123 protein-coding genes, 1 riboswitch and 1 other annotated feature (1 of these 125 running past the window's edge) are annotated in these 114,620 nt (G+C 48.5%); of the genes, 7 read left to right on the top strand and 116 right to left on the bottom strand.

All coding sequences use genetic code 11. From position 1 onward, the window contains the following. From fliQ to smc, 42 genes are all read right to left on the bottom strand, one after another. Nucleotides 1-117: the 5' portion of a flagellar biosynthesis protein FliQ gene (gene fliQ, locus KNO86_RS00615; RefSeq protein WP_015881403.1), read on the bottom strand. Its footprint begins 156 nt before the window's first position; only the first 117 of its 273 coding nucleotides appear in the window; its start codon is at nt 115-117; the stop codon falls past the left edge of the window. A gap of 11 nt (nt 118-128) precedes the next feature. Continuing rightward, nucleotides 129-794, bottom strand: coding sequence for a flagellar type III secretion system pore protein FliP (gene fliP / locus KNO86_RS00610; protein WP_074034688.1), 666 nt, complete (start codon nt 792-794; stop codon nt 129-131). Then, nucleotides 791-1,285 (bottom strand): flagellar biosynthetic protein FliO, encoded by a 495-nt coding sequence (locus tag KNO86_RS00605; protein ID WP_074034689.1) that lies wholly within the window; start codon nt 1,283-1,285, stop codon nt 791-793. The genes fliP and KNO86_RS00605 overlap by 4 nt, the downstream gene beginning before the upstream one ends. Next, on the bottom strand, nt 1,282-1,647 hold the full coding sequence (locus KNO86_RS00600; protein ID WP_214691826.1) for a response regulator: 366 nt from the start codon (nt 1,645-1,647) through the stop codon (nt 1,282-1,284). Before KNO86_RS00600 ends, KNO86_RS00605 begins: the two co-directional genes overlap by 4 nt. Nucleotides 1,648-1,660: 13 nt before the next feature. After that, complete coding sequence (gene fliY, locus KNO86_RS00595) at nt 1,661-2,782, bottom strand: flagellar motor switch phosphatase FliY (RefSeq protein ID WP_214691825.1); 1,122 nt, start codon at nt 2,780-2,782, stop codon at nt 1,661-1,663. Then, the gene (gene fliM, locus KNO86_RS00590; protein ID WP_074034699.1) at nt 2,779-3,768 is read right to left on the bottom strand and encodes a flagellar motor switch protein FliM; all 990 of its coding nucleotides are present in this window, start codon (nt 3,766-3,768) and stop codon (nt 2,779-2,781) included. The genes fliY and fliM overlap by 4 nt, the downstream gene beginning before the upstream one ends. 9 nt (nt 3,769-3,777) lie before the next feature. After that, on the bottom strand, nt 3,778-4,230 hold the full coding sequence (locus tag KNO86_RS00585) for a flagellar basal body-associated FliL family protein (RefSeq protein ID WP_214691824.1): 453 nt from the start codon (nt 4,228-4,230) through the stop codon (nt 3,778-3,780). Then, on the bottom strand, nt 4,223-4,441 hold the full coding sequence (locus KNO86_RS00580) for a flagellar FlbD family protein (RefSeq protein WP_031421671.1): 219 nt from the start codon (nt 4,439-4,441) through the stop codon (nt 4,223-4,225). The genes KNO86_RS00585 and KNO86_RS00580 overlap by 8 nt, the downstream gene beginning before the upstream one ends. Beyond that, nucleotides 4,441-5,346 carry a flagellar basal body rod protein FlgG gene (gene flgG / locus KNO86_RS00575; RefSeq protein WP_214691823.1) on the bottom strand — a complete coding sequence of 302 codons (906 nt, stop codon included), beginning with the start codon at nt 5,344-5,346 and terminating at the stop codon, nt 4,441-4,443. Before flgG ends, KNO86_RS00580 begins: the two co-directional genes overlap by 1 nt. Before the next feature lie 18 nt (nt 5,347-5,364). Beyond that, complete coding sequence (locus KNO86_RS00570) at nt 5,365-5,793, bottom strand: flagellar hook capping FlgD N-terminal domain-containing protein (protein ID WP_214691822.1); 429 nt, start codon at nt 5,791-5,793, stop codon at nt 5,365-5,367. Further along, nucleotides 5,765-6,829: a flagellar hook-length control protein FliK gene (locus KNO86_RS00565; protein WP_214691821.1), complete on the bottom strand. Its 1,065-nt coding sequence runs from the start codon at nt 6,827-6,829 to the stop codon at nt 5,765-5,767. The genes KNO86_RS00570 and KNO86_RS00565 overlap by 29 nt, the downstream gene beginning before the upstream one ends. 22 nt (nt 6,830-6,851) lie before the next feature. After that, complete coding sequence (locus tag KNO86_RS00560) at nt 6,852-7,421, bottom strand: MotE family protein (RefSeq protein ID WP_214691820.1); 570 nt, start codon at nt 7,419-7,421, stop codon at nt 6,852-6,854. Between the two features lies 1 nt (nt 7,422). Continuing rightward, the gene (locus KNO86_RS00555) at nt 7,423-7,857 is read right to left on the bottom strand and encodes a flagellar FliJ family protein (RefSeq protein ID WP_214691819.1); all 435 of its coding nucleotides are present in this window, start codon (nt 7,855-7,857) and stop codon (nt 7,423-7,425) included. After that, complete coding sequence (gene fliI, locus KNO86_RS00550; protein WP_214691818.1) at nt 7,854-9,173, bottom strand: flagellar protein export ATPase FliI; 1,320 nt, start codon at nt 9,171-9,173, stop codon at nt 7,854-7,856. Before fliI ends, KNO86_RS00555 begins: the two co-directional genes overlap by 4 nt. Next, nucleotides 9,160-9,885: a FliH/SctL family protein gene (locus KNO86_RS00545; RefSeq protein ID WP_214691817.1), complete on the bottom strand. Its 726-nt coding sequence runs from the start codon at nt 9,883-9,885 to the stop codon at nt 9,160-9,162. Before KNO86_RS00545 ends, fliI begins: the two co-directional genes overlap by 14 nt. Then, nucleotides 9,869-10,876: a flagellar motor switch protein FliG gene (gene fliG / locus KNO86_RS00540; protein WP_031421657.1), complete on the bottom strand. Its 1,008-nt coding sequence runs from the start codon at nt 10,874-10,876 to the stop codon at nt 9,869-9,871. Before fliG ends, KNO86_RS00545 begins: the two co-directional genes overlap by 17 nt. Before the next feature lie 5 nt (nt 10,877-10,881). Next, nucleotides 10,882-12,453: a flagellar basal-body MS-ring/collar protein FliF gene (gene fliF / locus KNO86_RS00535; protein ID WP_214691816.1), complete on the bottom strand. Its 1,572-nt coding sequence runs from the start codon at nt 12,451-12,453 to the stop codon at nt 10,882-10,884. Between the two features lie 22 nt (nt 12,454-12,475). Next, entirely contained in the window at nt 12,476-12,757 is a 282-nt protein-coding gene (gene fliE / locus KNO86_RS00530; RefSeq protein ID WP_214691815.1) for a flagellar hook-basal body complex protein FliE, read from the bottom strand. Nucleotides 12,758-12,770: 13 nt separating this feature from the next. Next, nucleotides 12,771-13,199, bottom strand: a complete 429-nt coding sequence (flgC, locus tag KNO86_RS00525) for a flagellar basal body rod protein FlgC (protein ID WP_214691814.1) — start codon at nt 13,197-13,199, stop codon at nt 12,771-12,773. A gap of 3 nt (nt 13,200-13,202) precedes the next feature. Continuing rightward, on the bottom strand, nt 13,203-13,571 hold the full coding sequence (gene flgB / locus KNO86_RS00520; RefSeq protein WP_214691813.1) for a flagellar basal body rod protein FlgB: 369 nt from the start codon (nt 13,569-13,571) through the stop codon (nt 13,203-13,205). 273 nt (nt 13,572-13,844) lie between these two features. Continuing rightward, entirely contained in the window at nt 13,845-14,624 is a 780-nt protein-coding gene (gene codY, locus KNO86_RS00515; RefSeq protein WP_214691812.1) for a GTP-sensing pleiotropic transcriptional regulator CodY, read from the bottom strand. A 36-nt stretch (nt 14,625-14,660) separates the two neighbouring features. Then, on the bottom strand, nt 14,661-16,031 hold the full coding sequence (hslU, locus tag KNO86_RS00510; RefSeq protein WP_214691811.1) for an ATP-dependent protease ATPase subunit HslU: 1,371 nt from the start codon (nt 16,029-16,031) through the stop codon (nt 14,661-14,663). After that, a complete protein-coding gene (gene hslV / locus KNO86_RS00505) occupies nt 16,028-16,576 on the bottom strand; it encodes an ATP-dependent protease subunit HslV (protein ID WP_214691810.1) in 549 nt (182 codons plus the stop codon). Before hslV ends, hslU begins: the two co-directional genes overlap by 4 nt. Before the next feature lie 11 nt (nt 16,577-16,587). Further along, entirely contained in the window at nt 16,588-17,469 is an 882-nt protein-coding gene (locus KNO86_RS00500; RefSeq protein WP_214691809.1) for a tyrosine-type recombinase/integrase, read from the bottom strand. Nucleotides 17,470-17,653: 184 nt separating this feature from the next. Further along, nucleotides 17,654-18,964: an FADH(2)-oxidizing methylenetetrahydrofolate--tRNA-(uracil(54)-C(5))-methyltransferase TrmFO gene (trmFO, locus tag KNO86_RS00495; protein ID WP_214691808.1), complete on the bottom strand. Its 1,311-nt coding sequence runs from the start codon at nt 18,962-18,964 to the stop codon at nt 17,654-17,656. Then, nucleotides 18,964-21,060, bottom strand: a complete 2,097-nt coding sequence (topA, locus tag KNO86_RS00490; RefSeq protein WP_214691807.1) for a type I DNA topoisomerase — start codon at nt 21,058-21,060, stop codon at nt 18,964-18,966. The genes trmFO and topA overlap by 1 nt, the downstream gene beginning before the upstream one ends. A 65-nt stretch (nt 21,061-21,125) precedes the next feature. Next, nucleotides 21,126-21,920, bottom strand: a complete 795-nt coding sequence (dprA, locus tag KNO86_RS00485; protein WP_214691806.1) for a DNA-processing protein DprA — start codon at nt 21,918-21,920, stop codon at nt 21,126-21,128. Between the two features lie 50 nt (nt 21,921-21,970). After that, complete coding sequence (gene sucD / locus KNO86_RS00480; protein ID WP_026826262.1) at nt 21,971-22,888, bottom strand: succinate--CoA ligase subunit alpha; 918 nt, start codon at nt 22,886-22,888, stop codon at nt 21,971-21,973. 12 nt (nt 22,889-22,900) lie between these two features. After that, nucleotides 22,901-24,061, bottom strand: a complete 1,161-nt coding sequence (gene sucC / locus KNO86_RS00475; protein WP_074034761.1) for an ADP-forming succinate--CoA ligase subunit beta — start codon at nt 24,059-24,061, stop codon at nt 22,901-22,903. Nucleotides 24,062-24,181: 120 nt separating this feature from the next. Then, the gene (locus KNO86_RS00470; protein WP_214691805.1) at nt 24,182-24,442 is read right to left on the bottom strand and encodes an EscU/YscU/HrcU family type III secretion system export apparatus switch protein; all 261 of its coding nucleotides are present in this window, start codon (nt 24,440-24,442) and stop codon (nt 24,182-24,184) included. Beyond that, the gene (locus KNO86_RS00465) at nt 24,439-25,290 is read right to left on the bottom strand and encodes a hypothetical protein (protein WP_251126856.1); all 852 of its coding nucleotides are present in this window, start codon (nt 25,288-25,290) and stop codon (nt 24,439-24,441) included. Before KNO86_RS00465 ends, KNO86_RS00470 begins: the two co-directional genes overlap by 4 nt. An 8-nt stretch (nt 25,291-25,298) precedes the next feature. Then, a complete protein-coding gene (locus KNO86_RS00460) occupies nt 25,299-26,051 on the bottom strand; it encodes a ribonuclease HII (RefSeq protein ID WP_214691803.1) in 753 nt (250 codons plus the stop codon). A 41-nt stretch (nt 26,052-26,092) separates the two neighbouring features. Further along, the gene (gene ylqF / locus KNO86_RS00455; protein ID WP_214691802.1) at nt 26,093-26,953 is read right to left on the bottom strand and encodes a ribosome biogenesis GTPase YlqF; all 861 of its coding nucleotides are present in this window, start codon (nt 26,951-26,953) and stop codon (nt 26,093-26,095) included. Between the two features lie 12 nt (nt 26,954-26,965). Continuing rightward, complete coding sequence (lepB, locus tag KNO86_RS00450; protein ID WP_074034770.1) at nt 26,966-27,508, bottom strand: signal peptidase I; 543 nt, start codon at nt 27,506-27,508, stop codon at nt 26,966-26,968. An 82-nt stretch (nt 27,509-27,590) separates the two neighbouring features. Beyond that, nucleotides 27,591-27,944: a 50S ribosomal protein L19 gene (gene rplS, locus KNO86_RS00445; protein WP_015881369.1), complete on the bottom strand. Its 354-nt coding sequence runs from the start codon at nt 27,942-27,944 to the stop codon at nt 27,591-27,593. Nucleotides 27,945-28,058: 114 nt separating this feature from the next. Then, entirely contained in the window at nt 28,059-28,775 is a 717-nt protein-coding gene (gene trmD, locus KNO86_RS00440; RefSeq protein ID WP_214691801.1) for a tRNA (guanosine(37)-N1)-methyltransferase TrmD, read from the bottom strand. Next, nucleotides 28,765-29,280, bottom strand: coding sequence for a ribosome maturation factor RimM (gene rimM / locus KNO86_RS00435; protein WP_074034776.1), 516 nt, complete (start codon nt 29,278-29,280; stop codon nt 28,765-28,767). Before rimM ends, trmD begins: the two co-directional genes overlap by 11 nt. 54 nt (nt 29,281-29,334) lie before the next feature. Beyond that, the gene (rpsP, locus tag KNO86_RS00430; protein WP_015881366.1) at nt 29,335-29,610 is read right to left on the bottom strand and encodes a 30S ribosomal protein S16; all 276 of its coding nucleotides are present in this window, start codon (nt 29,608-29,610) and stop codon (nt 29,335-29,337) included. An 82-nt stretch (nt 29,611-29,692) separates the two neighbouring features. After that, nucleotides 29,693-31,033 carry a signal recognition particle protein gene (gene ffh / locus KNO86_RS00425; RefSeq protein WP_214691800.1) on the bottom strand — a complete coding sequence of 447 codons (1,341 nt, stop codon included), beginning with the start codon at nt 31,031-31,033 and terminating at the stop codon, nt 29,693-29,695. Between the two features lie 11 nt (nt 31,034-31,044). Next, nucleotides 31,045-31,368, bottom strand: a complete 324-nt coding sequence (locus KNO86_RS00420; protein ID WP_074034780.1) for a putative DNA-binding protein — start codon at nt 31,366-31,368, stop codon at nt 31,045-31,047. 96 nt (nt 31,369-31,464) lie between these two features. After that, nucleotides 31,465-32,490, bottom strand: coding sequence for a signal recognition particle-docking protein FtsY (gene ftsY / locus KNO86_RS00415; RefSeq protein ID WP_074034782.1), 1,026 nt, complete (start codon nt 32,488-32,490; stop codon nt 31,465-31,467). Continuing rightward, complete coding sequence (smc, locus tag KNO86_RS00410; RefSeq protein ID WP_214691799.1) at nt 32,487-36,044, bottom strand: chromosome segregation protein SMC; 3,558 nt, start codon at nt 36,042-36,044, stop codon at nt 32,487-32,489. The genes ftsY and smc overlap by 4 nt, the downstream gene beginning before the upstream one ends. Nucleotides 36,045-36,158: 114 nt before the next feature. Between smc and KNO86_RS00405 the strand changes: the two genes are divergently transcribed. After that, nucleotides 36,159-36,353 (top strand): DUF1128 family protein, encoded by a 195-nt coding sequence (locus tag KNO86_RS00405; RefSeq protein WP_015881361.1) that lies wholly within the window; start codon nt 36,159-36,161, stop codon nt 36,351-36,353. A 43-nt stretch (nt 36,354-36,396) separates the two neighbouring features. On the opposite strand, the gene rnc is transcribed toward KNO86_RS00405, so the two are convergent. From rnc to KNO86_RS00350, 11 genes are all read right to left on the bottom strand, one after another. After that, nucleotides 36,397-37,113: a ribonuclease III gene (gene rnc / locus KNO86_RS00400; RefSeq protein ID WP_214693956.1), complete on the bottom strand. Its 717-nt coding sequence runs from the start codon at nt 37,111-37,113 to the stop codon at nt 36,397-36,399. A 123-nt stretch (nt 37,114-37,236) separates the two neighbouring features. Continuing rightward, nucleotides 37,237-37,476 (bottom strand): acyl carrier protein, encoded by a 240-nt coding sequence (acpP, locus tag KNO86_RS00395; RefSeq protein ID WP_074034794.1) that lies wholly within the window; start codon nt 37,474-37,476, stop codon nt 37,237-37,239. A 58-nt stretch (nt 37,477-37,534) separates the two neighbouring features. Then, on the bottom strand, nt 37,535-38,275 hold the full coding sequence (gene fabG, locus KNO86_RS00390; RefSeq protein ID WP_214691798.1) for a 3-oxoacyl-[acyl-carrier-protein] reductase: 741 nt from the start codon (nt 38,273-38,275) through the stop codon (nt 37,535-37,537). Next, nucleotides 38,268-39,188 (bottom strand): ACP S-malonyltransferase, encoded by a 921-nt coding sequence (gene fabD, locus KNO86_RS00385; protein WP_214691797.1) that lies wholly within the window; start codon nt 39,186-39,188, stop codon nt 38,268-38,270. Before fabD ends, fabG begins: the two co-directional genes overlap by 8 nt. Before the next feature lie 18 nt (nt 39,189-39,206). Next, a complete protein-coding gene (plsX, locus tag KNO86_RS00380) occupies nt 39,207-40,196 on the bottom strand; it encodes a phosphate acyltransferase PlsX (protein WP_214691796.1) in 990 nt (329 codons plus the stop codon). Next, a complete protein-coding gene (fapR, locus tag KNO86_RS00375) occupies nt 40,193-40,762 on the bottom strand; it encodes a transcription factor FapR (protein WP_074034802.1) in 570 nt (189 codons plus the stop codon). The genes plsX and fapR overlap by 4 nt, the downstream gene beginning before the upstream one ends. An 85-nt stretch (nt 40,763-40,847) precedes the next feature. Further along, entirely contained in the window at nt 40,848-42,878 is a 2,031-nt protein-coding gene (gene recG / locus KNO86_RS00370; RefSeq protein WP_214691795.1) for an ATP-dependent DNA helicase RecG, read from the bottom strand. Beyond that, complete coding sequence (gene sdaAA, locus KNO86_RS00365; RefSeq protein WP_214691794.1) at nt 42,865-43,752, bottom strand: L-serine ammonia-lyase, iron-sulfur-dependent, subunit alpha; 888 nt, start codon at nt 43,750-43,752, stop codon at nt 42,865-42,867. The genes recG and sdaAA overlap by 14 nt, the downstream gene beginning before the upstream one ends. A gap of 12 nt (nt 43,753-43,764) precedes the next feature. Further along, a complete protein-coding gene (gene sdaAB / locus KNO86_RS00360) occupies nt 43,765-44,427 on the bottom strand; it encodes an L-serine ammonia-lyase, iron-sulfur-dependent subunit beta (RefSeq protein ID WP_074034808.1) in 663 nt (220 codons plus the stop codon). Between the two features lie 63 nt (nt 44,428-44,490). After that, the gene (locus KNO86_RS00355) at nt 44,491-46,170 is read right to left on the bottom strand and encodes a DAK2 domain-containing protein (RefSeq protein WP_214691793.1); all 1,680 of its coding nucleotides are present in this window, start codon (nt 46,168-46,170) and stop codon (nt 44,491-44,493) included. A gap of 22 nt (nt 46,171-46,192) precedes the next feature. Further along, nucleotides 46,193-46,555: an Asp23/Gls24 family envelope stress response protein gene (locus tag KNO86_RS00350; protein ID WP_015881350.1), complete on the bottom strand. Its 363-nt coding sequence runs from the start codon at nt 46,553-46,555 to the stop codon at nt 46,193-46,195. 252 nt (nt 46,556-46,807) lie between these two features. Here KNO86_RS00350 and rpmB point away from each other — a divergent pair, with 252 nt between their 5' ends. Next, nucleotides 46,808-46,996 carry a 50S ribosomal protein L28 gene (rpmB, locus tag KNO86_RS00345; RefSeq protein WP_015881349.1) on the top strand — a complete coding sequence of 63 codons (189 nt, stop codon included), beginning with the start codon at nt 46,808-46,810 and terminating at the stop codon, nt 46,994-46,996. Between the two features lie 58 nt (nt 46,997-47,054). Here the strand turns inward: rpmB and KNO86_RS00340 are convergent, their stop codons facing one another. The 13 genes from KNO86_RS00340 to gmk all read right to left on the bottom strand — a co-directional run bounded on the left by KNO86_RS00340 (nt 47,055) and on the right by gmk (nt 60,943). Continuing rightward, a complete protein-coding gene (locus KNO86_RS00340) occupies nt 47,055-47,642 on the bottom strand; it encodes a thiamine diphosphokinase (RefSeq protein WP_214691792.1) in 588 nt (195 codons plus the stop codon). Further along, on the bottom strand, nt 47,639-48,214 hold the full coding sequence (gene thiT, locus KNO86_RS00335) for an energy-coupled thiamine transporter ThiT (RefSeq protein ID WP_074034820.1): 576 nt from the start codon (nt 48,212-48,214) through the stop codon (nt 47,639-47,641). The genes KNO86_RS00340 and thiT overlap by 4 nt, the downstream gene beginning before the upstream one ends. 73 nt (nt 48,215-48,287) lie before the next feature. Continuing rightward, nucleotides 48,288-48,388: riboswitch (TPP riboswitch) on the bottom strand. 20 nt (nt 48,389-48,408) lie between these two features. Continuing rightward, nucleotides 48,409-49,065, bottom strand: coding sequence for a ribulose-phosphate 3-epimerase (gene rpe / locus KNO86_RS00330; protein ID WP_214691791.1), 657 nt, complete (start codon nt 49,063-49,065; stop codon nt 48,409-48,411). Nucleotides 49,066-49,068: 3 nt separating this feature from the next. Beyond that, nucleotides 49,069-49,956, bottom strand: coding sequence for a ribosome small subunit-dependent GTPase A (rsgA, locus tag KNO86_RS00325; RefSeq protein ID WP_214693954.1), 888 nt, complete (start codon nt 49,954-49,956; stop codon nt 49,069-49,071). 42 nt (nt 49,957-49,998) lie between these two features. Then, nucleotides 49,999-51,948 carry a Stk1 family PASTA domain-containing Ser/Thr kinase gene (gene pknB, locus KNO86_RS00320; RefSeq protein ID WP_214691790.1) on the bottom strand — a complete coding sequence of 650 codons (1,950 nt, stop codon included), beginning with the start codon at nt 51,946-51,948 and terminating at the stop codon, nt 49,999-50,001. 5 nt (nt 51,949-51,953) lie between these two features. Continuing rightward, nucleotides 51,954-52,688 (bottom strand): Stp1/IreP family PP2C-type Ser/Thr phosphatase, encoded by a 735-nt coding sequence (locus KNO86_RS00315; RefSeq protein ID WP_214691789.1) that lies wholly within the window; start codon nt 52,686-52,688, stop codon nt 51,954-51,956. Nucleotides 52,689-52,696: 8 nt separating this feature from the next. Beyond that, entirely contained in the window at nt 52,697-53,782 is a 1,086-nt protein-coding gene (gene rlmN, locus KNO86_RS00310; RefSeq protein ID WP_214691788.1) for a dual-specificity RNA methyltransferase RlmN, read from the bottom strand. A 4-nt stretch (nt 53,783-53,786) separates the two neighbouring features. Next, on the bottom strand, nt 53,787-55,118 hold the full coding sequence (rsmB, locus tag KNO86_RS00305; RefSeq protein ID WP_214691787.1) for a 16S rRNA (cytosine(967)-C(5))-methyltransferase RsmB: 1,332 nt from the start codon (nt 55,116-55,118) through the stop codon (nt 53,787-53,789). Further along, on the bottom strand, nt 55,105-56,505 hold the full coding sequence (gene fmt / locus KNO86_RS00300; RefSeq protein WP_214691786.1) for a methionyl-tRNA formyltransferase: 1,401 nt from the start codon (nt 56,503-56,505) through the stop codon (nt 55,105-55,107). The genes rsmB and fmt overlap by 14 nt, the downstream gene beginning before the upstream one ends. Nucleotides 56,506-56,516: 11 nt before the next feature. Next, nucleotides 56,517-58,841 (bottom strand): primosomal protein N', encoded by a 2,325-nt coding sequence (priA, locus tag KNO86_RS00295; protein ID WP_214691785.1) that lies wholly within the window; start codon nt 58,839-58,841, stop codon nt 56,517-56,519. Then, on the bottom strand, nt 58,838-60,028 hold the full coding sequence (gene coaBC, locus KNO86_RS00290; protein WP_214691784.1) for a bifunctional phosphopantothenoylcysteine decarboxylase/phosphopantothenate--cysteine ligase CoaBC: 1,191 nt from the start codon (nt 60,026-60,028) through the stop codon (nt 58,838-58,840). The genes priA and coaBC overlap by 4 nt, the downstream gene beginning before the upstream one ends. 58 nt (nt 60,029-60,086) lie before the next feature. Continuing rightward, a complete protein-coding gene (gene rpoZ, locus KNO86_RS00285; RefSeq protein WP_015881337.1) occupies nt 60,087-60,296 on the bottom strand; it encodes a DNA-directed RNA polymerase subunit omega in 210 nt (69 codons plus the stop codon). Then, on the bottom strand, nt 60,296-60,943 hold the full coding sequence (gene gmk, locus KNO86_RS00280) for a guanylate kinase (protein WP_031421596.1): 648 nt from the start codon (nt 60,941-60,943) through the stop codon (nt 60,296-60,298). The genes rpoZ and gmk overlap by 1 nt, the downstream gene beginning before the upstream one ends. 131 nt (nt 60,944-61,074) lie before the next feature. Here gmk and KNO86_RS00275 point away from each other — a divergent pair, with 131 nt between their 5' ends. Next, nucleotides 61,075-62,766 (top strand): Rqc2 family fibronectin-binding protein, encoded by a 1,692-nt coding sequence (locus tag KNO86_RS00275; RefSeq protein ID WP_214691783.1) that lies wholly within the window; start codon nt 61,075-61,077, stop codon nt 62,764-62,766. Between the two features lie 284 nt (nt 62,767-63,050). On the opposite strand, the gene KNO86_RS00270 is transcribed toward KNO86_RS00275, so the two are convergent. The 36 genes from KNO86_RS00270 to KNO86_RS00095 form a co-directional block, all read right to left on the bottom strand. Then, a complete protein-coding gene (locus tag KNO86_RS00270; protein ID WP_214691782.1) occupies nt 63,051-63,989 on the bottom strand; it encodes an FUSC family protein in 939 nt (312 codons plus the stop codon). After that, entirely contained in the window at nt 63,986-64,816 is an 831-nt protein-coding gene (locus KNO86_RS00265; RefSeq protein ID WP_214691781.1) for a hypothetical protein, read from the bottom strand. The genes KNO86_RS00270 and KNO86_RS00265 overlap by 4 nt, the downstream gene beginning before the upstream one ends. Before the next feature lie 89 nt (nt 64,817-64,905). Continuing rightward, a complete protein-coding gene (gene pyrE / locus KNO86_RS00260) occupies nt 64,906-65,532 on the bottom strand; it encodes an orotate phosphoribosyltransferase (RefSeq protein WP_214691780.1) in 627 nt (208 codons plus the stop codon). After that, complete coding sequence (pyrF, locus tag KNO86_RS00255) at nt 65,516-66,220, bottom strand: orotidine-5'-phosphate decarboxylase (protein WP_214691779.1); 705 nt, start codon at nt 66,218-66,220, stop codon at nt 65,516-65,518. The genes pyrE and pyrF overlap by 17 nt, the downstream gene beginning before the upstream one ends. Beyond that, the gene (locus KNO86_RS00250; RefSeq protein WP_214691778.1) at nt 66,195-67,121 is read right to left on the bottom strand and encodes a dihydroorotate dehydrogenase; all 927 of its coding nucleotides are present in this window, start codon (nt 67,119-67,121) and stop codon (nt 66,195-66,197) included. The genes pyrF and KNO86_RS00250 overlap by 26 nt, the downstream gene beginning before the upstream one ends. Beyond that, nucleotides 67,118-67,837: a dihydroorotate dehydrogenase electron transfer subunit gene (locus tag KNO86_RS00245; protein ID WP_214691777.1), complete on the bottom strand. Its 720-nt coding sequence runs from the start codon at nt 67,835-67,837 to the stop codon at nt 67,118-67,120. The genes KNO86_RS00250 and KNO86_RS00245 overlap by 4 nt, the downstream gene beginning before the upstream one ends. Beyond that, a complete protein-coding gene (gene carB / locus KNO86_RS00240; RefSeq protein ID WP_214691776.1) occupies nt 67,834-71,037 on the bottom strand; it encodes a carbamoyl-phosphate synthase large subunit in 3,204 nt (1,067 codons plus the stop codon). Before carB ends, KNO86_RS00245 begins: the two co-directional genes overlap by 4 nt. A 1-nt stretch (nt 71,038) precedes the next feature. Further along, a complete protein-coding gene (locus KNO86_RS00235) occupies nt 71,039-72,121 on the bottom strand; it encodes a carbamoyl phosphate synthase small subunit (protein WP_214691775.1) in 1,083 nt (360 codons plus the stop codon). Further along, nucleotides 72,099-73,379 carry a dihydroorotase gene (locus KNO86_RS00230; protein WP_214691774.1) on the bottom strand — a complete coding sequence of 427 codons (1,281 nt, stop codon included), beginning with the start codon at nt 73,377-73,379 and terminating at the stop codon, nt 72,099-72,101. Before KNO86_RS00230 ends, KNO86_RS00235 begins: the two co-directional genes overlap by 23 nt. Then, nucleotides 73,376-74,290, bottom strand: coding sequence for an aspartate carbamoyltransferase catalytic subunit (locus tag KNO86_RS00225; RefSeq protein WP_083600163.1), 915 nt, complete (start codon nt 74,288-74,290; stop codon nt 73,376-73,378). Before KNO86_RS00225 ends, KNO86_RS00230 begins: the two co-directional genes overlap by 4 nt. A 129-nt stretch (nt 74,291-74,419) precedes the next feature. Further along, the gene (locus tag KNO86_RS00220; protein WP_214691773.1) at nt 74,420-75,724 is read right to left on the bottom strand and encodes a uracil-xanthine permease family protein; all 1,305 of its coding nucleotides are present in this window, start codon (nt 75,722-75,724) and stop codon (nt 74,420-74,422) included. Between the two features lie 50 nt (nt 75,725-75,774). Beyond that, nucleotides 75,775-76,332: a bifunctional pyr operon transcriptional regulator/uracil phosphoribosyltransferase PyrR gene (gene pyrR, locus KNO86_RS00215; protein ID WP_251126853.1), complete on the bottom strand. Its 558-nt coding sequence runs from the start codon at nt 76,330-76,332 to the stop codon at nt 75,775-75,777. A gap of 176 nt (nt 76,333-76,508) precedes the next feature. Next, the gene (locus KNO86_RS00210) at nt 76,509-77,420 is read right to left on the bottom strand and encodes an RluA family pseudouridine synthase (protein WP_214691771.1); all 912 of its coding nucleotides are present in this window, start codon (nt 77,418-77,420) and stop codon (nt 76,509-76,511) included. After that, on the bottom strand, nt 77,420-77,893 hold the full coding sequence (gene lspA / locus KNO86_RS00205) for a signal peptidase II (protein WP_074034865.1): 474 nt from the start codon (nt 77,891-77,893) through the stop codon (nt 77,420-77,422). Before lspA ends, KNO86_RS00210 begins: the two co-directional genes overlap by 1 nt. A gap of 57 nt (nt 77,894-77,950) precedes the next feature. Then, nucleotides 77,951-80,677 carry an isoleucine--tRNA ligase gene (ileS, locus tag KNO86_RS00200; protein WP_214691770.1) on the bottom strand — a complete coding sequence of 909 codons (2,727 nt, stop codon included), beginning with the start codon at nt 80,675-80,677 and terminating at the stop codon, nt 77,951-77,953. 52 nt (nt 80,678-80,729) lie between these two features. Then, nucleotides 80,730-80,949: a binding site (T-box leader), on the bottom strand. Nucleotides 80,950-80,952: 3 nt separating this feature from the next. Next, a complete protein-coding gene (locus KNO86_RS00195) occupies nt 80,953-81,501 on the bottom strand; it encodes a DivIVA domain-containing protein (RefSeq protein ID WP_074034869.1) in 549 nt (182 codons plus the stop codon). Between the two features lie 19 nt (nt 81,502-81,520). After that, nucleotides 81,521-82,291: a YlmH family RNA-binding protein gene (locus tag KNO86_RS00190; protein WP_214691769.1), complete on the bottom strand. Its 771-nt coding sequence runs from the start codon at nt 82,289-82,291 to the stop codon at nt 81,521-81,523. 3 nt (nt 82,292-82,294) lie between these two features. Further along, nucleotides 82,295-82,564 (bottom strand): YggT family protein, encoded by a 270-nt coding sequence (locus KNO86_RS00185; RefSeq protein ID WP_074034873.1) that lies wholly within the window; start codon nt 82,562-82,564, stop codon nt 82,295-82,297. A 4-nt stretch (nt 82,565-82,568) separates the two neighbouring features. Next, nucleotides 82,569-83,039, bottom strand: a complete 471-nt coding sequence (locus tag KNO86_RS00180; RefSeq protein ID WP_214691768.1) for a cell division protein SepF — start codon at nt 83,037-83,039, stop codon at nt 82,569-82,571. A gap of 23 nt (nt 83,040-83,062) precedes the next feature. Then, nucleotides 83,063-83,716: a YggS family pyridoxal phosphate-dependent enzyme gene (locus KNO86_RS00175; RefSeq protein WP_214691767.1), complete on the bottom strand. Its 654-nt coding sequence runs from the start codon at nt 83,714-83,716 to the stop codon at nt 83,063-83,065. After that, nucleotides 83,713-84,474 (bottom strand): peptidoglycan editing factor PgeF, encoded by a 762-nt coding sequence (gene pgeF / locus KNO86_RS00170; protein WP_214691766.1) that lies wholly within the window; start codon nt 84,472-84,474, stop codon nt 83,713-83,715. Before pgeF ends, KNO86_RS00175 begins: the two co-directional genes overlap by 4 nt. A 53-nt stretch (nt 84,475-84,527) precedes the next feature. Then, the gene (ftsZ, locus tag KNO86_RS00165) at nt 84,528-85,670 is read right to left on the bottom strand and encodes a cell division protein FtsZ (protein ID WP_214691765.1); all 1,143 of its coding nucleotides are present in this window, start codon (nt 85,668-85,670) and stop codon (nt 84,528-84,530) included. A gap of 46 nt (nt 85,671-85,716) precedes the next feature. Then, complete coding sequence (gene ftsA / locus KNO86_RS00160) at nt 85,717-87,003, bottom strand: cell division protein FtsA (protein WP_214691764.1); 1,287 nt, start codon at nt 87,001-87,003, stop codon at nt 85,717-85,719. 228 nt (nt 87,004-87,231) lie between these two features. Continuing rightward, complete coding sequence (locus KNO86_RS00155; protein ID WP_214691763.1) at nt 87,232-88,002, bottom strand: cell division protein FtsQ/DivIB; 771 nt, start codon at nt 88,000-88,002, stop codon at nt 87,232-87,234. Between the two features lie 14 nt (nt 88,003-88,016). Next, nucleotides 88,017-89,093 carry an undecaprenyldiphospho-muramoylpentapeptide beta-N-acetylglucosaminyltransferase gene (gene murG, locus KNO86_RS00150; RefSeq protein ID WP_214691762.1) on the bottom strand — a complete coding sequence of 359 codons (1,077 nt, stop codon included), beginning with the start codon at nt 89,091-89,093 and terminating at the stop codon, nt 88,017-88,019. After that, nucleotides 89,090-90,427, bottom strand: a complete 1,338-nt coding sequence (gene murD / locus KNO86_RS00145) for a UDP-N-acetylmuramoyl-L-alanine--D-glutamate ligase (RefSeq protein ID WP_214691761.1) — start codon at nt 90,425-90,427, stop codon at nt 89,090-89,092. The genes murG and murD overlap by 4 nt, the downstream gene beginning before the upstream one ends. 13 nt (nt 90,428-90,440) lie before the next feature. Continuing rightward, complete coding sequence (mraY, locus tag KNO86_RS00140; protein ID WP_214691760.1) at nt 90,441-91,400, bottom strand: phospho-N-acetylmuramoyl-pentapeptide-transferase; 960 nt, start codon at nt 91,398-91,400, stop codon at nt 90,441-90,443. A 21-nt stretch (nt 91,401-91,421) separates the two neighbouring features. Next, nucleotides 91,422-92,726: a UDP-N-acetylmuramoyl-tripeptide--D-alanyl-D-alanine ligase gene (locus KNO86_RS00135; RefSeq protein WP_214691759.1), complete on the bottom strand. Its 1,305-nt coding sequence runs from the start codon at nt 92,724-92,726 to the stop codon at nt 91,422-91,424. A gap of 57 nt (nt 92,727-92,783) precedes the next feature. After that, on the bottom strand, nt 92,784-94,931 hold the full coding sequence (locus tag KNO86_RS00130) for a penicillin-binding protein (protein WP_214691758.1): 2,148 nt from the start codon (nt 94,929-94,931) through the stop codon (nt 92,784-92,786). Then, on the bottom strand, nt 94,931-95,293 hold the full coding sequence (gene ftsL, locus KNO86_RS00125; protein WP_214691757.1) for a cell division protein FtsL: 363 nt from the start codon (nt 95,291-95,293) through the stop codon (nt 94,931-94,933). Before ftsL ends, KNO86_RS00130 begins: the two co-directional genes overlap by 1 nt. A gap of 23 nt (nt 95,294-95,316) precedes the next feature. Further along, entirely contained in the window at nt 95,317-96,249 is a 933-nt protein-coding gene (gene rsmH, locus KNO86_RS00120; RefSeq protein ID WP_214691756.1) for a 16S rRNA (cytosine(1402)-N(4))-methyltransferase RsmH, read from the bottom strand. Nucleotides 96,250-96,408: 159 nt separating this feature from the next. Continuing rightward, a complete protein-coding gene (gene bshC, locus KNO86_RS00115; protein ID WP_353047392.1) occupies nt 96,409-97,965 on the bottom strand; it encodes a bacillithiol biosynthesis cysteine-adding enzyme BshC in 1,557 nt (518 codons plus the stop codon). Between the two features lie 24 nt (nt 97,966-97,989). Further along, nucleotides 97,990-98,349 carry a DUF3397 domain-containing protein gene (locus KNO86_RS00110; protein ID WP_214691755.1) on the bottom strand — a complete coding sequence of 120 codons (360 nt, stop codon included), beginning with the start codon at nt 98,347-98,349 and terminating at the stop codon, nt 97,990-97,992. Beyond that, nucleotides 98,343-99,182, bottom strand: a complete 840-nt coding sequence (locus KNO86_RS00105) for a 2-dehydropantoate 2-reductase (protein WP_214691754.1) — start codon at nt 99,180-99,182, stop codon at nt 98,343-98,345. The genes KNO86_RS00110 and KNO86_RS00105 overlap by 7 nt, the downstream gene beginning before the upstream one ends. A 121-nt stretch (nt 99,183-99,303) precedes the next feature. After that, a complete protein-coding gene (gene rpmF, locus KNO86_RS00100) occupies nt 99,304-99,477 on the bottom strand; it encodes a 50S ribosomal protein L32 (RefSeq protein ID WP_015881300.1) in 174 nt (57 codons plus the stop codon). Nucleotides 99,478-99,499: 22 nt separating this feature from the next. Next, nucleotides 99,500-100,027, bottom strand: coding sequence for a YceD family protein (locus tag KNO86_RS00095; protein WP_074034907.1), 528 nt, complete (start codon nt 100,025-100,027; stop codon nt 99,500-99,502). Nucleotides 100,028-100,183: 156 nt separating this feature from the next. Between KNO86_RS00095 and KNO86_RS00090 the strand changes: the two genes are divergently transcribed. After that, the gene (locus KNO86_RS00090; RefSeq protein WP_214691753.1) at nt 100,184-101,314 is read left to right on the top strand and encodes a tRNA(Met) cytidine acetate ligase; all 1,131 of its coding nucleotides are present in this window, start codon (nt 100,184-100,186) and stop codon (nt 101,312-101,314) included. On the opposite strand, the gene KNO86_RS00085 is transcribed toward KNO86_RS00090, so the two are convergent. Genes KNO86_RS00085 through KNO86_RS00065 form a run of 5 tightly spaced genes read right to left on the bottom strand, consistent with a single transcriptional unit; the run spans nt 101,293 to nt 104,088 of the window. After that, entirely contained in the window at nt 101,293-102,285 is a 993-nt protein-coding gene (locus KNO86_RS00085) for a SepM family pheromone-processing serine protease (RefSeq protein WP_214691752.1), read from the bottom strand. The genes KNO86_RS00090 and KNO86_RS00085 overlap by 22 nt on opposite strands. Further along, a complete protein-coding gene (gene coaD / locus KNO86_RS00080; RefSeq protein ID WP_214691751.1) occupies nt 102,282-102,776 on the bottom strand; it encodes a pantetheine-phosphate adenylyltransferase in 495 nt (164 codons plus the stop codon). Before coaD ends, KNO86_RS00085 begins: the two co-directional genes overlap by 4 nt. A 5-nt stretch (nt 102,777-102,781) precedes the next feature. Further along, entirely contained in the window at nt 102,782-103,348 is a 567-nt protein-coding gene (rsmD, locus tag KNO86_RS00075) for a 16S rRNA (guanine(966)-N(2))-methyltransferase RsmD (RefSeq protein WP_214691750.1), read from the bottom strand. Between the two features lie 52 nt (nt 103,349-103,400). Beyond that, entirely contained in the window at nt 103,401-103,685 is a 285-nt protein-coding gene (locus KNO86_RS00070; RefSeq protein WP_243834772.1) for a YlbG family protein, read from the bottom strand. Beyond that, nucleotides 103,639-104,088 (bottom strand): YlbF/YmcA family competence regulator, encoded by a 450-nt coding sequence (locus KNO86_RS00065; protein WP_214691749.1) that lies wholly within the window; start codon nt 104,086-104,088, stop codon nt 103,639-103,641. The genes KNO86_RS00070 and KNO86_RS00065 overlap by 47 nt, the downstream gene beginning before the upstream one ends. 153 nt (nt 104,089-104,241) lie before the next feature. Here KNO86_RS00065 and KNO86_RS00060 point away from each other — a divergent pair, with 153 nt between their 5' ends. Continuing rightward, nucleotides 104,242-104,976, top strand: coding sequence for an ATP-grasp domain-containing protein (locus KNO86_RS00060; protein ID WP_251126852.1), 735 nt, complete (start codon nt 104,242-104,244; stop codon nt 104,974-104,976). 104 nt (nt 104,977-105,080) lie between these two features. Continuing rightward, complete coding sequence (locus KNO86_RS00055; RefSeq protein WP_015881291.1) at nt 105,081-105,443, top strand: YugN family protein; 363 nt, start codon at nt 105,081-105,083, stop codon at nt 105,441-105,443. 487 nt (nt 105,444-105,930) lie between these two features. Here KNO86_RS00055 and KNO86_RS00050 read toward each other — a convergent pair whose 3' ends face one another. The 9 genes from KNO86_RS00050 to cyoE all read right to left on the bottom strand — a co-directional run bounded on the left by KNO86_RS00050 (nt 105,931) and on the right by cyoE (nt 113,254). Then, the gene (locus tag KNO86_RS00050) at nt 105,931-106,206 is read right to left on the bottom strand and encodes a hypothetical protein (protein ID WP_214691747.1); all 276 of its coding nucleotides are present in this window, start codon (nt 106,204-106,206) and stop codon (nt 105,931-105,933) included. Between the two features lie 5 nt (nt 106,207-106,211). Further along, nucleotides 106,212-106,826 (bottom strand): SCO family protein, encoded by a 615-nt coding sequence (locus KNO86_RS00045; protein WP_214691746.1) that lies wholly within the window; start codon nt 106,824-106,826, stop codon nt 106,212-106,214. 21 nt (nt 106,827-106,847) lie between these two features. Further along, the gene (locus KNO86_RS00040) at nt 106,848-107,309 is read right to left on the bottom strand and encodes a DUF420 domain-containing protein (protein WP_214691745.1); all 462 of its coding nucleotides are present in this window, start codon (nt 107,307-107,309) and stop codon (nt 106,848-106,850) included. Nucleotides 107,310-107,332: 23 nt separating this feature from the next. Continuing rightward, on the bottom strand, nt 107,333-108,256 hold the full coding sequence (locus KNO86_RS00035; protein WP_214691744.1) for a cytochrome c oxidase assembly protein: 924 nt from the start codon (nt 108,254-108,256) through the stop codon (nt 107,333-107,335). Nucleotides 108,257-108,390: 134 nt separating this feature from the next. Further along, nucleotides 108,391-108,720, bottom strand: coding sequence for a cytochrome C oxidase subunit IV family protein (locus tag KNO86_RS00030; RefSeq protein ID WP_214691743.1), 330 nt, complete (start codon nt 108,718-108,720; stop codon nt 108,391-108,393). Nucleotide 108,721: 1 nt separating this feature from the next. Beyond that, nucleotides 108,722-109,348, bottom strand: a complete 627-nt coding sequence (locus tag KNO86_RS00025; RefSeq protein WP_015881284.1) for a cytochrome (ubi)quinol oxidase subunit III — start codon at nt 109,346-109,348, stop codon at nt 108,722-108,724. Continuing rightward, a complete protein-coding gene (gene ctaD / locus KNO86_RS00020) occupies nt 109,349-111,217 on the bottom strand; it encodes a cytochrome c oxidase subunit I (protein ID WP_214693950.1) in 1,869 nt (622 codons plus the stop codon). A 38-nt stretch (nt 111,218-111,255) separates the two neighbouring features. Next, nucleotides 111,256-112,233 carry a cytochrome c oxidase subunit II gene (gene coxB, locus KNO86_RS00015; protein ID WP_074035327.1) on the bottom strand — a complete coding sequence of 326 codons (978 nt, stop codon included), beginning with the start codon at nt 112,231-112,233 and terminating at the stop codon, nt 111,256-111,258. Between the two features lie 100 nt (nt 112,234-112,333). Further along, nucleotides 112,334-113,254 (bottom strand): heme o synthase, encoded by a 921-nt coding sequence (gene cyoE / locus KNO86_RS00010; RefSeq protein ID WP_214691742.1) that lies wholly within the window; start codon nt 113,252-113,254, stop codon nt 112,334-112,336. A 333-nt stretch (nt 113,255-113,587) separates the two neighbouring features. On the opposite strand from cyoE, the gene KNO86_RS00005 reads away from it, so the two are divergent. Beyond that, nucleotides 113,588-114,493 carry a COX15/CtaA family protein gene (locus tag KNO86_RS00005; protein ID WP_214691741.1) on the top strand — a complete coding sequence of 302 codons (906 nt, stop codon included), beginning with the start codon at nt 113,588-113,590 and terminating at the stop codon, nt 114,491-114,493. Nucleotides 114,494-114,620: the final 127 nt, after the last annotated feature.

Here is a 114,620-nt window from a genome sequence, read left to right as displayed (position 1 = left end):
CTGTAAAATCGAGATGACGAGACCGACAATCAGTGAAATGAGTAGCAATGGCATTGAAATTTTTAATAATGTCCACACACTCTCTGTTGCCAAGTAAATGACCATTTCTTGTGTCATGTCCGTTCCCCCTACATACTTCTAAGCAATGATTCCACAATCAAGTGCCAGCCATCGACCAATACAAATAACAATAATTTAAACGGCAATGCGATCATGACCGGTGGTAACATCATCATCCCCATCGACATGAGGACACTCGCGACGACCATATCGATAATTAAAAATGGCAAGAAAATCATGAACCCGATTTGGAAGGCTGTCTTCAATTCACTGATCGCATACGCCGGAACGAGCGCGAGAAGCGGTACGTCATCAAGTGATTCAGGCTGCTCGTAGTTCCCATACTTCAAAAAGAGTTGTAAATCTTCTTGTCTCGTATATTTCGACATAAATTCCTTCATCGTCCCACTCGCTTCATCAAACGCCTCATCTTGTGAGATTTTGTCATCGAGATAAGGTTTTAACGCGTTCTCATTCAAATCAGAGAGAACGGGGGACATGACAAACAATGTAATGAACAAGGCCAATCCGACAATCAACTGGTTTGGCGGTGTCTGCTGTGTACCGAGTGCTGGCCGAATGAAAGATAGTACGACGACGACACGTGTGAAGCACGTCATCAAAATTAAAAAAGAAGGTGCAAGTGTCAATAACGTCAATAAAATTAAGAGTTTGATGGATGTGGATGTACTGTCTGGTGTTTCTAAATTAATTAATTGCTCAAACGTTGTCATGACTTCTTCCTCACTTCTTCTAATTGAGCAAGTTGTTTCTTAAATGTATCCAAAAATGCATTCGAATTCGCCGTTCGGAGTGATAAAGGCTCTGACTGTTCTTCATCCATCGTTTCCGCATCGAGACGATCAATCAGTTGAATCGATTCCCCGACACCGAGGACATAGACCTGATCCCCGAGTTTCACGAGTTGGACGGAACGGTCTTTTCCGAGTGGGACGCCTCCTAGATGTTTCATGTGCTGAGTCGCTTTCACACCCTGTGTTTTGGAACCGAGCCAACGCATCAAGACGATGAAACCGCCGACCACGACTACGAGACTCAACACGACTTTCACGCCATTCCCAATCGTTGACGCTGTCGTTGGAACGTTACTTTCCAATTCTTCTGTCTGTTTTTGCTCGAATTGTTGGTCTACGGTGGCGGCCTCAACCGTGGTCGGAATATAAAGCCCGACCACGAGAAGAATAATCAACCACCATTTCTTCATTGTGCGACCGTTTTAGAAACCGCTTCGATGACGCGCTCTGCGTTGAACGGCTTGACGATGAAGTCTTTCGCACCTGCTTGAATCGCATCGATGACCATCGCTTGTTGTCCCATCGCTGAACACATGATGACTTTTGCGTTCGAGTCAAAACTACGGATCTCTTTCAATGCTGCGAGTCCATCCATCTCTGGCATCGTGATATCAAGTGTGACGAGGTCCGGTGTGAGTTCACGATATTTCGCGACCGCGTCAGCTCCGTTTTCTGCCTCACCTACTACGTCATATCCATTCTTAGTCAAAATATCCTTGATCATCATACGCATGAACGCTGCGTCGTCTACTACTAATACTTTTGCACTCATTCTAATTTCCTCCTTAAACGATTCCGATCCGCTCATGCGGTTGAATAATTTCTGTTACACGTACCCCAAAGTTTTCTTCAATGACAACCACTTCTCCTCTAGCAATCCGTTGTTGGTTAACGTAAATATCAACCGGTTCGCCTGCTAGCTTGTCGAGTTCGATGATCGAACCTTGTGATAGCTCGAGTACTTCCCGGACAGACTTTTTCGTTCTGCCTAATTCGACGGTCACGTTCAATGGAACGTCATACAGTAATCCTAAGTTTGCCGGCACGGACTCTTGCGGAGCCGGTGATTGGAGCGGCATGAATTCGGCTTGGCTTACCGCGACCTCTGGCATCGATTTTTGTTTTTCCGGTTGTGCTTGTGGTTGCGCCTGTGGTTGCGCTTGGGGCTGAGGTTTAGGCGCCTCGGCTTTCGGCTGCTCTTTTACAGGCTCTGCAGCTTGTGCCTCCCCGGTTGCTTTCATCAATTCGTCTACCAACTGTTTTCCGAATTGAATTGGTGCAATTTGAACAATTGTCGAGTCAATCAATGTACCGACTTTGAGATTGAACTCAATCAGCACCATCGTCTCCCAAAGTTCGAGGCGGTCGATAATGGTTTGATTTTTCGTCGCATCAAACACCTCGACAAGTGGTGGAGAAATGTCAATCTTCTTCGAGAACACCGTTGATAAAGATGTCGCGGCAGCACCCATCATCTGGTTCATCGCTTCTTGAACGGCCGATAAACGAATCTCATCAAGGCTTTCAGGATCGACGTTCTCTCCCGTCCCACCTAACATGAGGTCAGAGATGATGGCCGCATCTTCGCGAGTCAAGACGAGGACATTTTCACCCTTTATCCCTTCTGTGTACCCGACACGTAATGCCACATGAGGCGTCGGATAACGCTCACGCAACTCTTCGATTCTCACTTCACTGACAACCGGTGTCGTAATTTCTACTTTTTGTTGTAGCAACGTCGACAATGCCGTTGCTGAGTTTCCAAACGAAATGTTTCCGATTTCCCCAAGAGCATCGCTTTCCATCGAATCTAGGTGCTCTTCTTTTTCCGCCTTTGGCGTCGGCGTACTGTCGCTTGTCCCACGTAGTAACGCGTCAATTTCATCTTGTGACAGCATTTCACTCATTGCTCTTCCTCCTTCACACGGTGAAGCACCTGAACCGCCATCCGCTTCCCGCTCACACCGACTTGCCCTTTAAATACTTTATTCTCCCCTACCATGATAGATAGAGGTTCTTTCGCCACTTGATCAAGTGCCAAACAGTCCCCAACTTCAAGGTGCAACAGATCACCAAACGTGATTGTCGTCTCGCCAAGTAATGAGACGACCTCGACCGTCGAATTCATCAACTGTGCTTTGAGTGGTTCTTTGCTCGACTCACTCGCATTGCGACGATTCGCTTCCTGCATCCAGTAATGACTCGACAACTTCGACAAGACCGGTTCGATTGTCACGAACGGAAGACAAACGTTGATTGTTCCGCTCACTTCACCGATTGTCACCCCAATCGAAATGAGGACGACCGTCTCGTTTGGTGAAACGAGTTGGAGAAACTGCGGATTCACTTCCACTGCAGACATTTCCGCCTTGATTTCCGCAATCGATTCCCATGCGTCCCCATACGTTGAAAAGGCACGCTTATACAATTGCGTCAAAATGCGCATCTCGATTTCTGTGAACGATTCAATTTTGTCCATCTCGACACCCGGACCGCCGAGTAGGCGATCGAGCATCGCATAAGAAATGTTCGGATTGACCTCGATGATGAAGCGTCCGTTTAACGGTGGCGCTTCAATCAAGTTAATCATCGTCATACTCGGGATAGAATGAATGAATTCATCGTACGGTAATTGTTCGACTGAGTTGACGGAAAACTGAACATATGTGCGAAGTTGGGCCGAGAAGAACGTCGTTAACATGCGAGTGAAATGCTCGTGAATTCGAGTCAAACTGCGAATCTGATCTTTTGAAAATCGGACGGCTCGCTTGAAGTCGTATTGCCGAACTTTCTTTTCTTCCTCTTGTGCAAGAAAGGAATCCGCTTCGACATCCCCACTGCTTAGTGCAGATAGTAAGGCATCAATTTCTTGTTGAGACAGTACTTCTCCCATGATGCCACCTCACTGAATAATTTTCTTCGTCATATAGACGCGTTGGACTTCACCTTCTTCAAGCAGTCCATTAAGTTGTTCTCGTAGTGTCTGTTCAAACTTTTGCATATCTTCTTTTGTTGCCAACTGTGTTTTTGTCATTCCAGCCAAATCCCCGAGAATGACGTTGTGTACTTGAAATTTGCGTAACTCTAGATTCTCTCTTGTTTCCAAAGAATCTGTGACAATCGTGAATTGAACGTTGATGAAACGCTCATCTTGAATGTTTGTCGTCATGTCATCGGTCGTGAAGCTTCGTTCCGCCAATTCTTCGGCAGTAACCGGTTTCGTTTTAGCGGTGACGTTATCCCCGAACACGTATTTATATGTCATGAAGCCGGCTCCGCCCATGACAAGTAGGACGACTAGTAAGATGATGACAACCTTCAGGCCGCCACCTTTTTTCTTTTCTTCTTCACTCATCTTCTTCACCTCTTGTGAACATCGTTCCGACTAAACCGATTGAGCGGTAAAAGGCTTCAGTTCGTTCAATGATTTGATCTTTCGTTTCTTTCACGAGATATGTTTTGCCATTAAACAATTGGATAATCGTGTCCGGTTCTGCTTTCACCGTTTCGATGAGCAAAGCGTTGAGCACGAATTCCTCACCCCGAAATGCCGTGACGCGAATCATCAGCGTTTCAAGTTGACGAGTTCTTGAAGGATCTCGTCTGACGTTGTAATAATTCGTGTGTTCGCCTGGAAACCACGTTGTGCCACAATCATTTCCGTAAACTCTTCAGAAAGGTCGACGTTCGACATTTCGAGTGCACCGGAGACGAGTTCTCCGCGACCGTCTGAACCAGGTACGCCAAATTGTGGTGCTCCGGAGTTTTGAGACTGTACGAAGTTGTTAGATCCAACTTTTGACAAACCAGCGTTGTTCGAGAAATTAGCAGTGACGATATATCCAGCAATGCGAAGTTCTCCATTTGCTGCAACGAAGCTGACTTGGCCATCTTTTCCGATTGAAAGCGATCGTGCATCTGTTGGAATTTTGATTCGCCCGTATTGGTTTGTTTGAGCACCTGTTTCTGTAGGTAGGTACGGTTGATCTAAGTCATCATTCAGGTCCAGATCAGTTGGAGTAGCCGTAACTCCAGCTACTACTGGTAAATTGTTTGTCTGTGAACCGATTAAATATGTCCCGTCCCCTGTAACTAAGTTTCCTTGGTTATCCGTATAAAAGTTTCCTGCTCTTGTGTATTGAATTTGTCCATTGACCATCGTCGCGTAGAATCCTTCACCTGAAATCCCGACATCAAGGGCACGCCCGGTGTTTTGCATGGCACCCTGGTTATACACATTATCTACCGTTGCCATCGTGCCACCAAGACCGACTTCTTTCGGGTTTACACCACCTGTTGTTGCATTACCAGCTGACGCACTACCGACTTGTTGACTGACGAGGTCTTTGAACGTAACACGACCTTTTTTATAACCGAACGTGTTGACGTTTGCGATGTTGTTCCCGACGACGTCTAGCTTAGATTGAAAGTTCTTCAGTCCACTGATCCCTGAGTACATTGCTCTTAACATAATAATTTCCCCCTATGCTTATTTGATGGAAGTGATATCGTACACGCTAACGGATGTGCCGTCTTCAAGGTCGGCCATGTATCCAGTTAAATCAGATCGTGAAATCGAGACGACACGGCCTGAGCCTTTTGTCGTTTCTTCACTCGATTCCGAACTGTAGTCAATCGTTTTACCAATCATGCTACTGAATTCAGAAATCGAGGCCATATGACGGTCAACCAATACCGAATCGAGTTGTTTCGAAATCGTTTGCATTTGTTCTAGTGAAGAAAATTGCGCCATCTGAGCGATGAACTCACGGTCTTCCATCGGTGACATCGGGTCCTGGTTCGCGATTTGAGCGAGCAGCAACTTCATAAACATGTCCTTGTCATATTGATTCGTCGCTTTGGGAAGCGACTGGTCTGGCAATGTAAAATCATTCGTCTTCGGTTGGATGCTCGTCATCTTCAGACCCTCCTTTTGGTTGTTCCTGCGGTTGCTCCTGTTCCGATTGCTCGGAACCGTCTGGCATCGTCGATTTCGCATCGAGTGCTTGTTGTGTCAAGTTGACCTCGACCCGAACGTTTTGGGAATGAGGCACCAACGTTTGTTGTAACTGCTGGACTTGTGACTGAATCAGTTGCTTCGCTTCTTGATTGCTTGCGAACAACTTCACGACAAGTTCCCCGTTCTGCCGTTCTAGCTTGACGACGAGTTCTCCTAGCTGTTCTGGATAAAGTCGTACCGTAAACACTTTCGATCCATCCGCTCCACTTTGAAATGGTGCTTTTTGAAGTGCTGCCTCAATTCTTGCCTGTAAGTTTTCTGGCAATGACCCCTTCGAGGCATACATGACAGTCTCTACATCAATTTGTGGTCGTGACCAGTTCAAGCCTTTCGGTAACCAATCCACGCTACTTGATTGAGGAAGTGCTTTTGCTGATTTCATGGTTTCAACGTAAGGCATGACGGGAATCTCTTTCGTGTTGCCAGTTGGTCCATTAAATTGTGCGATCACCCGTTGAATCGTTTGGATCTGCTTCCCAAGTTCTTGATTCGGGACAGCAGGTGTCACACGTGTTTTCGCAGACGGATCTGCCTGTTGAATGATGCCACTATTTGAACCGGTTGTCTGAGCAAGCAAAAGGGGCGCCTCCTCAGCATTGTTAGACGGCATGGACAGGTGCCCGAGTACGCCTACATATGCATCCATAAACGACCGATATGCATCTTGCGGAAGTGATTTGAGCCATTTCAAAGTTTCGGGTTTTTGAAACCATGTCTCAAGTTCCTGCGCCACTTTTTCGAGGTTGACAAGTTCTTCAGATAATGCGCCTTCTTCAAGTTGAGGAAGCCCCGCCTGCTCCCCCGAGCCTTGCATTGGGGCAAGCATGGCGGATAAGAGGCTTAAAAAAACGCCTGCCCCCTGTGATTCGCCTTCCGTTACTCCGGTACGAGTCGTTGAACCTTGAATGGCTTGAGTTAGTAACGCAATATTCAATGTGGGTCCTCCCTTCTCATGTTCATTGGAGAAGCTGCGTCACAACCGCAGCTTGTTGCGCATTCATCCGCCCTAAAATATCAGCCTGTTGCTTCGGTGATAGTTCTTTCAACAGTTCGGCTACTTGCGGACTCTCTAGTTCTTCCATGATGGCCGCCGCCTGTTTGGCAGACATCTCTTCATACACACTCGAAATGTCAGATGAATTTTCCTCTTCCGTTGTGGCTGCTGCAAGTTCGGAGACGAGACGGTCACGTTCTCGAATTAAATCGGTGATCTCTTCTTGTCTCGCTTTCACTTCATTCGTCAGTTCCACATTCTCATTTCGAAGTTTCTCAATCTCATTGTTTGCTGCTTTCAACCGGTTTGTGGCGTCACTGTCGATGCCCGTCACGTTCACTTTCGCCTCAGACGAATCAGGCGTTTCTGATGTCTTTCCGTCCTCGCTAACTGGTAGGAATGGTACAGATAGAAGTGGACGATCCATCGCATAATTCATGACGACCATTCCGCCTACTAATATGAAGATTGCTGGAATGAGGACTAACGCCACAATCATTTGTTTGCCTCGTTTATTGTTCTCTTTTGCCATGCTACTTCCCTTTCCCATGATGAATCACAGCGAGTTCGTCCATCAATAATTGCTCTGTGAGTTTTGCCGCTGTCATCTCTTCTAAACTGACCTTTTCATGTAGCGTCACATATTTCTTTTCTTCCACTACTTTCCCAAGCAGTCTTTCTTGCGATGCGTGATAACGATTGCGCGCTTGCTGAACGACGAGCTGTTGCGTTTCGATTTGACGCTTCACTTGCTCACGCGTTTTTTCTCGGTACTGAGACATGAGTAAATCAATATGCCCTTGCTGTTCGTCTTGATGCTTAATCAATGACTCATACATGAGGAGAAGGTCATACAACGCTTCCATTTCCGTTTCGAGTTTCGCCTTAAAGCTTCTAACTTCTGAAGCCGCATCTTCTTTCTCATGTTCAGCAATTGGCATGATTCGTTCTAGAATAAGTCTGTTCATGATTCACCTCGCGCGATATGTGACAAATGAGTCATCGTTTGTTGGAATGCGGCGTCTTCTTCAATCGATTGTTTCAAAAATGTCAATAAGTATGGATACTTCTCGATTGCGGTGTCAATAGCCGGATTCGACCCTTTTTTATATGCGCCGATGTTAATCAAGTCCTCGGCATCGATATATGTCGCCAGCCAACTTCGAAACGTTTGTGCCGCTTCACGATGTGATGGCGAGGCGATTTGGTTCATGACCCGACTGATTGACTTCAAGACATGGATGGCAGGAAACTGTCCACGGTTTGCAAGCGCGCGGTCCATGACAAAGTGTCCATCTAATATCCCACGCACCGCATCGGCAATCGGTTCGTTCATATCGTCACCATCGACGAGGACCGTATAAAATGCTGTGATCGACCCAGTCGCTGCCGTCCCGCTTCGCTCTAACAATTGCGGGAGCATCGCAAAAACAGACGGTGTATATCCTTTTGATGTCGGTGGCTCCCCCGTCGCAAGTCCAATCTCTCGTTGAGCCATTGCAAAGCGTGTCACCGAGTCCATCATGAGCACCACTTCTTTACCTTGGTCACGAAAATATTCAGCGATTGCGGTTGCCGTGTATGCCCCTTTCAATCGCACGAGCGGTGGTTGGTCGCTTGTCGCCACAATAACGACAGACCGAGCCATTCCTTCTGGACCGAGTTCTTTTTCAATGAATTCCTTCACTTCCCGACCACGTTCCCCAATTAAGGCGATGACGTTAATGTCTGCAGAGGAGCGCTTGGCAATCATGCCGAGTAACGTGGACTTCCCGACCCCAGAACCGGCAAACAATCCGACACGTTGCCCTTTCCCTACCGTCAATAGCCCATCAATCATACGAACACCCGTCGACAACGTATCCAAAATCCGTGGACGATTCAACGGGTTAGGAGGTTTACGTTGAACATCATACCGCTTACCTGTTGCAAGTCGTTCACCTGACAGAGGTCGTCCTAGTCCGTCAAGCACTTGTCCAATCAGTTCCTCACCGACGGGGACTTGGAGCATCTTCCCGGTTCCTTTTACTAAACAGCCTGGTGCAATCTGGGTCGTTTCACCGTATGGCATAAGAAGGACGCGCTCTTCATTAAAGCCCACCACTTCCGCTTCGACCGACTCATTTGAAGGGAGCATGATGAAACATCGCTCCCCGACAAATGCACTCGGTCCATTTGACTCGATCATCAACCCTACGACCCGACAAACTCGACCGATTTTGCGAGTAAACTCGCCATCCGTAGACTGTTTGATCGTATCGATGACCTGCTCAATAAGCGCCATCCGCTAAAACCTCCTCGATTTTGGCTTGGATTCTTTCGAAGCTGTACGAAAGGTCGATTTCATTCCCTCGATGTGGTGATTCAATGCGCACGGACGTTTCATCTAAAGAGCCGTCTCCCCGATATTTCAAAGGAGGTGTCTCTTCATCACGCCACAACGATTCAAATCGCTGAATCGAAGCAAGGCGAGTGGGATGAACGAAGATCGTCAACGCTTCTGCATCAATGAGGTGCGCCATCTGTTCTTGAATCATCTCCGCAAACAACGCCTCATCTTTTCGGACAAGATCTGTCGTCACTTGCGCACTTACTGCAATCGCAAGGTCAATGAGTTGGACTTCTGCCTGCTTCCATTTTTCTTGGAACAGTTGTTCGAGTTCAGTGGAGACCGAGTTCAGACGCGTCGTAACGTCTTCAAACTCGGCATACCCATCTTGTCTTCCTTGGAGTAGGCCCGCTTCATAACCTTCTAATCGAGCCTGTTCATATACTTCTTGTTTGAATCGTTCGAGTTGTTCGATTTCTGTCTGCTGAAACAGTTGAAACGCTTCTTCATCCTGTCTTAATTTCTCATAACGCGACTCGATGACTTGATGATGATCGATGCCTTCAACCGGGTCCGGAATGGATGACTCCAATCGTTTTGATTCAATTCGATGAGGAATATGCGATGTCGCGCGTTGACGTTTGATCACATTAGACAACGATGTCATCTCCCCCACCTCGACTGATCACGATCTCACCGACGTCTTCTAGACGACGAATGATTCCGACGATTCGACTTTGTGCTTCTTCGACGTCACGCAATCGAACAGGTCCCATAAATTCCATATCTTCTTTGAACGTTTCGACCATCCGTTGAGACATATTTTTGAAGATAATTTGTTTCACTTCTTCTGACGACACTTTGAGGGCTAGCAACAAGTCGTCGTTCGCCACTTCGCGAATGATTCGTTGAATCGCGCGTGAATCGAGCGTAACGATGTCCTCGAAGACAAACATACGCTTCTTGATTTCTTCTGCGAGTTCAGGATCTTCAATCTCGAGTGCGTCAAGAATGGTACGTTCTGTCGTGCGATCGACCCCATTCAATACTTCGACGACCGCCTCGATTCCACCCGACTGGGCATAATCTTGCATATCCGTCTGAGAGAGGTTCTTTTCAAGGATTTGTTCCACTTCATGAATAACATCCGGATTAAGTCGGTCCATCGTCGCAATCCGTTTCGCAACTTCCGATTGAATCTCAGGAGGGAGTTCCGATAAGATTTGCCCTGACTTGACCGGCTCTAAGTGAGCTAAAATTAGAGCAATCGTCTGTGGATGTTCGTTTTGAATAAAGTTCAGTAACTGTTTCGGGTCGGCTTTCCGAGCAAACTCGAACGGTCGAACTTGTAAAGTCGATGTCAAACGATGAATCAATGCCATCGCCTTATCTTCACCGACCGCTTTTTCAAGAACTGTTTTGGCAAAGCCGATTCCACCTTGGGTAATGTAGCTTTGAGCCATCGCAAGTTCGTGGAACTCACCGAGAATGCTCTCTTTTTCTTCTGGAGACACCTTTTTGAGTGCCGAGATTTGAAGCGTCAACTGCTCCATCTCTTCTTCCGAAAGATGTTTATAAACATTCGCTGCCACTTCTGGACCTAATGAGATCATGAGCATTGCTGCTTTTTCTCGATTCGATTGTTTGGCATAGTTCACGTTACTCACTCCTCAGACATCCAAGTACGAAGCAGTTTAGCAAACTCTTCTGGATTACTTTCAGCTAATTTTTCTAACTGTTTCTTCTTCACAGCCCCTTCGCCTCGTTCCTCGAGGTCTAGGTCAGGTACTTCATCTTCATATGGAACTTCCCACTCGTTCGTCTCTTCCACTACTTCTTGTTTACGTCTACGCATTGCGAAGAAGATTAAGGCAAGCAAGACGACTGCCCCGGCTGCTGAAGCGTACATCCACCATGGTGTAGGCTGCTCTGCCGTTGCCACCTCTTCTGCTTCAGCGAACGGTCTCGAAACAACGACTACTTTTTGTTCAAGCTCCGCATCTGTGATGGCTTCGTCCGTTTTCGCTAGTGATGTTCGAATGATGGAATACATCATCGTCTCAAGATCACCTTCAAGTTGTGGGTCAATACTCGTTGCGCCGTCTGGTGGTTCTACAATCAATTGCACCCCAAGGTCGCGGATGGTGTATGGTGCATTTTGAATCTGTTTCGTAATGCGATTCACTTCATAATTAATGATTTCATGATTTTTTTCACTTTCTTCTGTGCTGTCACCTGTAGCAGCAGGGAAGTTGATCGTGTCATTCTCACCGGTCCCAGTCGCTTCTGTCGCCGTCCCCGTACCACCTGTATACGCTTCTGCAATCCGTTCTGCCGAAGTCACGATACCTTCCATGCTCTCTTCGTTGACTGGCGTGACAAGGTTTTGTTCTTCGGCAGTCTGAGTCGTATCAATATCTGCTGTGACAGAGACAAGAACGCTCCGTTCACCAAGAAGAACAGACAACATCTGCTGAATTTGTTGACGGACGTCTTTTTCAACTTGACGTTTCAGTGCCAACGGATCAGAGGAAGAGCCCCCAGCCACAACGGTTTGATCAAGGTCATAATACGTAAAGTATTGGTCCATGATCGAGATGTTTTCAGGTTTTAAGTTCGGGACACTTTTACTGATCAAATGATAGAGACCTTTGACCGTGTTCGGTTCTAGATTCGTTCCTGCTCCGATATTTAACACGATCGAGGCTGTCGGCTCACCTTGGTCTTCCGCTAAAAAGACAGACTTCTCAGGAAGCGAGATGATGACTTTCGCTTGATTGATCCCTTCGATTTGGGTAATGAGCCGCTCTAGTTCGGTCTGCATCGCACTTCGTTCAATGACCGCCATTTCTCGGTCTGTCGTTCCGAAACCAGCATTCTCACTGAAGAAACTATAGTCGATTGACCCGGATTTGGGGATCCCAGCCGCAGCAAGGCTCACTTTCAATTGGTCGACCATTTCATTTGGCACGTATACACTGACCCCGTTCGAAGTCGCTTTTATTTCCGACTTCACCCCGTCCGCCGTTAGTTTCTCTGTCACTTCTCCCGCTTCTTGCGCGGATAAGTTCGTGTACAAAGGAGCCATATTTGGTCTTGCAAGGAAGAACGTGAGTAAGAGGGCCGCGATTAAAATGACCGCAATGGAAATCCCCCATATGAGCTTCCGCTTTGCCGGCATCGATTTCAGCGCATCGGTCATCGATTTGAATCGTTCTTTTAATTGTTCATTCATCGCAACTTGTCATCCTCTACAATTAAACTTGCATTCGCATCATTTCTTGATAGGCTTCAACAGCCTTGTTCCTCACCTCGATGGCAAGTTGCATCGCAATCGACGACTCTTCACTTTGAATCATGACTTGATGAAGGTCCGCTTTCCCGACAGCTAAATCTTGACGGGCTTGACTCGTCGCTTGTTGCGTCTCGTTCAACGCATTCATCGCTTCATTCAAATATGACCCGAATTGAGATGGGTTCGTTTTGTTCATTGATGGCGTGATTTCTGGGCTCATCATTTGAATCGGATTAATTTGCATCCTTCGTCACTCCTTATCCTTTTCCAATCTCCATCGCTTTGACGAGCATCGCTTTTGATGCGTTCATCGCGGCGATGTTTGCTTCGTAAGAGCGGGTCGCACCCATAAGGTCGACCATTTCTTTAAGTAAATCAACGTTCGGCATTTGGACATACCCCCGCTCGTCTGCATCAGGATGACTCGGATTGTAAGCAAGCTTATACGGTGCATCGTCCTCGATGATTTGAGCTACCTGGACCCCACCACTGACTGCATTTAACTGTTTACGGAAAGGTGCTTCCTGTAACACCGTCATTTTTCTCGTGTACGGTTGCCACTCCCCATCGACAAGTTTTCCTCGAGTTGTCTGAGCGTTGGCAATGTTCGCCGATACGGTATCCATCCGCAAACGTTGAGACGTTAACGCAGTAGCTGAAATATGAAAACTATCAAACATTCCCATCGATTAACGACCTCCTCGAATAACAGATTTCAACCCACCTAGCCTGCGATTTAATTGCTCCATCATCGCCTCATACTGGAGTTGATTACGTGCCAGTTCACTCATCTCATAATCTAAGTCGACGTTGTTGCCATCACTTCGCATCGCCCCTCCTGCACGATCGACGACAGTAGACTGCGTCGAATCACTCGGGCGCCCACCTTGGAGTTTCAGTCGCATCTCGCTTTTGAGCGTCTGTTCAAACGCGGCTTGCTTTGCCTTGAAGTTTGGCGTATCGATATTCGAAAGATTATGACTAATCACTTTTTGATTGAGGACTGCATGATTGACGGCTTGCTTGAGTAATTGATAGTCACTACCAATCCAATTCACGGCGTTCACTCGCTTTCATATACTCATTACTGATATATACCTGATTTGGAAATTCTACTATTTCATTGAAACAAATCTGTAACAGTTCTGAAAGATATTTTTTAAAACATAGGTAAATGGCTTCGCATCTTTTTGTCGAATTAACGACAAATCCTGAAAATAATTACTTTTGCACTAAAAAAAACCGCTTCCTCAATAAAGAAAGCGGTTTTTTAGGAACAAAGTCCCTTTTTATAGTGTTTTCAATGGAAAATGCACATCTAAAGTTGTGTTTCAGTTTGATTTCAGTTTTTGCAATTCAAACAAGAAGTTATCATTTAATATCTTGATATACGTTCCTTTCATTCCTAATGAACGTGATTCAATGACACCTGCACTTTCAAGTTTCCGAAGTGCGTTCACGATGACAGAGCGCGTGATTCCCACACGGTCGGCAATTTTGGAAGCGACTAACAGCCCTTCGTTTCCGCCGAGTTCTTCGAAAATGTGTTCAATCGCTTCAAGCTCTGAATACGACAATGAATTGATTGCCATTTGAACAACAGCTTTTTTACGGGCTGACGTTTCTGCTTCTGCCGCTTTCTCACGAAGGATCTCCATGCCAACGACCGTCGCACTATATTCTGCGAGGACGAGGTCATCCTCTGTGAACTCGTTAGCCAATCGACCTAACACTAGCGTCCCAAGACGCTCACCACCACCGATGATTGGGACAATCGTCGTCTTTGAGTTGAGGAACAAATCGTGGTTCTCTACAGGGAACGCTGTATACTCGCTGTCAATATCGATGTTCGCTGTCGTTTCTTTCACATTGAATAAGTTTGAAGCATATGGTTCCGGGAACTGTCGATCAACGAGAAATGCCTTCATGCGGTCATTCTCAATCTGTTGTTTGATCGCAAAGCCAAGTAGGCGACCACGACGGCTCACGATAAACGTATTGGATTCAAGCACTTCACGCATTTTATCCGCCATTTCTTTAAAATCAACGTGCGCACTCGCTTCTTGTTGAAGCATCGTGTTTAATTGGCGAGTTTTGTCTAGTAAATTCATAATGTCTATTTCCTCCCTGTATGTGCATACAGAATCTTATAAAATATATTGGCTGAGGTCTCGGTCATCCGCGATCGACCCAACTTTAGCTTGTACATAAGCGGGAGTGATCTCCACGCTTGTTTGCGGCATATCTGCCGCTTCAAATGAAAGATCTTCTAATACGCGTTCCATAATAGTATAAAGGCGACGCGCGCCGATGTCATCGGTCTCACGATTGACATGTGTCGCAATTTTTGCGATTTCTTCAATCGCTTCATGCGTGAATCGGACCGTGATTTCTTCCGATTCCAATAATGCGGTATATTGTTTGATTAACGCCTGAGATGGTTCTGTCAAGATTTTGACGAAGTCCTCTTCCGTCAAGCTGTTCAATTCGACACGAATCGGGAAGCGACCTTGCAACTCCGGAATCAAATCAGACGGTTTGGCCATATGGAACGCTCCAGCTGCAATGAAGAGAACGTGATCGGTTTTGACCGGTCCGTACTTCGTGACGACCGTTGACCCTTCGACAATCGGAAGGATATCGCGCTGCACGCCTTCACGAGAGACACCAGCATGGTCTTGCGACTTCGTTGCAATCTTATCGATTTCATCGACGAAGATGATGCCCATCTGTTCACTACGCTGCACCGCTTCATCATGTACTTCGTTCAAATCCAGAAGATTTTCAGCTTCTTCCGCTATGAGAAGCGGTCTCGCTTCACGGACGGTCAACTTCCGTTGCTTCCGTTTCTTCGGAACGATTTGTCCGAGCATATCTTGAAGGTTCGATAATCCTTCCATTCCTTGCCCTTGGAACAAATCCATCGTTTGCTTTTCTTCAAGCTCAACTTCGATGACTCGGTCTTCTAGTTCTCCGAGCTCGAGAAGACGGCGAAGCTGTGCCCGGTCATTCTTTGACGTATCCGTTGTCGATTCAGGCTGTTGTGTCTGCCCACCGAACAACGCCTCGAACGGGTTTGACGCGCTCGGTGCGGCTTTCGCTTTCCCTTGTAAGGCATCTAGTAATCGTTCTGTCGCCGCTCGCTCTGCCGGCTCCTTCACGTCTTCTTTCTTCTCTTCTTTCACGAGACGAACGGATGCTTCGACGAGATCTCGTACCATCGACTCGACGTCACGACCGACGTAACCGACTTCCGTAAATTTCGTCGCTTCCACTTTGACGAACGGTGCCCCGACCAACTTCGCTAAACGACGTGCGATTTCGGTCTTCCCGACCCCAGTCGGTCCGATCATCAAAATGTTTTTCGGTGTGACTTCATCACGAAGGTCTGCACTTAATTTCTGGCGACGATAACGATTACGCAATGCAATCGATACAGCTCGTTTGGCGTCCTTCTGACCGATTACAAACTTGTCCAGTTCCGATACGATTTGTCTTGGTGTCAACTCTCGATTCATTCAGCATCGCCTCCGATCGTTTCTACAATGACTTGATCATTCGTATACACGCAAAGCTCACCGGCAATCTCGAGAGCGGCTCGAGCGATTGCTTCTGCTGACTTCTCAGCGGAATGGCGGACGAGCGCACGCCCTGCTGCGAGTGCGTAATTTCCACCCGAACCGATCGCAAGGATCCCGTCATCCGGCTCAATCACTTCTCCATTCCCAGAGACGAGCAGTAAATGGTCAGCATCCATCACAATCAATAGCGCCTCGAGTTGCCGCAAGATTTTATCCCCGCGCCACTCTTTGGCAAGCTCGACCGCAGCACGCGGTAAGTTACCGTTATACATTTCAAGTTTCGATTCAAACTTTTCAAACAATGTGAAAGCATCGGCTACGCTACCTGCAAAACCGGCAACGACTTTCCCGCCGTATAGGCGTCTGACTTTCTTCGCTTTATTTTTCATGATGACGGCATTCCCGAATGTGACTTGGCCATCTCCACTCATCGCGCATTGGCCATTGTGTCGAACTGCAAAAATCGTTGTTGCATGAAACATATCGTAACCTCCTACTTTCTTGGATGTGTCGCTTGATAAATCGAACGTAGTCGTTCAGTCGATACGTGGGTATAGCGTCCGGTCGTCGACAAGGACTCGTGACCGAGCAATTCTTGAACGGCGCGCAAATCCGCTCCCCGCTCCAATAGGTCCGTTGCAAAGCTATGTCGCAACGAGTGAGGGGTCAACGGCTTATGTACCCCACTGTCTTTTCTCAAACGCTTCATGACATACCGAATTTGGTCTGTTGTCATCCGATTCCCTTTTTGACTCAAAAATAATGCGTTTTCCGTCGGGAGTCCGACGTCTTTCCGTATTTCTACATAGCGCTTCAATGCTTGTACGGCATATTGACCGATTGGAACGTACCGTTCTTTCTTTCCTTTCCCCATCACATGGACGAAAGATAAGACATCGTCAAAGGAGGATAGGTTCATCCCACAAAGCTCTGCGACACGTATTCCCGTTCCATACAACACCTCAATAATTGCCACGTCTCTCGCCTGTAAAAAAGGGTCGTCTTGCATGGAAGCCGCCTCTAACAACCGTTCGACTTCGGACGGTACGGCGAACGTCGGCAAGGATTGTCGCTTTTTCGGTGAAGTCAGGTCGTGGAACAAGGGCTCTCCCCCATGTTCTCTCGCCATATATTTCCCGAACTGTTTAAGGCAAGATACTTTCTGGGACACCGTAGACGCGGCCAATTGTTTCTCATAAAGGACATATAAATAACGCCGCGCCGTCTGTGCATCATAGGGATCTTGATGCGTCGATTGGCAATATGCGGCGTACTGATCGAGCGTTTGCTCGTAGGAGCGTTTCGTATGAGGAGACAGTCGACGTTCAATTTGGCAGTAGCGTAAAAATGATTGTCGATCCTCTAAGAATCCCATTTTATCGCCTCCTCGATGACACGTAAAAACGCATGTTCTCGTCAAATCGAAATTAGCATAGCATACAGAATGTATGGTGACAATAGATAGTCGTTCAATAATCTGAAAATTTTCAAAGTATGAAACAAAATACACAATTGAAACTTTATTTCAAAACAAAAGAGCCAAAAACTGGCTCTCCTGTTCAAAGGTCCTTAAACTGTTGAATCGTTTCTAAAGCACGGTTGGCGTAACGCTCGTACCGTTCTTGTTTTTTCATTTTCTTCGGAGCGTCCTCTAAAGATGGGACCAATCCAAAGTTCGCATTCATCGGCTGGAAGTGCTTCCCGTCCGCCGTCGTGATGTAGTGCGCCATCGAACCGAGCATCGTTTCACGTGGTAAAACGACGAGCTCTTCTCCTGCGATCATCTTCGCTGCATTGATTCCCGCCAACAATCCTGACGCTGCTGACTCCACGTATCCTTCTACACCTGTCATCTGACCGGCAAAGAATAATGTGTCACGCGTGCGCGCCTGATACGTCGGTTTCAACAAGCTCGGTGAATTGATGAACGTGTTACGGTGCATGACACCGTAACGAACGATATCTGCATTTTCGAGTCCAGGGATGAGACGGATGATACGCTTCTGTTCGCCCCACTTCAAATGCGTCTGGAAGCCGACCAAGTTATAAAGCGTTCCTGCTGAGTTGTCCTGACGAAGTTGAACGACCGCATACGGACGTTTACCCGTCTTCGGATCTTCTAGACCGACCGGCTTCATCGGTCCGAAGAGAAGCGTCTTCTTCCCACGCTCTGCCATGACTTCAAACGGCATACAACCTTCGAAGTAAATCTCTTTTTCGAACTCTTTTAACGGAACGACTTCCGCCTTGATCAATTCCTCGTAAAAGACGTCAAACTCTTCTTCTGTCATCGGACAGTTCAAGTAAGCGGCTTCACCTTTATCATAACGCGACTTCAAATACACTTTATCGCGATCGATCGTATCGCCATCTAGGATTGGAGCGGCTGCATCGTAGAAGTAAAGATAATCTTCCCCTGTGAACGCTTTGAGCGATGCCGATAAATCCGGAGACGTCAATGGCCCTGTCGCGACGATGACGATCCCTTCAGGAATTTCTTTTAATTCCTCGGTATGCACCGTGACGTTTTCATGGTTCTTCAACTTCTCCGTGATGAATCCAGCAAACTCATGACGGTCCACAGCAAGGGCGCCACCAGCTGGGACGCTTGCCGTGTCTGCCGCTTTCAAGATGAGTGAGTCAAGTGTACGCATCTCTTCTTTCAAGACGCCGACCGCGTTTTGAAGGCCGTTCGCCCGAAGCGAGTTCGAGCAAACGAGCTCCGCGAATTGATCCGTGTGGTGCGCCGGTGTTTGACGGACCGGTCTCATTTCATACAAATCTACTTGAATGCCGCGCTTGGCGAGTTGCCAAGCCGCTTCGGAACCGGCCAAACCGGCTCCGATTACAGTTACACGTTGTTGCAACATTAATCCTCCTCTTGCTGATGTACCTCGGTATGGGTACATTTCGTACATTGATATTTCACGCCGTCTTTAATTTTCTTCTCGACCATCAAACTGTCGCATACTGGGCACGGTTTCGCAACCGGTTTATCCCATGAGACGAACTCACACTCTGGATAGTTCGAGCAGCCATAAAAGAGGCGACCTTTTTTACTACGACGTTCCACGATTTGTCCGTCCTTACAGTCTGGGCAAGGGACACCAATCTCAACTTGAACTGGTTTCGTGTTCGTACAGTTCGGGAAGTTCGAGCAAGCCATAAACTTACCGTATCGACCCATCTTGATGACCATCGGTGAACCACAAACTTCACAATCGATTCCCGCAGGCTCATCTTTCACTTCAATCTTTTCGATTTCTTCTTCGGCACGCTTCAAGCGTTTCTCAAATGAACGATAGATTGGGGCGACGACTTCTGTCCACTCCACTTCTTTATGCTCAATCGAGTCAAGGAGCGTTTCCATATCGGCCGTGAACTGGACGGTGATGAAGTCATTGAAATATTCATCAATCATTTCAATGACGAGTTCCCCGAGCTCTGTCGGAAGGAACTTCTTCTCTTCTAAGACGACATAACCACGACGCTGAATCGTGTCGAGTGTCGGCGCATACGTTGACGGGCGACCGATACCGAGCTCTTCCATCGCGCGGACGAGTCGTGCTTCCGTGTAACGAGGCGGTGGTTGCGTGAAGTGTTGCTTCGGCTCAATCGCTTCAAAGCTGACCGTATCTTCGACTTCAAGAGGTGGTAGTAAGCCTTCTTTCTCTTGGTTCGCGTCCTCGATATCATCATCTTTCGATTCGATATACACTTTCATGAAACCTGGGAATTTGACGGTCGAACCATTCGCACGGAAAATCATCCCGTTCGACTCTACATCGATCTTGACGGTATCGAGTACAGCAGGTGCCATTTGACTCGCAATCAAACGTTCCCAAATTAATTTATAAAGACGTAACTGGTCACGAGACAAATAAGGTTTTAAAGAAGCGGGGTCGCGGAGTGCAGAAGTCGGTCGAATCGCTTCGTGCGCATCCTGTGCGTTGGCCGCTTTCTTTTCCTTTTGCTTCTGTGAGGCGACGTATTCTTCACCGAATGTCGATTCGATGTATTCTTTCGCCTCTCCCTTCGCCAAGTCCGAGATTCGTGTCGAGTCTGTACGCATATACGTAATCAAACCGACCGTTCCCTCTTTCTTACCGAGGTCGATTCCTTCATATAATTGTTGGGCGAGCATCATCGTCTTTTTCGCACGGAAATTCAATTTACGTGCCGCATCTTGTTGCAACGAACTTGTCGTGAACGGCAACGAAGCGTTGCGTTTACGTTCTTTCTTCGTCACGTCGATGACTTTGAATTCGTCGTTGATGGCATCAAGGACGGCTTGAGCGTCTTCTTCCGACTTCAATTCCATCTTTTTCCCATCTTTTCCGTAAAATGAAGTCTCGAACGTCTCCCCGTCATGATTCAAGTCGAGCTTGATCGTCCAATATTCTTCTGGGTCGAACGCATTGATCTCGCGTTCACGGTCGATGATCATCTTCACGGCAACTGACTGAACTCGTCCGGCAGATAGTCCTTTTTTGACTTTCTTCCATAATAACGGACTCATCCCGTATCCGACGAGACGATCTAAAATCCGTCGTGCTTGTTGCGCATCGACGAGGTCATGATTGATTTTACGTGGATGTTTAAATGATTCTTTAATTGCATCTTTTGTGATCTCGTTAAAAACGACACGACATTCAGTCGTTTCATCTACGCCGAGAGCGCGAGCCAAATGCCAGGCAATCGCTTCCCCTTCTCTATCGGGGTCGGCTGCGAGAAAGATTTTTGTGGCTTTTTTCGCCGCTGTCTTCAATTCTTTCAATACGGGTCCTTTACCACGGATGGTAATATACTTCGGTTCAAAGTCGTGTTCGACGTCTACACCGAGTTGACTCTTCGGTAAATCGATGACGTGTCCCATCGAAGCTTTGACCATATAATTCGGACCTAAATAACGTTTAATTGTTTTTGCTTTCGCAGGTGACTCAACGATCACCAAATATTTTGCCATACATCTGCTCCCCTTTTAGAGGTCATTTAAATCCCTACCATAATATTCATGTTCTCACCGGTTTGTCAACGTACAATCCTGAGATCTCGAATAATTTGATCGGAATTCGTCAATGGAATCGCGCCTTCTTCAATCAATCGATTCGGTCCTTCCGCCAATGGATCAAGCGGTGAACCGGGTACGGCGAACACCGTCTTTCCCTGCTCTAGCGCGTGTCGGACCGTATTCATCGTTCCGCTCTTTCTTCTCGCCTGTAAGACAACGAGCGTGTCACCGAGACCGCTCACCAATCGATTTCTTTCCAAAAATTGAAATTTTTGAACAGGTGTATTTGGGGCATACTCACTTAAGAGAATCCCTTGCTTCGGAATCCTCAAGAGCAACTGTCGATTCGCTGCTGGATAGAGGTTGTTCAGTCCAGCTCCGAGCACCGCCACGGTCGGACGATGTTTATTTAACGCGTGTGCGTGGACAAGACCATCAATGCCAAGCGCTCCACCTGAAACGGAAACAGTTTCTTCTATTAAAGAGTGATAGTGTTGCACTAACGATTGACTAATTCGATTCAATTCACGACTTCCGACCATCGCGGTCGTTCTTTCTTGTAGTACCTCTAAATCTCCATCGTAAAACAAACAGTACGGCGGGTTAGGAATCTCGAGCAATCGTTTCGGGAACGTTTCATCTTCCCAAGTGACGAAGCGGGAATACGATTCGGACGAGCGGAGCGCAGAATGAGCTCGCTTCCAGACATGTGAAGAAAAATGAGTGCGATGTGCTTCTAGCGTCCCGTTCAAATAATGATGCACAAACTCAACCGGAATTCGTGCAGCGGCAAACCGAGCTATTGTTTGATTCATCACAATCTCTCCTTTAAAAAAATGAGGGATGCAAGCATCCCTCATGATTCTTATGTCGTCGGTTGACCCGTGACACACGCTTCGTATAGACCTTCATTTTTCAAGACACGAATCAACGTTTCACCGATGACAGCTGGTGTTTCAGCTACTTCGATTCCATTCGCGTTCAACGTCTTAATCTTTTCAGCAGCCGTCCCTTTACCACCTGAGATGATTGCGCCGGCATGTCCCATACGTTTGCCTTCAGGAGCCGTCTGTCCGCCGATGAAGCCGATGACTGGTTTCGTCATGTTCGCTTTCACCCATTCAGCCGCCTCTTCTTCAGCTGTTCCACCGATTTCCCCGATCATGATGACAGCTTTCGTGTCCTCATCTTCGTTGAACGCTTTGAGCGTATCGATGAAGTTTGTTCCGTTGACTGGGTCTCCCCCGATTCCGACAGCTGTCGATTGACCAATCCCTGCCGTCGTCAACTGATGAACCGCCTCATACGTGAGTGTTCCAGAACGTGACACGATTCCGACATGCCCTTTCGTATGAATATAGCCAGGCATGATTCCAAGTTTTGCTTCTCCTGGCGTGATGATTCCAGGACAGTTCGGTCCGATCAAGCGAGCCGGCTTGTCTTCGAGATAACGTTTCACTTGGATCATGTCCACTACAGGAATGCCTTCAGTGATACAGATGATGAGTTCGATGCCACTGTCCGCCGCTTCCATGATCGAGTCAGCTGCGAAAGCTGGTGGTACGTAGATGATGGATGCGTTTGCACCAGTCGCTTCGACCGCCTCAGAGACTGTGTTGAAGACCGGAACGTTATCGAGAACGGTCGTACCACCTTTACCTGGCGTGACCCCACCGACTAATTTCGTGTTATAAGCAAGCATCTGTTCACCGTGGAACAAACCTTGTTTCCCTGTAATCCCTTGAATGATGACTTTCGTATCTTTATTCGCCCAAATACTCATGTCGTTTCCCCCTTATCGAACAAGTGCTGCGATTTTTTCCGCACCGTCAGCCATCGAGCTAGCTGTCGTGATCGCAAGTCCAGATTCATCGAGAATGCGCTTCCCGGCATCAACGTTCGTTCCTTCTAAGCGAACGACGAGTGGCAAGTCGAGTCCGATTTCTTTCGTAGCTGCGACAATCCCCTCTGCGATGATGTCACACTTCATGATTCCACCGAAAATGTTAACGAAGATTCCTTTGACTTGGTCATCAGACAAAATCAATTTGAACGCTTCTGTAACTTTTTCTTTCGTCGCACCGCCACCTACATCGAGGAAGTTAGCGGGTTCAGCGCCGTAATGTTTGATGATATCCATCGTTGCCATCGCAAGGCCTGCACCGTTGACAAGGCAACCGATGTTTCCATCAAGTGCGATATAGCTGAGGTCATGTTTTGATGCCTCGACTTCACGTGGATCTTCTTCCGTCGTATCACGAAGCGAAAGGATATCTGAGTGACGATAAAGTGCGTTGCTATCGAAGTTCAACTTCGCATCGAGCGCGATGACGTTTCCGTCTTTCGTCGTGACGAGCGGGTTGATTTCCGCGATTGTGCAATCTGTCTCGACATATACTTTGTACAACTTCATGACCATATCACTGAACTTGTTCACAAGTTTCGTCGGGACTTCCATTTTGAATGCGAGACGACGTGCTTGGAATGGACGCAAGCCCACAACCGGATCGACGATCTCTTTATGAATCTTCTCAGGTGTATGTTCAGCGACTTCCTCGATGTCCATACCACCTTCTGATGAACCCATGATGACAATTCGGCCGATCGAACGGTCAAGCACGAGTCCTAAGTAAAATTCTTGGTCAATCGCAGAACCTTCTTCGATATAGAGACGCTGGACAACTTTTCCTTCCGGACCTGTTTGGTGTGTCACGAGCGTTTTTCCGAGAATTTCTGTCGCGTATTGCTTCACTTCTTCATCTGTCTTCGCAAGTTTGACGCCACCTGCTTTACCGCGTCCACCTGCGTGGATTTGAGCTTTTACAACTTTCAACTCACCGTCAAGCTTAGCAGCTGCTGCTACAGCTTCTTCAACAGTAAAGGCTGGATAACCCGTCGGAACGGCTACCCCAAACTCTCTTAGCAATTCTTTCGCCTGATACTCATGGATATTCATATGTTTTCCCCCTTAGTCCCCTTTAATATCGGCACGTCTATTGTAACGAAAAACTGAAAGCGCTGTCTATCGTTCTTGCTTTAAGTTTTCATCTTTTTTTCACATATAACCCTAGACAAATCAAATTTTATCTTGTTCCATCTGATAAAGAAAGACAAAAAGTTCGGCAATGATTTGATAAACGTCCTCCGGAATCTGCTCTTCGATGTTTAATGCTGAGAGTAAGGAGAGGAGTGCCGGGTCCTCATGAACAGGAATTCCGTTCGCTTGGGCAATCTCAAGCATACGCTCAGCGACAATCCCCGTCCCTTTTGCCACGACGTGCGGGGCATCCATTGATTGCTCATATGACAGAGCGATTGCTTTCTTTGGATCGTTCATATTTGGAGATCCACCTTTCCGAGAGGCGCAAATGTCTCTGGCACACGCTCACGCTTTGCTTCGTATGAAAAAGAAGACAAATCGAAATCGACACGTTTCAACCCTTCTTTTAGAAGCGGTTCGTATGTACGAACGTATGGACTTAAATCGTGAGTCTCATTAAATACCCGAACGGATACATACCGTTTTTGAATCAACACATCGATTCCTGTTTCGCCGAATCGCGGCGTTTCAAGAAACAAGACGATTCGAGCATGATCAGAATCAATCGCCTCTCGTTTTGGTGCTTCTAAACGAAGTTGAACGTGTTCAAACGGACCTAAATGCGGTATGTGAAATGCTTGAGCGACGAACGGGGGGATCTGGGTCGCATTGAACGCTTCCTGGGTTCGCACGAACTGCTCGAACTTCGGCTCGCCTTTCGCCTTGAACAGCTCGCCGACGAGCGCCTTTACATCAGACCCCGCTCCGCTCTCTAGCATCGTTTTCCCGGCTGTCTTGACCGATTCTGGTGTCGGAATCGGTTCGCGAATGAAACGGGCAAGTTGTTCTCCTAATGTCTGGAGAGGTGATTTGGAAGCCACGAGCGCTTCTGTCGCTTGTGGGACGACTTTCAAGACGAGCTTCGGCTCGACGTCCGTGACGATCATCTTATACGTCACGTTCTCTTTCACGTTCGCATTGATACCTACCCGAAAGATTCCTTGCGGCAACTGCATGACTGCCTCATTGCCGGGCAGAAGTTGTAGCACCTTCCCGACAATTGTATTCCCGAGCAAAAGCGGTCGCGACGTCTGTTCGGCCACTTTGAATGGTAAAACTCCTTGATGATCGATGCGCAACGCCATCACTCCTTTCACATATGCTTGATCGGGGCGAATGTACGACGATGGATCGGTGTCACCCCGTAACGTCTCAATCCTTCTAAATGAGCCTCTGTCCCATACCCGGCGTTATTGGCAAACCCGTAACCGGGATACGTCCGGTCGTATTCTTCCATCATCCGGTCCCGGACGACCTTAGCGACAACACTCGCCGCAGCGATTGAGACGCTGAGCGTGTCCCCTTTAATCAAGGACTGCTGAGGTATGTCGATGTCCAGTTTCATGGCGTCAATCAATAAAGCGTCGACCTCCCCGACTTGACGAATCGCCTCCATCATCGCAAGCTTCGTCGCCTCATAGATGTTGACCTCATCGATTACCGCAGGATCGACGATTCCGACACCAACTTCCGCGACTTCCATAATGTGATCGTATGCCGTGTCTCTCGCCGTTTTCGACATTTTCTTCGAATCGTCCAACCCCGCGATATAAAACCCTTCCGGTAGTAAGACAGCAGCCGCCACGACCGGTCCTGCGAGCGGTCCACGTCCGACCTCATCGACTCCTACAATTCGAGTGAATCCTTGTGACTTCCATTCACGTTCATATGACATTCGATGCTCGAAATCCTCTTGTAATGCTTGTTCTCGCTCGAATTGGCGCTCTTTTTGCCGAAGCAACGTTTGCACGCCTGCTCGGGGGTCTTGTGACAAGGTCGGGAAGATTTGTACCCATTCTTCATATCGGATGTCCGCTAGTTGTTGTTTAATCTGTTGAATCGTCACGTTCTTCCTCCTATTCAAAAAAGCCCTGTTTACACAGGACTTTACGCCATTTCATGGTCAGCCGGTGTCTCAAGTGAGATCCGTCCGATTTTTTCATGCCGTAGTTCATTCAAAAGTAGTTCGCTCGCCTTCTCAAAATCGACGTAACCGCCACTGATGAGACCACGCTTTTTCCCGATCATCTCAAGGAGTTCCACGCCGTCATCCGGTAACGTTTCGAGTTTGAATCGTTCCTTTAATTGTTCCGGATAACGAGCATGCAACTCACGAACCGTATACAAGGCGATATCATCTAAATTGAGAATCTCGTCTTTGATAGCGCCGGTCGCGGCGAGACGATATCCGACGAGTTGGTCCTCAAACTTCGGCCAGAGAATACCTGGCGTATCTAAGAGCTCCATCTCGCCACCCTTCATCTTGATCCACTGTTGACGCTTCGTCACACCCGGTCGATCGCCTGTGATGGCGATGTTACGACCTGCGAGACGGTTGATGAGCGTCGACTTCCCGACGTTCGGGATTCCGATGATGAGCGCACGAATCGGGCCAGGGTTACGTCCCTTTTCACGCATGCGATCATGTTTTTCTTGCATCAACTTTTGAGCGCCTGTGATGAGCTGTTTCAAGCCTTTACTATGCTTCGCATCAACTGCGACGACTTCGACCTCTTCTCGCTTCAGGGCACGTAACCACGCGTCCGTCACGACAGGGTCGGCCATGTCCGCTTTGTTGAGGACGATGAGTCGCGGCTTGCCTGCCGTGATCTCATCGACCATCGGGTTACGGCTCGATTGTGGCACGCGTGCATCCACGAGCTCGATGACGACATCGATCAATTTTAATTTTTCAGTTACTTGTCTTCTTGCTTTGGCCATGTGGCCAGGAAACCATTGAATTGCCAAAAAAGCACCACCTTAATCTTCTACCGTGCCAACATCGTCGAGCGGCCAGAAGATGAAGTTCGTCTTACCGACAATCTCCTCTTTCGACACAAATCCGATTTCACGACTGTCCTTCGAGTTTTGACGGTTGTCTCCCATGACGAAGTATGAGTCTTCAGGGACGACTGACTCGCCTGTCACTTGTTCAAGCGTAAAGTTCTCCGTCAGCGGGAACCCGTTCATCTGTGCACGGAACTCATCTAAATACGGTTCTTCTACTGCTTCACCGTTAATATAGAGCACGTCATCTCGATATTCGAGCGTGTCGCCTGGAATGGCGATGACACGTTTAATATAATCTTTTGATTCTGTCGCATGGAATACGACGATATCACCTCGGTCTAGCTCACCAACATAGTTCGAAATTTTACTGACGATCATTCGATCCGCATTGTGGAGTGTCGGCATCATCGACTCCCCTTCAACGATGACAGGAACGAAGATGAACGTCCGGATGACGAACGCGATGACAAGAGCGACAACGATGGCCTTGAGCCAACTAAACACTTCTTTCAACTTCACTCACTCCTCTATCCATTTGAACTTATTGTACTAGAAAAAAAGAAGCTTGTCGCAAGCGACAAGCTTAATTCCCATCTTAACGACGGATTTCTTTAATACGTGCTGCTTTACCGCGAAGGTTACGGAGGTAGTAAAGTTTCGCACGGCGAACTTTACCGTAGCGTACGACTTCGATTTGTGCAACGCGTGGTGAGTGAAGCGGGAATGCACGCTCAACACCTACGCCGTAAGAAATCTTACGGACTGTGAATGTTTCGCTGATGCCGCCACCTTTACGCTTGATTACAACACCTTCGAAAATCTGGATACGCTCACGCGTTCCCTCTACAACTTTAACGTGGACACGTACTGTGTCACCAGGACGGAAAGCAGGTACGTCCGATTTGAATTGTTCTTCTGTGATTTCACGGAACAGTTTTTGTGTGTTCATGAATCATATCTCCTTTTTCTTCAATGTTCATATCTTCATATGCCCAAGCATCCAATAGCGGAACATCGGTAATCGATGGGTTTAACCCACATGCTCAAACATAGCATATATTTCTCAATCGCGCAATGATTGGAGAAACTTTTTATCGTCTTCTGTCAGCTCGAGTTGCTCGAGTAAATCCGGTCGACGTCGATACGTTCGCTCGAGTGATTGTTCGCGTCGCCACGTCTCGATGCGGGCGTGATTTCCAGAAAGGAGTACATCCGGTACTTTCAACCCACGAAAATCGGCAGGGCGTGTATAGTGCGGATATTCAAGTAGACCGGTTGAGAACGAATCGTCCTCATGGCTCGCCTGATCGCCGAGGACGTCCGGGAGCAGTCTCACCGTCGCATCAATCATCGCCATTGTCGCGAGTTCGCCACCCGTCAAGACAAAGTCGCCAATCGACACTTCGTCTGTCGCCAGTTCATCGTGGATACGCTGGTCGAATCCTTCATAATGCCCGCACAAAAAGATCAGATGTTCTTCCCGGGCCCATTCTTCCGCCATCTGCTGATTAAACGGTTTTCCGGTCGGTGTCGTAAGGATGACACGTGGTGACTTCGCCTCGATCGAGTCAAACGCATCGAAGATTGGTTGTGGGGTGAGCAACATGCCCGCCCCTCCTCCGTACGGATAATCGTCGACTTTATGATGCTTGTTCGTTGAAAAATCCCGGAAATTGATGAACGACATCTCCACTTGTCCGAGCGCTTTCGCGCGGCCGACGATGGAATGGTCGAGCGTCTTGAACATGTCCGGGAATAACGTCAACACATCAATCTTCATCGTCAATCATTCCAGGAATCGGTGTGATGACGACACGTTTTGCTTCGACGTCAATCTCTTTAACGACCGATTCGATATAAGGGATGAGGGCGTCCGATTTACCTGGGCGTTTGATGACCCATACGTCGTTCGCACCCGTCTCAAAGATATCATCGATCACACCGATCGACTCGCCATCGACGATTGCCTCACAACCGATAATCTCATGATAGTAATATTCGTTCTCCGAGAGATCATGCACGTGTTCGGCATGGACATATAACTTCAACCCTTTATATTTTTCGATAAGGTTGATGTTCTCAAACCCTTTGAACGTGACGAGATGGAACTGCTTGTGCGGACGATACGTCGTGATCGTCATCTCTTGTTTCGTTCCGTCCACGTCAAGGAACAACGTGTTTCCTTTTTTAAAGCGTTCTTCCGGAAAATCTGTCGCCGCCAAAATTTTCACTTCCCCTTTAAGGCCGTGCGTATTGGCGATTTTCCCAACGTATAACCAATCCATTCGCGTTCCCTCCTCAACAAAATAGGCCGACCTCAGAAAAGGTCGGCCACATCATTACTTCGCGTTTTTCGCGTTGTGGAATTTCTCCATGATCCCTGCTTTAGAGAACAAGTTACGTACTGTGTCAGATGGCTTCGCGCCGTCTGCCAACCATTTGAGAGCGAGTTCTTCGTTGATGCGAACTTCAGCTTCTGGTTTTGCAACCGGGTTGTAGTGACCAACTTGCTCGATGAAGCGACCGTCACGTGGTGAACGTGAGTCTGCTACAACGATACGGTAGAAAGGTGATTTTTTTGCGCCCATGCGCTTAAGACGAATTTTAACTGCCATGGTAATATACCTCCATCATGTGTTTAAGAATTGACAACTTTTATAGTATACAGCTTTTTTGTCCGACTGACAAAAGTTTTTGTTAGAAGAACGGAAGACCTACGCCCTTTTTCTTCCCTTTCATTTGTCCTGACATTTGCTTCATGAGCTTCTTCATGTCATCGAACTGTTTGATGAGACGGTTCACTTCTTGAATCGAGCGACCGCTCCCTTTTGCGATCCGCTTCCGACGACTCGCATTGAGCACTTCCGGGTTGGCGCGCTCATGTTTCGTCATCGAGCGAATGATCGCTTCGACGTGATCGAGTTGTTTCTCGTCGATTTGGACGTTTTTCAACCCTTTCATCTTACCTGCACCAGGTAACATCGAAAGTAATTCATCAATCGGGCCCATGTTTTTCACTTGACCCAACTGTTCAATGAAATCATCGAACGTGAATGACGCGTCACGAATTTTGCTTTCTAGCTCTCTCGCTGCGTCTTGGTCCATCTGTGTCTCGGCTTTTTCAATGAGCGAGAGCACGTCCCCCATTCCAAGGATCCGTGACGCCATGCGTTCTGGATGGAATGGTTCGAGGGCATCCAACTTTTCTCCGAGACCGACGAATTTAATCGGCGCTCCCGTGACTGCCTTGATCGAAAGGGCTGCCCCGCCTCGTGTATCTCCGTCGAGCTTTGTGAGCACGACCCCGGTGATTCCGAGTTTCTCATTGAAACTGTCGGCCACATTGACCGCATCTTGACCTGTCATCGAGTCGACGACAAGGAAGATTTCATTTGGTTTGGCAATCGTCTTCACATTTTCGAGCTCACCCATGAGCGTCTCGTCGATATGAAGGCGACCCGCCGTATCGATCAACACGAAATCGTGATGATTTGTTTTTGCGTACTCGAGCGCTTTCGTCACAATCTCTTCCGGCTTCACTTGATCGCCAAGTGAGAAGACCGGTAAATCGAGTTGTTTCCCGAGTGTCTCGAGCTGCTTGATTGCCGCCGGACGATAAATATCCGCCGCGACGAGAAGTGGACTGCGGTTATGCTTTTTGCGAATCAAGTTCGCTAGCTTCCCGGTCGTTGTCGTCTTACCTGCCCCTTGCAGACCGACCATCATGACGACTGTCGGTGGTTTCTGACTGAATGAGATCGGGACGACATCGCTTCCCATCAAATTCGTCAACTCTTCGTGAACGATTTTGACGACTTGTTGACCTGGCGTCAATGATTTCATGACATCCTGACCAACCGCGCGTTCTTTCACGTCATTGACGAATTGCTTGACCACTTTAAAGTTGACGTCGGCTTCTAGTAAGGCGAGGCGAACCTCACGCATCATCTCTTTGACATCAGCCTCAGAGATTTTCCCTTTACCGCGCATCTTTGAAAGCGTCGCTTGCAACCGTTCTGATAATCCTTCAAATGCCATGCTCCAGCCCCCTACTCTAAATTCTCAAGCGCAGAAATCGTAGCCTGCACGTCATCCGTGAGCTCGACTTGACGTTTGAGGGTCTGAAGAAGTTGCTGACGCTGTTCGAATTTTTCGAATAGAGCGAGCTTTTCCTCGTACTGTTCAAGCATCGTTTCTGTACGCTTTATGTTATCGTAGACCGCTTGACGGCTGACTTCAAACTCTTCCGCTATCTCTCCGAGCGAGTAGTCATCTAGGTAATAAAGAGACATATAGTTGCGCTGTTTCGGTGTGAGGAGCGCTTGATAGAAATCGATGAGATAGTTCATGCGATTCGTTTTTTCGAGCGTCAAACCTTTCACCTCCACATGTTAAGTGAAATCCCTTTACAACTACCAATAGTACAGCCGTGCCTAGTACTTGTCAAGTTTTTTTCTTAACAGTAAAACTTAGGCGAGGTCTTTGTTTGTGTCCTCATTTTCAGTTGAGTCCTCTTCTGATTTGTCCTCAAAAACGTCTCCAAACAACCCGAGGACGAACTGTTCTGGGTCGAACTCTTGCAAATCGTCCATCTTCTCTCCGAGACCGACATATTTGACCGGGATATCGAGTTCATTTCGAATCGCGAGAACGATCCCACCTTTTGCTGTACCGTCGAGTTTCGTCAAGACGATTCCGCTCACGTTCGTCGCTTCTTTGAACGCTTTCGCTTGAATCATAGCGTTTTGTCCCGTCGTTGCATCTAATGCGAGTAACACCTCATGTGGTCCGTTCGGGACTTCTCGTTCGATGACCCGTTTCACTTTTTCAAGTTCTTTCATTAAGTTCACTTTATTCTGAAGGCGTCCCGCCGTGTCACAAATGAGCACGTCCATGTTACGTGACTTCGCAGATTGAACTGCATCGTATACGACGGCAGCCGGGTCAGACCCTTCCGTTTGACGAATGACCGGTACTCCGACGCGTTCGCCCCATACTTGAAGTTGCTCGATCGCTCCTGCACGGAATGTATCTCCTGCCGCGAGCATGACGTTACGACCTTCCGACTTCAATTGATGCGCCAATTTTCCGATCGTCGTCGTCTTCCCGACCCCGTTCACACCGACAAACAAGATGACCGTGAGTCCGTCTTGCATGTTCAGTTCACGGTCAGATTCGTCTTCCTGAAGGCGTTTCGCCACCACTTCAACGAGAGCATCCCGAACAGCGACCGGGTCCTTCAAGTTGCGTCGTTTGACTTCTTCTTTCAAGTCTTCGACAAGGTCCATCGTCGTCGTGACGCCGACATCCGCTTGGATGAGCAAATCTTCGAGTTCATCGAAGAAGTCCTCATCCACCTCGCGAAAACGGTAAACGAGGTCGTTGACGGCACTCGCAAATCCGTCACGCGTCTTCGTCAATCCGTCCGTAAACTTTTGTGACACCTCTTGGGTAGATGTCGTTAATTTCTCTTTTAATTTCTTGAAAAAACTCAACGTGATTCCTCCATCTCTTCATCCATTTCTACGACACGTTTTGCTTCAGACAGTTCGACCGATAACACTTCGGACACTCCGTTCTGTTGCATCGTGACGCCATAAAGCGTATCTGCCGCTTCCATTGTACCTTTTCGGTGCGTGATGATGACAAATTGCGTGTCGATTGAGAGCGTGCGAATGTATTCCCCGAACCGATGTACGTTCGCCTCATCAAGCGCCGCTTCGACTTCATCGAGGACACAGAATGGTACCGGACGCGTTTTCAAAATCGCAAACAGTAAGGCGATTGCCGTAAGTGCCCGCTCTCCTCCAGACAACAGACTGAGCGTCTGTAGCTTTTTGCCAGGCGGTTTGGCGACGATCTCAATCCCTGTATTCAACAAGTCAGACTCATCGACCAATTTCAAATCGGCCTCGCCCCCACCGAACAACTCGGTGAACGTCTGTTTGAAGTGTGCCCGAACGTTCGTATATGTCTCTTTGAAAAGACGTGTCACTTCACGGTCCATCTCGGCGATGATCTCATACAAATCTTCTTTCGCACTGACCAAGTCATCCCGCTGTTCAGACAAGAACGTAAAGCGCTCATGAACGCTATCGAACTCCTCGATCGCATTCAAGTTAACCGGTCCGATCTCTTCAATTTGACGAACGAGCAATTTGAACTCTTCTTTCGCCTCATCAAGAGGAATCTCAAGCGCCGGTAAGAGTTCTGCAACGAGCCCGTGTTCCTCTAACGCATCGAGCTTCCACTGTCGTTTTAATTCGAACTCTTGTTTCGCTGTCTCTAGTTTTCGAACGACTGCTTCCGCTTGACGCCGCGCTTCCGTCGCTTGATCGACACGTTGACGCATGATGCGGTACGCCTCTTCATTTGACTTGAGCGTTGCCGTCATGTTTTGAAGTCGCTCTTGAATGTTGGTGAATTCAAGCTTGGCCGTAGCGAGCGTCTCTTCTAACTCGGCAGATGAGACGACTTCCCCACTGTCAAGTCGCGTAAGTTCACGATTCATCTGATCGGTCCGGTCCTGTAGACGTTTCCGTTCAGTCGTCAAGCGCTCCACTTCATAGCGAACCCGTTCTTCTTCGAGCGTATGGCGTTGTAGGTCGAGCTCGTTTTGACGAAGCATCGCTTCAAGTCGCCCCGTACTTTCGGCACTTTTTGCCTGTTCGGCACGAAGCGACTCTAGACGAACACGAATGTCCGCTTGCACTTTATCCGTATCTGCCAACGTTTTCGTCAAACGTTCGAGTTCGGCTGTCGACGTCTCAATCGTTTTCTCGTAACGCAGCATCTCATGATCGAACAGTTCAAGTTGTGACTTGGCATCGAGCGAGGCGCGTTCGGCGGTACGGTAAGTAGCCTCGACCTCTCGAAGCGATCCTTCGACGGTACGTTTCTCGTCTCGCAGCGTTGATAATGCTTCAGTGATTGTCTTCAACGCTTCCGTGTATTCTTGAAGACGTTGTTTTTGCTCATGAAGCATCGCAAGCCCTTGCGTCAATCCTTGTTTCAAGTCGTCTAACTCACGCGATTGTGTGAACAAGGCCACCCCTTGCTTACGACTCCCACCGGTCATCGAACCACCGACGTTCACGATGTCTCCTTCGAGCGTGACGACGCGGAAACGGTATCCGGTCATTTGCGCAATCCGGTTCGCGACTTCTAACGTCTCGGCGACGAGCACCGAACCGAGAAGTGATTTTTTCAACGTTTCGAACGACTCGTCCGTCTCGACTAAATCAGATGCCACCCCGACAAATCCAGTCATCGATTCGAGGCGATGTAACACCTCAGTCGGTACAAATCTTGGTTTGATCGTCGTCATCGGTAAGAACGTCGCGCGACCTGCGTTCGCTTTGCGCAATCGATCGATTTCATGACGTCCGACTGTCTCGTCTTTGACGACGACATGTTGTTGCGTCTGTCCGAGAGCCGTTTCGATGGCGGCTTCATACGAAGGACGAACACGAATCAGTTCAGCGACGGCACCAAGCACACCTGATGAACGGTCTTTCAATACAAACTTAACCGCATGGAAATATCCTTCATACGATTGCTTCATCCGTTCGAGCATCTCAATCCGATCTTCCGTCTTTTGACGACGACGTTCGAGGTCATAGTAAGACGTTTCTGCCCGTGTCAACTTTTCACGGATCGCCGTCTCTTGGTCGCGAAGTTCCGTTTCTTTTTTACTCAGTAGTTCGAAACGGCCTTGCACTTCTTCATATTGTTCCCGTGCCGCTTCGAGTGTTGCTTCTTGTGAAGACCGATCATCAAGACGATGTTTGTTCTCACGAAGGAGACGTTCTTTCGACTCGATGGCGACATCGATATCCCGTTGCTCCCGCTTTTGTTGGTTACTGATTGTCGCTCGTGTTGTCGCGAGTTCGAACGCCTCACTTTGTAACGCTTCGATCTCGGCATTGAAATCACGCGAGGCGGCTGTCAACTGTTGTTGAAGCGTATCTCTCGCCTCGGTCGTTTGTCGCAACGTATCTACTTTTTTAGACAATTCATCACGAACGACCGTTAGTCGAGTCTCTAACTCTTCCATCTCGGCGCTCACTTCTTCACGTTGACGGACGAGACGCTCTTTCATCTCGGCTCCATGCTCTTCTTGTGCTTTCGCGAGCTTGATGTCACCCGTCAAGCGTTCGACATACGTCGACTGTTCGCGCTCTTTTTGGTTCATCTCGGATAACTCTTCACGAAGGGTCGATAGCGTAGCCTCAAGTTGAGTACGTTCCTCCGTGAGGTGTTGTACCGAACGATCACAATCCGATAACTGCTTGATCGATTCTGTATGACGTACCGTCACTTGTTCAATTTCTTGTTGGAGCAACTGAATTTCGGCACCCATGATTCCCGTTTCGAGCTCGTCATGACGGGCTTTTGCCACTGTATATTCCCGAGCGAGCGCCGCCTGCTCACGAAGTGGTTCCACCCGGTCAGCCAATTCAAATAAAATGTCGTCGACACGTGACAAGTTCAATTCGGTGTCTTGCAATTTACGCTCAGCCTGTTTTTTACGCTGGCGATACTTAAGGACACCCGCCGCCTCTTCGATGACGGCACGGCGGTCTTCCGGCTTCCCGGAAATGACTTGCTCGACTCGACCTTGCCCGATGATCGCGAACGCATCACGGGAAAGACCTGTGTCTAAAAAGAGGTCAATGACGTCTTTAAGACGACATGGTTTTTTATTCATAAAATAGTCGCTGTCCCCACTTCGGGTCACGCGACGGGTCACACTCACTTCTTCATAAGGGAGACGTAACTGTTCGTCGCGATTATCGAGGACGAGCGTGACCTCCGCGACGTTTCGGTGATTCTCACCTTCACTTCCGGCGAAGATGACGTCTTCCATCTTGGCACCGCGAAGTGATTTGGCCGACTGTTCTCCAAGTACCCAGCGAACAGCGTCCGATATATTGGATTTCCCGCTTCCGTTCGGCCCTACTACAGCAGTGACGCCGGGACGGAAATCTAATTCAATTCGCTTGGCAAATGATTTAAAGCCAGCGAGTTCGATTCGTTTTAAGTGCATCGTGACCATCCTATCCGCAGTAAGCATTCATCTGTATATTTTACCACAGTTAACAGTTCGTCAAAATGACAGAATCATGCTATTCTTAAAAGAACTGTAGAAAGGGGAATACAGATGACGAATGAACAGATGATTGAAGCGATTTTGGACAAAATGAACATTATTAACCGCGGTGCGATCAAGGCGGAAGAATATAATGCGGCTGACCCATCAGCGGTGAAAGAGATTTACGAGTACGTAATGACACGTTCTTCCCTCTCTTTATCGGAAGTCGACGGGATTGTCGAAGAACTCGGCCAATTGACATGAAAAAGGAGTGGAACCATTGCGAATGGTCCACTCCTTTTTTTGTTTATAGATCTGCGTAACGTCGATTGAACGCGATGAGCGCTTCTTTGGCCGCCAACTGCTCGGCTTCTTTTTTAGAGCGCCCGACTCCTTCTCCGACAATGTCGTCACTGAGCCGTGCATGGGCAACGAATTCACGGCTATGCGCCGGTCCTCGCTCCTCGATGATTTCATACGTGACCGGACCTAAGCCTTCCCGTTGCACACTTTCCTGCAACTGGCTCTTGAAATCGGTCTGTTCTTCAAATACACCCGCTAAGACTTTCGGAAAAACCGCTTCGGCGAGGAATCGTTCGACTGCCTCAATCCCTTGGTCTAAATAAAGAGCACCGATATAGGATTCGAATACATCGGCAAGTAGTGCCGGACGTTTTCGTCCACCGGTCAACTCTTCACCTTTTCCAAGTAAGATGAAGTCAGAGAAAGCATAGGCCTCCGCAAAATTCACGAGTGACGGCTCACAAACGATCGCCGCCCGTAATTTCGTTAATTCCCCCTCGGAGCGCTCCGGATAAGTCTCATATAGGAAGCGGGATACGGTCAATTCTAGCACGGCATCCCCTAAAAATTCTAAGCGTTCATTGTCTTTTCGTAATCCACGTTGTTCATTCACGTATGAAGAGTGTGTGAACGCCTGCATGAGCAAATCGTGATTCGAAAACTGAACGTCTAAACGCTCTTCTAATGACTTGAATAATTCTAAGATGCGTGCCCGTTCCATTTCCTGACGCCGGCGCCGTTGCGCCGACCCTTGACGGTCAAACCGTCGTTTGTCTTTTGTCATAGTTCCCTCCATGAATAAGCACAAGCCCACCGCTCGGAACCGAGCGGTGGGATGGCTTGATTACACTTTTGTTTCGATATACGCTACTACGTCGCCAACAGTCGCAAGCTTCTCAGCGTCTTCGTCTTCAATCGTGATGTCGAATTTGTCTTCGAGGTCCATCACCATTTCCATTACTTCAAGCGAGTCAGCGCCAAGGTCGTCCTTGAACGATTTCTCTGCAGTGATCTCAGAAATGTCTTTCCCGAGCTTCTCTGCTACTGCTTCTTGTACGTCTACTAAAATTTGTTCTTTTGTCATGATAAAATCCCTCCAAAGGTAAGTATATTAAATGTCTGTCTATTGGTAAAGTTCTCTTTTACGCCATCGTCATGCCGCCATCGACGGCAATCGTCTGACCGGTCACGTAAGCGGCTTGTTCAGATGCTAAGAATGAGACGAGATTCGCCACATCTTCGACTTGCCCGAAACGATTGAACGGAATTTGCTCGAGTGTAGCGTTCCGCTGTTCATCTGTCAAGGCATCAGTCATATCCGTTTGAATGAAACCTGGACAAACGGCATTGACCGTCACATGACGACTTGCGAGTTCGCGTGCCACTGATTTCGTCAACCCAATCAATCCTGCTTTCGCAGCCGCATAGTTGGCTTGTCCGGCATTCCCCGTAATCCCGACGACTGAGGCGATATTGATGATTCGCCCCGATTTTGATTTGAGCAACGATCGTGTGACCGCTTGCGATGTGAGGAACGCGCCTTTCAAGTTCGTCGATAAGACGTCATTGAAGTCCGCTTCTTTCATCCGCATGAGTAACCCGTCACGTGTGATGCCTGCATTGTTCACAAGACAATCGACACGTCCGTACGTATCGACCGTTGTCTTGACGAGTGCTTTAACGTCGTCAGCGTTTGAGACGTCCGCCTTCACGGCCGTAGCATCGCCACCTGCTTCAATGATGGCCGCCACGACAGCGTTTGCTTTTTCTTCACTACCCGAGTAATTCACGACGACTCGGAAGCCGTCTTCCCCTAAACGTTTCGCGATGGCCGCACCGATTCCACGGGACGCGCCAGTCACGATCGCTACTTGATCATGCACGAACTTCTCCTCCTAACGAGGCGACTTCTTCCAACGTGGTCGCCTTTTGAATCGATACATTCGAATCGATTCGTTTAATCAACCCCGAAAGTGGTGACGATGGACCGAATTCGATGAACGTGTCCACCCCGTCTGCAATCGCTTTTCGAACACATTCTTCAAAACGAACCGACGAATACAGTTGTTTCGTCAACAACGCTTTCAGATGTTCCGGTTCACGGTGTACAGCCGCATCCACGTTCGAGATGAAATCGACAGATGCTTCTTGGAACGGTGATGAGGCGAGGACATCTTGGAAACGTGTCGCCACCGGCATCATATATGAACTGTGGAACGCACCGGAGACATTTAACGGTAATACCCGTTTCGCGCCGGCTGCCTTCAGTTCTACACTCGCCTGTTCGACCGCATCGATATGCCCGGAAATGACAAACTGACCAGGGCAATTCAAGTTAGCGATTTGAACCAAGTCCCCACTCGCACTAATTTTTTCAGTGATATGAAGCGCTTCTTGAAGATCGGTCATTCCGACGACTGCCGCCATCGTCCCATCTTTCACAGAAGACATCAAATTACCACGTTCTCGAACGAGCACGGTCGCCTCTTCTAAATCGATGACCCCCGCTGAGACGAGTGCCGCATACTCCCCTACGCTATGTCCGATGACGACATCTGGTGTCGCACCGTTTGCCGCATAGGCTTGTGCAAGCAACGAGGCATGTGCCACGATTGCTGGTTGTGCGACTTCTGTTTCTTGTAGGTCTTCTTTCGACCCGGCAGACATGACTTCAAGAAGGTCAAATCCGAGTCGACGCCCGATTGCCTGAAGGGCTTCAGGTTGGTCTAAAAAGGTCTGTCCCATTCCAACGGCTTGAGAGCCTTGTCCTGGGAACACCCATGCTACTTTCCCCATGTCCTCACCTGCTTTCGCTTAGTCTATCGCTTTGGCACGCTTGATTTTATCGACGACATCGTGGTCTACCATGATTTTCGCCTGTTTCAACGCACTCGCAATCGCAAGTGCGTCGCTCGATCCATGTGCCTTGATGACAGGCGCATTGATCCCGAATAATCCGGCTCCCCCATGTTCACGATAATCAAGCGTTTCTTTCAATCGTCTTAATTTCGGTTTTAAGATGAGAGCGGCAAGTTTTGATACAAGGTTGCTCGTAAATTGTTCTTTCATCATCTTCATGAGCATCGCTGAGGATCCTTCTACACCTTTTAACAAGATGTTTCCTGCAAATCCTTCTGTCACGATGACGTCCACGTCTCCTGACATCGCTTCTCGCGCTTCGACATTCCCGACAAAGTGGACAGGGGCCTGTTCAAGGAGGGGGAACGCTTCTTTCGTGAGCGCATTTCCTTTTCCGGCTTCCGTCCCGATATTGAGAAGGGCGACACGTGGTGTTTTGATGCCACGGACATGTTCTGCATACAGTGAACCCATGATCGCATAATCCACAAGATGTTCGGCTTTCGCATCCGGATTCGCTCCGACATCCAGCACGACGACACCGCTACCTGTATATGTAGGGAACGTCGGAGATAATGCCGGACGCTCGATTCCTGGGATCCGTCCGATGACGAAGAGAGACGCTGCCATCAAGGCGCCGGTGTTCCCGGCAGACACGAGAGCATCCGCTTTCCCCTCTTTGACAAGGTTTGCCGCTACGACGAGCGAGCTGTCCTTTTTGCGGCGGACCGCACGAACAGGCTCATCCTCACCTGTAATGATTTCACTTGCTGGAACGACCGTCACACGAGGATCGTCAAGTCCATAAGAGGCAATTTTCACCTCGTCACCGACTAGAAAGAGTTTCATCGGTTCATTCGGATATTGTTCGACGAACCGTTTCACACCTTCTACGATTGCTTTCGGTGCGTGATCGCCACCCATTGCATCAATTGCTAATTTCATGCTTGTTCCTCCTCACCACGTCGGTAAATCGTGAAGTCGCCTTCAAAAACGCGCTCCTCACCGACATAACTTTCGACCGTGACGTCTGTTCTCCCGTCCCCTCTTAGCTTCATCACACGAGCCTTGGCAACGACTCGCTCTCCAAGATGGACCTGGCGACTAAACCGGATCTCCGCTTTAGTGGTCAACGCCAATTCATCATTGATGAGCGCCACCGCTAACGAGTTGGCTTGCGCGAACAGGACGTGCCCACGTGCAATCTCATTGCGGCTAAAGACGTGTTCTTTTTCTATATCGAGGACAGAAATCGCAGAGTCATCGAGTTTCAAGTCAATCATATCACCGATGACCTCGCTCATTGAAAGCGATTTGACTTCATCGAGGTGCTCGGAAGCCACATGTTTGATTCGTTCCCTCACTTCTGGAATTTTTAATTCCATCCGGTCGAGTCGAATCGTCTGGATGCTGACGGAAAACTGTTTTGATAGTTCTTCGTCTTTGATGAACGGGTTGCGCTCAATCGTTTCTTGTAACAAGCGTTGCCGCTCTTTCTTAGGTACCCGCATTCAGTTCCCTCCTAAACTAATCGCTAAAGAACTTAATACCTGGTACTAATAGCAGTATATATTCTTTAGTCGTCATTTTCAAGTATTATTCTAACCTTTCCCCAACGAGAAGGTCGAGTTGTTTCAAATAGCCACGTAATCCTTCATATTGGGCGTCATGCCAAAAGGCGTCGCTTCCGAGAAGTTTCACGGCATCTTGCATCGCCACTTCCATCACTTTCAAGTCGAGAACGGGATCTGCGACCCGGAAGCTCGGAAGACCGCTTTGCGCGGTACCAAAGAAATCACCGGCACCACGTAACTCTAAATCTTTCTCTGCCAATACGAATCCATCGTTCGTCTCTGTCATCGTTTTCAGTCGTACTTTCCCGACATCTGACTTCGGGTCTCCAACGAGGATACAGAACGATTGATGGGTACCACGGCCGACGCGGCCACGTAGCTGGTGCAATTGCGCTAGCCCGAAACGCTCGGCGTCATGGATGATGATGAGTGAAGCGTTCGGAACGTTCACCCCGACTTCGACGACCGTCGTCGATACGAGAATTTGCGTCGCGTTGTCAGCAAATGACTTCATCACGTCGTCTTTTTCTGCGCTCGACAGCTTTCCGTGCATCAGCCCCACAGAATAGTTCGGAAACCGTTCTTTCAACAGTTCATACAAAGCCGTCGCACTTTCGACCTCGAGCGTATCCGACTCCTCGATGAGTGGTGCGATCACATATGCTTGACGGCCGAGAGACAATTCACGGTCGACCATCGAATGGACACGGTCGATTTGGTCTTGCTTCGCCCAATATGTTTCAATCGGTTTTCGGCCTTTCGGCATCTCATCGATTGTCGAGACGTCCATCTCTCCGAAAGCGCTGATGGCAAGTGTCCTCGGAATCGGGGTCGCGGTCATATATAAGACGTCCGCAAATTCCGCTTTATCGCGAAGTTTCTTTCGTTGTTCGACACCGAATCGATGTTGTTCATCCGTGATCGCCAAATGTAAGTTCGAAAACTCGACGGGTCCTTGAATGAGCGCATGTGTCCCCACGATGATGTCGACGTCTCCTGATTGAATTGCCGTTAGAAGCGCTTCTCGCGCCTTTCCTTTCACCGAGCTCGTCAAGAGGGCGATGGTGATGCCAAACGGTTCAAACAGTTCCTGCAAAGACGTCGCATGTTGTTCTGCTAAAATCTCGGTCGGCACCATCAACGCCCCTTGATACCCAGCCATGACGGTCGCATACAAGGCAATCGCGGCAACGACGGTCTTCCCGCTCCCGACATCCCCTTGTAGCAATCGATTCATCCGTTCTGGCTTCTCCAAATCGGATACGATTTCACGGATGACCCTTGTCTGGGCTCCCGTCAACGGAAATGCGAGTCGTTTGACGAACTCGTTCAATTGATGTTTATCGAGTTGAAGGGCCCGACCGTTTCCTGACCGCTCCATTTTCCGAAACGCCTGTAATTTCAATTGATACATGAGGCATTCTTCATAAACATAACTTCGTCTCGCCTGCTTATATGTCTCCACGGTATCTGGAAAGTGCATGCCGCGTAGCATATCCATCCGGTCCTCAAGTCGATACCTGGCCCGTATGGACGGTGGCACCCGCTCCGGAAGCTCGCCCACTTGTTCGAATGCTAACTTGACGATCCGACTAAAGTTCTTTTGCGTTAGACCCGCTCGTAATGAATAGATTGGTTGAAGTCCGCCTGACGGAGCACCGAACTCGAGGTCGGTCGCGCTGATCGTCATCCGATTCATGTCCCATTTCCCTTTGACCGTGACGGTCTCGCCGATTGCTAACTTTTCTTTATAAAATGCGCGGTTAAACATCGTCACTTGGACCGCATAACGTTCTTCTAACAATAATCTGAACTGAAGTCGATTCTTTCCTTTACTATAGTAGCGAACGAGCGGTTCTGCCTGGACCGTCCCACTCCACTTGACCAAGTCACCGTGAACGGCTGTCGTTACGGTCCCACTGTTATAATTCTCATAACGAAACGGGACGTGCTCTAGCACGTCCTCGATTCGAACAAGTCCCATCACTTCTAGTTTTTTGGCCATCTCTGGCCCGACACCTTTCAGAGTCGTCAGTCGTTCATTGTTTTGCATCTTCTTTCGCTCCAAATATATTTCGTTCGAGGCGACGAGCCGTCGGCGTATTCGCCAGTCCGCCTTTCGCCGTCTCTTTCAATGCGGTCGGCATCATTTGACCGACTTCATGCATCGCTGAAATGACTTCGTCACAAGGAATGCGTGATGTGATTCCCGCGAGGGCCATGTCCGCCGCGACAATGGCATTGGCACCACCCATGGCGTTTCGTTTCACACATGGGACTTCAACGAGCCCTGCCACCGGGTCACAGACGAGACCGAGCATGTTCTTAAGGGCGATTGCGAACGCCGTCGCCGACTGATCCGGTGTCCCGCCGGCTGCTTCGACGATGGCGGCTGCAGCCATTCCGGTCGCTGAACCGACCTCTGCCTGACAACCACCTGCCGCTCCCGAGATCGAGGCGTTGTTCGCCACCACGAAACCGAAAGCGCCTGACGTGAACAAGTAGCGAATCATCGCATCGCGGTCCATCTCGAGACGATCTTTCACAGCGAATAACGTTCCAGGTACGACGCCTGCACTCCCCGCAGTCGGTGTCGCACAAATCCGTCCCATCGCCGCATTTACTTCGTTCGTCCCGATGGCTTTTGACACGGCATCTAAAATGAGGTCTCCAGCCAGTGATTTGCCTGATTGGATATACTCTTGCATGAGTACGGCATCGTTCCCCGTCAATCCTGTCACCGATGTAACACCTTGAAGGGCGCGTTCAACCGCTTCTTCCATGACCTCGAGGTTTCGGTCCATCATCCCGATGATGTCCTCCCGGCTCGAGCGTCTGACGTGCATCTCTTGTTCGATCATGACTTCAGAAATCGTGATGCCTCGTTCTGTGGCAATCGTCACTAACTCTTCTACTGATTTAAACATCTCACATTCTCCTTATTCCCCAAAAATAGCTATCCGTTCGATTTGCGGTAACCGTTCCAGTTCTGCGATCACTTCAGCAGGAATCGTTTCATCAATCTCAATCGCCATCAAAGCTTGCATTCCTTTTTCGTGACGACTCACTTCCATATGCCCGATGTTCAATTGATGGTTTGCCAAAACGCCGGTCACTGCAGCGATGGCGCCGAATCGATCATGATGCAAGACGACGAGCGCAGGTCCTCCACCTGTCAATTTCAACGGGAACCCATTCAGTTCCGTGATCTCAATCGTTCCCCCACCGATTGAAATCCCGACGATTTCAAATGTCCCGAACTCATCTTCGAGTAAGACACGGGCTGTATTCGGATGATCCGTCAACAAGTCACTCGTCTCAAAGATGACCTCGATCCCTTTTTCACGAGCGATGTCTAACGCCTGTGGAATCCGCAAGTCAAACGTATCAAATCCCATGATTCCACCGACAATCGCGACATCCGTACCGTGACCCCGATACGTGTCCGCAAACGATCCGTAAAACGTGATGCGCGCGGTGCGGGGCGTTCGCCCGAATAACTTCCCGGCCATCAGCCCGATGCGTGCGGCACCGGCCGTATGCGAACTCGACGGCCCGACCATGACAGGACCAATAATGTCAAACACACTACGATATTTCACTTCATTTTCCCCCTTTCAAAAATCCCTACCTTCATTATACAGAAGGTAGGGACTTGAAACAGCTTATTCCACACTAAAAATATAAGAGTAAAGCGGTTGTTTGCCGTCGTGTACTTCAATCTCAATCTCATCATTTACAGATTCGATATATGACGTCAACGCTTCCACGTCTGATTCAGATGAGCCTTCACCTGTTAAGATCGTGATGATTTCATCGTCTGCTTCGACGAGTGCATCGACCAACTTTTTAGCCGCTTCGAGGCTTGACGTCGATGAAGAAACAATTTTCTTCTCTGCGATTGCCATATGCTCGTCTTTCTTGATTTCCACACCATCGATGCTCGTGTCACGAACAGCGTAAGTGACTTGACCAGACTTCACAGTCGCGGCAGCCACTTTCATCGCTTGTTCGTTCATCTCGACATCCGCCTCTGGGTTGAAGGCGATTGCCGCCGCAAGACCTTGTGGGACCGTCTTCGTCGGGATGACAGAGACGCCGCATGGTGCGACAGATGCCGCTTGCTCAGCAGCCATGATGATGTTCGAGTTGTTCGGGAAGATAAAGACATGTTCCGCATGTGCAGATTCAATCGCCTTAACGATATCTTCTGTCGATGGGTTCATCGTCTGACCGCCTTCGATGACATGTGCCGCTCCAAGCGAACGGAACAATTCACTGACGCCTTCACCCATTGCCACCGTTACGATTGCAAATGGTGCTTTTGGCTTCTCGGCTTGTTGAACACCGTGCTGATTTGCGCCGTGTTCTTCTTCGAGAATTGTCGAGTGCTGTTGACGCATGTTCTCGATTTTGACTGCAACGAGTTCACCGAAACGCTGACCTTTCGTGATGACCTCACCTGGAGTCTCGACGTGAACGTGAACTTTTAAGAGTTCTTCGTCCGCGACGACAAGGAGAGAATCCCCTAGTTCTGACAATTCGTTACGGAATGCGTCTTCATTGAACGGCGTATCCTTTAACTTATCGTCTTGGAAACGAACCATGATCTCCGTACAGTAGCCGAATTCGATGTCTTCTGTTGACATGAACCCTTGTGCCGCATGAGCATGATGTTCTGCCTCAATCAACGCATCCATGACAGGTGCATGTGGTTTCTCGAGTTCTTTTCCTTCAAGGCTTGCAAGGAATCCTTCGTAGATGACGAGAAGACCTTGACCGCCCGAGTCGACGACGCCGACTTCTTTTAATACCGGCAACAAGTCCGGTGTACGGTCTAACGATGCTTTCGCTTCTGCGATGACACGTTTCATAAATTCAGTGAAATCACTTGTCGACTCTGACGCAAGGAGCGCTTCGTCGGCCGCTTCACGAGCAACCGTCAAAATCGTTCCTTCAACCGGTTTCATAACCGCCTTGTATGCCGTGTCGACACCGCGCTTGAGCGCCTCTGCAAAATCAACCGTTGTCAGTTCCGCTTTGCCTTCAACCGCTTTACCGAATCCACGGAACAACTGACTTAAAATAACGCCTGAGTTTCCTCGTGCTCCCATAAGTAGTCCACGAGCAAACTTCGATGACACCTCTGCGATATCTGATGAGTTCATCGCTGCTACTTCTTTCGCACCCGACGTCATCGTCAAGTTCATGTTCGTTCCCGTATCTCCGTCTGGAACCGGGAAGACGTTAAGCGAATCCACATAATCTGCGTTTTGGCTCAAGTTGGCCGCTCCGTTCGCGATCATGTTTGAGAGCGCCAATCCATCTAAACGTTTTAAACCCACACCAAATCCTCCTCCGTTTTCGTCAGTCATTCGTCAGACGAACGCCTTGAACGAATATATTTACCGACGAAACGTTTAATCCTAAAGTTTCTCCAAGCGTATACTTCACTCGGCTCTGCACGTTGTATGCAACTTCAGATACTTTCGTTCCGTAGCTTACAATGATGTGCATGTCGATATGTACGTCTTCGTCTTCTTGACGTACGACGACACCACGTGCATAATTTTCACGTTTTAACAATTCAGCAATGCCGTCTTTCAATTGTGCTTGTGAAGCCATGCCGACCACACCGAAGCATTCCATCGCCGCACCACCTGCGAGTGTCGCGATGACGTCACTTGTGATGTCAATATTGCCATATGTTGTCTTCATTTCAATTGCCATATGGAGTAGCCTCCTTTATTCGGAATGATTCCTAATGTACATTCTACAATAAGTACCTAGTTATTAAAAGAACCTGCTCCAGAAACTCGGTCAATTAACGCGATAACCTCATTCATTATTCAAATCCTTGAGAGTAATGTCAAGTTTTTTTCTTGTCATGGTACGATTTTCTAGTTGCATCGGGAAAAAAGCCGTGCTAATATAAACGAGTGTCTATTAGGACGAACCCACATAAAAAAGGAGGGGAAACGCATGGCACGTAAATGCTACGTAACAGGTAAATCACCTAAATCAGGTAACAACCGTTCGCACGCACTCAACAAGACAAAACGTACTTGGGGTGTAAACGTACAAAAAGTTCGTATTCTCGTTGACGGTAAACCGAAACGCGTTTGGGTTTCAGCTCGCGCACTTAAATCAGGTCTCGTTGAACGCGTATAATACTTATACACGAACGAATAAATCCCAGCGGCATTCGCCGATGGGATTTTTTTTTTGCTTATTTTTTGATGATCATGACGAGAACCATTCCTTGATGGACCGTCAATCGGGCAGACGCTTCGGTCCATTCATTCGAAATCGTCAACGCCTCCCCACTCTTGACCTCATGATGGTCGAGTGGATATTTGACACCTTCAATCGAGATCGTGGCCGTCTTCCAAGGCATGAAGGAAAGATAGTGCCCGTCTCGCTTCATAATGACCTCGCTACCTGTTCTCACGAGATAAACCGTTTGACCTTCTCCGTGAAGAACCATCTCCGGATACGCTTCAAGTAAGCCGACGTTCGCAAACGTCATATCGATGCGTCCGCCTAAGCCACCATATACATCCATCCGTGTCGCCCCGCGTTCTCTCGCGAACGCTAGTGCAATCTCTAAGTCCGTCACGTCTTTCTCCGAAGGATAGCGTAGCGCCTCCTCAGGCGGTAGTCCTTTAAACGAATCAAAGTCCCCGACCACGACGTCTGGCATGATCTCTTCATCTAATAATCTTTGATATCCACCATCGACACCGATGACAAAATCGGCATCACGCGGTAAGTCCGGAATGGGTTCCGGACTCGCCGCGACGATCAATATATTCATTGACGGAGATCCCGTGTCGCCACACGCGTGAAACGTGGTGCTGTCGTGAAGAGGAGCACTAACACGATGGCTGAGATGACAAAGGATGGTGCCATATACGTAGCATTGTAGCCGAGTGAATAGGCGACGACCGGACCTTCTGCATATTCAGCAAAGAAGACAATTCCCGAGATGACGTGCGCCGCGTATCGTAACATCGAACCCAGGAGCGCCCCGAGTACTAAATATGTGGCAAGCGTCTTCGTCGCCCCGTTGCTCGCAGCTTGCTTCACACGCCCCGCGAACACCCCGGCCATTCCGACGAGACCATAAGCGACCGTATAGTCGAGCAGGAATTGTACAGGCGTGAAAATATAGGCACCGAACAAGAGTTGAAGTGTCCCGACGAGGGCACCTGTCGCGAGACCACCTTTTAATCCGTGGCGGAATGCCATCACAAAGATCGGGAGCATCGCTAAACTGATGGATCCCCCTTGTGGCAAACGGTATGGAATGAGCAAATCAAAAATGAGCCCGAGCGCTGCAAACAATGAAATTTCAATGAGCGCTTGTAATTTGAAACGTGATTTCATCTTTCTTCCTCCTTTATTTGGTTGAACGACAAAAAGCAGCATGACGTAAACGCCATGCTGCTTGGATTCGCAACGTGCATTTTCGCCACATCCCTACGTCCGTGTGAACGGAACAGGTTCAAAGGGTTAGCGTATGCCTCTCAGCCACATCATGTGACACCCCTTGCGACTCTATCTTGTTGTTCTATCGTCGATTATACACGAGATGCGCCACGAATGCTATCGATGGCTGCTTTATAATCTGATTGATTATAGATGGCTGATCCCGCAACAAGGACATCAGCCCCTGCGTCGATGCAATATTTTGCCGTTTCCGCGTTGACACCACCATCGATTTCAATCTCAAAATCAAGCTGACGGTCTTGGCGGAGCTGACTGAGTGCTGAAATTTTCGGTACGACCGATTCGATGAAGGCTTGTCCCCCGAACCCTGGGTTGACGGTCATGAGCAATACCATGTCGACGTCCGCAAGCACGTGCTCAATCGTCGAGAGCGGTGTATGCGGGTTCAAGACAACTCCGCATTTTGCGCCAGCCGCTTTGATTTGTTGCAAAACGCGATGCAAATGGTTCGTCGCTTCCACGTGAACGGTCACGATGTCCGCTCCCGCTTTCACGAAGTCTTCGACATAGCGTTCCGGTTGATCAATCATCAAATGCACATCGAGGACCATGTCTGATTTTTTACGCAAGCTTGTGAGGACCGGTAGACCAATCGAAATGTTCGGCACGAACTGTCCGTCCATGACGTCAAAATGGATATAGTCCGCTCCCGCTTCTTGGACGGCTTTCACTTCCGCCTCCAAATTGGCAAAGTCGGCCGCTAAAATAGATGGTGCAATTTTAATCATCTGTCAATACCTCCGTTTTCGATCGTTTAACTCCTCCATAAAGGTAACATAATTCTCGTACCTTGTTGAAGCGATTTCACCATTTTCAACGGCTTGTTTGATGGCACATCCCGGTTCATTCAGGTGAGCACATCCGCGGAACTTACAATCGTCATGGCGTTCGACGAAATCAGGGAAGCACCACCTGAGTTCATCTGCCTCAAGTTCCTGAGGAAACTCCAAGCTTGAAAATCCAGGTGTGTCGGCAACAAGACCATCCGCTAATTGAATCAACGTCACGTGACGCGTCGTATGCTTTCCTCGACCGAGTGATTTAGAGATTTCCCCTGTCGCCAACTCGAGCTCTGGCGCGACGGCGTTAAGTAACGAACTTTTTCCGACACCGGTCTGACCGGCGAAGACACTCGTCTTCTCTTTGAAAAGACCGCGCACTTCATCCACTCCGTGAGCATGCTCTGTCGATGTCTCAATCACGTCATACCCGATGGCGCGATAACGTGCAATCGCTTCTTGTATCGGCTCGACTTCATGTTCATCGAGCAAGTCCATCTTCGTCAAGACGATGATCGGATGAATTTGCTTTGACTCGATGAGTACGAGGAAACGATCGAGTAAATGATATGAAAACGCCGGTTCTTTTACTGAAAAGAGGAGGAACGCCTGATCGATATTAGCAATCGGCGGACGAACGAGGTGGTTTTGACGCTCTTCCACCTCTAAAATATAGCCGGTCCCATCTTCTTGATCTTGAATCACTACATCGTCGCCGACGACCGGTGAGATGTTGCGTTTTCGAAAGTTCCCTCTAGCCCGACAACGAATCTCTTGATTCGTCTCGGTCATCACATCGTAAAACCCGCCTTGAAGGCGAATGATTGTTCCTTTCATTATGACTACCTCCTTTAAAAAAGAGGTGACGACACCGTCACCTCTTTATTGTGCCTCTTCAGCTTGTGCATATGTGACTGAATCTGTTCGGACAATCTCACCATCGACTTCAATCGTCGCCGTCCCGACTTCGTCAGGGGCAATGACGAGCGTATACGAATACGTTGTCGTCTCTGTGATTTGATCACGAAGCACCTCAATCTCACCACGTGCGTCAACCGTACGAATCACGACTTCGACCGTCTTCGGTTTCTTGTCTTTGTCCGGTTGTTCGACTTCCACAGTCACTTCACGTTCAATCGAAATATCGGTCGGTTCAACGCCTTCCGATACGATGACCGTGAGCTCCGTTCCCGGGTCGACTGCTGTCCCGGCTGTCGGAAGTTGACGGATGATTTGACCTTTAGGAACACTTGTCGAAAATTCATCCCGCTTCACGATTTTCAGTTTGTTCTGTTCAGCATAAATAGATGCTTCGTCGAACGTGTACCCAGCAAGGTTCGATAGTTCCACTTTGTTGCTTCCTGTCGACACGACGAGTGTGACCGTCACCTCTGAAGGAACGACCTCTTCACCTGGGTCGACCGATTGGGAAATCACGTCTCCGCTATTCACCGTTTCGGAAGCTTCTGTTTTAATTTCAAGGTCGCTGAATGCTAAGTCTTTCAACATACGTTCCGCAGCAGTTTGCGAAAGACCTTCTACGTTCGGCATTTCGACCGTCTCTTTTCCAGCCGATACGACAATCGTCACGGTCGTTCCGCGTTTCGGTTTACGTCCTTCTTGCGGGTTTTGCGAAATGACTTCACCCTCCGCAATATCATCGCTCGCCCGTTCTGTCACTTCGACGACAAACCCGGAAGCTTCAAGTTCTGTCGTCGCATCCCCGATACTCATGCCGACGACATCCGGCACGACGGAACGAGACATCTCATCGGCGACCACGTAAGCGGCAATGCTTCCACCGATCAATAGAACGATGAGTAAAATCCAAATCCACCATTTACGTTTCTTCTTTTTCACAGGAACCTCTTCCGGTTCCTGTTCTTTTGGTGGCGTGACCGGTGGTGGTGTCACCGGCACATCTTGTTTTTCTTCCGTCATGACCGGTGCCATGACGAGCGTCTGGTCGAACTCGTTTTGATTTGCCGAGAGTCGTCTCGGTTCATTGGCACGTTCACGGCTCAAAGCGGTCATACAATCTTTTTTAAAGGCTGCGACCGATGCATGTCGGGCTCCCGGTGATTTTGACAAGGCTTGCATGACACAGTTCTCAAGCGCTTGTGGAACATTCGGATTTAAGTCCATCGGTCGAATCGGGTCATCTTGCAAATGTTGAAGGGCGACCGCGACCGGCGTCTCGCCGATGAACGGTACACGACCCGTCAACAATTCATACAAGACAGCACCGAGCGAGTAAATGTCCGATTTTTCATCCGCAAATTTCCCACGAGCTTGCTCGGGTGAGAAGTAATGGACAGAACCAAGGACAGACATCGTATGCGTCAACGTCGCATTCGACATCGCGACAGCAATCCCAAAATCGGTCACCTTCACGTTTCCATGCTGATCGATCATCATATTCTGTGGTTTGATATCCCGGTGAATGATTCGGTTCGCATGGGCGTGATCAATCGCATCACAAATCTGCCCCATGATGCGCAACGCCTCATCGACAGATATGTATTCTTCCTGCAAATATTGTTTTAACGTCACGCCATCGACGTGCTCCATGACGATATAGTATAGATCATCTTCATCGCCGACGTCGTAGATGGCGACGATATTCGGATGGTTCAGACTCGTAGCCGCATGGGCTTCTCGCTCGAACCGACGTATAAATTGTTCGTTATGTGAGAATTCAGATCGCAACACCTTGATGGCGACGGTTCGGTTTAAAATCTCGTCATGAGCCCGGTAGACATTTGCCATGCCTCCGCTGCCGATTTGTTGTTCGATCCGATAACGATCGTTGATTCGTTCTCCGCTTCGCATCGGATTCATCCTCTCTTTCTATCTGTGAATTGAACGAGGGCGACCGTAATGTTGTCGCTCCCTCCCAATTGGTTGGCTTCCGCAATCAGTTGATCTGCTTTTTGTTCAGCCGATACAGCTTGTTGTAAAACGTGTTGAATCGCCCCATCGGTCAAATGTGTCGTCAATCCATCCGTACAAATTAAAATCACATCAAACTCAGGGTCAGCGAGCACTTGTACGTCAGGCTCGACTTGTTCGCTTGAACCGATCGCTCGGGTGATGACATTTCGTTTCGGATGAACGCGCATCTCTTCTTCCGTCAATTCACCGAGCTGTTTGAGCACGTTGACGTAAGAATGGTCTTCTGTAAGACGTCTTAATTCGTTCGCTTGCAGAGCATAGACACGACTATCGCCGATATGAACGATGACAACCGTCTCTCCGTTCCAACAAACGGCCGCCACAGTCGTTCCCATCATGACGAGATTCGACTGTTTCGCAAACTGCAGCACTTGTTCATTCGCCAAATGAATGTGATGGCGGAACCATTGTTCAATGTCGACAGGTGTCGACGGGAGAGACGGGAAAGCCCGCCGAAACTCTTCAATCACGATTTGACTCGCGACCTCTCCCGCTGCATGTCCACCCATCCCGTCGGCAACGAGCGCAATTCCTGAGAAGGCATCGCCTAAGATTAAAACTGCATCTTCATTTTGTGTGCGTACTTGTCCACGATCTGTTCGAAATGCTAATTCCATCTTTCTGATTACCTCGTTTCTTGTTCGCGCTCCTTCGCTCGAAGTTGCCCACAAGCAGCATCGATATCCGAACCTTGTTCGCGACGAATCGTCACGTTCACATTGCGGTCTTTGAGCACTTTTTCGAAGGCAAAGATCTGAGCTCTCGGTGTGCGTACGTAGTCGCGTTCCAATACGTGGTTGACTGGGATCAAGTTGACGTGACATTTGATGCCTTTCAACAAGTCAGCCAATTCGTGGGCATGGTCTTCCGTATCGTTGACGCCACCAAACAATCCGTATTCGAACGTGATGCGACGACCGCTCTTCTCCGTATAGTAACGGACGGCATCCATCAATTTGTTCAAGTCAAACGCACGGTTGATTGGCATGAGACGTGTACGTAGTTCTGTCGAAGCCGCATGAAGAGAGATGGCGAAGTTGATGCGCATACCTTCATCAGCAAACTTATAAATTTTTGGAACGATTCCGCTCGTTGATACCGTGATATGACGGGCACCAATGTTAAGGCCGTTATCATGGTTGACCGTACGTAAGAAGCGCATCAACTCATCATAGTTATCAAACGGTTCACCGATTCCCATGACGACGATCGAATCAACACGTTCGCCTGTCGCATCTAGGGCGCGCTGTACATCAAGAACTTGTGCCGTGATTTCACCAGCTTCTAAGTTACGTTTCAACCCACCGAGTGTTGAGGCACAGAACGTACAGCCGATTCGGCAACCGACTTGTGTCGTGACACAAATGGAGTTCCCGTACTCGTGACGCATGAGAACCGTTTCAATTGAATAGCCATCTTGAAGTTCGAACAAGAATTTGATCGTACCGTCTTGCGATTCTTGTTTGACCAATTCTTTCAACGTTGTCAGTTGGAACGACTCTTGTAATTGGTCACGAAGTGCTTTTGGAACGTTCGTCATATCGTCGAATGACGTGACACGTTTGACGTACATCCAATCATATAATTGTTTCGCACGGAATGATTTTTCTCCTGCTTCCACGACCCACGCCTCAAGTTCAGGGAACGTCAACGAATAAAGTGACGGTTTTGCGCCTAAAAGTGGATTCTTTTCTACTGCTTTTGGATTCATTGTTTTATACCTCTTTCTTAAATGCGGCGATATAGAAGCCGTCGGTCCCGAATGTCGTCGGTAATAGTTTTAATTCAGCACGGTCCGATGTCATGATCGGACGAACAGATTGCGGGAGACGTTCTTTTAACGTCTCGTCCCACACCAATCCTTTTGACAATACATAGTCAGCCTGCGTCTCGTTCTCGGACGGATCAATCGTACATGTCGAGTAAACAAGCGTACCACCTGGTTTGAGCAGTGGCAATACGGCATCAATGATTTGTCGTTGAATCTTCGGTAAGTTTTCTAACTGGGCTTTGTCTTTCGTCCATTTGATATCTGGCTTCCGACGAATGACACCAAGACCCGAACAAGGAACATCTAGAAGAATACGGTCAAAGCTCTCTTTTTCAAACCGTTCACCTGCCAGACGAGCATCAAGGGCAAGTGCGGTCACTCCATTGATGTGAAGACGTTTGGCTTGCTGGTCGATCAATTTCGCTTTGTGTGGATGTAAATCGAGCGCTGTGAGCGATCCGTTCTCCATCCGTTCTGCCGTGTGCATTGCTTTCCCACCAGGGGCGGCACATGCGTCTAAAATCTGATCATCTTTCGATACACCGAGGGCATCTGCGACAAGCATCGAGCTCTCATCTTGAATCGATAAGAGACCTTCCTCGATGAACGGGGTCGAATGGACGTTGCCCGATTCGACGACGAGTCCGTCGCTTGATAGTTCAGAGCGTGACGTCAAGACTCCTAAGTCGGCCAACCGGTTCATCATGTCGTCGACAGACGCGCGTTTACGGTTGACGCGAACCGTGACAGGAGCCGGTTCGTTGTTTAATTGACAGATGGCTTCTGCCGTTTCCACCCCATATAGGTCAATCCAATCGGAAACGAGCCATTTCGGATGACTATGTTCGATTGAGATTCTTTCCGCATCTGTCAATTCGCTAAAGTCAGGGAACCCTTCACGGAGAACGTTACGTAACACCCCGTTCACGAATTTACTCGTTCCGAGATGGTGTCCTCGTTTTTTCGCGATTTCGACCGCTTCGTGTAAGACGGCGCGATCTGGCACCTTATCGAGGTAAAAGAGTTGATATACACTCATCCGAAGAAGCGGAAGGACGAACTTATCGAGCTTCTTCGGCGAACGGATTCGATCGTTTAAGATGTAATCCAACGTTCCTTTTCGACTGAGTGTCCCATAAACGAGTTCGGTATACAGACCGACATCTTTTGGAGCGACTTTCTTTTGTTTTAATGCGTCATTGACGGCAATCGTTGAATACGCGCCGCCTTGTTCAATTTTTATCAGCGTATCAAGCGCTGCTTCACGTACGTTCATGAGTTCCTCCTAATCGGTCACCAACACGCAACTTCTGTCCAGCTCCACGCATGAAGGTCGCACCATCCATTCGTTTTTTCCCTGCTGGTTGTAAGTCCGTCACTTTAATGGCAACGCTGTTCCCAGTCGCCACGACGAATCCGTCCTCTTCAAGTCGAACGACTTCTCCAGGTTGACCTGCACCCGTCGTCTTCTCTCCCATGAACAGTTTCACGCGTTCGCCGTCAAGTGTCGAATAGGCAGTCGGGAATGGATTCATCCCGCGAATGTGATTATAGATGGCTTCCCCACCCATAGCCCAGTCGATTTGTTCGCGCTCACGGCTGATGTTCGGTGCAAACGTCACATCCCGCTCATCTTGAGGGACCGCTTCAATCCATCCTTCTAAGAAAGCTGGAAGTGTACGGATGAGAAGATCGCTTCCTGCTACAGCCAGTTTATCAAATAACGTTCCGACCGTATCCATTTCTTCAATCGGAACAATCGTATTGGCAATCATGTCACCTGCGTCCAATTTGTCGACCATATACATGATTGTCACACCTGTTTCCGACTCACCATCGATGATCGCTTGATGGATCGGGGCACCTCCACGATATTTCGGAAGTAGCGAGGCATGGACATTGATTGCTCCGTGAGACGGTGCCTCGAGTAATGCAGTCGGCACGATTTGACCATACGCTGCCGTGACGATGAGGTCCGGACGTAACGCTAAAATTTCTTCATAATCCGTGCGAACTTTCTCAGGTTGCAAGACAGGAATGCCATGACGGAGTGCACACTCTTTCACAGGCGTTGGTTTCAGTTCACGTTTTCGTCCGACCGGTTTGTCCGGTTGTGAGACGACACCTACGACATTGTATCCTTCTTCGAGCAGTCGCTCAAGTACAGATACCGCAAATGTCGGAGTTCCCATGAAGACGATCCGTTTGTCTTTTCCAGGGTTTGGAACCGCGAGCTTATCTGTGAATAAGACGCCATCTAAATGATCCATCTCATGCTGAATCGCCCGGGCGAAGAAGCCGCTCGCTTGAATCGTATGCGTGCGCCCTTTCAAGTCCTGATTTTTGACGACAATCGACTCATGACGTTCCACGAATCCAAATTCGCCTGGGATGCTCAAACATCCTTCGAGTCCAACCTCACGTCCTGACGTCTCGATGATTTCAGGATTGATCAAGACGAGAGGACCCGTCTCATCATCGGTATGGACGACTGCGAGTCGTTGATTCAAGTTGACCTGTGGTGCCGCAACACCGACTCCGTCATACTCATACATCGTATCAAACAATCGGTCGACCGTTTGACGCAATTTTTTATCGAACTTCGTTACCGGTTCGCATGTTACGCGTAATATATCGTTCGGTACTTCTACTACTTTATACATGTCTCTCCACCTCACATGAATACGTATGGGTTCACATCGATACTCATTTGATATTCTTTCTTACTGATCGCTTTCGCTCTTGCTTGTTGAAGGCGAGCTAACTCCGCGTAGAGCGTTTCAGGTTGTTTCGTTTTAATGAACACCTGATAACGATACGCATTCTTTAATTTTGATAACGGGGCAGGCATCGGACCGTTCAAGCGGCTGTTCTCCACTTGCGCCTGTAAAAAGTCTGATGCGAACAGTTCCGCCTCCGCCTTGGCGACGAGCGGATTTTCTGCTGAGAATGTGACGAGCGTCAAAAACCAATACGGCGGATGGTTCCCGACTTGACGAAGACCCATCTCTTTGGCGAAGAACGTCTCATAGTCGTGTTCACTCGCTGTCTCGATGACATAATGGTCCGGATTGTACGTTTGGACGAACGCCTCACCTGGAAGTTTTCCACGACCGGCTCTCCCTGCCACTTGGGTGACAAGTTGGAACGTCCGCTCGGTCGCACGGAAATCAGGCATCCCGAGCGTCGCATCTGCCGCAAGTACTCCGACGAGCGTGACGTTTGGGAAGTCGAGTCCTTTGGCAATCATTTGAGTGCCGAGTAAAATGTCGGCCTCTCCTTCTTCGAAGCGTCGTAACAATTGTTCGTGTGACCCTTTCCGCGACGTCGTATCTTGGTCCATTCGGATGATCCGCGCCTCCGGAATCCGGTTCAACAACTCTGTCTCGATCTTCTGAGTGCCTGATCCGAACTGCTTGATTTTCTTACTGTTACACGATGGACACGTCGACGGCATCCCGACTTCGTAGCCACAATAATGACACTTCAATCGATCACCATATTGATGATACGTTAAATTGACGGCACAATGCGGACAGGTCATTCCTTCCCCGCAGTCCCGGCACATGACAAAGGTCGTAAACCCACGGCGATTCAACAGAATGACACATTGCTCTTTTTTCTCGATCCGGTCGAGGATCCCATTAAACAATTCCTCTGAGAACATCGTCGTATTGCCTTTTGCCAGTTCACGGCGCATATCGATAATGTGGACCGGTGGCATCTCTCCACCGTACCGCTCTTTCAAGTGTAAGTAGCGATACACACCCTTTTGCGCCCGGGCGTATGACTCGAGCGAAGGTGTCGCACTCCCCAACACGACGGGACACCCATGATAGCGGGCCCGCCAGATAGCGACATCGCGCGCATGATAGCGCGGGTTCTCTTCTTGTTTATACGTCGTCTCATGCTCTTCATCTAAGATGATGAGACCGAGACGGTCGAGCGGCGCAAAGATGGCCGAACGAGCACCGACGACGACGTCGACTTCCTTCCGCTTGATTTTACGCCACTCATCATACTTCTCTCCTTTGGAAAGGGCACTGTGTAAAACTGCGACGCGTTCACCAAAGCGACGTTTAAAACGTTTTACCATCATCGGCGTCAAACTGATTTCCGGTACGAGCAAGATGGCCTGCTTCCCTTCATCGATGACTTGCCCAATCGATTCTAAATACACTTCGGTCTTTCCGCTCCCCGTCACCCCGTGTACAAGTAACGTCTCGCCTGCATCCGCCTCATGAATCGCCCGGACCGCGTTCGCCTGACTATCGTTTAACTGCACCGATTCCTGTACTTGTTCAATCGTCGCGTACGGGTCACGATTCAATTCCACTTCGGTCAACCGCACCGCACCGAGATCTTCGAGCTTTTGAAGTTGCGGACGAGTCAATCCGATTTGGCGTAATGCCGACCAATACATACGTGGCATCTCTTCTAACGCTCGAATCGCTTCTAGTTGTTTTTTCGCACGTTTCGAGACGACGGTCGGATCGAGCAGTTCGACGACGATGTCTGTTTTGACTGTTTTCTTTTCTTTTAGAACGGGAGCGAGGGTAAGCTCCCCTTTTTTAGCAAGTCCGAGAATGACCGATTGAATGTCTTTCGGATATTCCGATAAATGTGTCCCGAGACGAACACCCTCAGGCACATGCCCCTCTTTAATTTCTTTGTCGTAACTAACTTTTAGCGCTGCTGGTAGCATCGCGAGGAGTGCGGAAGAACGGAAGCATAGCGTCGTCTCCTTCACATGGATGGACAAGTCGAGCAGCTCATCCGTGAGTGAAGATTCTTCATCTAATAAGGCTTCGAGCGGCTTCAATCCATCTCTCGTCCCGTCCGATGTGCCAACGACGATTCCTAACAGACGGCGTGAACCGAATGGAACGGAGACACGCATCCCCGGTTCAATCAAGGATTCGAACTGTTCGGGTACTTCATAATCAAACGGACGATCAATCGTGATCACCGGTGCATCAACATGGACGTGGGCAATCATTGGACCGCTTCCTTAAAGTGTGTGAGCAACTCGAACGCCAACTGTTTCTTCGACTGTTTCGGAAGTTGAAGCGTCGTCCCGTCAGCGTGGAACAGGACAGCCTCATTATCATCTGCACCGAATCCGACATCACTACCGGATACATCGTTTGCAACGAGGAAATCGACGTTCTTTTTCTTCAGTTTCGCTGCCGCATGTTCTTCGAGTCGTTCCGTCTCCGCAGCAAAGCCGACTAACACTTGATGTGTTTTTCGTTCACCGAGTGTCTTGAGAATGTCCGTCGTTTCTTCGAGTTCAATCGTCAGTGGACCATGCACTTTTTTATGTTTCTCTGCATGGACCGTTTTTGGACGATAGTCCGCGACTGCTGCTGACTTCACGACGAGGTCGAGTGAATCGAAACGACTTGTCACTTCCTGCAACATTTCTTCGCTCGATTTGACGGGAATAGCCGTCACACCGTCTGGTACAGGGACTTGAAGCGGACCGTGAACGAGGGTGACACGGGCACCCATATCACGTGCCACTTCCGCGAGCGCAACGCCCATTTTTCCTGACGAGTCATTTGATAAGTAACGGACGGGGTCGATGCGTTCTACCGTCGGACCAGCCGTAATTAATACTTCTTTTCCGAGGTATAGTTTAGGGACGAACTGGCTTTCGATGATGCGCACCAAATCTTCTGGTTCCGGTAGACGTCCACCGCCAATCCAGCCACATGCCAAGTTGCCGACACCTGGTTCGATCAACTGATAGCCATATGATTTTAACGTCTCGATATTCCGCTGTGTGGCAGGATGTTCGAGCATGTTCACATTCATCGCCGGTGAGACGATCACCGGACATTTCGCCGCAAGAATCGACGTCGTGATGAAGTCATCTGCAATCCCGTTCGCTAATTTCGCAATCGTGTTGGCCGTCGCAGGAGCGACGACGATTAAGTCACTCGAGTCGACGACATCGATATGTGCAATCTTTGTTGGATCATGCTCTTCAAACACATCGGTATAGACCGGATTTCGACTGAGCGCCTGGAAGGTCGCCTGACCCACGAATTGTTCTGCCGACTTCGTCATCGCGACGCGAACATTCGCTCCGGCTTGAACCAATTTCGATGTGAGCGCACACGCCTTGTAGGCGGCGATGCCACCACTCACACATAACAAAATAGTACGATCCTTCACCATTCCCAAACTCCCCCTTATAGACAATGAGACCCAAGTCGCAAACGACTTGGGTCACACTTCATCCGTTGTTTTTTTCGTTCACGATGATTGTCGTATCACCCGAAAATAGTTCTTCTAACGCTTGACCGACCGGCTTATATGATTTTGGCTCGGCGACTTTCGGTGCTTTTCCATCTTGAATCTGACGCGCCCGTTTCGCAGCGACCGTAACGATCGTATATTTTGACGGGATAGTACGTTGTAAGGCATCAATCGAAGGGTATAACATTAAATGACCTCCATCATGGCTTTTTTATAGAGTGACGCAACACGTTCACGTTTACAATGCTCAGCTGTCACGATCGCTTTAATTCGATCGATGGCTTTGTCGACCTCGTCGTTCGTGACGACGTAATCATAGGCGTCCATCAACTCGATTTCTTCACGCGCGACGAGCAGGCGTTGCTTGATGACTTCTTCTGACTCCGTGCCTCGTCCGATTAGACGATTGCGAAGTTCTTGAAGACTTGGTGGTGCCAAGAATAAAAAGACGGCTTCCGGGAGAAGTTCCTTCACTTGGAACGCTCCTTGCACCTCAATTTCAAGAATGACATCTTGGCCGCTTTCGAGCGTTTCACGCACCCACTCTACAGGCGTCCCGTAATAGTTGCCGACGAACTCGGCGTGTTCGAGCAATTCTTTTTGTTCGATCATGCGTTCGAACTCTTCTCTCGATTTGAAGAAGTAATGCACTCCTTCGACTTCCCCTTCACGTGGCTTTCGAGTCGTCGCCGACACCGAATATTGAAGGTTATTGTCCTCTTCCTCGCGAAGAGCACGACAAACGGTCCCTTTTCCGACACCGCTCGGTCCAGACAAAACGATTAATAATCCTCGTTCTTTAAAATTCACTGCAAGCCCTCCATCTTCTAACATCACATTTAATTATAATAGCAGTCAATCAATTGTCCCGGCAAGAAGAAGTTCGGATTTCCTACTCCATCGTACCATATTTTCTGTTTTTCTGATAACGTAGAGACAGAAAATGAACAAAGGTGATGAGATCATTGGCTTATGATGGATTAATGACATATCGTGTCGTACAAGAATTACAATCGCTCGTCGGAGGGCGAATCAACAAAGTACATCAACCGTATTCTCTCGATTTGATGCTCCAAATTCGTTCGAACCGACAGAACGCGCAACTACTCATATCAGCAAACGCGATGTATGCCCGTCTTCAATTGACGGATACACCGATTAAAAATCCGCAAGAACCGCCGATGTTCTGCATGATGTTACGAAAACATATAGAAGGCGGATTTATCACGGCAGTCGAACAAATCGGCCGTGACCGTGTCATCGTCATCTCCGTCCGCTCTCGAAACGAGCTCGGTGATGAAGAATCGAAAAAAGTCTACATCGAGTTGATGGGACGTCACTCGAACGTCGTCTTAACGACAGAGGACGGGAAAATTTTAGATGCGATTAAACACCTCCCGCCTTCGCAAAACACGTATCGGACAATCATGCCGGGTAGTGCATACCTACTCCCGCCGGAACAACACAAGTTCGACCCGTTGTCTGATTTGACGGAAGGGTTGAAGCGAATCGACTGGAATGCCGGTAATTTGGACAAACAGATTGTCGCCACGTTCGCCGGGGTCAGCCCTCAAGTCGCTCAAGAAGTCGTGCACCTCGCGAAGATGCCAAATCGTGAATCGATTCAACAAGCGTTCGAGAACGTATTGCGTCAGCTTGAAGGACCTTATGTGTTCCAACAACTCGCTTTTGGAAAGGAACGTTTCGCCCCGATCGTATTGACGGCAGGAGAAATTGTATCCGAGGAAACATATGCATCGAGTAAAGAAGTGCTCGACCGTTTCTTCTATGAGAAAGCGAACCGTGACCGCGTCAGACAACAAGCCCACGATGTGGAGCGTCTCTTGAAATCCGAACTCGAGAAGAACTTGTTGAAGCGCCGCCGTCTCTTAGAGGACTTAAAGGCGACAGAACGAGCGGACGAGTTACAAAAGTTTGGCGAGTTGTTGACGACATACTTGTTCCAGCTTGAAAAAGGGATGCGTGTCGCTGAAGTCGTCGATTACTACGATGAAGAGGGTACGACCATCTCGATTCCGCTCGACCCACTCAAAACGCCGAACGAGAATGCGCAACAGTACTATAAGAAGTACAACAAATTAAAAGTTGCTAAAGTCGAAGTGAAAAAACAACTCGAATTAAACGACGCGGAAATCGACTATTTGGAGACGCTCACCGCCCAGCTCGATGTCGCCTCTCCATCCGACCTGCTCGAGATTCGGGAAGAACTCGCCGAAGAAGGATACATCCGTCAAAAACGTCAAAAGAAAAAAGCGAATCCAAAGATTTCGCTTGAAGCGTACACGTCTTCGACGGGGACGGAATTCTTTGTCGGGAAGAACAATACCCAAAACGACCATCTGACGTTCAAGTTCGCACGCCGTGACGAGATTTGGCTACACGTCAAAGACATCCCGGGTTCTCACGTCATCATTCGTTCCACGGACCCCGATGAGACGACGCTTCTTGAAGCCGCATCGGTCGCTGCCTACTTCTCGAAAGCACGCGCATCGAGCGGTGTGCCCGTCGATTATACGCGCGCCCGCTACGTGAAAAAACCGAGTGGTGCCAAACCTGGATTTGTCATCTATACGGATCAACAGACCGTCTACGTGACGCCAGATGAACAATTGATGAAGTCGCTGAAACAGTCATAAACGAAACCCGCCATGTTCTGAGGTGGCACTGAAAAACTCAAAATGATTTTGAACAGAGGAGTGTCGTCCCGACCAAGGATGACGCTCCTCTGTTTTCATTTGTTTTCATTGCCCTTGCTTCTGTCGCCCTTTTTGGCACGCCGCTTTCCTGGGGGCGGTCAGGGAGCCGCATCGCATTAAGTTTTCTATCGCCCACACATCCTGAAAGTAAGATAGACAACATCATTCCGCAAAAAAAAGTCAGATCCGCCATTTCTTAATAGCGGATCTGACTTTTAGCTTGTTCACGCTTTCGGGTCATGCTTAAATGCTTCGAGCTGTTCATGATAATCGAGCAAATGCCCGTGTAAAATTTCTGAAATGGATAAATCTTCGTGCGGCAACCTAAAGAGCGAATACGGTTTATCACACGTATAGAGAATATCGTGATGGTGCGCGAGTAAATATAAGAACTCCGATTCGAACGCCTGACGTTCTTCCTCGCTCATGAGTAAGAAAGCTTCCCGATGCTCGGCTAGACTTTCTAGCAACAAGACGAGCTTGTCTTCGAGATGAATGAGCAAGCGATACTGCTTGATTGTCATATACTTTAATTTCACGTTCGTCACTTTCATATCCTCTTGAAGCATCATATGCAACTCCTGATGACCGAGGATGCGGGCACGCGTCTCTAACAGTTCCGCCGGGGAACCGACGAGTTCACGCCAATGGTGGAACAAATAAGATGAAGTCTTTCTGACCTCGCTCAACAAGCGATCTTCATACCGCGGTGGCAAGAACGCATAGTTCACACCAAGTGAGACGAATACACCGACTGCCGTCAACAATGAGCGTGTCCATGCATAATGGAAGAAATCCGAAGTCGGGTTTTCTAACATCATGACGATGGCGAACGCCGCGTACGTCGACATGTGTGTCTTATCGAATGTCGTATTGAGCGTGAGCGACACGATGACCGCTATACCAATGGAAATGGGGTTGACGCCGAACAAATAGACGATGAATAGTCCACACATGAGACCGACGACCGTTCCAAAGATACGACTGAACACGATTTTAGACGAGCGCTTGACGGTCGGTTGCATCGCCACGACTGCTGCGATCGCACCCATTCCAGAATAAATTCCGAATACATACCACGAGATTGCGACGGTGATTGATACGGCAATCCCGGTCTTTAACGTACGAAGCCCGATTTTCGGGATGTAGCGTTTTCCATTCATTTCAGCTCGACCTTCCCTGTCTCAGAAATCAACTCAACGACAGGTCGATTCGATGTCGACAACTGATAGACACCTGGTTCGACTTCTTTGTAACGGTCGGTACTTGAAATTTTCCCAGTCGTCGTCACGTTCACTTGCCCTGTCGCGTGTTTTGGCGCATAACTAAGCGTTCCTGCTTCCGTTTGAACCGTCATCGCCTGGTTCACGACGACGTCTGTGATGGTCGCATGACGATAAGAACGGATATCTCCTGTTACGAGACGTGCGGATTCGATTGTCGTATCACTCTTCGTCTCAATTCGCAGACGATCACTATCAATTTGTTTTAAATTGACGGTGTTCGCATTCATCACAATCGTTTTCACGTTTAACCCTTGCCCGGTCACTTGTTCAGCACCGAGATGGACCGAGGTCATCGAACTCGGTAAGGCAACGCGAAGCTTATAGCGGGACGGTTCATCACTTGCCCGACTGCCGAAATAGCTGAACCATCCATACCGCTCGACGACATAGATGGTATCGCCGACCGATTTTACTTTGATACGTCGTTCTTTCGAATTGGTCTGCACCACTTCGATCTGTACTTTTTCATTTGGACTACGCACGAACTCGACATTCCCATGATACGTCTCGAGTCGTAACTTCTTCATTTGGTATCGATCTTCATACTGGTCCCCTAACGCCAACAAATGGCTGAATACGAATAAATTCACGAGAAAGAGCGTTGGGATGACCGTCAAGACGAGACCGAAGGCGATTTTACGATGTTTCGGGATTGCCCGAAATCGTGCGCTCCATGTTTTTTCTTTGCTTCTTGAATACGCCATATGCCTCTCCTTCTTGGTTCACTTTCATCAGTTTACCATGAAGTATGACATATGCCGAATCGAAAAAGAATCCGCCCGAAGGTGGATTCTTAAGATGTGACGAGGTCGCTCCAGGCGCGAGGGTCTTGTTGCCACTCGCGAAGAGAGTGAATCTCTGATTGGGTTAAGTTCCCTGTCGATTCCGCGACCTCGACCAATTCAGGAAATGTCGTCAATGAAGTAGCACTGAGATTTGCATCCGCTAAATTCTTCTCTAAAATCGGCAATCCGTAAGAGAAGATGGCTTGAATGCCGACGACCTCACCGCCCGCTTCAAGAATCGCTTGGGCTGCATAAATACTCGACATACCCGTCGACAACAAATCTTCGATGACGAGCACGCGTGCCCCGCGATCGAGTTTCCCCTCGATTTGATTCCCTTTCCCATGTCCTTTCGCACTCGAGCGGACGTAAATGAATGGTAAACCGAGACGATCGGCAAGTAAAGCGCCGTGTGGGATACCGGCTGTTGCCGTTCCTGCGATGACATCGACTTCTGTTGTCCCGACTGCATCCACCAATCCATCGATGATTATGTTACGGATGTCGGGATAACTGAGCGTTAACCGGTTGTCACAATAGATTGGGCTTCTCAACCCGCTCGACCATGTATATGGCTCCGTCGGTGATAATGTGACGGCTTTGATTTGTAATAAGGCTTCAGCGATTTGTTTCATATGATTGTCCCCATTCCATCATAAATTGTTCGTACATGGCTAACGGATCATTTGCGCGTGTGATTGGGCGACCGACGACGATCGCGTGGACACCGGCGAGTCTCGCTTCATGCGGCGTCGCGACACGTACCTGGTCGTCATCGGTTTGACCGAGTCGGATCCCAGGTGTGACCGTCATAAACGTGTCACCGAGTTCCTGATGAATCATCTTCGCTTCCTGAACAGATGCGACGACACCATCAAGTCCCGCCTGCTTAGCGAGCGATGCCTGACGGATGACAGCTTGGTCGAGGCGTCCCGGAATCCCGAGCTCCGTCTGCATCATCCGTTCATCCGTGGATGTCAATTGGGTGACACCGATCAAACGGGTCGTGTCATTTTCTTGACGAAGCCCATCCAACGCATAGCGCATCATCTTTTCACCGCCTAGCGTATGCACGTTCGTCATCGCGACTCCAAGCTTTCCGATTTGACGCATCGTGCGACGTGCCGTCTCTGGAATATCATGTACTTTCACATCGAGAAAAACCGGATACCCGAGGTCGACCAACTCTTCGACAAAGCGTCCACCTTCCCGATAAAACAGTTCCATCCCTACTTTGACAGCAGGTCGGCCCGGGAATGGTTTTAATAAATGAAGCGCCTCATCGCGTGTCTCCACGTCAAGGGCGAGATACAAGTTGTGCATATGCTTTCCCCCTCACGTCCAGTATATGATCGATTCCAAGTGAATCGAGTCGTACCGGTAATGCCTCGATGATTTCTTGACAAACATATGGATTTTCAAAATTTGCGGTACCGACCGCAACAGCGGACGCTCCCGCATAGATGAATTCGAGAACATCGTCGACCGTCCGAACGCCGCCCATGGCGATGATTGGGATGTCGACCGCTTGCGCGACTTCATATACCATCCGGACCGCCACCGGTTTAATGGCTGGACCTGATAATCCGCCGATTCGGTTCGCCAAGATCGGTTGCCCGGTCTGGATATCGATTCGCATCCCGACGAGCGTATTGATCATCGTCAAACCGTCCGCCCCAGCCGCTTCGACTGCACGCGCCATGTCTGTGATTGACGTGACGTTCGGGGACAGCTTCACATAGACCGGCTTACTTGAAGCCGCTTTGACGAGTCTCGTCAATTCTGCAGCCATCACAGGATCCGTCCCAAACTGCATGCCCCCACACTTCACGTTCGGACATGAGATGTTCAGCTCGATGGCTTTGATGGTCGGGTCCGCACTGATACGACGTGCGACTTCCACATATTCATCAGGCGTCGACCCGGCGACGTTGGCGATGATCTCTGTATCGAAAGTGGAGAGGAACGGCAATTTCCCCTCGATGATTGCATCGACCCCTGGATTTTGAAGGCCGATCGCATTGAGCATCCCTTGCGCCGTCTCTGCGACACGTGGCGTCGCATTTCCGAATCGTGACTCTTCTGTCGCTGCCTTGATCATGATGCCGCCTAAGATGGAGAGGTCATACAGTTTGGCAAACTCTTCCCCGAATCCGAAACATCCAGAAGCCGGGATAATCGGATTTTTCAACTGGAGTCCTGGTAACTCGACATGTAATCTCATAACAGCACCTCTTCCGCATTGAATACCGGTCCATCGCTACATACTTTCACATAGCCTTCCGGCGCTTTGCAGACGCAAGCAAAGCAAGCGCCAATGCCACAACCCATTCGATTTTCAATCGAGATGTAACGCTCCGGAATCGGTGAAGCGGCGACCGCCTTCAACATCGCTTCCGGACCACAGCTGAATAAGACGTCCGCATCGATGCGTGCGAGTGGTCCCGTCACAAATCCGCGTTCCCCGTGGCTCCCGTCGACGGTCGTGATGATCGTTTCCCCGAGCTCTTGAAATGCTTCTTCATAAAAGACGCTCTCTTTTGAATCAAACCCAAGTATCGCAATCGTCTCAATCCCCATCTCATGTAGACGACGTCTGACGTAGTAAAGGGGAGGTACCCCAATTCCACCACCGACAAGGATGACCCGTTTCTCATGTTGTGCGAGCGGAAACCCGTTGCCGAGCGGTCCAAGGACGTCAAGTGTGTCCCCGACACGCTTGTTTGCCAACTCGGTAGTCCCTTCTCCGATTACCTTATATAAAAATGTGACTTCTTCTCCTTCAACGTTCGCCACCGACAACGGTCGACGTAACAGACCGGACGTCTTGATGTGAAAGAACGTCCCTGGGGCGATTTCCACCCCAGGACAACGTACTTTCATCTCCATCGTCGCTTTTGCGATTTGGCGATTGCTGATGATGGTTACGTCACGTCTCATACCATCACCCCGAACTTCGTGAATGCCGGAATGCTGACCGTTTGGAACGACAGGCTTTCAATGACTTGTAGTAGCGCTTCGACCGTGTCGAGCGACGTGAGGCACACTGTGCCTTGCTCGGCGGCCATACGACGAATCAAGAAGCCGTCTTTCGTCACGAGTGCGTCGCGACTCGTCGTATTGATGATCAAGTCGACTTCCCCGCGCTCGATCACGCTGAGCATCGTCTCACCTGATTCTTGAATCTTCCCGACCCGACGGACGCGCATCTGCTCCGCTTCTAGTCCATCTGCCGTACCGCTCGTCGCCATGAGACGGAAGCCGAGACGGTCAAATCGTTTGGCTAAGGCAATCGCCTCATCCTTGTCGTGATCTGCGATTGTCATGAGGACGTTTCCTTTTAAGGCGATGTTCATTCCAGCTGCGACAAGACCTTTATAGAGTGCCTTTTCAAGAGTCCGGTCTGTTGCCATGACTTCCCCTGTCGATTTCATCTCAGGTCCAAGCGACGGATCGACTTCTTTCAATTTCGCGAAAGAGAAGACCGGCACTTTGACAGAGATGCTGTCTGACTCGGGATGGATGCCTGTTCCAAGACCGAGTTCTTTCAAGCTCGTTCCGAGAATTGTTTGCGTCGCAATTCGTGCGACCGGTAAACCTGTCACTTTTGAGATGAACGGAACCGTTCGGCTCGCACGCGGGTTTACTTCGATGACATACAAATCATCTGCATAGACGAACTGGATGTTCAGAAGCCCTTTGATGCGGAACGCTTTCGCCAACTTGATCGTGTAGTCGACGACTTTTTGCTTCAGCGCGTCACTGAGGCGTTGTGGTGGATATACTGCGATCGAGTCACCAGAGTGTACACCGGCACGTTCGATATGCTCCATGATGCCTGGGATATAGACGTCCGTCCCGTCACAAATCGCGTCGACTTCAATCTCAATCCCCGTTAAATAGCGGTCGATGAGAACTGGGCGATCTTTCGAGGCGATGACGGCGTTTCGCATGTAACGCTCGAGCTCTGACTGTTCATATACAATCTCCATCGCCCGTCCCCCGAGGACGTAAGATGGTCGGACGAGTACCGGATAACCGAGTTCATTCGCACATGCAACCGCCTCTTCGACGTTCGTCGCCGTCTTCCCTGGTGGTTGGGCCAATCGTTCAGCCGACAAGGTAGCTTCGAACGCTTTCCGATCTTCGGCGCGATCGATGTCTTCTAATGACGTCCCAAGAATCTTTACGCCGTTCGCTTCGAGCGATGCCGCTAAGTTGATGGCGGTCTGTCCACCGAATTGAACGATGACGCCGAGCGGGTTCTCGTTATCGATGACTTCTAACACATCTTCCGTCGTCAACGGCTCGAAGTACAGGCGGTCGGAGATGGAGAAGTCTGTCGAGACCGTCTCTGGGTTGTTGTTGATGATGATGGCTTCATATCCGGCGTCACGAATCGTCTGAATCGAATGAACGGTCGCATAGTCAAACTCGACACCTTGACCGATTCGAATCGGGCCTGATCCGAGGACGAGGATCGATTGGCGATCTGTCTTCACCGCTTCGTTCTCCACTTCATAGGTTCCGTAGAAATATGGCGTCTCCGATGCGAATTCCGCCGCACACGTATCGACCATCTTATACACCGGGCGGATGTTCCATCCGTGACGTTGCGCACGAATCGTCTCAACGTCTGTCTCAAGGATTCGGGCGATGGCGACGTCACTGAAGCCGAGTCGCTTCACGTCGAGCAAACGCTCTGACGTCAATGGCTCCGATGCGAGCTGTTGCTCGGTCTGCCAAATATGGTTCAGTTTGTGTAAGTAGAAACGATCGATCTTCGTCAATTGATGAAGCGCTTCTACCGTGTATCCGCGGCGAAGAGCCTCATATACCATGAACAACCGCTCGTCTGTCGGATGAACGAGCCCGTGCTCGAGCTGATCTGTATTCAATTGCTCAAGTTGCGGAACGTATAATTCCTCCATCCCAAGTTCGAGCGAGCGCACGGCTTTTAAAAGCGCCTCTTCTAAGTTTCGACCGATGGCCATGACTTCACCCGTCGCTTTCATTTGTGTGCCTAAGCGGCGATCCGCGGACTCAAACTTATCGAAAGCGAAACGAGGGATTTTGGCAACGACATAATCAAGTGCCGGCTCAAATGAGGCGTAACTCGTCTCGGTGACCGGGTTTTTTAGTTCTGACAACTTATAACCAACAGCGACTTTTGCAGCGAGTTTGGCGATCGGATAGCCTGTCGCTTTTGACGCGAGCGCCGAGCTTCTTGAGACGCGCGGGTTCACTTCGATGACATAGTATGTGAAGCTATCTGGGTCGAGTGCGAATTGGATGTTACATCCTCCTTCAATCCCAAGTGCCCGGATGATGTCGAGCGAGACGCTACGAAGCATCTGATAATCCCGGTCCGACAACGTCTGAGTCGGTGCGAATACGATTGAGTCTCCTGTATGGACACCGACCGGGTCAAAGTTTTCCATCGCACAGACGATGATGGCCTGGTCGCTCGAGTCACGCATGACCTCAAATTCAACTTCTTTCATCCCGGCAATCGACTTCTCTAGCAACACTTGCGTCACTGGACTCGCCTTCAAACCAGACTCGACGATTTGCTCGAACGATTCACGGTCATGGGCAATCCCTCCACCGGTTCCGCCGAGCGTGTAAGCAGGTCGAATGATGATCGGATAGCCGATACGCTCCGCAAATCCCCAAGCAGAATCGAGCGTATGGACGATTTCACTCTCAGGAACGCCATGCCCGAGCTCGAACATGAGGTTTCGGAACTGTTCACGGTCTTCAGCTTGCACAATGGCCGCTAGGTTCGTTCCGAGTAATTCCACCCCACAATCACGTAATACTCCCCGCTTATCGAGTTCAAATGCCAAGTTCAATCCCGTCTGACCTCCGAGTGTCGCGAGTAGCGCATCGGGGCGTTCTTGGCGGATGATCCGCTCGACGAATTCGGGTTCGAGTGGTTCGATATACACGCGATCCGCTGTCGTCGGGTCCGTCATGATCGTCGCCGGGTTCGAGTTGACGAGAATGACCTCGTAGCCTTCTTCTTTCAAGGCAAGACATGCCTGTGTACCAGCATAATCAAATTCTGCTGCTTGTCCGATCACAATCGGTCCTGATCCGATCACAAGGATTTTCTGAATATCTGGTCGTTTTGGCATGTCAAATTCCCACTTTCTGTTTGTTTTCTTGAACGAGTTGCATGAAACGGTCAAATAAATCGTTGGCGTCAAACGGTCCTGGTGCTGCTTCCGGGTGATACTGTACCGAGAATGTCGGATGATGCAGATGTTTCACTCCTTCGATTGTTCCATCGTTGACCGCACGATGTGTCACGATGAGCGCTGTATCGAGTAACGATGCCTCTTCTACCGCATATCCATGGTTTTGAGATGTAATCGTCACGGCGCCTGTCTCCAACTCAAGGACAGGATGGTTCGCCCCACGGTGTCCGAACGGAAGTTTGAATGTGTTCGCCCCGTTCGCGAGCGCGATCAGTTGATGACCGAGACAAATCCCGAACATCGGTGTCGTCGGCATGAGTTGTTGAATGAGTGGAATCGCTGTCGGGACGTCTTTCGGATCCCCCGGTCCGTTCGACAACATGATGCCATCTGGCTCGTACCGCAACACGTCTTCTGCCGTAGTATCATGTGGGAAGACGATGACTTCACAGTCCCGCTTCATCAATTCACGCATGATGCCAAGTTTGGCCCCAAAGTCGATCAACGCGATCCGTGGCCCCGTACCCGTACTTACATACGTCCGTTTCGTCGAGACGCGTGCGACTTGGTCGTTCGGAGACAGTTCGTTAAAGCGAGACTGTACTTCGTCCCATGTCAACTCACCATCGACGAGGACACCTCGCATGACACCTTGCGCCCGTAAGTGACGTGTCAACATACGCGTGTCGATATCGGATAACCCCGGGATACCAAAGCGAGTAAGCGTTGCATCTAGCGTCGCCGTGGAACGGAAGTTCGACGGTGTGTCGCAAGCCTCTTTTACAATTAATGCTTTTGCCATCGGAACTGTCGTTTCGAAGTCTTCACGATTGACACCGTAGTTTCCGATCAACGGGTTCGTCAGCACGATCATCTGGTCGCAATACGACGGATCCGACAAAATTTCTTGATAACCGGTCATACCTGTTTGGAAGACGACTTCCCCCATCGTATCCGCTGGTGCCCCGAATCCTTTACCGACAAATTTCATTCCATCCTCAAGCCATAATGTTCGTTTCATCAAATCGCCCCTTATATACAATTTCGCCACCGACCATCGTCATGACCGGCCATCCGACAAGTTGTTTCCCAGTAAACGGTGTGTTCTTTCCTTTTGAATAGAACGTCGACGGATCCACCACGCGCGTCTTATCTGTATCGATCAGTACCAAATCGGCATCCGCCCCAACTTTCAGTTCACCTCTTGATAATCCAAATACGTCGCTCGGACGCTTCGTCATCCAGTCGATTAACTGATGTTCTTTCATGATGCCCGTCTTCACGAACGTCGTGTACAGAAGCGGGAACGCTGTCTCAAATCCGGTAATCCCGAATGGTGCACGCTCGATGCCTTGCGCTTTCTCCTCTGCCGTATGTGGGGCATGGTCTGTCGCAATCATGTCAATCGTTCCATCGAATAATCCTTCAAGAAGCGCCTGTCGATCGTCCTCGCTTCGGAGCGGAGGATTCATCTTGAAGTTGGCATCGAGCCCTGGGATATCGTCTTCGCTCAAGACGAGGTGGTGAGGAGTCACTTCGGCGGTCACTTGAATACCTGCCCGCTTCGCATCTCGGATGACACGGACCGATTGCCGCGATGAGACGTGACACACGTGATAATGACAGCCCGTTTCTTCAGCAATCAGCACATCTCGGGCGATATGGATACTCTCTGCAAGACTTGGAATCCCTTGAATCCCGTGCGCCTCACTGAACTTCCCTTCGTGGACCGATCCTGCTTTTAGCGTATTGTCTTCACAGTGTGCGACGACGGCCTTGTTCAAGCGTTTCGCTTCACGCATCGCTTGTCGCATCATCGCCGCTGATTGAACACCGACCCCGTCATCGGTGAAGGCGAATGCATCTGATAGAGATTCCATATCAACCTGTTCTTCACCGAGCTGCCGCTTCGTGATGGCAGCGTATGGAAGGACACGGACGATTGCATCTTGCTCAATCTTTTGAAGAAGCGCGTCCATCGTGACGCGATCATCTGGTACCGGTCGCGTGTTCGGCATCGAACAGATCGTCGTGAATCCGCCCGCCGCTGCCGCCATCGTCCCCGTTTTGATCGTCTCTTTCGCTTCGCCTCCCGGTTCACGCAAGTGGACGTGGACATCGACAAGTCCTGGTGCGAGCAAGTAACTCGTCGCATCGAGGACTTCTTCCCCGGCTGTCGACCCGTTATAGTCGAGCGATTCAATCTTCCCGTCTTTCACGAGGATGTTTGTCGTGCGTTTTGTCCCGTTGTCATACCATGTCGCGTGTTGAAGTATCATTGTTGTCCTCCTAATGCTCGATTTAAGATGCTCATGCGTGCATAGACGCCGTTCTTCATTTGAGGGAAGATGCGTGAGCGTTCATGCTCGATCAGACTGCCCGCAATCTCAACATCCCGATTGACCGGTGCCGGATGCATGATGATGGCTCCTTCTTTCATCCGTTCGACTCGCTCGACCGTCAGTCCATATCGTGTGTGATATTCTTCTTTCGAGAAAATGTCTCCCATGATATGACGTTCGTGCTGAACTCGTAACAGCATGATGACGTCACTTTCTGCTAGCACATCATCAAGTTCTTTACGCTCAAGCCCCATGGAATCATCCCACCATGAGGCTGGGCTGCATCCGACGACGTTTGCCCCGAGACGCTTCAACACACTCGCATTCGATCGAGCGACGCGACTATGAACGAGGTCTCCACAGATGGCAACGTTTAATCCTTGGAACGTTCTGAACTCTTCAAAGATCGTGACGAGGTCGAGTAGGGATTGGGAAGGATGTTCGCCACTCCCGTCGCCCCCATTGAGTACCGGGATATTCAACTTCTCAACGAGTTCATGGTAGTATCCCGCTTCCGGATGTCGGATGACGAGTGCGTCAACTCCAATCGCTTCGAGCGTCTTGCATGTGTCGTATAGGGTCTCTCCCTTCGTGACCGATGACGTCGTCACATCGAACGGAATCTCTTGCATGTTCAAGTGTCGCTCGGCCATTTGAAACGAGTTTTTCGTACGCGTCGAGTTTTCAAAGAACAGGTTTGCAACCGTCTTCCCATCAAATAGTGGGGGTAGGTCCCCTTGCTTATAGCGCAATGACTCTTCAATCATGCCCATGATCTCATCGAGTGAGAGTGTGTCTAAGCTGACGAAGTGTTTGACTGGTTTGACATTCGTTTGCATCGTATTCATGTTCGTCTCCTCCTTTTGTTAGAGGCAAAGAGAAAAGGCGCCTCTTCACCGATGTGAAGGGACGCCTTTATTTGGGCAAGGTACACCCAAATAAACGAGCCTTCACTTTGCCGACCTCACGGGATCGAATTAAAAGTTACTTGCTTGTTTCGTTTCTTCAGTTGTGTTGACTTGCACGACCGTCTCAACTTCTTCTTTCGGTAAGATGGCGTTTAAGAGAATCCCGACTACCGTCGCGAGCGCCATCCCTTGTACAGGGAAGCTGCCGAGTTGAATCATCGCACCACCTAGCCCGATGACGAGGATGACCGATGAGATGATCAAGTTGCGTTTTTCTGCCAAATCGACGTTGCTCTCTACCATCGTCCGTAGTCCGTTCGACGCGATGACCCCGAATAAGAGAATCGAGATGCCACCTTTGACTGGATTCGGAATCGTTGAGATGAATGCCTCGATATGACCGAGGAATCCGAAGCTGATGGCCATGAGCGCCGCTCCAGCGATGACATAGACACTGTAGACGCGTGTGATGGCCATGACGCCGTTGTTTTCACCGTATGTCGTACATGGTGGACCACCGAGTGCGGAAGCGACTGCTTTCCCTACCCCGTCACCGAGTAACGTGCGATGAAGGCCAGGATCTTTCATCGTCTCTCGTCCGATGATTTTAGATGTGACCATTTGATCACCGATATGCTCCGTCATCGTAACGAGTGCGACTGGTACGATGGCAAGGAGTGCACCGACTTGCCACATCGGCATGTAGTCGACGAACACCATCGTGAAGTCAGGGAGTTGGAACAAGCTTGCTTGTTGGATTGGTGAGTAATCGATGATTCCGAACGCTGCGGCAATCCCGTATCCTCCGACGATTCCGAAAAGGATTGGAACCGCTCCCCAAACCCCTTTCAGTTTTGTCATGGCGAGCATCGTGATTCCAAGTGTCAGGAGTGCGATTGTCATGAACGTTCCATTATAAGCTCCGTCTTGATTCATCGACATATCGATGGCGACCGGCGCGAGCGACAAGCCGATGACCATGATGACCGGTCCGACGACGACTGGTGGGAGCAACCGGAGCAACCAGTTGACGCCTGTCTTATAGATGATCAAGGAGACGACACCGTATACCGAGCCGGCAATGATTCCGCCGAACAGTGCGGCTTCGACACCCCATTGCTGACTGACCGCAATGATTGGGGCGATGTAGGCAAAACTTGAACCGAGGTATGTTGGGACTTTGAAGCGTGTAATCGCTAAGAATGAGAGCGTGGCCACTCCGGAAGCGACGAGGGCGACCGATGTATTCAATCCTGTTAAAATCGGGACTAAAATCGTCGCTCCGAACATGGCGAAGACGTGTTGAAGACTGAATAACAGCCATTGTGGAAAGTGAGCTGGACGCTCGTGGATGTGTAGAACGGGTTGTTTCATATTGAATTTCTCCTTCCTGGCCTCTCTGGACCACCTTAAAGGTTTTTAGATTATTGCTGATTGATTGTCACTTCATCTGCCCTATCGACTTCACTGAGTCGGACGACGACTTGCTCGGACTTCGATGTCGGAACGTTCTTACCGATGAAATCAGGTCGAATCGGAAGCTCCCGATGTCCCCGGTCAATCAAGACCGCGAGTTGGATATAGTCTGGGCGACCGTGGTCGACGAGTGCGTCCATTGCGGCACGGACTGTTCGACCGGTATATAGGACGTCGTCGACGAGGACGACGGTCTTCCCATTAATATCATGCGGCAACTCTGTTGCCTTCACTTCTGGGTCTAACGACTTCTTCGATAAGTCATCCCGGTAAAGCGTGATGTCGAGATTCCCGAGTGCGACCGGCTTGCCTTCAATCTCTTCGATGCGGCGTGCGAGTCGGTCAGCGAGCGTCTCGCCTCTCGTCTTGATCCCGACGAGGACGACATCGTCGATTCCTTTATTCCGCTCGATGATTTCATGAGCGATTCGTGTCAAAGCTCGACGGATGGCTGATTCATCTAAAATGACGGACTGTTTCACGTCACTCCTCCTTTCATGCTTCATTCAAAAAAAGAAGACTCCCTCGTCCGGCTGGAAAGGGAGTCTTCATCAAAAACGGCAGTCTGGTGCCGGGTTGAATTGACGTTAGTGTGACCGCGGTCACAATCCTTTCACAGCCTCTCTGGACTGGGTTTAAAGGTGTTATGCTTCCTAGACTATAAATCGGAACGTGACAGAAGTCAACGAGTTTTCTCGATTTTATCTAACTTTGCAAGTTCTGCCTTAAAGTCTTCAGGAAGTGGTGCCTCAAATTCCATCCATTCTTTCGTACGTGGATGGTGGAAACCGAGCGTCGCCGCATGGAGGGCTTGACCGCCCAAATCGATCGTGCGACGTGGTCCATATTTTGGGTCGCCTGCGAGCGGATGCCCGATATAGCGCATGTGCACACGGATTTGGTGTGTGCGACCTGTCTCGAGTTTACACTCGACGAGCGTGAAGTCTTTGTAGCGCTCGAGCAAGCGGAAATGCGTCACCGCTTCTTTCGCATTCTTGTCCGTCACGGTCATACGCTGACGATCATTCGTATCGCGACCAATCGGTGCCTCAATTGTCCCGAGTTCGTGCACGAGTTCGCCGTGAACGAGCGCGATATATTCACGCTTGATCGTCTTATCTTTCAATTGACTCGCAAGTGATTCATGAGCCAAGTCATTTTTAGCGACCATAAGGAGGCCTGTCGTATCTTTGTCGATTCGATGCACGATTCCAGGGCGCTTGACGCCATTGATGCCTGAAAGGTCATCACAATGTCCGAGAAGTGCATTGACGAGCGTTCCAGACGTGTGACCGGCAGCAGGGTGAACGACCATCCCACGTGCTTTATTGACGACAATCATATCTTCATCTTCATATACGATTTCAAGCGGAATGTGTTCAGGTAACACTTCGAGTTCCACCGCTTCCGGGACGTTCACTTCGATTTCATCGCCCACTTGGAGCTTATAGTTTGGTTTGACGGCACTGCCATTGACGAGAAGTGCCCCTGTCTTAATCCATTCTTGTACTTGTGAGCGTGACCATTCTCCACGGTCGCTCACCCACTTGTCGATCCTTGCCTTTTCATCGGCGACAAAAGTATAGGATTCCATTACGATTGTCCCCTTTCTTTGTGTAATTTTTCTTCAAATAAAATCCCGATGACCATCAAGATGACACCAAACGTGAGTGCCATATCGGCCACGTTAAAAATCGGGAAGTTGTAGCCAAACGGATACGTATCAACAAAATCGACGACTTCACCGCGGAACAGTCGATCGATAAAGTTACCGATTGCACCGGCCAGGAGCAGTCCAACACTGTATCCGAGAAGCTGATACCCGTTCACTTCTTTATGCAGGAAGTAAACAAGACCAGCAACGACGAGAATCGTGATGATGAAGAAGAACACCATCTGTCCTTCTAACATCCCCCAAGCCGCTCCTTTATTGCGATAAGAGGTCCAGTATAACAAGTTCGGGATGACTTCAATCGATTGACCGATTGTCATCGTCTGAACGACCACCCATTTGGTGAGTTGATCGAGCAGAATCAAGATGACGGCCAATCCGTAATATCGTTTCATATGCGTCTCCTTTCAAGCCGTTAAGAAACCGGAGTGGGGACGCCACTCCGGTTCGTCTTAACCGATTACTGATGCACAGCGTGGGCAAAGCTCAGGATGCTCTTCGTTTTGTCCAAGCTCTGTCGAGTATGTCCAACAACGTGCACAAGCGGCACCATCTGCTTTCTTGACTGTGATTTTCGTCGTCGCATAATCGACGTCTGCCGTCTCAGCCCATTCTACTTGTGATACTTGAAGCAACTGACTAACGTTATCGATTGTTTCCAATAACGCCGCAGTCTCTGCTTTCGGTGCGAGAATCAATTTCGCCTCGAGCGGTTTCCCGATCAATTTCTCGCCACGTGCGATTTCGATCGCTTTGAGGACATCGTCACGGAAGACGAGGAATTTCGACCATTTCTCTAATAACGTTTGCTCGTCAGCAGTCAATGCATCCACTTCTTCTAGATCCGTCAAGAAGATGCTTGCTTCCGACTTCCCAGGAACCTCTTTCCACGCCTCATCGGCAGTGTGTGGAAGGACTGGAGCCAAGAGCTTCGTCAAAAGGACGACCGCATCGTACATGACCGTCTGAACGGCACGACGGCGGAGATCGTCTTCACGCTCGATATAAAGGATATCTTTTGTAAAGTCGAGATAGAACGATGACAACTCGTTAACGCAGAAGTTATGAACGAGATGATACACCGCCATGAAGTCAAACGTGTCGTACGCTTTGACCACTTTTGCTTGGAGTTGTTTCAGTTTCGTTGCCATGAAGCGATCTGCCTCTGGCATGTCGTTGAATGCGACACGCATCGACGGATCAAATCCGTTCAAGTTTCCAAGAAGGAAACGAATCGTGTTACGCATCTTACGGTATACTTCTGACACTTGTTTAAAGTTGTCGTGTGAAGCGCGAACGTCAGACTGATAGTCGACCGACGCGACCCAAAGACGAACGATTTCAGCACCATATTGCTTCACGAGGTCGTTTGGCGCAATCGTGTTACCGAGTGATTTCGACATCTTACGTCCATCCCCGTCAAGAACGAAACCGTGGCTCAAGACGTTTCGGTATGGCGCTTTGCCCGTCGTCGCAACAGCTGTTGAGAGTGACGAGTTGAACCAACCACGGTATTGGTCAGATCCTTCAAGATAAAGGTCAGCCGGGCGACGTAGGTTTTCACGTTCCTCTAATACACCAGCGTGTGAAGAACCTGAATCGAACCAGACGTCCATGATGTCGAGTTCTTTACGGAATTCGCCGTTCGGGCTGTTCGGATGCGTGAATCCTTCAGGAAGAAGGTCTTTTGCTTCACGCTCATACCAGACGTTCGAGCCGTGCTCACGGAATAAGTTTGCGACGTGGTCGATCGTCTCGTTCGTGATGATTTCCGTTCCATCCTCTGCATAGAAGATTGGGATTGGCACGCCCCATGCACGTTGACGACTGATGACCCAGTCTCCACGGTCACGGACCATGTTGTAAAGACGTGTCATTCCCCATTCCGGAACCCAGTTCACTTCTTCGATTTCACGGAGCATATCTTCACGGAAATCTTTGATGGAAGCGAACCATTGCGGTGTCGCACGGAAGATGACCGGTTTTTTCGTACGCCAGTCATGCGGGTACGAGTGTTTGATGAACTTCAAGTTGAGCAAGTAGCCGTTCTCTTCAAGTTTCATCCCGATTTGTTTGTTCGCATCTTCATAGAACAATCCTTCGAAACCAGGCGCTTCTGCCGTCATATAACCACGGTCATCCACTGGGCAAAGAACATCTAATCCGTAGGCCTGACCGACGCGATAATCGTCTTCCCCGTGCCCTGGTGCTGTATGGACGAGTCCAGTCGCATCCGCTGTGACGTGGTCGCCGAGCATGACGAGCGACGTGCGGTCATACAACGGATGTTGGGCCGTCATATATTCAAAGTCGCGACCGTTCCATGAACCACTCACAGTGTAATCAGTCCAGCCGAGCGCAGTCGTCACTTCTTCAACGAGCGTCTCTGCGACGATATAGCCTTTTCCTTCGTGTTCGATGCGCGTGTACGTCAATTCATCACTCACTGCGATTCCGAGGTTCGCCGGGATTGTCCAAGGCGTCGTCGTCCAGATGACGAAATGATCGTCAGACGTCAATGTGTCTTTTCCGTCTACGACGCGGAATGCCACGTAGATGGCTGGTGATTTTTTATCGTAATATTCGATTTCAGCTTCTGCGAGTGCAGACTCCGAAGACGGCGACCAGTAGACTGGTTTCTTCCCTTTGTAGATGTATCCTTTTTCAGCCATCGTCCCGAACAAGCGGATTTGTGCCGCCTCATATTCCGGAAGGAGCGTGATATATGGATTTTCAAAGTCTGCAAGAAGACCGAGACGTTTGAACTGCTCCCGTTGCGAGTTCACTTGTTCCATCGCATATTCTGCACACTTTTCACGGAATTCAGCGACCGTCATTTCTTTACGGTTGACGCCAGCTTTTTGAAGGGCGTTCTCGATTGGAAGACCGTGCGTATCCCAACCTGGAATCATTGGAGACTGGTATCCGTTCATCCCTTTGAAACGGACGATGATGTCTTTTAAGACTTTGTTCATCGCATGTCCCATGTGGATGTCTCCGTTCGCATATGGAGGACCATCATGTAAGATGTATTGTGGTTTCCCTGCATTTTTTTCTTGCACCTTGTTGTAAAGGTCCATGTCTTCCCATTCTGTTTGCATCGCTGGTTCGCGTTTTGGTAAATTCCCACGCATTGCGAATTCTGTGTTTGGCATTAATAGCGTGTCTTTGTAGTTCATCGAAACTCCTCCATCAACATTTTTTAGAAAACAAAAAAACCAACCCATCCCTGATAGGGACGAGTTGGTTGACTCGCGGTACCACCCTACTAGTCTCACGTTCGTGAGACCGCTCTCGGTAACCGATAACGAGGTCAGGCGGTCACGCTTACTCTTGTTCAGCGTGACGACTCATAGGGGATACCGATTCGAGTCTTTCTCTTAGGCTCTCACCGTCCCTAAGTCGCTTCGTAGGTATGACTCGATCGACGCGTCCTACTCAACGTGTTGATCATTTATCCATGTTGTTCTTCATTCTGTGTGACTTCGTGGTCATTATACGCAAGTTCTGATCTATCGTCAAGAACCGTCTGCACAGGCGGCTCCCCGACAATCGTCTCCCACTCGGTGCTGTTTAAGAGCTCCATTTGGGCGTCGACGAGGACACGGAAACGTGTGCGATACAACTCGACTTTTTTGAGCATTTGAACGACTTCACGTTCTGCAAGTTGCTCTTTACGTGCCGCTTCTTCTTCACGAGCGTACGCTTCACGTTCCGCTTGTTTCAAGATGAGACTCGCTTCTTTTTGCGCGTTGTTCTTCACTTCTTCCGCTGCTTCTTGTGCGACGATGATCGACTTGTTCAATGTATCTTCCATCGAGGAGAAGTAGTCAATGCGAGCTTGCATATCGTTGACAAGTTCTTCATACCGTCGATTCTCACGAATCAATAGTTCAAACTCTTTAATGATTTGATCTAAAAATTCATTGACCTCATCGATGTCGTACCCACGAAAACGGGAAGAGAATTCTTTATTATGAATATCAATCGGTGTCAACGCCATTCGACTTTCCTCCTAAAATTTAACGTATGGTTCCATACTGGATTTTAATCTTTTCACGTTTGGTCGAACCAAGGATCTCCATCATCTTAATACGACCGTATCCACGGACGGATAAAAGATCATCTGGTTCAAGGATGAAGCTCGGATCTTCAATGACTTTATGATTCACTTTACAGTCACCGTGTTTCACGAGCGCCTGAGCTTTCTGACGAGATATGTTGAGTACCTCGCTCACAACCGTATCAAATCGCAACGAAGAGACGATGCCGAACCCTTCGACCCACTCTGTTTTCGGAACGACGAGTATGTCATCCTTCGCAACAGAAGAAATGCGAACTCTTGCTTTTCCGACACGTTCCAAGTTCATTTCGATGAACCCGACCGCTTCGCGGGTCGTAGCAAACTGGACGATCTCCTCTTCAAGGACGACGTCACCAAATTTTTGACGCTTCAACCCTGCATTGAGTAAAGTTCCAGTCACTTGTCGATGTGTCAGGTCAACAAATTTTGTCGGATATTCGATACGACGAATCTCAATTTCAAAATCATCGGTATTCAGCTCATAATACTCTGGCGCCAAAATCAGCCGACGTCGTTCAGCTCCTTCAAACCCGCCATCGTCGTGAATGACGAGCTGTTTACCGACAAGCTGTTTGACGATTTGCTGTTCGCGAGGGTCTAAAAAGTCCGTCAACTTCAATACATAGCTGTTCTCGACTTGTTGTACCCAATCCAACACTTGTTCAACGAACGCCCGTTCACTTGGTCGGTAGTGATCATAAACGCTCATACATCACCCGAAAATGGCAGCGATACCGGCTTGTGCCATCCGAAGCACGAACAATGCGACGATTGGAGAGATATCGAGCATGCCACCGATTGGTGGGATAATCCGTCGGAACGGTGCTAAAAATGGTTCACATAAAAACGATAAAATTTGTCCGAACATGGATTCACGTGCGTTCGGGAACCATGATAATAAGATATAGCCGATCAGGACCCAACTATAAATACCAAGCAAAGTACTTAACGTATTGCCTAAGGCAGGGATTACGTTTTCCATTCAGTTACCACCCTTTACTGTGAAGTTCATCCTCCGAAATCAAGTTTGAGATTGAACCAGTCAATTCGACATTGTTCGGAGTACACAGAATCGTGTTATGTCCAATCGAAGTCATCGATCCTTCTAGCGCATATACGACACCAGAAAGGAAGTTGACGACTTGACGTGATTGCTCTTTTGACATGCGCTGAAGATTGACGATGACAGCACGGTTTTCTTTCAATTGATCGCTAATATCTTGCGCTTCAGCGAATACACGTGGTTCAGCCAATACGACTTTCGAGCGTTCTTTCTTCTTCGTATTCAATGCCACGAGATTATTTGCTGATTTTGGGCGATCTTCTTGTCTCACGACCGCTGTTTCAGTTGAAGAAGTTGCTGATGTGTTTGCGACGGCAAACTCTTCTTCTTCGTATGTGCTGTTCGGATCTTCCTCGAGTCCAAAGAAATCTTTCATTTTGTTTTTGATTGACATAACGGATTCCTCCTTAAGATATATTATTGCACAAGTACGGTACCAATACGAACAAACGATGCGCCTTCTTCAATCGCGATTGGATAATCGTTTGACATCCCCATCGATAGCTCCGTGCAAGGGGCGTGTTCAAACCCTTTTGCGGTCACTTCATCACGTAATCGACGTAAACGACCGAACGTCTCACGAAGGACTGACTTTTCTTCCGTGAACGGTGCCATCGTCATCAACCCGATGATTCGAATATGAGGATACTGTTTACAGTTCTCGATGAAAGGCATAACTTCCTCTATTTCAAGACCATGTTTTGAATCTTCTCCTGACGTATTCACTTGAACGAAGCAATCAATCGTCTCGCTCGCTCGTTTGTCGATCTCTGCAGCGAGTGATAAACGGTCCAATGAGTGAATAGCTTCCACGTGATCGATGATTTGTCTCACTTTACGTGTCTGTAACGTGCCGATGAAGTGAAACTTTGCGTCTTCTGGCATGCCGTTCACTTTCTCAAGTAAGGAATCTGGACGATTTTCACCGAAGTCACGAATTCCTTCTGCGTAGAGAGCATTGGCCACATCTACGCCTACCGACTTCGTGACGGCAATCAAAGTAGGCTCCACATCTTGAACGTGAGCTGCCATGATGGATTGAACTTGTTTTACGTTATCTGAAATACTCACAATTTACGCTCCTTGACGATGACTGCCGCAAATCGACGTTTCGTTTCTCCGTCTCGATACGAGAAAAACGGGGTGCTTGCGCCAGTCGATAAATTCGATTGCATGACGGACGTGTCATGTTCGTTTGCCAACACTTCATTGACGGCTTGGAGTGACAACAAGGCGTGGTCGCCTGACTCCTGTCGAACGGCTTCTTGATAGGCAGTCGGCGAAACGGATTGAACCGCATCTAGCACTCGACGATCGACCTCATATTCATTCCCAGCAATCGCTGGACCGACGAGCATGTCCACTTCTGTCGCATCGATGCCTTGTTCTTCAAACGCTTGGATCATGGACGTGACGATATTACCGACGGTCCCTTTCCAACCCGCATGAGCGACACCGATGACTCCATGGTCTTTCGCACAGAAAAAGAGAGGTACGCAATCTGCAAAGACGAGAGCGAGCGGCAAAGCTTCTTCTTTTGTGATCAGTCCGTCTGTTTGCGAAATCGCCTCGTCATATCGAAATGCACCTTTGCCCTTGTCCGCTGAATCCACGCTTTGGACCGTTATCCCGTGCACTTGGTCGGCCCAAACGGAGTCTTCTAGCGAAAGATTCGCCTGTTGAAAAAACCATTGACGATTTTGAATGACTCCCTCAATATCATCGCCGACATGAAGACCGACGTTTCCGGCATTGTGTCCGTTCGTCCGTGTCGTCACGTAAGCGTGATAGCGATTCGTTTCGGTTTCCCATGTATGTAACAGTTGCATCGGTTTCTCCTTTTTTAGAAAAAGGGATGCCGAGTCACGGCACCCCTTGTTGTTTAGTTACGGCGTTGTCTCACGAACGCAGGGATGTTGATCGTCTCGTCTGGGACGTCCCCTCCATACACTGGGCGATGGAAGTTCCCTTCGTCTTGTTGAGCCGCTTCATTTGCTTTTGGTTGGGGTTCCTTGTTCTCAACCTCAGGCTGTTTTTTCGGCTGCTGAAGGAACGGGTTCGCCCCTTGTGTTTCCTCAGCAAATTCAGTTGCGATCACGGTGACGATGATTTCATCGTTCAAGTTTTCGTTGATGACTGAACCGAAGATCAAGTTCACTTCTTCATCTGCGGCACTTTGAACGATTTGAGCTGCTTCTGTCACTTCATACAAGCTAAGGCTGAGCCCACCTGTAATGTTCATCAAGACACCTTTCGCTCCTTCGATTGAAGATTCGAGAAGTGGTGAAGAGATTGCTTTCTTCGCTGCTTCAACGGCACGGTTTTCACCTGTAGCAACACCTACACCCATAAGTGCAGATCCTTTTTCCGTCATGATCGTCTTCACGTCAGCGAAGTCAAGGTTGATAAGACCAGGGATGGCAATCAAGTCTGTAATCCCTTGTACACCTTGACGAAGGACGTTATCCGCTTCACGGAACGCTTCAATCATCGGTGTATTGCGTTCCACGATTTCAAGAAGCTTATCGTTTGGAATGACGATGAGTGTATCTACTTTTTCTTTAAACGCTTGAATCCCATGTTGCGCGTGTTGCATGCGCTTCCGGCCTTCAAACATGAATGGTTTTGTGACGACACCGACTGTGAGCGCGCCGATTTCTTTTGAAATCTCAGCGATGACCGGTGCAGCACCAGTTCCTGTTCCGCCGCCCATACCAGCTGTGACGAAGACCATATCCGCTCCGTCGAGTGCTTCAATCAATTGTTCGCGGCTTTCTTCTGCCGCTTTTTTACCGATATCAGGATTCGCACCAGCACCGAGACCACGTGTCAATTTGGCACCAAGTTGAAGCTTCACATCGGCTTTCGACATATTCAAGGCTTGAGCATCTGTGTTGACAGCGATGAACTCAACTCCTTGTACCCCGTGTTCAATCATACGGTTAACGGCGTTTGAACCGCCGCCTCCGACTCCAATTACTTTAATTTTTGCTACGGCGTCAATCGCCTCATCAAAGTACATCATTCAGGTATCCCCCTACTTATTTTCCAAGTTGTATTACAACGTCAGCTTAAACGCCAAATAATTTTTCCATCAAACGACTAAAACCTTTTTTCGACTCTTGATCGGTCTCGTATTCGTTCTCTCCAACATGAGTATCGGTCGGTTCCTGCTTATTGTGAAGCGTTTCGTAGCGAACTTCCGGTTTTTCGAGTTGAGATTTTGAAACGTGATGATCACTCATTAAGACATATTTCAAAACACCGACTGCTGTCGCGTATTTTGGATGTCTGACGCCAATCGACGACGGTTGATACAATCTCGTCTTTTGACCCATGACACGAGTCGCTAACTCTTGAATACCTGGTAGAGCAGCAGCTCCACCACAAAGTAGATATCCGCCATTCAGCATCGGAACACCTACTTTTTGAACCTTATTCAACATAAGAGTAAACATTTCCTCTATTCTCGCCTCTAAAACATAGCTAATTTCTGACTGTGGTTCGAACGCTACTTCCCCATTGATGTTCGTGTAGGAGAAACCTTCTGTTCCATCGGCCATTTCTTCGAGTGCGAGACCGTATTCTTCTTTCGCCACTTTGGCGTCTTGATATTTGCAGTTTAGCTTATAGACCAAGTCTCTTGTCATATGGTCTCCACCGACTGGAAGGATATACGAGTAAACGAGATCTCCACGATAAAATACCGAGACCGTCGTCTTTTCGTGCCCGACATCGACAAGACCAATGCCGAGGTCGATTTCATCTACAGAAGCTGCACTCATACCGAGCGCGAGGTTCCCTAAAATAAATCCTTCTAAGTGTAATCCGGCACGTTCAATCGAACGACGAATACTATGTAAAATTGTCTTCGATCCAGTAACCATTTTCCCATGCATTTCTAGTCGATAACCAAGCATTCCACGAGGATCGACGACACCCGTTTGTTGATCCACTGTGAATGATGATGGGATTACATCGATGACACTCATCTCATCCGGTAATCGCATCACTTGTGCTGAATTGATGACTTCCATCACGTCTGCATCTGTAATTTCCTGATCTTCCCGCTTCACGGATGCGATTCCATGACATGGGGCAATTTGGATATGTTCCCCTTCAATGGCAACGTATACAGATCGAATTTGATCACCTAACGATGTCTCCGCGTGTTCAACGGCCTGTTTGATCGCTTGGACAGTTTTATCGATGTCTACGACAGCACCACGTTTCACCCCTGCAGACGGTGCACACCCTTCTGCCAAAATATTAAGCGTTCCGCCGAGCAATTCACCGACGACGAGCTTAATCTCTGACGTTCCAATATCTAATGCGGCCACATAACCATTCGCTTCCAAAAGGGAAACACCTCCGCTCTATAATTTTCCTGTACAAATTACATGACAAATATGACAGATATCCAAAAAAATTGTTGGTTTCGACAAGATATCTCACGTCTAAGTTTACAACAAATAAGATAGTGAGAAAAGGTAGAATCCTACAATTTAAGCGGTTTCGCGTTATCAATTCGTTTACAAACGACAAAAAAACAGCCCTTATGTGTCTAAGGACTGTAATATAACTGATTATTCATTCGTTTTCTTGTATGGAACAAAGTAAAAACCACCATCCATGACGACTGTTCCTTGCTGACCTTTCGGAATGTTTTCATAGATTTCTCCATATTTCGAAACGGTCTCACTTAACTTCAGCGTCGGGGTGAGAAGCGTATTTCCGTCATTCATAAAGATTTCGTAACGTGTCGGCTCTCCCTCTTGTTTAGACAAGATGACTTCCGACATTCGGGCTCGCGTCGCGTCATCGACTTGTTCCAACTCACTGGCAATCTTTTCGAGTTCTTTTTCCGAATTGAACTCTCTTAGCAGTGGACCATCTTTTAACTTCTGAGGGTCGGTGATAGTGCCTGTCGGATGAAGTGAGCCGTCTGCTAACACGACGACATCTCCCGTCTCCGCACGAGCATAAGCAATCATCTTCTCTTCTGTCACATTGACGTGAACGACGTTATACCAAGATCGGTCCATGTCTACCCGTTTGACACCCGGCAACTTTTCCATTTGGTCACTCATCTTGCTCGGAGATAGACTGACAAATTTTGTCGATGTGTCGAGTTCCATGTCTTGAAACACGTAGGATTCATCAAGCCAGTATAGCCCAGATACATTCACTTCTTTCACGTTCGACATCGAAGTTTGCATATAGACCACGAGTAGGATGAGAATCCCAAACAAGGAAAGCACGGAGAACATCCGACGGTTCGCTTTTTTCCGTCGCTGCTTTTTCATGTACGGAATACGGTCTTCTAGACTGCGTACCGTTTGTTGGCTTGGTTCCATCGGATTCTACTCCTTTATCGAATGACTTCTTCTACTAAGTCGGCTAATGCATCCGACGCGTCCGGGAATCCGAGGGCACGGGATGCGTTCGCCATCTCTTCTTGTTTGTCGAGCACTTGGCGAATCGCTTCGACGAGCGTTTCCCCTGTCAACGACTCCTCTTTCACGAGTAACGCCGCACCGTTTTCAACAAGGGCAGAGGCGTTCTTCGTCTGATGGTCTGCTGTCACGTATGGGCTCGGAATCAATACGCTCGGTAAGCCGAGGGCAGTCAATTCAGAAATGGTCGAAGCTCCCGCACGCGAGACGACGATTGACGTACAAGCGAGTAAGGCCGGCATGTCATAGACGTACGGATGAACATGTACGTTTTCAGACGATGGTGCTTCTTTCGATACAGATTCGTAATGAACTTTCCCTGTGACGTAGAGCACGTTGATCGGTAAGTCTGAAAGCGCCGGGATGGCCTCAGTGACGGCACGGTTGATTGCTTCGGCGCCACGGCTCCCTCCGTAAATCAGTACGATTGGTCGTTCATCCAGATTGTACTGTTCTCGTACAGCTGCATCGTCGACTTTCGTTTGTAGCACTTCACTTCCACGCGGATTTCCAATCAAGCGTACGTTTGCCCCAGGGAAATGAACATCTGACCCTTTAAATGAAAGGGCGACCCGATCCGCCTTTTTCGATAAAAACTTATTCGTTAACCCTGGGATGCTGTTTTGTTCATGCAAAATGGTCGGGATACCGAGTTGTTGCGCCGTATAGACGACCGGTCCTGACACGAATCCACCTGTTCCAATGACGACGTCTGGTTTGAATGCTGCCATATCTTTTTTAAGAGAGCGGACAGCTTTCAAGAACCAGTACGCCGTCTTTAAGTTCTCAAGAGAGAGGGACCGTTTCAATCCAGCGATTTGAATCGATTTGAACGGGACACCTGCTCGAGGAACGAGATCGGCTTCTAATCCATTCTCCGTTCCCACGTATTGTACCTGTAAATTCGGGTGACGTTTTTGTAACGTCTCAATCAATGCGAGGGCCGGATAAATATGACCACCAGTACCTCCACCAGAAATCATGACTTTCATCGGTTCGCCTCCTCATATGCGCGAACGAGATGGACGAATTGTTCGCCTCGTTCTTCAAAAGTCTTGAATTGGTCCCAACTCGCACAAGCAGGAGATAAGAGAATGACATCTCCCGTCTCAGATTGTTCAAACGCGAGTGGAACGGCGTCTGCTAACGTCTCGACCGTGAAAGACGGAATCTGTTGGGACTCTCCAAGCTCTTTAAAACGCTCTTTTGTCTCACCATACGCGACGACAGCTTTTACGTTTGAGAGAGCTGGCGCGAGCGAAGATAAGTCCGCTCCACGTTCGAGTCCTCCACATAGCCACACAATCGGAGCATCAAATCCTCGTAGCGCCGCTTCCGCCGCGACGTTGTTCGTCGCCTTCGAATCATTGTAGACGGCACGTCCGAGAACATCACCTAAACTTTCAGTTCGATGTGCGACACCGCCAAAGTTTCTTAATACTCGCTCGACGTGTGCTTTTGGAAGTGCAAACGGTTCGACCAACAGAAGAGCCGCTAGTACGTTCTCGACGTTATGGGCACCACCTAATGCCAATTCATTCACACGAATGAGTCGCTCTCCGCGTACCGTGATCCAACCGTCCACGACGGACGCATCTCCTCGCTCAAAACTGAACGTATTCGGTTCAAGATGGGCCGGGACACGTTTCATCACTTCGGAGTCTGTCACTTTGACGACGATTCGGTCGTCTCGTGTCATCTGACGGAACAAATTTCCTTTTGCATCTGCATACGAGTCGAAGTCGCCGTGATAATCGAGATGGGCTTCTGATAGATTCAGCAACGCTGCCGAACGCGGATGGAAGGACTCAACCCCCATCAACTGAAAGCTCGATAATTCAATGACAATCAATTCGCCCGCTTTCGCGTTTGTCGCGACCTCTATAGCTGGGAATCCGATGTTTCCCGCGAGATGAACCGGGCGCTCTCCACCTTTGAGTAACTCATAGACGAGTGTCGTTGTCGTCGTTTTTCCATTCGAACCTGTAATGGCGACAAATTCTGCGTCCGTTGCCATATAGGCCAGCTCCACTTCCGTGTAGATTGGAATCTCACGCGACATCGCTTCTTGAAGCAACGGAATGTGATACGGAATCCCTGGATTTTTGACAATCAACTCTGTCTCATTCAACAAAGCGAGAGGATGTTCATTAAACACCGATTGAATCCCAAGTGACTGAATTTTTTCCTGCTCGTCTTCGGGAGGGATATTCCCCGTATTGATCGTCACCTCCGCTCCCGCATGATGCAGATACGTCGCCGCTGCGATTCCGCTCTTAGCGGCGCCGAGGACGAGAACTTTTTTACCGTGCCATTGCTTTTCCATCTGTCTCACCCTTTTACATGAGTAGTAATGATAAACCTGCTGTAATTAAACTGATTCCACCGAACGTAAGGACGATTCGCCATTCCGACCAACCGACCATTTCGAAGTGGTGATGAATCGGGCTCATTTTAAAGATGCGCTTCCCTGTCGTTTTGAATGAAAGAACTTGCAAGATCACGCTCAATGTCTCGATGACAAAGATGATCCCGACGAATACGAGGAGTAACTCAAGTTTCAACATGAGCGCTAGTCCAGCGACAGCTCCACCTAACGCGAGCGAGCCTGTATCGCCCATAAAAATCTTCGCCGGATATTTATTGAAAACGAGGAACCCAATCAATGCGCCGACGACGGCGAATGCGAACCATGCAATCCCAAGCTCATCTTGTGCGAGCGCATAAATCCCAAAGAATGTGAACGTTGGAATCGCTGAGAACGAAACGAGACCGTCAAGACCGTCCGTCAAGTTGACGGCATTTGAGAAGCCGACGAGCCAGAAGATTACGATCGCGATATAGAACCAACCTGTATCAAATGAAATCGATGTGAATGGAATCGAGATCGATGTATCGAGCTCTCCACCAAGTGAAAGGAACCAGGCGAACAGAACGGATACGACAATTTGACCAATCAACTTCTGAAGTGACGTCAACCCGAGGTTTCGTTTATTGACGACTTTAATATAGTCATCTAAAAATCCGATTACCCCAAACGCCATCGTCACGAATAGAAGTGTCCCGAATCCAGCGACCGCTTCCCCGAAAATGACGGATACGATGAAGCCGACTAAGATAGCTAGCAAGATGACGATTCCGCCCATCGTCGGCGTTCCCGATTTCTTCTGGTGCCAGCCCGGACCTTCATCACGAATCTCTTGTCCAAATTTCAACTGACGCAATGCCGGAATAGCTCGCGGCATGACGATTAATACACTTAATAATGCACTGATTAAGACGATTAAACTAATTAACATATTGCTACCTCACTACTCTATTTATTGAACGAGACGCTCAAGCGCCAGTCCTCGAGATGCCTTTAACAATACCACAGTATCCGGTCGTTGATAACGATGAAGGAGCGCCTTCGCTTCCTCTACGGTCGGGACAGATGTGACGTTCACTCGTGTGTCTTCAATACCATCCGCAATCCATTTCGCTTTTTCACCGACGAGAATACAATCCGTCACGGGAGATGTCACGACGCCACCCACTTGTGTGTGCTGGGCTTGTTCGTCAGATCCTAGCTCATACATATCGCCAAGGACGAGAACACGCTTCGAAAAGCCTTCGAGCGATTTGACCGTTTCAATCGCCGCAATCATCGATGTTGGGCTCGCATTATATGCATCGTTGATGAGATGCGCTTCACCGAACATCTGCTTTTCCATTCGCATCGTCGTCAGTTTGATGCGGTCAAGACCGCGTTGAATCATCGTATGATCGAGTCCGAACTCGAGACCACACGCGATCGCATAAGCTGCGTTTCGGATTTGATGGGCACCGAGCACCTTCAGCTCGTACAGGTCACCATTGTATTTAAAGATGGATGCATCGAACGTCGTCTCGACCACTTCGATTTTCCCGTCCGCCGTCTCATCGTATCCGACTCGATAGCCTTGACCGGCAAGAAGCGGCTCATCCGCATCGACGATCAATCGTCCGTCCGGTTTCAGACCAGCTTTGATTTCAAGCTTCGCTTTCGCGATCCCTGTGCGTCCGCCGACTTGTTCACCATGTGACTCCCCAATGTTCGTGACAAATGCCACGTCCGGTTTGGCAAGTTTCGACAATTGCTCGATTTGACCGAATCCGTTCATGCCCATCTCTAACACGGCCACTTCCGTGTCGCGCGGCATGCGAAGGACGGTAAGCGGTAAACCAACGTCCGAGTTGAAGTTTCCAGCTGTCTTGTGCGTCTTGAATTTTTCTTCAAGTACGACGGCAATCATGTCTTTCGTAGACGTTTTCCCGTTTGATCCGGTAATGGCGACCACGAGTGGATTGATTTCCTCTAAATAGCGTGCCGCTGCCGTCTGCAAGGCATTGATCGTCGATTTGACGGGGATGACGAACACATTGTCCGGTTGAGGGCGACCTTCTTCCCAAAACGTGACGATGGCCCCTTTCTCAATCGCTGCTTCGATGTAGTCATGACCATCAACACGTGCACCGACGATTGGGACAAATAGTCCTGCCCCATTCTCATCTCTCGAATCTGTGGCGACGCGTTCGACGAGACGATTGTCTTCCACGTCAATCCCAAACCAAGACGCTAATTTTTGAACTGTCAATTGTTCCATACAAACTTCCTCCTCATACATAGGAAAAGAGAGCCGCAGCCCTCTTCATCTCGTGCGTTAATTCGATGGTGTCTCCAATTTCACTTTCAAGGAGGCACCCGTCTTGACAGGTTTCCCTTTGCCAATCGATTGCGATGTGACAAATCCGGTACCATCGATTTCTAAATTTAATTGATAAAGCGTCGCTAAACGTTTTACATCTCGTAACGACCACCCTTTTAATGTTGGCATCGTAAACGAATTACTCGTTTTTAGCAACAGTCGCTCACCGACGACATAAGATTGTCCTTTTACAGGACTTTGAGCCGTCACTTCATCCCCGTCACCTAAGACGATCGGATTGAATGAGCTGTCAGTCGCCTCTTTTACGACATCTTCACGGTTTTTACCGATGTACGATGTCGTCGTCTTTGTCGAGGCATCGACTGCTTTTTCTTGTTTTTCAGGTTCGACACTCCGGTATCGTAACGCGACATCCATCACATCTTTGAAGAGTGGCGCCATGATGCGTGGTCCCGTTGTCGACGAGTCACTGTTCGGACGATCGACTGCGATATACATGACGAGTTCCGGATCGTCTTCCGGTGCCATCCCGACGAATGAGTGAATGTACTGTCCGCTCAAATACTTTCCGTTCTCAGCGATTTGGGCAGTACCCGTCTTCCCGACCACTTGATAGTTATCTAACGCATACAATTGGCCTGTTCCCACATCGCTATTGACGACACCGTCAAGTGCTTCACGCGTCTTTTTCGCAGTCTCTGCAGTGATCGGTTGACCGACCTCTTTCGGGTTCGTCGTTCGAATCGTTTCGCCCGTCTCGCTGTTGACAATCTTCTTAATGACGTGCGGTTGTTTCATCGTGCCGTCCGTTGCAATCGCAGATGTCGCCTGCAAGATTTGCATCGGTGTCACCGCGGTCGATTGTCCCCAAGCTGTGATCAAGACGTTCATCGGACTCTCGAAGTCGAATTGACTGTTTACCTCACCAGGTAAATCAATTCCGGTCCGTTGATCGAACTTGAACGCTTTGAAGTAATCTTCATAGCGACTGAGACCGAGTCGTTCGTTCGCTAAAATCGAGAACGCGACGTTCGACGAGTGCCAGACGCCTTCTACCATAGGAATGGTACCCCATCCGGTAATGTTGTAATCATTGAATACCGTCTTGCCGTACTTGTATGAACCAGACTTGTACAATTCATTTGGGTTATATACGCCCTCGTTGATTGCAGCCGCCAACGTGAAAATTTTCATCGTTGACCCTGGCTCAAAGCGAGACGAGACCGAGAAGTTACTGTATGAGGAAATCTCACGCGTATTCGGGTCGAAAGATGGACGGTCCGATAAGGCGATAATCTCCCCTGTTTTCGGATCCATGATGATGGCCGTCGCATTTTTCGGTTCATACTCCTCATATAACTCATTCATCTTCGTCTCGAGCAGCTGTTGAATCCGATGATCAATCGTCAGTTGCACATCAGCCCCGTCTTCTGGCTCGATTTTTAATTGTTCATCGCTCGAGACGAGTTCACGCCCCGCCAAATCTTTCTCAAATCGGTACAAGCCATATGACTCACTTAAAATGTCGTTGAGCGATTTTTCGATCCCGAGTTCACCGACGAGCTCAATCCGACCGTTTTGGTCAATCTTTTGCGCATAGCCGATGACCGAAGATGCGAATACTTTATTCGGGTAGTAACGTTTCGGTTCTTCGACGAACGTGATACCCGGAAGTTCAAACGCTTCGATCTCTTCTTTTTGTTCAACGGTCAAATCACGCCCCGGAACACCGAACTCGATCTGTCCACGGTCGACATTTTGCTCAAGTCGCTTCAAGATGTCGGCCTCTGTCATCGGAAGCACGGTAGCGAGTTGTTTTGCGGCTTCTTCGAACTCGTTTGGCATGAGCGTTTTTCCTTCGACCCGTTCGCCGCCAAGTTTTAACACGGCGACAAGTCGATACGATGGAATGTTGATGGCAATCGGTTGACCAAAACGGTCGTACACTTCGCCTCGTTCGGCTTCTAACGTACTGACTGCCTTCCATCGTTGCTCTTCAGCGAACGCCAACATATTCTCGCCTTTATATGTATGCGTGACAGACAAGTAAAGAAACCATCCGACAAAAAATAAAAAGAGCGGGGTGAAGCAGACAATCGCTACCCACGCCACTCTTTTTTTACTCTGTTGTAGAGAATTCATCAATCAATCACCTTGACGTTCTTCTCATTGAATTTCATTCCGAGTTTCTCGGCAATCGCGTAAATTCGTTCTGGCGAGCTTAGTTGGGCGATTTCATACTTTAGTTCTTCGTTTTCTTTTGCAACCCCATTTACCTGCTGGTTGACGGCTGCCGTATCACGCATAATGTTATACGCTTCGTTGTGTTTTGACACCGTGATGCCACCGAACATGACCACTGAACCAATCATCACTGGATACAGGATCGATTCAAACAAGGTCAACGTGCGTCGTTTTGGAGCAGGTATTGGTCGTTCTTGCGGAATCGGATTTCGATTCGGTGTAACTTGAGGCTGCAACGCCTTACGGGCAGCTTCTGGCATCAGGTATCCCTCCTACAAAGTGATTATTTTTGTTTTTCGGCCACTCTCAGTTTTGCCGAGCGTGAACGACGGTTATCTTCGAGTTCTCCTTCACTCGCCACGATTGGTTTGCGTGTGATCAATTTGAGTTCAGGTTCGAACTCTTTCGGAATGACCGGCAATCCTGGTGGTAACGGCGGGTGTTGGCTCCGTTCTTTAAACACTTGTTTACAAATTCGATCTTCTAATGAATGGAACGTAATGACACAGATGCGTCCGTTCACTGCGAGTAAATCAATCGCATCTTGAACGGCACGGTCGAATACGTTCAACTCGTCATTGACGGCGATTCGAATCGCTTGGAACGTTCGTTTCGCTGGATGACCGCCTTTGCGTCTTGCTGGTGCAGGAATCGCCTCTTTAATCAAGTCGACAAGCTCAAACGTCGTCTCAATCGGTTTATCGGCACGGGCTTGCTCAATCTTTCGTGCGATTTGTTTTGAAAACTTTTCCTCCCCGTATGTAAAGAAAATACGAGCAAGTTCTCCAAACGACCATTCATTCACAACATGATAAGCTGAAAACTCTCGCGAGCGATCCATTCTCATATCGAGCGGCGCGTCGTAGTTGTAACTGAATCCACGTTCTGCCTCATCAAGCTGTGGCGATGAAACGCCTAGGTCGAATAGTACGCCGTCCACTTTCGTCACGCCATGTTGGGCGAGCTCTTCTTTCAAGTGAACGAAGTTGCTCTTTATAAACGTCACACGGCCTTCATAAGGAGCCAATCGCTCTTTCGCGTGCGCGAGTGCGACGTCATCTTGGTCGAACGCATATAGTTGTCCCGTCGTTAAACGCTTTGCGATTTCTTCACTATGACCCGCTCCACCTAACGTACAGTCCACATATACCCCATCTGGTTTGATGTTCAATCCCTCAATGGACTCCATTTTTAAAACCGTTTCATGCTCAAACATTCAAAAAACCCTCTCAACCTACATATTTCAACTGTTTTATTACACTTACTTTATCATAAAAATGTCAAGGTCCGTACAGGTTTTTAGCGAAAAGAGGAAACAAAAAGGTAACAACAAAAAAAAGCTCCTGACAAATGTCAAGAGCTGTTCAAAAAAAGGTTATACCTTGAACAAACATCGCTCCGCTTCCGATTGCTCATAAGCGTGCTTCATCCGCTCAAAAACGTCGAGACCATGACGATTCAACATTGGAACCATCGATAAAATACGCTCCTGAGGTGCATTCATCGGGAAGAGTCGAGTCGAAAGCTGAATACGTCGCGCGTTCAATCGATATTGGTCACGCTTCGCCTCGGCACGCATCTCATCTGCCAACCGTTCGAGAACGTGTCTCGACTTCGTCTCAAATCGTCTGCCGTGACTGCGGGCTTCCTGGCTGACCGCCTCCGTGAGTGTCCGATACGCATATAACTTCGCTTCAAACGCCTCATCATCAAACGGATGATCAGGTAGCGGTTGCTTCATATATTCCTCAAGTGTGACGCCTTCTTGTCGTAATTTCTTTTCATCGTTACTCGAGACGATTAACCCACCGAGACGAGGTAATAGGAGCGGCATTTTCCATCCAAGCTCGTGGAATAACGGACGGAGTTGTAGCCAGTAAGCGATTTCCCCAGGACCAGCGACATAGCCGAGCGTCGGAAATAAATAGTCTTGCATGAGCGGTCGAGAGACGACGTTGTTTGAAAAGCGTTCCGGGTGTGCCTCGATTTCATTGAGCAATTCGGTCTCCGTGAATCGATGTCCACGTTTTGTCGTGTACACCGAGTCGGTTTTTGTGAGCAACTCACGCGTCCCGTCATGGTAAAAGAGATGTGCTGCCTCTTTATTCAACTCGACGGATGGCATGCCGTCTTCAAAGGCATGTTCAAGCGCTTGTTGGAATGCGTCATGTTGTTCAATCAGTCGACGGAACATCGGACGTTCAAGTGCGCGGACGTCACTCGCGTGCGGGTCAAACAATAAAAAGTCGTTCCCTACGAAACGGCGCATCATCCCTCCGAAAAACTGCGCGAACGAATGACTTTCTTGAATGAGTTCAATCAGCTCCTGATACAGACGTAATGTATGGGGCGTCTCCGTCTCGTTCAACAACATCCGCTGCGCCATTTGTACCAGCTCAAGTTTCACTCGGTCGAACTCAAGCTCCCCTACAGATGCTTTTCCTGCTAGCGGAAGCGTGGATAATGCATCTTTTTTTAACGTTCTTGAAAACGTCTGGGTCGTGAAGACATGATTGATTTCCGCGAAGTCATGATCTTCCGTCGCCATCCAAAAAATCGGAAGGACCGGTTTGCCGAGCTTCGATTCCGCCTCTTTCGCTCGTTTGATGACCGCTAGCAATTTGTATACAGCGAATAGAGGACCTCCGTACACGCCGACTTGTTGCCCGGTCACCATGACGTATGCTTCACGCTGTTCGAGCAAATCGAGATTCGCTGATAGACGTTCCGATAGTTCCCCGAACTGCCGTTGCTGCTGTTTTAAAATGTGGACGAGTTCATGGAGATGGTCGTATGAGCGTCCTGCAATCTCCGTTGCGCGCTTCTCGACTTCATCCATGCCTCGATAATCGAGCCAGCGCCCGTACCCTTCTTCAATTTGTATCATCGGGGATGTGGGTGCATATAGGGCATCAAATGCTTCTACCTTCACGTATAACAACTTCCTTTCAATCAATCAACGAATCATTTCTTGGGCCACGCCGATCGCAAACAAAATCGCATGCGTCGGGACTAGGAGTAAAAAGAGCAAGCGCCAGCCGTGGACGAACATCTTCGTGAACAACACTTCCTCATAACGAATCCGCTGCCAGATCGCATTGATCGGAAAGATGGCGCAACATGCCGCAAGCAATAGAAGAAACACTTCCGTCCCGAAGATGGCCTCAAGTAAAACGCCGCATGCATAGAACCAGAGTACGACCCCGGCATCGCAGGCGAGTTTGAATGAGTTGATTGATTTCGGCATAATTTTTCTAAGTATCATATACACCATAAACCATAAGATGAGTGGAAATGAAACGATATACACTAGCACGATGCGCTCGCTCCTATAATCAGTTTATGTAGCAATGGGATGACTGTAAGTGAAATCTTCATTTGTTCGGCTTTCTCAATCACTGGTTTTAGAATCGCATCCACTTCTGTCGGTCGACCTTCTTCAAGATCACGTAACATGGAAGAACGATTCTCGGCAGTGCGTTCGATGATCGACTCGATATAAGTATACGAGACACGCTTTGAAAATAGCGGCGTTAGTTCTTCGTAGATGGAATGCGCAATCTCACGATATGGCGCGTTTGCGAGCGCACCATTCGGAACACGGCATAATGCTGTGATGGGGTTGATGATGGCATTCGCGAAGAGTTTTTCGATCACGACTTGTTCGATGTCTTCTTCCCAGATGACCTGAAGGGGACTATCTTGAAGTGTGATCGGAAGGAGACCTGTCATACTCCCGATTCGAATACGTCCGAGTCCACGATGTTCGATGGTGTTTCCTTGTTTCGTCACCCCGTGTTCGACGACACCTAAATGAAATCCACGTTGTTTCGCATAATCTAGATGGGCAATCCCGTTCGAGCAAATGAAGACAGGAACCGCTCCAGAGAGTCGTGCCGTAGCCTGTTCGACTTGATGGGCTTTCGTCGTGACAAAAAAGAGATCTTGGTCAGTTTCTTCTAATGTCGCACTAGATTGTAGCGATACATATGCTGATCCATTCGTCATACCCGTTCGTGTGATTAAAATCTTTTCAGGTGATCCGCTTCGTCCATATACCGTCACCTCATAATCATCAGCGAGCAAGGATGCCATCAATAGTCCGACCGCCCCGTTCCCGATGATGCCAATCCGTTTGATGGAGTTCATACATGCTTTCCTCCTGAATAGAACTATTTTCGCACAAAAAGTTTACCACATCTTTTCGCCATGACCCAAAAATGACAAACAAAAAAAGAAGTGACCTGATATCAGATCACTTCTTCTCGCATTATTTGCTTGTTACTTCTTTACCGTTGTAATGTCCGCAAGATTTGCAAACACGGTGTGAAAGTTTCATTTCGCCACAGTTCGGGCACTCGTTCATACCAGGTACGTTGAGTTTGAAGTGAGTACGACGAAGACGTTTGCGAGTTTTCGACGTTCTACGGAATGGTACTGCCATCGTTGTCCACCTCCTTGAAAAGTTAACCTTCCTCGTTCTCTTTTTTCGAGAACAGGTCGGCCAGTCCCGCGAATCGCGGGTCAATTTTTGGTTGGGCATCCGGCTGTTCGTCAGTGAGCGTCCAGCCTTCCCCTTCAACCTGAGTTTTGTCTGTTTCGTTCCCATAAACTTGCATCGGGACGTCTAACATGATGAGCTCTTTTACAATCGGTACAAGACTGATTGTATTTCCTTCTGGCAAATTCACGTCATCGAATTGCTCCGTATAACGCCCATTCTCCAAAAAGAAAGGCTCGAGCGATTCAATATCAAATTCATAAGTGACGTCTTCTAACGTTCGCGCATCTGGCAACGTCAGATCACCTTGAATCTTCAGATTGAATGTAACTTGATTAGATGTGAACGATGCATCCCCGTGCACATGCACCGGGCGAATCGAACGGATATCCGGATGGAGCTGAGTCAGCTCTGGTAGTTCTACCATCTCATCGATCGTAAAACCGTCACCCTGGTTTCGGAGCTTAAGTAGCTGTGCAATAGACCATTTCATCCGAATCACCTCAATTGCAACAATATGAATTATAGATAGGCCAACTTGTTTTGTCAATGTTTTTTCTTTACACTAAAATCAGTTGACGACGGCGCTTTGCCAAAGCGTACTTACTCATCTTACACCAATCCATACGACAATGCAAAGGAGTAAATCATGCAAAAGACGGCCATTATCGCAGAGTACAATCCGTTTCACAACGGACACTATTATCAAGCGCAAACCGCACGTCAAGAAACCGGGGCTGATGCCATGATTGCCATCATGAGTGCCCAGTTCACTCAACGAGGAGAACCAGCCTCATTCGATAAGTGGAAACGGGCAAGAGCGGCCGTCGAGAGCGGGGCAATCGACCTCGTCGTCGAACTACCGACCAAGTATGGGGTACAACGGGCGGATCGCTTCGCCATGTCTGCCGTCTCAATCGCCGAACAACTCCGATGCCAAACGCTATCGTTCGGAAGCGAAAGCGGAGATGTCGACGCCATTCTTCATGCAGCGCAGTCAAATGTCGAAGAGACACCTCTATATAAAGAGGCACTCCACCAAGCGCTACAAGAGGGTCATTCGTCGGCGCAAGCTTCAAGTCGGGCTTTCCGTACCGTCTATCCGTCGTTTGATTTGACACGCCCTAACAATATTTTGGCGTATCATTACGCCAAAGCAGCAAAGACGATTCAGTTACATACGGTGAAGCGTCTCGGGGCAGATTATCACGACACCTCACTCACAGACGTCATGTCGGCCACCGGCATCCGGGCCCATTACCTAGAAACGGGTGAAGTTCGTGCCGTTCCGGCATCGACAGAAGCGATGTTCCAGTCGCAATCAATGACGCATTGGGAACTGTTTTGGCCCGTCTTACAATACAAACTCCGCACGTTGCCGCTCCATACGTTGAGCGAGCTCGTCGGCATTGACACGTCCCTCGCACCTCGCCTTAAACGAGCCGGATTCGAAACATCGTTTGAACATGCCCTCACATCCGTTTCGACACGTCGCTATACACGCACATCGATTCAACGAGCGTTCGTGTCCATTCTTCTGCACTGGTTAAAAGAAGAAGCACCGACTCGTTTTGATGATGTCCCCTACGTGAGACCGCTCGCGTTTAATGACATCGGTCGTGTGGCATTACGGGATGTGAAACAAGAATTGCCGCTCATCGGTAAGTACGATGAACGGCTCGATTTTGAAGCTCGTGTCACTGAGGCGTATCGACTGCCGCTTCATAACGACACATTGATTGAACACCGCCAGCGACCTCAGTTCATCTCTTCTAAATAACGGATTGCATCTTCGACCGTCTTAACAGGGACGACTTCTATGTCACTGTCGAGACGGTCACGCGATTCAAGCGCTTCCTCATAATTGGAACCGGCCGGGACGAAAAAGACTTCTGCCCCTTCCTCTTCCGCTGCGACAATCTTTTGCCACGCGCCTCCGATTGGTCCGACATTTCCTTCTTCATCGACGGTTCCCGTGCCAGCGATCCGCTTTCCGTTCGCCAAATCTCCCGGCGTCAGCTGGTCATAAATTTCTAACGTGAACATCAATCCTGCGGACGGTCCCCCGACATTCGTCAAAGCGACATCGACTTTAGGGTCTGCTGTGATTTCCTGGACAGGGAGTGGCTCATATATACCTATCCCGACGCGGTCACCACTTTGGTCAATCGGTTGAATGAGCGTCTGCACGACACGTTCCTCCCCATCTCGCTCAATCGTCAACTCGACTTCATCACCAGCATCCGATTCCATCACCCGATTTAAAAAGTCCATACGTGTCGCAAATGACATGCCGTCGATTGCCGTAATGACATCGCCCGGCTTTAAGACGTTGGCGGCGAGAGAGCCCGGAATCGGCGCAGAGACGTAAATTCCTTCAAAATCGACCGCTACTTCTTCGTCAGCGAGCTCATAAGCATATTGGATTGCCGCTTGTTGAGAGGAGTCCATCAAAAGTTGTTGACGTCTGTCGTAGTCCGCCTCGCTTTCTCCATCGTATAAATAACGACTAGTTAAATTGGCTTCTGTGAACGGTGTGACCCAACTCTCCACTAACCAAAACGGTGTCGCTCTCCGTTGCGAGATGGTCACCATCATCAGTTCCCCTTCATCCTTTTCGCCACCTTCGACGGTCAGGAACTCTTCAATCGACGTCGCCGCACCAGGTGATGAAATGTAATAAGGGAGCGGAACGAAGAGAAATAGAAGAACAGTGACGAGCAGACCAAGCCCGATTTTTAGTGATTTCATTGTCCCGAACTCACTTGATACTTTTTACGTAACGCGACTTCGACTTGCTCTGGGACGAGTTCACTGACTGATGCGCCATATTTCGCTACTTCTTTCACGATAGATGAGCTAAGGAATGAGTACTGACTGTTCGTCATCATAAACAATGTTTCCACGTTCTCATTCAATTTCTTATTGATTGATGCGATTTGAAGTTCGTATTCAAAATCAGATACGGCCCGTAATCCACGCACAATCGTTGCCGCTTCTCGCTCTGCAGCATACTCGACGAGAAGTCCACCGAACGCGTCAGCCGACACGTTCGGAAGATGTGTCGTCACCTCTCGGATGAGTGCTAATCGTTCTTCCACATCAAATAGTGGGGCCTTGCTGGAATTTTCAAGGACGGCGACAATGACTTCGTCAAAGATCGCCGCCGCTCGTTCGATAATGTCTAAATGTCCATTAGTGATCGGGTCAAAGCTCCCCGGGCAAATCGCAATCCGCTTCATTTGTTTCACTCCTCAATCGATGCATACTCATAAAAGCTGATGGTGATCACCTCTGAGTATCGCTGTTCTTTAATTCGTTCAAGTCGTCCGATACGTTCCGGTAATGTCACGTCGCTCCCGTGTTCACAGACGATGACGCCAACATCGATCAACATGTCAGCTTCATCAATCAATCTTAAGAAAGCCTCGTGCTCTTCCGCATGATACGGGGGATCCATAAAGATCAGCTTGAACTGTTCCTTCTGTGCGCGAAGCTGTTCGAGCACCGCCTTGGCGTCTTGACGATACACGTTCGCCTTCTTTTCGTAGTGGGTCGCCCGCAAGTTTTCTTGAATCGTTTGCACGGCTTTCGGTTGACGGTCGACAAACACCGCTTCGTCACACCCTCTTGACAACGCCTCGATGCCAAGTCCACCACTGCCCGCATAGAGGTCTAACGCTTTCCCACCAGAAAAATAGGGTCCAATGATGTTGAATAACGATTCCTTTACTTTATCTGTTGTCGGCCGCGTAGCCGTTCCTGGGACCGCCTTTAAACGGGTCCCTTTTCGTTCTCCAGATATGACACGCATGTCTTTCCCTCCAGCAGAAAAGATGAAGGTGATGCCACCTTCATCTTTTTGTTTATTTCGATTTTGTCTCGTACGTTTCGGAAATGAATGGACGCTCGCTCCGAACGACCGCTTCCACGAACGGCAATGCCTTTACTTGTTCGAGTACAGCTTCATGACCTTCGAGGTCTGTATAAAGAAACGCATACTTCTCTCGTTTTGAGACAAAGTACAGATTCGCATAACGTCTTAACGCTTTCACTTGTTTCAAGGAATTCACGTATACGACGAAACCGATCCGTTCATTCAACTTAGACGGCGCATCCACAACTTCCGCCTCCTCCGCAACTGCCACCACCGGAACATCCACCTTCGTCAAAGAATGGATTACCAGTCGGGACCTTGATTTTAGGAGAGACTGAATGAGCTAATAGTTCACTCACTTCCCCTAACAACTTATCCAAGCTTCGTTCTGCTTTTTTGAACGCAGCAATTTCCGGCTGAACGTCAAGACGACGTTTGATGAGATGCATCTCTTTTTTGATGCGGTCGTGGTCCGGATGGTGCTTCCCGAACCGCTGGACGTACTCATAGTCCTCTTTCATCTTTAGGAACTCGCGCTCGATTTCCTTCGCTTCTTGTGATGCGAGACGTGTCGCTTTCGTTTGAATATATGTTTGAAACGATTCGCTTGCTTCAATCAAATCGGTCAATTCTTCAGTTTGATCGAGCAGGGCAATCGTCTGTTCAGTGATTATCATACCCCTCACCCTTTCTGCCATGATTTTACCACAATTGTTTCCCTATGTAAGCAATCCACACTATAATTGAAGTTGACCGCAAGGCGTTCAATGTAGAAAGGAAGTGAATAGACGTACCCAGTGCGTCTGTATATGAAAAAAGTTTCTTTTAATATGATTCGATCAGCCGGAATCAAAACGGATTATGCGAAGCCTGAATATTATTATGATCAACTCGATAAAGTACGCGAAGCTGACCTCGTTTTGTTCCCCGAGTACTGGATGATCAACTCCATCATTTACGGAATGAACAAAGCCATTTTCCCATCTCCGGCGACATATCATCTCGGGCACGACAAAATCGAGATGACACGTGCCTTTAAAGCGACGTACCCTCACCGTATTCCGAAGACGCTCATTTACGGAAAAAATCCATACACGATTGAACGCGTGTTGGAAGAGTTCCACTATCCGTTCGTTGCCAAAAAAGCCAAATCCTCGATGGGACAAGGGGTATGGTTGATTAAGAACGACCAAGACTGGTTAGAGTATGTCGAGAACCATGATACGTTCTATGTCCAAGAGTTCATCCCAAATGATCGTGATTTACGAGTCATCATTATTGGTGAAGAAGTCGTCGGTGCGTATTGGCGCGTCAGTGAGGCGTTTTTGAATAACGTCGCCCAAGGAGCTAACTTCTCGTACGAAGACATTCCTGAAGACGTCGTCAAAGAAGTTCAATCGATTGCGAATACGTTGCACATCAACCACGCAGCGTTTGACGTTATCGTGACGGAAGAAGGATTCTATATTTTGGAATTCAACGTCTTTTTCGGTTCGGAAGGACTGCTCCCACTCGGGGTAAAACTCCCTCAAAAAATCGAAGAATATTTATCTACATTAAGCTGATCAATCGTTCATCTTTTTTTCACAATTTGAACACACGTTATTCCAAGAACGTTTTTGAATATGGTATGATGACATATGAGGTTTATTCGAAAAGGGGGATTATGATGAAATTTGAGCAGTTCCACATCGAGGGAAAAGAAATCCGTTTTGGTTTGCTCGAGACGATCATGGATCATCATCATTTCATCCGTGAAGGTGCTTGGGATTATGAGCGTGCCACGTATGATATGAAATATGAGAAACAATCGACTGGCGAAACATTCTATCTTCGCTTACCTGTATACGCTATTGAAGGTCAAATCGAAGATCGTCACGCTGTTGTTAAAATGCTTACACCGATTTTAGGGAAGCATTATTATCCACACGGTGTTGAATACGATGAAGTCTTCCCAGAAGAAATCGTCCGCGACTGCGAACGTCGCCTGAAGGCACTCGCAGAAACACTAGAAGTCAAACCCCTTGCATAAGCAAAGGGGTTTCTTTTTGGGCTATATCGGAGGTTCACAGCCTTGAAGAATTCAATCTATCTTGAAAAAGAGAGTAACCGGTTATGCATCGGAGCATCACGCATCCAGTTAAAAATGATTCATCTTCCTGATTCAATTCATGAATTGGAACAAATGATTTTTTCTGAATCAATCCAGACTCTTTATATCTAAACTTATCAAATGAAAGATAGAGATTTATTAGAGCCTCAAGCAATCAGCAATATCCGACCCCAATGGAACGAGTCATTCAGGACACACATCGTACTTTCCAATGAAGCAGATTTAGATGACTTTGAAAATGGATATTGCTTCTTCGCAGAACTTTTTCATGATCCACAAAAAAATAGGATATTAATCCTTTATCAAGCTCACTAAAAAATAGGATATTAATCCTTTATCAAGCTCACTAAAAAATACGATTATAAAACAAAGCCCACAGAAGCAAATCCGCTTCTGTGGGCTTATATTAATTGGTCGCAATGATGGTCAGCGTCACATCGACCTGACCGAGCAATAAATCAAATTGGTCTCGAACGTAGCGATACAAGCGCTCCGCCTCGACGAGTGGTAAAGATGCAATGATTTGATAATCATAATGGTCTTTCGATCGAGACACGACTTTCACTTCTTTTAAGCCGAACTCAATGGCGCTACATGCGATCAAATCCTCAATCGCCCGTTCCGCGATCGTCACGTCTCCGTATGAATAGTCATTCCCAATCACAGCCATCGTATCGTTCATGGTGATCACTCCTTTTCATTCGCGAGTACTTTAACGTCCTCCATGATAGATTCGATATCAACGGGTTCATCCCCTGCTGTCGCCATCTGAGCGACGGCACGAACATCATGATGACGGTCGATGACGTACATCGTCGTCGCATGCGTCACAAGCCCGCTGTTCGCCTTCGAATAATAAAATTGCAGCTGTCGTGTGATTCGGTCAATGTCGACCTGGTCACCCGTCAACATCTTCCATCCGTTTGGCTCCGCCTGGAACGCTTCCCCGTAGTTTTTGAGTACAGGGACCGTGTCCACTTTCGGGTCGACCGTGATAGCGACGAGCTCTACGTCTGAACCGTATAGATTCTCTGCCTTCAACTCTTTCTCAAGCTTCATAAAATCACGTAGCGTGAGCGGACAAATATCAGGGCAGTTCGTATAAAAGAATGTGACAATTTTTACTTTTCCATTATCGGAATTGTATGTCTCATCATTTAATGCGTTCGTCAATGTGAACGGGGTTGGCTCTTGGATGACCGGCAAGTCATCTTCGTTAAAGAATATAAAATACACGGCTACTCCGATGACAACGAGCGTTAGGACGGTCAAACCGACCGTCATATAGCTATTCCGTTTCATACAACTCTCCCTCTCTATGGATCATCCTCCGATTATTGCGCGGAATACGTTCGTCGTTTCACCCGGGTCATAAGCCACATAGAGAAGGATATAAACCGTCACACCTGTAATCGCTGTGAAGAACCAAATCACTGATGCTTTCGGTCCGATTTTACGGTGTTTCTCAATCTTGTTTTTATAACCGAGATACAAGGTGATCAATCCAAGGACACCACCTGTAGTCGCGAGTAGGATATGGAAGATCATAAAGCCGAGATAGAACGGTTTGACAGAATCCGGTCCGCCGAATGCCGTATTCCCGACAAAAATCGTGCGTGAGACGTAAAGGATAAAGAACGTCGTCGCTGCAATCGCGGCCGCCGTCATCACTTTCTTATGTTTTTCGATGTTGCTACGGTCTTTTGCGATAATCACCCATCCGATGGCGACAAGAATCGCACTGATGACGATGAATGACACACTAATTAAGGCAAGATAGTTCATCAATGTTTCCCCTTTTGTTCTGTTTAATTTTTCTCATTTGTTTCTTGCGGAGTGAAAGACATGCCTTCATCGAGCGCAAGCGATTTCGTACGGCGTACCCAACCAAAGAACGTCCAGCCGAAGAAGAAGCCGTAGACAATCTCTTGACCAAGTTTCATCAAGACGCCACCGAACCGTTGATCTTCGAGTGCACTGTTCGTCGCTCCCATGAGCGCCTCTAAGTTAATCCCCGACACGTCCCCATTCGGTAGACAGTATCCAAGTACCCTAGCGAACGTCTCCGGGTCCGTATACGCGTTATATAGCGTCGTTTGACTGAAGATGATGAGCGCACAGGCTGGTGTTAACAACACTCCGTTGGCGATGATATACACCATTCGTTTTAAGTCGGACATACCTTCCTCTTCGTCCGTCACTAGCGGAACGATGACCGGGTACCACATCGTCAAACTAAAGACGACTAATGCACCGTGGAAGATGCGGTGTACGCCATAGTTCGTCAAGACATAGTCAAATACGACCGGCATGTGATAAATCGAGAACAATGCGTTGAATAAAATGAGCGCGATGAGTGGTTTTGTTAAAAACTTAAACGTTGGCCCAATGAATTTGAAGCTAAGTACTTTTTCAAACACCCAGTACGGTAGACCATAAACGACGAGTGCCGGTGCCAAAATATAGACGAGCACCATTTGGAACATATGCACCGATAAAATGATATGTGCCAACACATCAATTGGACTTCCGAAACCGATATAATACAAGACAATCGCAAACAACATACTAAACTTTTGTAATAACGTGGTCGAGGCATATCCTCGCTTCGCCATTCTCTCTGTCACGACGGCGTATAACACATAAATCCCGACCATGAGCAATCCGAACAGCGGACTCCATAACGTGAGCCAATCAAATTGATTGAGCAGCTCCGACGTATTCCAGAGCATCCGTTCACCCCTTTTCTTTCTCTCCCTAACCTTTGAAACCGTTCACTTCAAGATTACTATTCATTCATTTTTGAAGTAAAGGAAAAAGGACCGAATCATCCGTGTTTCCACAGATGTTCAATCCTTTGTCACAATTACCAAATGAGTAAGCGTAGTGCAGCGACCGTGATGATGGCGACGAAGATGCCTAACCACATCATGCCGACGATCCATGTGTTCCCACGGTTATTCATATGCATGAAAATATACAACTGAAGGAAGACTTGGATGACTGCCAAGATGATTAAGAAACCACCAGCTGCCCAGACTGGCATCAGTTCCGCATAGACGGCACCGAATGCCACGAACGTGAGTAAAATCATCATGGCGAAGCTGATCAACTGAAGTTGATACTCGCGTTTCGATTCTGCTTTTACTTCAAGTTCTAATTGTTTGTGTGATTCGTTCATTGCTCGTTTTTCCATATTAGTTCACCATCCCTAAGAGGTAGACGATTGAGAAGATGAAGACCCAAACAACATCGATGAAGTGCCAGTATAGACTTGATACATAAAACTTCGGTGCGTTGTACACATCGATTGGACGGTTCCAGTTACGAATCAAGAGTGTCGTGATCCAAAGAAGACCGAACGTAACGTGTGCGCCGTGGAAGCCGACCAACGTGTAGAAGGCTGAACCGAATGCGCTCGACGTGAACGTGTGACCGATGTGGTAGTAGTGAATGAACTCGTAAATCTCAGCACCGAGGAATCCTGCACCAAGAAGGAGCGTCACAATCAACCAAAGCTTCATACGCCCTGGGTTGTTTGCTTTCATGTTCATCATCGCAAGGACACTTGTCAGTGAACTTGTGAGGAGGAGCATCGTCATGATGAAGACGAGCTCCATTTCAAAAATGTTATACGAGCGTAACTCCTCTGGCGCACCAGAGTTCAAGAGACCAACGTACGTTCCAAAGAGCGAGGCGAAGAGGACGGTCTCTCCACCAAGGAAGAACCAGAAGGCCACATATTTATTTTTCCCTTCCAGTGTTGCTTTCTCTGGATTGGCCGGGATACCGGTCACTGGGTGTTTTTCTACTGCATGTGCCATTTATTGTTCTCCTTTCTCACGAATCGCTTTCAAGTCTGCTTCGACTTGTGACTTCGGAATGTAGTAGCCGTGATCGTCAATCCAAGAACGTAGGAACATCGAGACGAACGTCATCGCTAATCCAAATCCGATCAATGACCAACCGACGACTGTGTTATCCATCTGGAAGATGGCACCGAGTCCTGCGATAAAGAGGCCGAGTGACATGAAGAACGGAATGAGCGAGTTGTTCGGCATGTGGATGTCCGAAACTTCTTCAGCGACTGACACACGTTTGTTGCCTGCCATTTTCTCGAGCCAGAACGTATCAAGTCCTTTAACGAGTGGCGTTTGTGCAAAGTTGTACTCTGGAGTTGGAACAGGAAGTGTCCACTCAAGCGTACGTCCGTCTTCCCAGTGGTCTGGTTTGACGCGTTCTTTTGACAAGAAGGCTTTCACGACAGCGATGAGCAAGACAATCGTTGATACACCCATGAAGAATGCTCCAGCTGTCGAGAGCATGTTAAGCGTATCCCAACCTTGACCACCGAGATATGTGAAGACTCGACGTGGCATACCGAACAATCCGAGGAAATGTTGCGGGAAGAACGTCAAGTGGAAACCGATAAAGAACAACCAGAACTGCCAGTATCCAAGCTTTTCAGAAAGGGCTTTTCCGAACATGAGTGGGAACCAGTAGTAAAGACCTGCGAAGAGACCGTATACAACCCCACCTACGATTACGTAGTGGAAGTGAGCGACAACGAAGTAGCTGTCGTGGTACTGATAGTCAGCCGGTGCGACTGAAAGCATAACCCCTGTCATCCCACCAACGAGGAATGAAGGAATGAACGCGACTGAGTAAAGCATCGCCACGTTAAATTTAATTTGACCGCCCCACAGTGTGAAGAGCCAGTTAAAGATTTTAACACCGGTCGGTACAGCAATCGCCATCGTCGCAACAGCGAAGATTGAGTTCGCAACTGGACCAAGACCGACTGTGAACATGTGGTGAACCCAAACCATGAATCCAAGGAAACCGATGAGCATTGTCGCGAAGACCATCGTCGTGTAACCGAAGAGGCGTTTACGCGCAAATGTTGGAATGATTTCCGAGAAAATACCGAATGCCGGTAAGATCAAAATGTATACTTCCGGGTGACCGAAGATCCAGAAAAGGTGTTCCCAGATGACAACGTTCCCACCGAGTGCTGGGTCGAAGTATGCGGCTCCAAAGAGTCGCTCAAACATCAACATGAACAATCCGACCGTAAGTGGCGGGAATGCGAAGACGATCAATGCCGATGCAACGAAAGTCGTCCATGTGAAGAGCGGCATGCGCATGAGCTTCATACCTGGCGCACGCATGTTCAAGATTGTGACGAGGAAGTTAATCCCGGCCATCAATGAACCGAAACCTGAAATCTGAAGACCGAGGGCGTAGAAGTCTACCCCTGTTGCTTCCGGTTGAGTCGAAAGTGGAGCGTAAGCTGTCCACCCTGCGTTCGGTGCTGCTCCGAAGAACCAGCTCAAGTTAAGCATGACTCCACCGAAGAAGAACAACCAAAAACCTAATGAGTTAATGAATGGGAACGCAACGTCGCGTGCCCCGATTTGAAGTGGTACGACGGCGTTCATGAAACCGAATAGCATCGGCATCGCCGCTAGGAAGATCATTGTCGTCCCGTGCATCGTAATTAATTGGTTAAACGTTTCACCGCTGACGAAATCGTTCATTGGTTTAACAAGTTGCCAACGAATCAGTAATGCTTCAATTCCACCGAGAAGGAGGAAGAAGATTCCTGAGAACAAATACAAAATACCGATTTTTTTGTGGTCAACCGTCGTAATCCAATCCATGATGCCATTGTATTTACGCGATTGCTGCATTGCAGTGGTCTGTGCCACGTGAAATCCCCCTTTTCCCGTTAGTCAATCTTCTGCTCATACAAGAAGTCAACGAGTGCGTCTAATTCTTCGTTGCTGATTTGACCTTCATTGAAACCTGGCATGAGAGCCCCTTGTTTCTTATCTTGCGGGTTACGAATCCACTCTTTCAAGTTGTCCTCGTTGTTTTCGAGGTAACCTGCGAGCCATTCGCGATCGCCGAAGTTCGTTAAACTTGGTGCAACTTTACCGCCGCCGTGACAACTCAAGCAGCTTTGAACATACACTTCTTCACCTGTCGTCAAGTTCGTGTTGTCTGCGACGAGTTTCTCACCGTTCTCGTCTTGCTTGGCTTTCATGTCAGCGAGCCATTGATCATATTCTTCTTGCTCGAGCGCGATGACTTTAAAGTCCATAAGGGCATGTGACGGACCGCAAAGCTCTGCACATTTCCCGTAATAAGTACCTGGTTCATTTGCATGTAACCACATTTCGTTATCAAGTCCTGGGTTCGTATCTGTTTTACCAGATAAAGCTGGTACCCAGAATGAGTGAATGACATCTTTTGATGTCAAGTTGATGCCGACTCGTTTTCCAACTGGGATGACGAGTTCTTGACCTGTCACAACACCTGCTTCTGGATATTCAAATTCCCACCAGTACAAGTTTGCTGTAACGTTGATTTCTTCTTCTTTTTTCGCTTCTTTCGCTTTCGCGAGTTCGACAGTCGTTGTGATTGTCGGAACAGCGAGAATGATGAGAAGGATAATCGGAACGACTGTCCAAATCATCTCAAGTGTACTGCTACCTTCAACTTGCTTCGGAATCGATTCATCTTTCCGACGGAACTTCATGAGCACGTACACGTAAATGACCGATACGATGATGAGTACGAAGAGCATGATCGCCAAACTGATGAGAATGATGCGGAGCTGAAGCTCAGCGCCTTCTCCCATCGGCTTCAATGCAGACAATCCCTCTTGACCGCAACCTGACAACAGGACTGCGAACATCATCATCGGGACGATGCCAAACAGAAGCTTCTTAAATGATTTCACAACAATCCCCACTTTCTCCCAAAATGATGTGTAATGGTTTTCTATATAGTGAGTGCAATCATCAGAGTGCTGTCAAAATCAGCGCGATAATCCACACAACTAAATAAATTAATGAATAGAAGAACATTTTGTTTGCCCACTTAATTTCGTCCTCAGCATTGAATCCTTTCAATCCGAGATACAACCAGTAGCCCCCTAAACCGGCTGCGACTGTCAAGTAAACAAGACCATAGTGCATAAATAAGAGCGATGCCGGAATCAGCGTCGCAATCCACCAGATGATTTGCCGTTTTGTGATGGCAAATCCGTTCACGACCGGAAGCATCGGAATGCCTGCCGCTCGATACTCTTCCGTGCGTCGCATAGCGAGCGCTAGGAAGTGAGGTGGTTGCCATAAGAACATGACAAGAAACATGAGCCACGCATCGATATGAAGTGCCGGGTCAAGTGCTGCCCAACCGATGAGCGGTGGAACGGCTCCCGAAATACTACCGACGACCGTATTGAGCGTACTCGTACGCTTCAGCCACATCGTATAAATCACGACATAAAAAAATGCCCCGATTAAACCGAATACAGCGGCGACGTACGATACAAGGAGCAATAACAGAGTTCCTAACGCAAGTTGTGTCAATCCGAGGAGTAAAATCTTCTCCCCTGAAATCTTGCCGTTTACACTCGGTCGATTGTCCGTACGATCCATTAAGTAATCGATATCTCGGTCCACAAAGTTGTTTAGGTAACAACTCCCCGAAATCACGAGTGCGCTTCCTAACATCGTTAATAAGAGCTGTGGCCAAACTTCAAACAAATAAAGGACTGGCGTATCGCTCTGATACGTCGCTGCCACGAAGAAACCTGCAAACACCAACATCAAGTTGGCGCGAACGATTCCCATTTTCGCTAAGGCGACGTAATCTCGGAATGACGTTGACTCTGTATATTCTACATCTACAGTCATTCCTGGGTTGACTTTTGTCATACTGACCCCCCCACATAATCACGAAATCCTCGCATTCTCTTCACAGAAAAAACACAATATGAACAAAATACACTTAACTCTCTACAAAGATACCATATTTTTTTATAAAATACGCCCTTTATGCTTGTAAAATAGCGAGTTTTTTGTGTCAATAGTGTGATATTTGTCACACCTTATGTGCCTTACTAATATTAGAATAACGTTTTTGATAACGATTGCAAGCTTTTCCATTTCGTTTTTTGAACGGAAAGCCGTATAATAAGTATGGCGAAAAAAATATAAATAAACAAGGTACATTTTTAACGGATTTTGATTAGAAGCAGGTGGTATTGCATGCATAAAAAACTCGCGTTTTTCTCAGGGTTTGTCACCCTCGGAATGATGCTTGTCCTCATCATGGGTGGAACCGTGACGAAGACAGACTCAGGGGATGGTTGTGGGACAGACTGGCCACTCTGTCACGGAAAATTGATTCCAACTAACCCAAGTGTTGAAACGATGATTGAGTACAGTCACCGAGTCGTCTCTGGCTTTGAAGGTCTTCTCATCATCGCACTCGCGATTTGGACGTTCATCGCGGTCAAACATCGTGTCGATGTGAAAATCTTTGCTTTTCTCGCATTTATCTTTATGCTCATCCAATCGATCATTGGAGCGGGGGCAGTCGTTTGGCAACAATCAGATGCCATCTTGGCCCTTCATTTCGGGATTTCTCTCGTTTCGTTCGCATCGCTACTCATTTTGACGATTCTGTTATTCGAGGGTGACCGGGAACATAAAGTCGTATCGAGACGGTTGAGAGCCCACCTTTACGGCCTTTCGATTTACACGATGATCGTCGTTTACACAGGAGCCTATGTCCGTCACCTCGGTGCTACATACGCTTGTGTCGGTTGGCCGATTTGTGAACAAGAAGTGTGGACGTTTGAATCGTATGTTCAAATGGGTCACCGTGTGATGGCAGGACTACTCGTCTTGTACACGCTATATGTTCTTTATCTCGCTCGAAAAGAGATGAACAAGATCATCCAACGAGGTATGATGGCATCTCTCTTCTTCATCCTCCTTCAGGTAGGAACTGGCGCATGGATTGTACTCGGCGGGCATGCCACATATGTGCCGCTCCTCCATGCATTCTTGATCACTTGCTACTTTGGCATTCTATCTTACTTGTCTTACCACGCTTACCGTTCGACGGACCGACAAAGTGATTCACAATTGAAAGACATGAATGGGTAAGTAAAAAAAGCGCCGCGGCGCTTTTTTGTTTACAATTCTGTGAACTACTCGCCACTTATTTGCTTCGCAAATTGAAGGGGGAGCTTCTTGGGAAGACCGTGCTCTTACCAGCCACGATTGTTTACCA

The organism is Exiguobacterium sp. s160, assembly GCF_018617575.1.
GTDB lineage: Bacteria > Bacillota > Bacilli > Exiguobacteriales > Exiguobacteriaceae > Exiguobacterium > Exiguobacterium aestuarii_A.
Note: the sequence above shows the minus strand (reverse complement) of the source record. Positions and strands in the feature narration are given on the sequence as shown.

What these genes read in the sequence shown, in the direction of transcription:
- ftsL (WP_214691757.1), bottom strand. Translation starts at nt 95,293, where the DNA reads ATGCCAGAAGCTGCCCGTAAGGCGTTGCAGCCTCAAGTTACACCGAAT.
- KNO86_RS00040 (WP_214691745.1), bottom strand. Translation starts at nt 107,309, where the DNA reads ATGAACTATCTTGCCTTAATTAGTGTGTCATTCATCGTCATCAGTGCG.
- KNO86_RS00030 (WP_214691743.1), bottom strand. Translation starts at nt 108,720, where the DNA reads ATGGAAAAACGAGCAATGAACGAATCACACAAACAATTAGAACTTGAA.
- fliI (WP_214691818.1), bottom strand. Translation starts at nt 9,173, where the DNA reads ATGGCGCTTATTGAGCAGGTCATCGATACGATCAAACAGTCTACGGAT.
- sucC (WP_074034761.1), bottom strand. Translation starts at nt 24,061, where the DNA reads ATGAATATCCATGAGTATCAGGCGAAAGAATTGCTAAGAGAGTTTGGG.
- coxB (WP_074035327.1), bottom strand. Translation starts at nt 112,233, where the DNA reads ATGATGATGTTCGCAGTCCTGTTGTCAGGTTGCGGTCAAGAGGGATTG.
- KNO86_RS00350 (WP_015881350.1), bottom strand. Translation starts at nt 46,555, where the DNA reads ATGGCAATTGAAATGAAGACAACATATGGCAATATTGACATCACAAGT.
- fliY (WP_214691825.1), bottom strand. Translation starts at nt 2,782, where the DNA reads ATGAGTGAAATGCTGTCACAAGATGAAATTGACGCGTTACTACGTGGG.
- KNO86_RS00340 (WP_214691792.1), bottom strand. Translation starts at nt 47,642, where the DNA reads ATGAATATATTGATCGTCGCGGCGAGTCCGGAACCCATTCCGGACTTA.
- KNO86_RS00580 (WP_031421671.1), bottom strand. Translation starts at nt 4,441, where the DNA reads ATGATTCGCGTCACGGCATTTCGGGGTGAGGAATTCGTGCTCAACGCT.
- KNO86_RS00570 (WP_214691822.1), bottom strand. Translation starts at nt 5,793, where the DNA reads ATGACGAGCATCCAACCGAAGACGAATGATTTTACATTGCCAGACCAG.
- KNO86_RS00185 (WP_074034873.1), bottom strand. Translation starts at nt 82,564, where the DNA reads ATGGAAAACGTAATCCCTGCCTTAGGCAATACGTTAAGTACTTTGCTT.
- ftsZ (WP_214691765.1), bottom strand. Translation starts at nt 85,670, where the DNA reads ATGATGTACTTTGATGAGGCGATTGACGCCGTAGCAAAAATTAAAGTA.
- KNO86_RS00235 (WP_214691775.1), bottom strand. Translation starts at nt 72,121, where the DNA reads ATGAAACGAACATTATGGCTTGAGGATGGAATGAAATTTGTCGGTAAA.
- sdaAA (WP_214691794.1), bottom strand. Translation starts at nt 43,752, where the DNA reads ATGTTTAAATCAGTAGAAGAGTTAGTGACGATTGCCACAGAACGAGGC.
- cyoE (WP_214691742.1), bottom strand. Translation starts at nt 113,254, where the DNA reads ATGACAAAAGTCAACCCAGGAATGACTGTAGATGTAGAATATACAGAG.
- gmk (WP_031421596.1), bottom strand. Translation starts at nt 60,943, where the DNA reads ATGTTAGAAGATGGAGGGCTTGCAGTGAATTTTAAAGAACGAGGATTA.
- KNO86_RS00155 (WP_214691763.1), bottom strand. Translation starts at nt 88,002, where the DNA reads ATGGAACCAAGCCAACAAACGGTACGCAGTCTAGAAGACCGTATTCCG.
- KNO86_RS00585 (WP_214691824.1), bottom strand. Translation starts at nt 4,230, where the DNA reads ATGAGTGAAGAAGAAAAGAAAAAAGGTGGCGGCCTGAAGGTTGTCATC.
- rpoZ (WP_015881337.1), bottom strand. Translation starts at nt 60,296, where the DNA reads ATGTTATACCCTTCGATTGATGCCTTACAACGTACTATCCCGTCAAAA.
- KNO86_RS00545 (WP_214691817.1), bottom strand. Translation starts at nt 9,885, where the DNA reads ATGACATCGTTGTCTAATGTGATCAAACGTCAACGCGCGACATCGCAT.
- coaD (WP_214691751.1), bottom strand. Translation starts at nt 102,776, where the DNA reads ATGAAGCGGATTGCGATTTGCCCGGGGAGCTTTGACCCGATCACTAAT.
- coaBC (WP_214691784.1), bottom strand. Translation starts at nt 60,028, where the DNA reads ATGGTGAAGGATCGTACTATTTTGTTATGTGTGAGTGGTGGCATCGCC.
- rpmB (WP_015881349.1), top strand. Translation starts at nt 46,808, where the DNA reads ATGGCACGTAAATGCTACGTAACAGGTAAATCACCTAAATCAGGTAAC.
- sucD (WP_026826262.1), bottom strand. Translation starts at nt 22,888, where the DNA reads ATGAGTATTTGGGCGAATAAAGATACGAAAGTCATCATTCAAGGGATT.
- KNO86_RS00470 (WP_214691805.1), bottom strand. Translation starts at nt 24,442, where the DNA reads ATGAACGATCCAAAGAAAGCAATCGCTCTGTCATATGAGCAATCAATG.
- codY (WP_214691812.1), bottom strand. Translation starts at nt 14,624, where the DNA reads ATGAATTTACTAGACAAAACTCGCCAATTAAACACGATGCTTCAACAA.
- KNO86_RS00025 (WP_015881284.1), bottom strand. Translation starts at nt 109,348, where the DNA reads ATGGCACATGCAGTAGAAAAACACCCAGTGACCGGTATCCCGGCCAAT.
- rsmD (WP_214691750.1), bottom strand. Translation starts at nt 103,348, where the DNA reads ATGCGTGTCATATCTGGAGAACGAAAAGGGACCCGTTTAAAGGCGGTC.
- KNO86_RS00560 (WP_214691820.1), bottom strand. Translation starts at nt 7,421, where the DNA reads ATGGCAAAAGAGAACAATAAACGAGGCAAACAAATGATTGTGGCGTTA.
- rsmH (WP_214691756.1), bottom strand. Translation starts at nt 96,249, where the DNA reads ATGTTTGAGCATGAAACGGTTTTAAAAATGGAGTCCATTGAGGGATTG.
- pgeF (WP_214691766.1), bottom strand. Translation starts at nt 84,474, where the DNA reads ATGCAACTGTTACATACATGGGAAACCGAAACGAATCGCTATCACGCT.
- rimM (WP_074034776.1), bottom strand. Translation starts at nt 29,280, where the DNA reads ATGGATTGGTTATACGTTGGGAAAATCGCCAATACGCACGGCCTTAAA.
- KNO86_RS00060 (WP_251126852.1), top strand. Translation starts at nt 104,242, where the DNA reads ATGATTCGATCAGCCGGAATCAAAACGGATTATGCGAAGCCTGAATAT.
- murG (WP_214691762.1), bottom strand. Translation starts at nt 89,093, where the DNA reads ATGAAAGTCATGATTTCTGGTGGAGGTACTGGTGGTCATATTTATCCG.
- fliF (WP_214691816.1), bottom strand. Translation starts at nt 12,453, where the DNA reads ATGAATGAACAATTAAAAGAACGATTCAAATCGATGACCGATGCGCTG.
- fapR (WP_074034802.1), bottom strand. Translation starts at nt 40,762, where the DNA reads ATGCGGGTACCTAAGAAAGAGCGGCAACGCTTGTTACAAGAAACGATT.
- mraY (WP_214691760.1), bottom strand. Translation starts at nt 91,400, where the DNA reads ATGTTAATTAGTTTAATCGTCTTAATCAGTGCATTATTAAGTGTATTA.
- priA (WP_214691785.1), bottom strand. Translation starts at nt 58,841, where the DNA reads ATGATTGCCCACGTCCATGTTGATGCACCGGTGATCACGATTGATCGT.
- KNO86_RS00600 (WP_214691826.1), bottom strand. Translation starts at nt 1,647, where the DNA reads ATGAGTGCAAAAGTATTAGTAGTAGACGACGCAGCGTTCATGCGTATG.
- ctaD (WP_214693950.1), bottom strand. Translation starts at nt 111,217, where the DNA reads ATGCAGCAATCGCGTAAATACAATGGCATCATGGATTGGATTACGACG.
- KNO86_RS00095 (WP_074034907.1), bottom strand. Translation starts at nt 100,027, where the DNA reads ATGAAATGGTCTATTGCACAGCTACTTAAGCTCCGAAACCAGGGTGAC.
- fliE (WP_214691815.1), bottom strand. Translation starts at nt 12,757, where the DNA reads ATGCAAATTAATCCGATTCAAATGATGAGCCCAGAAATCACGCCATCA.
- KNO86_RS00230 (WP_214691774.1), bottom strand. Translation starts at nt 73,379, where the DNA reads ATGATACTTCAACACGCGACATGGTATGACAACGGGACAAAACGCACG.
- KNO86_RS00180 (WP_214691768.1), bottom strand. Translation starts at nt 83,039, where the DNA reads ATGTCAATCAAAAACAAAATGAAAGATTTCTTTGGACTCGAGGAAGAT.
- lspA (WP_074034865.1), bottom strand. Translation starts at nt 77,893, where the DNA reads ATGAAACGATATTACGGATTGGCCGTCATCTTGATTCTGCTCGATCAA.
- KNO86_RS00500 (WP_214691809.1), bottom strand. Translation starts at nt 17,469, where the DNA reads ATGGGATTCTTAGAGGATCGACAATCATTTTTACGCTACTGCCAAATT.
- pyrR (WP_251126853.1), bottom strand. Translation starts at nt 76,332, where the DNA reads ATGAAGCATGAAAGGAGGAGTGACGTGAAACAGTCCGTCATTTTAGAT.
- KNO86_RS00210 (WP_214691771.1), bottom strand. Translation starts at nt 77,420, where the DNA reads ATGGAATCCTATACTTTTGTCGCCGATGAAAAGGCAAGGATCGACAAG.
- KNO86_RS00035 (WP_214691744.1), bottom strand. Translation starts at nt 108,256, where the DNA reads ATGCTCTGGAATACGTCGGAGCTGCTCAATCAATTTGATTGGCTCACG.
- fabD (WP_214691797.1), bottom strand. Translation starts at nt 39,188, where the DNA reads ATGGGGAAAGTAGCATGGGTGTTCCCAGGACAAGGCTCTCAAGCCGTT.
- KNO86_RS00605 (WP_074034689.1), bottom strand. Translation starts at nt 1,285, where the DNA reads ATGAAGAAATGGTGGTTGATTATTCTTCTCGTGGTCGGGCTTTATATT.
- plsX (WP_214691796.1), bottom strand. Translation starts at nt 40,196, where the DNA reads ATGAAATTAGCAATTGATGCAATGGGTGGCGATCACGCACCGAAAGCA.
- dprA (WP_214691806.1), bottom strand. Translation starts at nt 21,920, where the DNA reads ATGAATCAAACAATAGCTCGGTTTGCCGCTGCACGAATTCCGGTTGAG.
- rpe (WP_214691791.1), bottom strand. Translation starts at nt 49,065, where the DNA reads ATGATTAAAATTGCACCATCTATTTTAGCGGCCGACTTTGCCAATTTG.
- trmD (WP_214691801.1), bottom strand. Translation starts at nt 28,775, where the DNA reads ATGAAGATTGATGTGTTGACGTTATTCCCGGACATGTTCAAGACGCTC.
- carB (WP_214691776.1), bottom strand. Translation starts at nt 71,037, where the DNA reads ATGCCAAAACGACCAGATATTCAGAAAATCCTTGTGATCGGATCAGGA.
- KNO86_RS00555 (WP_214691819.1), bottom strand. Translation starts at nt 7,857, where the DNA reads ATGAACAGACTTATTCTAGAACGAATCATGCCAATTGCTGAACATGAG.
- rplS (WP_015881369.1), bottom strand. Translation starts at nt 27,944, where the DNA reads ATGAACACACAAAAACTGTTCCGTGAAATCACAGAAGAACAATTCAAA.
- KNO86_RS00085 (WP_214691752.1), bottom strand. Translation starts at nt 102,285, where the DNA reads ATGAAATCACTAAAAATCGGGCTTGGTCTGCTCGTCACTGTTCTTCTA.
- KNO86_RS00130 (WP_214691758.1), bottom strand. Translation starts at nt 94,931, where the DNA reads ATGAATTCTCTACAACAGAGTAAAAAAAGAGTGGCGTGGGTAGCGATT.
- smc (WP_214691799.1), bottom strand. Translation starts at nt 36,044, where the DNA reads ATGCACTTAAAACGAATCGAACTCGCTGGCTTTAAATCATTTGCCAAG.
- ileS (WP_214691770.1), bottom strand. Translation starts at nt 80,677, where the DNA reads ATGAACTACAAAGACACGCTATTAATGCCAAACACAGAATTCGCAATG.
- ffh (WP_214691800.1), bottom strand. Translation starts at nt 31,033, where the DNA reads ATGGCATTTGAAGGATTATCAGAACGGTTGCAAGCGACGCTTTCAAAG.
- KNO86_RS00250 (WP_214691778.1), bottom strand. Translation starts at nt 67,121, where the DNA reads ATGAGATTACATGTCGAGTTACCAGGACTCCAGTTGAAAAATCCGATT.
- rpsP (WP_015881366.1), bottom strand. Translation starts at nt 29,610, where the DNA reads ATGGCAGTTAAAATTCGTCTTAAGCGCATGGGCGCAAAAAAATCACCT.
- KNO86_RS00005 (WP_214691741.1), top strand. Translation starts at nt 113,588, where the DNA reads ATGCATAAAAAACTCGCGTTTTTCTCAGGGTTTGTCACCCTCGGAATG.
- rsmB (WP_214691787.1), bottom strand. Translation starts at nt 55,118, where the DNA reads ATGAACGTACGTGAAGCAGCGCTTGATACGCTGATAAAAATTGAACAA.
- fliP (WP_074034688.1), bottom strand. Translation starts at nt 794, where the DNA reads ATGACAACGTTTGAGCAATTAATTAATTTAGAAACACCAGACAGTACA.
- KNO86_RS00105 (WP_214691754.1), bottom strand. Translation starts at nt 99,182, where the DNA reads ATGAACTCCATCAAACGGATTGGCATCATCGGGAACGGGGCGGTCGGA.
- trmFO (WP_214691808.1), bottom strand. Translation starts at nt 18,964, where the DNA reads ATGTTGCAACAACGTGTAACTGTAATCGGAGCCGGTTTGGCCGGTTCC.
- hslV (WP_214691810.1), bottom strand. Translation starts at nt 16,576, where the DNA reads ATGTTTCATGCAACAACGATTTTTGCAGTTCGACACAATGGCCAATGC.
- acpP (WP_074034794.1), bottom strand. Translation starts at nt 37,476, where the DNA reads ATGACAAAAGAACAAATTTTAGTAGACGTACAAGAAGCAGTAGCAGAG.
- rnc (WP_214693956.1), bottom strand. Translation starts at nt 37,113, where the DNA reads ATGGAACGGGCACGCATCTTAGAATTATTCAAGTCATTAGAAGAGCGT.
- KNO86_RS00405 (WP_015881361.1), top strand. Translation starts at nt 36,159, where the DNA reads ATGACGAATGAACAGATGATTGAAGCGATTTTGGACAAAATGAACATT.
- KNO86_RS00195 (WP_074034869.1), bottom strand. Translation starts at nt 81,501, where the DNA reads ATGGCGTTGACACCGATTGATATTCATAATAAAGAATTCTCTTCCCGT.
- topA (WP_214691807.1), bottom strand. Translation starts at nt 21,060, where the DNA reads ATGGCAAAATATTTGGTGATCGTTGAGTCACCTGCGAAAGCAAAAACA.
- thiT (WP_074034820.1), bottom strand. Translation starts at nt 48,214, where the DNA reads ATGAAATCACGTTTCAAATTACAAGCGCTCATTGAAATTTCATTGTTT.
- KNO86_RS00245 (WP_214691777.1), bottom strand. Translation starts at nt 67,837, where the DNA reads ATGAGACGTGACGTAACCATCATCAGCAATCGCCAAATCGCAAAAGCG.
- rlmN (WP_214691788.1), bottom strand. Translation starts at nt 53,782, where the DNA reads ATGAATCCAAAAGCAGTAGAAAAGAATCCACTTTTAGGCGCAAAACCG.
- flgC (WP_214691814.1), bottom strand. Translation starts at nt 13,199, where the DNA reads ATGGGAATGTTTGATAGTTTTCATATTTCAGCTACTGCGTTAACGTCT.
- hslU (WP_214691811.1), bottom strand. Translation starts at nt 16,031, where the DNA reads ATGAATCGAGAGTTGACACCAAGACAAATCGTATCGGAACTGGACAAG.
- KNO86_RS00135 (WP_214691759.1), bottom strand. Translation starts at nt 92,726, where the DNA reads ATGGAACAATTGACAGTTCAAAAATTAGCGTCTTGGTTTGGGATTGAC.
- pyrE (WP_214691780.1), bottom strand. Translation starts at nt 65,532, where the DNA reads ATGAAACAAATCGCTGAAGCCTTATTACAAATCAAAGCCGTCACATTA.
- recG (WP_214691795.1), bottom strand. Translation starts at nt 42,878, where the DNA reads ATGCAAAACAATGAACGACTGACGACTCTGAAAGGTGTCGGGCCAGAG.
- KNO86_RS00065 (WP_214691749.1), bottom strand. Translation starts at nt 104,088, where the DNA reads ATGATAATCACTGAACAGACGATTGCCCTGCTCGATCAAACTGAAGAA.
- pyrF (WP_214691779.1), bottom strand. Translation starts at nt 66,220, where the DNA reads ATGCACAACTTGTATCTCGCCCTTGACGTGGAGACACGCGATGAGGCG.
- KNO86_RS00225 (WP_083600163.1), bottom strand. Translation starts at nt 74,290, where the DNA reads ATGAATACGATGCAAACGAATGTCAAACCAGTCAAACACTTCGTCAGC.
- KNO86_RS00050 (WP_214691747.1), bottom strand. Translation starts at nt 106,206, where the DNA reads ATGAACGATACGATGGCTGTGATTGGGAATGACTATTCATACGGAGAC.
- flgG (WP_214691823.1), bottom strand. Translation starts at nt 5,346, where the DNA reads ATGTTAAGAGCAATGTACTCAGGGATCAGTGGACTGAAGAACTTTCAA.
- KNO86_RS00090 (WP_214691753.1), top strand. Translation starts at nt 100,184, where the DNA reads ATGCAAAAGACGGCCATTATCGCAGAGTACAATCCGTTTCACAACGGA.
- KNO86_RS00055 (WP_015881291.1), top strand. Translation starts at nt 105,081, where the DNA reads ATGAAATTTGAGCAGTTCCACATCGAGGGAAAAGAAATCCGTTTTGGT.
- fliM (WP_074034699.1), bottom strand. Translation starts at nt 3,768, where the DNA reads ATGGGAGAAGTACTGTCTCAACAAGAAATTGATGCCTTACTATCTGCA.
- rpmF (WP_015881300.1), bottom strand. Translation starts at nt 99,477, where the DNA reads ATGGCAGTACCATTCCGTAGAACGTCGAAAACTCGCAAACGTCTTCGT.
- KNO86_RS00265 (WP_214691781.1), bottom strand. Translation starts at nt 64,816, where the DNA reads ATGGCGTATTCAAGAAGCAAAGAAAAAACATGGAGCGCACGATTTCGG.
- pknB (WP_214691790.1), bottom strand. Translation starts at nt 51,948, where the DNA reads ATGCGAAGCGGAGAACGAATCAACGATCGTTATCGGATCGAACAACAA.
- murD (WP_214691761.1), bottom strand. Translation starts at nt 90,427, where the DNA reads ATGGAAAAGCAATGGCACGGTAAAAAAGTTCTCGTCCTCGGCGCCGCT.
- KNO86_RS00190 (WP_214691769.1), bottom strand. Translation starts at nt 82,291, where the DNA reads ATGAGCGTTTATGATCACTACCGACCAAGTGAACGGGCGTTCGTTGAA.
- fmt (WP_214691786.1), bottom strand. Translation starts at nt 56,505, where the DNA reads ATGTATAAAGTAGTAGAAGTACCGAACGATATATTACGCGTAACATGC.
- KNO86_RS00045 (WP_214691746.1), bottom strand. Translation starts at nt 106,826, where the DNA reads ATGAAACGGAATAGCTATATGACGGTCGGTTTGACCGTCCTAACGCTC.
- KNO86_RS00270 (WP_214691782.1), bottom strand. Translation starts at nt 63,989, where the DNA reads ATGAATGGAAAACGCTACATCCCGAAAATCGGGCTTCGTACGTTAAAG.
- KNO86_RS00315 (WP_214691789.1), bottom strand. Translation starts at nt 52,688, where the DNA reads ATGGAATTAGCATTTCGAACAGATCGTGGACAAGTACGCACACAAAAT.
- KNO86_RS00465 (WP_251126856.1), bottom strand. Translation starts at nt 25,290, where the DNA reads ATGGCGTTGCGCATCGATCATCAAGGAGTTTTACCATTCAAAGTGGCC.
- KNO86_RS00220 (WP_214691773.1), bottom strand. Translation starts at nt 75,724, where the DNA reads ATGAAACAACCCGTTCTACACATCCACGAGCGTCCAGCTCACTTTCCA.